The sequence below is a fragment of the Rhizobium sp. BK313 genome (assembly GCF_014193655.1).
Taxonomy (GTDB): domain Bacteria; phylum Pseudomonadota; class Alphaproteobacteria; order Rhizobiales; family Rhizobiaceae; genus Rhizobium.
The window spans coordinates 1,423,356-1,538,698 of record NZ_JACHZQ010000001.1; the positions used below are offsets into that span (position 1 = coordinate 1,423,356).

The window sequence follows — 115,343 nt, forward strand, 5'->3', positions numbered from 1 at the left end:
GGATTCACGTCGCTTCCTATCATCCACGCCCTTCAGCGAGCGGCAGGCAGAGGCGTTGAAGTGCTGGCGATCCTCGACAAGACGAACGAGCGGAAATATTCGGTGCAACGTTGCTCGAAGCTGCAGGAATCCCCGTCTGGATCCACTACATGCCATCCATCGCGCATAACAAGGTCATTGTGATTGATGAGTCCTTGGTGATCGGCGGGTCGTACAACTACACGGCTGCGGCACAAAGGAGAAATGCCGAAAACGTCACCTTCATCGACGGCCGAGAGGTCGCGCGCGAGTTCTTGGCGAATTGGGACAGTCGGCTGAAGGCGTCACGAGCGTTCGAAGGGCCGAATAGCGTTTCGAACAAGGAAGCGAACTAAGGATTGTGGACATCCACAATCAGAACGGCCGCAAAACGCTCTCGTTCGATGAAATGTGCCTGCAGGCAGGATTCATCGACGGGAGAGCGCCACGTCCGACCCGGCTAGCGACGTCAATTCGGCTGGTGCATCAACGAGGAGATCCGCGCCGGCAAGCTCAAGTTCGTCTCGACTACCGTAACCCCAAAGGACGCCGATGGCGCGCATCCGGTTCGCGTGAGCCCCGGCGATGTCGTATTTTCGACCCCCCACCATCAGGCAGTCCTTGGCGGGCAACCCGGTATCTTGCAGGATATGCGCCAACAGTTCAGGCTTATGGTCCAGGCCAGCTCCGGGCACCGACCCGTATATCCCCTGAAAGAGATCCGACAGGCCGTGATTTTCAAGAATTCGCTCCGCGAAGGTTTTCCGTTTGGAAGTCGCCAGGAAGAGACTGACGCGTTGAGAATGCAGCTTGACGATCGCTTCTCTTATTCCGGGGTAGAGCTCACTTAATAGGAGGCCACGGGTTCCGTAGTCGGCTCTGTAGGCTTCCACGGCCTCTGTGACGCGGTCATCCTCGAACGAGCTGAGAAGATACCTCATCACTTCCTCGATGGGCGGCCCGATGATCGAGCTGATATCCATCTCCGGGTCCGTTTCATGACCGAGCACCCGCAACGCTGCGCGGCAGCTTGAGAGGATGCCTGGTTGGGAATCGACCAGTGTTCCATCCAGATCAAGGAGGAGGTTCGAAGCGGCATAGGGCACGGCATCTCACTTTCGTGTCATGCGGGTCAGGATAGAGCCGCTATAAACAGGGTGACAGGGGGATGGGTCAAGCGGAGTGATGTCCACCCCAGTCGAGCCTTGAACAGTCTCAGGTTGAGACCGAAGTCGACGAAGCATTCGGCGAGGGAGGGGCCGCGCGGCCGTGGGGTGCTCGTGATGGACGTTGACACACTGCTATTGGGTAGGCAAAGATGGAAAAGTTGAACTTATGCAGTTCACCATCGCCCGTTTCGGCAAAGGATTCTAATTTTTTGCGGCAGGGCTGCTAGAGATGGCGATTCTTGGCAAGATAACACATGTTACCACCTACAGGTATGCGAAGCCTGTAACCTTCGGTACGCACCGAGCAATGTTCTTGCCACGGCGTGGCGCTTCGGCGCGTCTGCTCGGTTGGTCGGCGAGAACCAGCGTTCCTTCAAAAATTCATTGGATAAGCGATCCGCGTTCCAACACTGTGACCGTGATGGAGTTCAGCGAAGCCGGAAACGAACTGACGTTCACGTTTGAGGTCCAAGGCGTCTATTTCGGAGTAAAGGGAATCGAGGCGTTCCCTCTGGAGCCACGCGCCGACGAAATTCCGGTGCAATATACCCCCGATGAGTGGACTGATCTCGCCGGCTATCTGCGTCCTCATACTGAAGATCCTGATGCAAGCGTAGCCGCCTGGACCAAACGCTTCGTCGCGCGGGACCAGGACCAAACCATCGATGTCTTGCGTCGGATGCTGAACACTTTCCACGACGGCTTCAATTACTGCGCGAGAGAAGCAGAAGGAACCCAGTCACCTGGCGAAACCCTTCGCACCAAATCAGGAACATGCCGGGACTATGCCTGGTTGATGATCGAGGCATTGCGCCGGCTCGGGATCGCCTCCCGCTTTGTCTCAGGTTACTTGTACGACGCGGCGTTGGACGGAGGCGCAGTCGGAACGACGGGCGCCGGCGCCACTCATGCCTGGCTGCAGGTATTCCTTCCCGGTGCAGGATGGCTTGATTACGACCCAACAAACCAGATCACTGCCGGGTTTAATTTGATCCCGGTGGCAGTTGCCCGACACCCAGCTCAGGCAATACCATTGGAAGGCTCATGGTTTGGGGAAGCTAAAGACTACCTGGGCATGACGGTTGACGTCGCCGTCAATAAGATCGGTGAGATCCCAGATTTGTCGGAAGTCAAGGACTAGTTCAACGCATGTTCTGCTTAGGGGGCTTGGTCGAACATTCGACCGGAACGCCAGACCATCTGTCCAGTCGCAATCAATCTGCAAGCCCCGATAAACCCGCAGAGAACGCAGTGACAACTCGGGGTCGCAGTTGCGCCAAAAGCCGCCATTCCACCTCCCGTGCTATTTGTCGGTGGGTGATTTCCGAAGCGAGGCGTATAAATTGGCAACCTTTAAGATGAATGGAGGATGTGCTGATGCCCCGCTTTCTTGCCGTTTACACCATGAAGCCCGAGGACCTGGCGTCCTTTCGAAACCTGCCCAAAGCCGAGCAGGATGCAGTCGACGCCGTCGGCATAAAAGAGTGGTCGGCGTGGGAAGAAAGAAATGCTTCGTCCATCCTTGATCCTGGCGGAATGGTGGGCAAGACGACACGCATGACCAAGGAGGGCGTCGTCAACGCGGTGAATTCTTTCTGCGGCTACTTGGTGGTCGAAGCCGAGAGCGCTGATGCCGCTGCACGACTGTTCGAAGACCACCCGCACATCACCATTTTTCCGGGCGACGGGGTGGATATAATGCCTTTTTTGACGTGACCTCTTTGCGCGGGCATCACCACAGCCGATGATCTCACCTCAGCGACGAGGGAGTCCGCATTGGGCCATGATTGGCCACGCGTAACGGCAGCTTCGCGCCCCCAAACCCGCCGCAGTTGTTCACGACGCTACACTCCAATAGCAGACTCTGTTAGTAACATTTGCAGCATCGACAATCTCGCCGCGTTATGGAGATTTTTTGCAGGACGTTCTGATCGAAAGGCGTCATGTTGTGGGGATACACCTCGATCAACTTGAACGATCCACCGCACCGAGTGCGCCACGGGAAGACGAGGCAATCTACGCCAGCATTGCGTTGCGCTTTCTGATGGACGATAACGCGCTGGGCGCAGTTGCTCATGAGCTTGGAATTGCCATCGAAGTCGATGTCCCCGACTTCAGCGGAACTCCGCTGACACAGGCGATTGTGTTTGCTGCCGACGGCTATCCTTATGATGGTCATGTAACCGAGGCCTAATGTGCTTATCGTGCTTCCGGGCGCGACAGTCCTCACCGCCGGCAGTTTGAAGAAAACGTGAGGGCGTCGCCCAGACGTCCACCCGTGACAAGGCTGAAGTACACCAAGTTCCTCGCTACGCCTTGTTTGGGGTTTGCCGGTGAGATCGTCGATCGCGCGACACTCATCCGCTATGTTGCTAACAGATGCGGCGGGGCCCACCACCATAGTTCCCGCATCAAGTTCGACGCGATCGACAATAGGCTGACCGATGTTGGGCACGGACTGCGGGTTCGCGGCGATGGTATGTCTGTGGTGTTCATGGAGACTCTTGGGACGGCATGGTTGTTGCTACAGAGTCCTGGTGTCACCGCGCTGCGGCACGCCTTAGCCTCCGATTGTGGCCCGTAGTTCAAGGCGGTCTCGGACATTCAAATGAGTAGGTTTGATATTGGCGCCAAAAGCCCAACTACCGAAACGCGCACTCAGAGTTGTCATAGGGAGTTGACTTACCTAGTCCCCAAAGGGGACAAGCAGATCATCGCACGGGGCTTCCCACGAGAAGAGCTACGAGATAAAGCGACCTCATCTTCTAAATCCATTGTTCACCTGAGACCTATCGGCCAGCAGAGCAATGCGAGCGAGATTAGTTGGATCGCCGCGGCTAATAAGGCGATGTCTAAGACGATTATCGCCAAGAGCAACGCGAAAAGACAAATTGGATGCAGCAAAGAGTTAGCGGTCGAGGCGGCACAGAGGGGGCCGGGTTCAGGTCCGCAAGGCGCCGCGATCGCAACCATGGAGGGTTTCTCAGCATTCGCGTTTGCCGCCGCCAGCAGCCTGGAGTACCGAGGTGGCGTTCGACGCTTGTTGGGGAGGCAAATAGAGGCGTAGAGATGGCTCATCTGGCTTCTCCTGAGAGGTGCCAGACGGCATCTTCCGACGATCCTTCACTGATAGCCCGAGAAGGCTCGAGTGCCGGAATGACAAGGGATGACGACCCTGTCATCTGTTTTCCAGAGACCGAAAAGGCATTGAACTGGATAGTATAGACGCCGGAAGGAAGGTCACCCGAGACTGGCACGATCAACTCTGTGGGATCAGCGCCGTTATAGACCTCGCCGACCGTGACCGGGCCGTTGGGACCTGAAAGCTTGACGGTAGTTCGGTCGGCTTTCACAGGAGCGGTGAAAGTCAGGCTAATGTTGTCGCCCGGCACGACTATGTCATCCATCGGGGCACGCGGGTCGATCGCAGCATATGCGGTTGAGGTGGCGGCTAAGCTTGCGAGGAGCGCAAGGCCAGATAGGCTGATCCGTGTCATCGTCGTGCTCTCCAAGGCGTCGATCTTAGTTGCGATGACCAATGATCGCCCGTTTAATACCGTCGGTGAATTAGGTCTTGGTCTATCTAACTGATACCTAGGTCTAGGCGGGGCTGGGAGAGTCTGCCGAAGTGTGCGGGAAACTTCGATCAGGTTGTTGCATCCGACACCTCTAAATGTGGGAGCTCGTCGGATCGCTCGACAAAATACCCGTTTTCCGGCAAGCGCCGAGGCGCCTGTCGGCCGATGACGAAAAGGTCGAAAAGTACATGGAGGTCGCCAGAACCAAGGGCGAGCCCTGTTTGTCAAGAACCTCGAAAATGTTCAGGGTGATGAGCGGGACTTCATCTTTTTATCGATGACCTATGGTCCGGCTCCGGGAGCAATCGCTCCACGCCAAATCTATGGACCCATCGATTCCAAGGAAGGGCATCGTCGCCTGCCCCATTCGAGGATTCGATACCTATAGCTGTTGACTGACAAAAAGGGGAGCCTGCCGTTGACGTCTCCTTCAATCCGAAAGTCTACTCCAGCCACTTTGTCGGACGGAAACGTCCGCTCTCAATGGTTCGATGTCAAAAGTTGCCAATCCGCTTTCGGCCCCGAAGCGGAAATCATTTCGCTTCAGTCTCCGCGGATTCAGGCCCCGGCAACCAACTCAAAAACTAAAGCAAAATTACTGTGTACAGGCGTCGTGCAGGAGATGCCACCCTCCGGTGGCGCCTCCTTTCAATTTGCGCGAGTCGTCACCCAGTCGTCACGAAAAATATCCGTCATTTGGTTTCGGTTGCTTGCTAACGAAGCGCTTGCACGGGCGTGCCTGAGACCGTTCGAGTTGAGACGATCTTGATGCCTTGGTGTGGATGATGCGGCTTCCATCGCAATCCCACACACTTCGCGTTGTTCGGCGAAGGCCGCGGAGTTCAGGCACTCCGCCCGGAACTTGCCGTTGAAGGATTCGATGAAGTCGAGGACGACGACCCTTCTGGTAAACCTATAGATCGAGGTCGCGGGAGATGAACTCGCTGCCATTGTCGACACGGATGGTCGCAGGGTAGCCAGCCGTCCGGCAAATCCGCCCCAGGGTCTGGACGACGTCCTCTCCTTTGTAGCTCAACCGTAGATCAATAGCGGGCGAAAAGCGGGAGAAGGCGCCCGACGGTTGCTGCAGCCTGCCGCAAAGGTTTGAAAGATCATTATCGGCGTGGCACATTCCGCGAATGTTCAGGCCGGCAGTTGGGTCGAGTTAAAAAGCGTTAGCTCGGGAGTTCACGGTTCGAGGTCACTGCTACCCTTCGGCCGATCAAAACTGACAATCTATCGTTTCGGTCTTGAGTATGGGCGGGCTAGTTTAACCTCGAATCCTTCGGTACTTCAGCGGCTCTCGAGGCCTGCCTTGCGGCACAATTATTCTCGGCCTAGGTTGCGACCCGTACCCCACCGCCTCCAACGCCTCTTTAAGCGTCATCCCCTCAAATGCATCGGGATCTTCTTGATCTGTGGGGTTCCGAGGTTCGTCAAAATCTCCATCGATGGGTCTGCTCATCGCGGCCTCCAGTCGTCATTCCAGCTTAGCCTCCGGCGGCCCGACGTCAACCATGGAACAGGGCATGGGGCTGTGCGGCCACGCCTGCCGGACAGCTCTTCGTCTGGTCAAACGAGGCTGACTAAACAATCCCGTCTCTGGCCCACCAGAACTCATCATCGCGTGAGAACGTAAGCCGCGGCTGGAACAGAGGACTTGCCAAGCGGTACGGCGGCTCTTGTACTATCTTCTTATAGGAACGAAGCAGAACTGGTTGCCTTCCGGATCTTCCATCACTGTATAGCCTTCTTTCCTTCGCTGGACGTTAGCTCTTTGGGAAAGCAGTACTCCAGGCCACGCGCGATCAATCGAGGTTCTCTTCCCAGCCATCTTCCGCGTATCGAAGAGGTCATCGAGCCGGAAAGTTTGGTCTGCGCCTGCGGCGGTTGCCTGCATTGCATTGGCGAGGATGTGTCCGAGCGGCTGGACGTGGTCCCGGCGCAGTTCCGCGTCATCGTCACCCGTCGCCCCAAATATGCGTGCCGCGCCTGCACCGATGGCGTCGTTCAGGCTCCGGCTTCCGCACGCCTGATCCAGGCGGGGCTTCCGACGGAGGCCACGGTCGCGCATGTGCTGGTCTCCAAATATGCCGATCACTTGCCCCTCTATCGGCAAGCCCAGATCATGAGCCTTGGAACTATCCAGCCGAGTAACGCCCGCTCAGAGAGCGCACGCGGTACATTTGCGGTCTTGCTCAATAATTAACCCATCGAAGTGAGCATGATGGCAGAGTGGGCAGAGTAGGGTTACTGTTCATATCATTACCGCCAATTCGGGAGATGGTATGAAGCACCGGTCCTTCCGCGTGAAGTTCACGCTCTCGGTCTTATTCGTGGCAGTTCTTTTTTGGTCGAGTTGGGCCGTCATACACATCGGTTTTGATTGGTCGACGAAAGGCAACAAGAGCGATCGTAAGTTACTTCTCTCTGACATGTCTTCTGAGCAGGAATTCCAGTGTCAAAACATCACTTCACAAGCAGTCGTCGAGGGAGCGATAAGGCGCTTCGTCGAGGCAGGTGTCTCAATCGGAAAGCAGCGTGATCGGACCGGTAGTAATCCGTGGCGTTATACGTCTGTAGCCAATTTTATGGAGATCAATCCCGATTGCTGCGAGCTGTTGGAGAGAATTCCAGGGGACTACTCGATCGAGACGCAGCGCCTTGGAGCACCGCATTCAAACCCACCAAGGCTCTATGCGGTGCGTCTGGCTTTCAAGGAGTGGACCAGCGATGAGCGCACATTCACACAGCGCACCGTCGTTCTGGTGAATTGCTTTGGAAAAGCAGGCACAGGTCCTAGCTTCGATTTGCGAAGAGGTATCCTATGACCCCCATTGGCGCACAGTTGTCATCTCGCTTCACATAGCGGCGTCAATTCGCCCATATCCCGTCCAAGTGTGAGCGCCATACCGCCTACGAAGAACGGAATCCGCCCAAATTAATTGGAAAGGGAGGAAGCAGGCACGACTTCTGAATGGCCGGCTACGAAGATTCAGGCTTCTGACCCCGGAACTGATCATTTCGAGATAGGAAGCCGTTCCCCGGCTCTCACCGCGCCTTTCAGTCGATTGTCCAATGGCGCTAATGGGCAGACATAGCGGGACGAATAGGCGCACGAAGGAAAATAGGAGAAGTTGAAATCGAGCACCAGTGCGCCGTCTGGACGGACAACTCCGAGATCCGCTCCCTTGATGGTGTCGAGGAGATATCGGCCACCGCCATACGTCTCGGTTCCGGAGGTAGCGTCGACAAACGGCAGGAACACGCCACCGCCGTACCCCTCAATTCGCCACCCAATCTGGCCTCCAGCCCCGTTGTACGGGAGAACGCATGCATCGACAGGTCACCATCCACTCCTGTTGCGACGGTTATCCGTTCCGGCGTTACCGGGACAAGCTGTACCGTCAAGCGCAACGAGGGATCATAAGAAAATGTCGTCGGCCCTTCGAACGTCTTGCGGTCCGCCGATTCAATTGGCGATTGAGGATGGTCGCGAAACAGGGTCGAACGGGTGTCGCACCAAAGCCCCCAGGCAGCAACCACGTCCGGGCTAGAACGTACCTTGTAGTAGAGATTTGCGATCTTCTCGCGCCATTCCCACAGTTTGAGTCTCGTTCAAATCATTTCCTCCCATATCGGAATTTTCGCCGCTCTCGTTCATCGAAACGCTCGCCCAATCATCGCGGCGCAACTTTAATCAATCACGCACTGATCCGAAAGGTGCGGTCTAAACACCGCTTACGAAGTACCGGCAACTCCGCGGCCAATTCCCGAAATAGTACATGCCTCAATCAGTCAATCAAAGCTTCCTTAGCGTTTGCGCTCGCCAGCACGTCAAACATGATCGCGAAAAGTTGCTACTAGCTTTGCATTGATGAAAAGGTCCACCCGCCGACGGTAGGGGTCACGCGTTGGTTTCGCTATTGTTTTATCGGGAAACGATTTCAACCAATCGGCAAACCATTGCTCCAGGTCGCCGAACCCCAGGGTACGGATATCATTCGGAGGGATCTTGAGTTGCTCACCGAGGATGTCCTGAAGCGCCGTCTTGACGTTCTCCGCGCGCCGCAGTGACAGCTCCTCATTGAGTTTAGGACCCGCCCGAGAGGGTCGATCTGCGTGACCCATGATCGCGATGTCGACTGTCGTACTGCTAAATGCCGCTAGCTGATCGGCACATACGAGTCTTAGATACTGACGTCCCGCCGCTGTCAAGAAAGCGTCGCCGAAGCAGAAATGCTGCGCCGAGTCTAAATTCCTGGTGAGCTCCTTGCTTTCAGGATACGGCTTGCTCAGGTCGATCAGCTTCGACTTCGCGAGGCTCACGCTGGCCCGAATAAACCCGCCGCTGACCTTCCATGGTTTCTTGGGAGTCTTGCCGCTTCCCGGCCCGACCGATGGATCTATATCCCATTCCTCGATGTCCAAAAGCAGTCCGTTCTTGCTTCTCAGATAGACGCCGTGAAGGTCCACCAGATCGAAATCGAACCACGGCGTTTTGACACCAAAGGTTAGCTCACCGATATACAGCGTGCCTTCGAAATCCTCTTTCAGCCACTGCTGAGGCATCTCCTTCTCGACATCGAAGACTTCATCGTGCTCAGCGAAGATTACCGGCGGGCCGATCCACCAGCCTGATACATCGTAGCTGGTCGCGCCCCACTTGGGGTCGGTTAGCGGCTCAACCAGCAGTTTTCCTTCGACACGAAAACCGAGAAACGAGTAGAGGTCGAGCTTCATACGGTAGCGATACGTTCCCGACGAGCGGTTGAGCGGTATCTCCAGCAATCTCGAGAGAGTCTTGGCGTGGCGCTCTCCAAGCCACCCCTTGGTATTCCGGTCCTGCGCGATGTGGATCAGCCAGTCAAGAAAACTACGTTTTACTTGCCCGTAATTCAGCTTCTCGTGCGCCAGCCAGATCTTCGCGACATGCGTGGCCAGTGACAAATTATTGTGGTGTCCGAATGCAATTCCGCGCGCCCGTTTAAGGTACGCAGCCAGTTCTTTGCGGTAGGCCTCCTCTAAGGCGGGCGGCAATGTTAGAGCATCGGCCTTTGTGGACGGCTGGCCGTCCCACAGGAGGTTTGCCATGTAGACCACGAGCCTCGCTGCCGCGGAGTCCTTGGTCCTCTTCTCCTCGGCGGTAAACCCATCAGGGGTTTTCACGTAGTCCTCGAGAAGAGTCCGCAGCAGGGACGAGCGGGCGCCTTCCTCCAGAAACTGGTAGCGTTCCGCGGTCAATGGAAACCACTCGGCCTCTTGCATCAGGACATTCAGGGAGTGATCACCCGATAGGTACAGGGACTTCATCAGGGTAGGGCGCCCACTCACGAGCCTTAAGTGTTCGTCGTCATACGAATGACCTTCGACGTCGACCCGCTTGCCATCGACGTCGAGATAGCTGCCGTAATGCCACCGCAGTTCCGTTCGCGAGATCGGTTGCAGGTATCCCCAAAACTTCCCTGGATCGTTCGCCACGAACATCGCTGCGGTGCGGTTACCCTGTAAGTCACCGCGCAGCTCCAAATACTTCTGGCTCGCGTCACCTTTGTCAGAAGTGCTGTAGTCGCGCATCGTCCGAATTGCGATCACAACGTTTCCAGCTTGATTGATTGCCCAGAAATATCTGCCATGCGATCCGCCCGTCGACTCGTAACGACCCGTGAAAGACTCGTCCGGCTTGTCGGGCTTGGCATCTGCGTTCCTATTCCTTTGCCGCTCGCACTCGACGCCACCGGCAGGGAATGGGATCTCCAGGTATTTCAGCACAGTGGCCCGGACGTTCTTCTTGTCGGTACCGCCGGCGTCACGGCCAATTTTCAGCAGAGTGTTTATACGTCGTTCGCCGTTGAAGATGGCGTTAAAGATCGCATCTTCCCATTTTACGTCCTTCGCCAAGCCGGGTGGTCGCGGCGGCGCAGGTGGCGCCGGGGGAGTAGGCTTCTTGATCGGTATAATGCTTGGCGTATCGGCCATTGCCGCTACTCTTCATTTACCCCTCTAACGCGCAGGGTCTTTGGATCGTACTCTACCTCCATGGCCGCGACTTGGTCGGTTGGAAGAATCTCCATCCATTGCGCGAAGATGGATTGCGAAGTACCTCCTTCAAACACTTGCACTCCACCTTCAAGAGGATAGAAGCCGTGCTCGAACACAGCCTCAGTCGGCAGGCTGCCAGCAAAATGATTGCTTGCGTCAGTCGGATCTGCAGGATTACCAATAACCGGTGTCCGTGCATTGGTGTCGAATTCCTGGATCTTCTCAATCAGAAAGTCGAGCGCGTCTCTGATCGTCACGGTATGTTCGGGAGTTGATATTAGTTCGGGCGGATCGTCAGGCGACGCGATGTACTGCGCGTCCAGACCTTCAGCTCCCTCCACGTGCGCCTGTTGTAGCCAGTTAAGCGCCTCACGCTCCTTGCCGATTCGAATTGGGATGACCGCCTTGACCCATGGCGCGTTGAGAAACGCGTTACGGAGGTTGTCTCCATCGAGCTGCAGTAACCAACCGAGCGAAGCGCCGAGCTTCGCTGGCCTACTATCTTCGGTAATGTAGTAGTTATCGCGGCCAAGCTCTTTGGCACCGCCCCAATCGACTATGTTTTCCGAGGTGATGGAGTTACCAGCCACCGCAGTGTCCGACGTCGACACAAGGGTCGACACAAGGCCCGAGACATTGACAGTGACATCGGAAAAAGCTCGGGCGAGCCTCATTCTCGCGGCTTCGCGGCGAACCGCGACGCCTACAGCGGACGGGAAAGTTGGCTTAGCTCCCGGCTTCGTCGGGGGCTCCTCGCCGAGATCCTGCCCGCTACGGTGCAGTCTGGGTGCCCACCATTCAGGCGCCACGAAGTAGAGCATCTTGTCGACGTCGAAGATCGACCGCACAAGCTCAGAAATCACGTGTTTAGACTGATTTGTGCCTACACTCATCAGTTGACCGATGAGCGTGCGGAAGACCACGACACGCTCCTCTTCGCGCAAGTCTTCCGCTGGACGTGGTGTGATCGCGCTGGCGAGTTTGATGCGCTCCCGAGCAGCCGCGTAGAACGCCTCCTTGTATCGCCGCGCCTTCTCGATATTGTATTGAGCCATTCGCGACTCGTACTCCGCGGTGACTGCGGTGCGCATCGTGTTGCTCGGGTCCCAGTGCAAAGTAACCTTTGTCGGAATCTGGTTCCGACCGTTCCAGTTCACGTAGTCGAGATGAATGGTAAATGTGGCGGCGCTCGAGCCATCGGCGGACTGCAGGTCGCGCACTGACAAAATGGCATCTACCCCCTGGGGGTCGATATCGACACCTGTCAGGGTGAATCCGGGTGTCTGGAACGTTACCCGCTGGACGAAATCGGCCTGGATGTACTCAACCGCGTCGAATGCGGGTGCGATATCCCGTTCGGTCCCATCCACATAGATATTGTCTGTGTCGTCGGTGTTAATGCCGACGAATGGGACCGCGATGCTTACCTCTTGAAGCTGCGCCGTCGGAATCTGCGGTGCATCCGGCTGCACCAGGCCGCTCAGTTCCGGTGGCTCGCCGATATGAACGAGTTTGGCGATGCCAAGCTCCCGAGCGGCATCATCGACGAATGTGTGCCAGCACGCTCTCACTTCCAACCGCTGCACTTGCACGCCAACTGTCTGCATCTTTCGCCGAAGCTCGTAATTGACGAGCTTGTTTGTCGTGTTCGCGAGGACATAGCGCTTGCTAGACATCTCCTCTCTCTCAGTTGTGGTTCTGAAAAAGCTTTTAAAGTTGCGCTTGATCTCGCTTGAGAGCTTCTCGCTTTGCTGACGCATGTGCTTGCGTGTTGTCTCATTCGATCTCGCTGTCATCATATCCATGGAAAGCTCTGCAGTTGCGGAGCCGGAATACACTGCTGCATTGTATTCGCCGGTACTCGAAAAGCCGAATTTCGTATTGTCGCGATTCTCCTGCTTCACCGCGTCGGCGATGTCGTCTTGAATCGTGGTGTCCGTTTCCGACTTTGTCGTGGTTTCTAGGGATTGCTCGAACGTTTTCTCGGTCAGGGTCCGACGGGTTGACACCTCGATGAGCTCCACCGTCCCGCCAGGGCTGAGCCACACGTGGCCAACTGGAGGGCCGAGGAACGAATCGAATTGAAAGAAATATTGGCGATAAAGCTGCATGACACCCAAGGGTGAGAGGATCGCCTCATAGTTGGTGGCGCCAAAGTTAAGAAGCGGATCTTCCAGTTGGACAGTGGTGACGAGCGCGGAGCTTGGGCTCTTGAAGAACAGATCGTTTAGCGTTGATGGCGTATGGTCTTTTAGAAACAGTAGATAGCCGGCGATCTTGGATTCGCGAGCGAACAGGTCCTCGAGGAGATTCTGAGTTTCCGTTTGCGTGTACGCTTTGCTGAATTCCGCGACATAGTCACTGAGTTCATCGCGTTTCTGTAGTTCTTCAGGGTTGCTGACGATGTCGTGGAATTGCTTAAGGAGCTCCTTGACATGCCGCGTCGTGATAACTTTGCCCCAGTCTTCTGGCGGCTGCTTGCCGGCTTCACTTTGAATCATCCGAGCGACTCCGCTATCGATGGTGCTCGCTACGAACGGCTCCAAAGCTCGCTCGAGATCGAGCGGGACAAGGTTTGAGACGCTGAAGGACCAATTACCCGTCCGGCTCGCCACGACCTCGGAGCCCATGTCGCGCATATGGACCTTCACATGAGTACGCGCGGTGTTGAGGGCGCGGGCCGCGAGCTTGTTGTACAGGGAAGCTCTAATGCGCTCGTAGCGTTTGAGAATGATTTGCGATTTCCAACCCAGCAGAGGCTGATAAATTCCAAATAGCTCGCTGGAGTAAGGAAGCGTGCCTTTGAAGTCTTCGAAGGAACTCATGATGACATCCTCCGGTTGTTAGTGCGATTATGACTCTTGAGTGTGCCCAGTGAGGCTGGAAATCCGCCACTTCATCACCTTCAGACGACAACGAAGCATCGATCTGGCAATGGGCTTTATTCGGTGTAATGCCCCCTCTGCTGAGACCTGCAGCGACGACCATAATGGCGTTACTCATCGCTGCCTTCCCAGACTGCTGTCCAGCTAAGCCGATAAAGCCGCTAGTCGGATCAACGTCAGCTTGGCCTCGGCGACCGAGTCCGGTGAGACGGTCTCTCGTATCATCTATACAATACTCCCCTAGGTCGAATGAGGCAATATGCCTACGTTAATAGGTGGTGTAGGGGAGGTCAAAGCGCCGGGTTTGCGACCCAGAACAGGCACATAATGCCAGGGATTATAGACCGTCTCGCCACGGCCGAAGCACGAGGATGGCCGATGGCTCAGCACTCGGAACGTCGCAATGGACCGGTCCCAGATCAATGTGCTCTGCGCGCACTCACATTAATTCCTTCTTCACTCAGCATGGATATTCGCTAAGACCGTAGCCCGCGCCCCGCATCGAATTTTGTATAGACACGTAGCGCTGGTGAGACAGAAAGCGCGCCTCCTAACTGATGACGAGAATTTCATGCCCATACTTAAGTTTGAGGAGCTTTCTGATAGTGAACAGAAGTCTCCCAAAGGCGAAAATTTCGAGGGCCTCATCCGCGAGATTGGAAGAGAGCTTGGCCTAAGGCCAGAGTGGACCGGTCGCGGGGCAGATCAGGGGCGCGATCTCTTCTTCACGGAACGACGAGAGGGACCTCTCGGCACGACCCAGGTGCGTTGGCTTGTCAGTTGTAAGGATTACGCACATTCACAAAGGTCTGTTTCCGAGCAAGACGTTGGTGCGGTCACGGACAAGCTCGTGCAGCATGAGGCGGATGGTTTCCTTCTCGCAACGACCAGCATCGCAACTACTGGTCTGAAATCTTTGCTCGACGGCATTGCAAAGCAAGGCCAGTACAAAACCTTGGTTTGGGATAGACACGAACTTGAAAACATTCTCTTAAGAGAGCCGTGTACCCATTTGGTGAAGCGTTATCTACCGAAGAGCTACGAGGCTTATCAGCGTCTTAGTAGCATTCCGCAGGCGTTGAATTCACTAAGCGTCCTGATGCCTGGAGAAATATTTCGAAAAGTCGAAGCGGTATTTGAAGCGTACCAGGCAGGAGATGTTTGGCTCACGGGTGAAAGGATATGGCCTCACGAAAGCGCCAGCATCGAAACCATTGATCGCGCATTGTCGGCGCTGCTTGAAAGCGATGACGCTGCATCGGCAGCCAGGATTCTATCCCGTGATGAAATTGAGTTCGAGGCATTCGAGGCTACACTGACCGCTATTGCGTCAGTGAGACCAATCCAAGCGCAGGATCTTTGCCGCGCTATCGTGAAGGACGGCAACGATGCGGGACCCGCGCTTTCTGCGTTTCGTTTCTTCGTGCAAGAATTCGAGCCCGCGAATGAAGAGCAAATAAGGTTGGCCGCGAATTTAAGTCGAGACGACCTAACCGATCTCTACGCTATCGAAGTCGACAATTTCATCGTTGCGGAGCTCTCGAGTAATCCTGAAAAATACAGTGCTTGGGGCCAACTGGATGCTCTATCCAGCTCCACGCGATTGGAAGATTGCCACGTGGATGGCCTGGAATTCACACCTGACAGGAGGAACGCGAAGATTGAGTTCTCCGCGGCTCTGGAGATTTGGGTGGAACTGTCGTACGCTCGCGAGGACGCTGGGTCCTTCTCATTTCCCGGATCTGTCACGGGCCACATAGATGCCGACGGGATATATATTCAAGACTTCTCGGTAGACACCGGCTCGTCCCACGAAGGGTAAATGGAGCGGGGGAGCCACCTCGCCTCACGCCGCACCGGAGTGCCTTTTCCGGACCCTCAGATCGTGAAAATCCGGCTGCGGAAGAATGTGAATTTCTTCGTGCTGCGAAGCCAAGTGCGCAGATGCTAGTCATCCAGCTCGCGCAATAGCGTATTCAGGGAAGCGGAAAGGTCTTCCGGCCGCTTAGTCTGGCATTCCCAAATGACATGCACCTTCCAGCCTAGATGCTCGAGATCCGCGACGTTCCGCTTATCGCGAGCCACGTTGGCATCGAACTTCGCCTGCCAGAATTCCGCCCGTGTTTTGGGGGTCGATGCCATGTTGCAGTTCTCATGCCGATGCCAGAAGCACCCATGAACGAACAAGGCTGTCTTTCGCGCAGGCAACACGATGTCGGGCCGTCCAGGAAGGTCCTTGCGGTGGAGACGGAAGCGGCCGCCACATGCGTGCAGTGCTCGTCGGACTTTCAGTTCGGGCGTAGTGTTCTTGCCTTTCACCTTCGCCATCAACGCAGAGCGTTTGGGATCGATCATTGCCTGCGAACCTTCGTCAGTTCTCAGAAATATAAGGATCGATTGCGTTTGGAGCGTGGCAAGCGGCTCTAGTGTTGGGTCGAATCCTTGCGGAACTTGGCGACGTGGGCGGAGAACAGTTCTCCGATAACCTCGCCAAGCTTCACCGGGACCGCGTTTCCAATTAGGCGTCCAAGCTTGTCGAAGCTCGCGGTCCGCTCATCGGGCAGGAATGAATATTCCTTTGGGAATCCTTGCAGCATCGACGCCTCCCGCAAGCTGATCGCCCGATCCTGTTCGGGGTGACCAAATCGACCATTGCCGTACCCGAAGCATTGCGTCGTGATCGTGGGTGAGGGGCCATCCCATTCCATACGGCCGTAGACGGAGGGGTAGGTCCCTCCTGTTACCTTCATGTGGCACGAAGCCCGAAGATCGACGGGCCAATCCCGCCACGTGCCCCCAGGCTTCGAGTGCCGAATCCTTCGCAGATTGACATCGCTCAGGCGACTTGCTCGATGGAGCGCATCCGATGGATCGTTGCCGCCAGCAGAAAGCCTTGGAAGATCACCGATCGTCGCTCTGACGGTTGTTACCGGACATTCAAATTCCGGAATCGTGATTGGACCCAGTCAAGCAAGATTTCGCTGATATTCCGGCACAAAGTAGCGATCGGTCGTGTCGTCCTTGAAGCGGCTCACATACATCGAGACCGGATATTCGGCGACATTGAACTTGACCTGACGAGAGACTGCGACGACAGCGTGCTCCGCAGCCTGTACCGCTTCATCTGCAATCTTCTTAACCGTTTTTGGCTTTGCCATCGATCGTACGACCATACCTGCAATTGGTAGAACAAACACCGAAACTTATGCACGTTGCTGTACGATTCGACCAGCGCCACGGGGCCGAAAACTGAGTTGTCATCGAGTTCACAAGGCTGCCATGTGGTGGGGGTGTAACTCTAACAACGGGCACCGAGCGGCGGGGTTAGGTCGCCTAATGCTTCAGGTGCATACCTATCGCGGAAAAACTGCCAAACCAGGCTCTCAGGCGCGATCCTATGCGGATTCACCATAATTAACATGATAACCGCCACGACGGACAATCAGCCTACTGGCGCATCCCGCGAGAGACGAACAGGCAACCTCGGACTTCGTATCGGCACATTACTCTTCGGCTGTACCGGGCGCGATGGACCTTGCGAGTTTCCTCCGAGTCGAATTCTCAGTCATCACTGACAGTAGAAGATCTCGGGCCGTCTTCTAATAAATCCCAGGCACTTGAAAGTGCCTGGGATTGTGTTTTATGCAGTTGGCCAGCTTCGTCTTCAAGAATGGCCCGTTTCAATGGTATTTGGCCAGAACTAGCTTGGGTTTCTCAGTCAAATATCCAGATTCTCCGCAAATGCCGCGCGTTCCTGGATGAAGCGGAAACGGGCATCAGCCTTGGTGCCCATGAGATTATCGACGGCTTCACGCGTGCCCTCGAAATCCACCTCGTCGATCTCGACGCGCAACAATGTGCGTTTCGACGGGTCCATCGTCGTTTCCTTGAGCTGGGCGGGAAGCATTTCGCCAAGGCCCTTGAACCGGCTGATCTCGATCTTCCCTTTGCCCTTGAATTCGCTCTCCATCAGTTCCAGGCGATGGGCATCGTCGCGGGCGTAGATGGATTTCGACCCCTGTGTGATCTTGTAAAGCGGCGGCACGGCCAGAAAGAGATGGCCACCGCGGATCAGCTCCGGCATTTCCTGATAGAAAAACGTAATCAGCAGCGAGGCGATATGCGCGCCGTCGACGTCGGCATCGGTCATGACGACGATGCGATGGTAGCGAAGATCCTCTTCGCGATATTTCGAGCGCGTGCCGCAACCGAGCGCCTGGACCAGATCGGCGATCTGCTGATTAGCGGACAGCTTTTCGCGGCCGGCGCTGGCGACATTGAGGATCTTGCCGCGCAGCGGCAGGATCGCCTGGTTGGTGCGGTTGCGCGCCTGCTTGGCGGAGCCACCGGCCGAATCACCTTCCACGAGGAAGAGTTCGGCGCCTTCAGCGGTATTTTGCGAACAATCGGCAAGTTTGCCCGGCAGGCGCAGTTTGCGCACGGCCGTCTTGCGATTGACCTCCTTCTCCTTGCGGCGACGCAGGCGTTCCTCGGAACGCTCGATCACCCATTCGAGCAGTTTTTCAGCCTCGCCCGGATTGTCGGTGAGATAGTGATCGAAGGGATCTCGCAGCGCGTTTTCGACGATGCGCTGCGCCTCAACGGTCGCAAGCCTGTCCTTGGTCTGCCCGACGAATTCCGGTTCGCGGATGAAGATGGAAAGCATGCCGACGCCGGAAATCATCACATCGTCGGTGGTTATGCCGGCCGCGCGTTTGTTTTGCGTCATCTCGGCGTAGTTCTTCAGCCCCTTGGTCAGCGCGATGCGAAGACCCGCCTCGTGCGTGCCGCCTTCCGGGGTAGGAATGGTATTGCAATAGGAATGGACCTGCGGGTCGCCGCCGTACCAGGTGATCGCCCATTCCAGCGAGCCGTGGCCGCTTGCCTTGTCCGACTTGCCGGCAAAAATCTCGCGCGTGACGGTAAACTCATTGCCCATCGTCGCTTTGAGATAATCTTTCAAGCCGCCGGGGAAATGGAAGACGGCCTTTTCCGGAACATCGGTGCCTGCCGGCACCAATTCCGGATCGCAGCTCCACCGAATTTCGACGCCGCCGAAAAGATAGGCCTTGGAGCGCGCCATGCGGAAAACGCGGGCGGGGTCAAACTTGGCGTGCTCGCCGAAGATCTGCGGATCGGGATGAAAACGGACACGCGTGCCGCGGCGGTTATGGACGTCGCCGAGTTCTTCCAGGCCGCCCTGCGGCAGACCGCGCGAGAAGCGCTGGCGATAGAGCTTGCGATTGCGCGCCACTTCGACTTCGAGATCATCAGACAGCGCGTTGACGACGGAGACGCCGACGCCGTGCAAGCCGCCCGAGGTCTCATAGGCCTTGCCGTCGAATTTACCGCCGGCATGCAGCTTGGTCATGATGACCTCGAGCGTCGATTTGCCCGGCACTTGCGGATGGTTTTCGACAGGAATGCCGCGGCCGTTGTCGGTGACGGTCAGATAGCCCCTCTGGTCGAGATGTACTTCGATGAAATCGGCATGGCCGGCGACGGCCTCGTCCATGGAATTGTCGATGACTTCGGCGAAGAGATGATGCAACGCCTTCTCGTCCGTGCCGCCGATATACATGCCGGGTCGCATGCGCACCGGCTCCAGCCCTTCGAGGACGCGGATCGAATTCGCGCCATATTCCTCGGCAGACGAGGTGGTCGGCGCTACGCGCGGGGCAGGGGCGACCGCAGGCTTTTCAGCCTTGACGACCGGCTTGTCCGCCGCTTCCGGCTTCGGCGAAAGGGGCAGTCCGGAAAAGAGATCGTTGCTGTTATCCATGGAGCTGTTCAGATTTGTCCTTGAAGGGGTCATACCCCAAAATCACCGCATTTGCCGTCAGTTTCGCGAATCACCGAGATTCTGCCAGAAACGACGCGCGAGCGCGATGGCGCCCCATTGACGGGCAAATTCGGAAAAAAGATTTGCGTTGCCGCGCCGCGAATGGCAAGCCCGTGGGCCTATCGAGGGAAGTGTCCGCATGCGAATGTCCACAACTCATTTGCTAATATTAGCTGCAATTGCGGCGTTTTTGCCATTGGCGGTCGCATCGGGTGCTGCCGCAGAGGCGCTGAAGCCTTTCAAGGATGATCTGTTTTCCAATCAGACGGTCCTCGAGAGCCATGATAATGGTGCTTTCCAGACGATCGACTATCAGGAAATGCGCGACATCAACGGTCGCGACGAGGTGCCGGAACGGCGCGTCAAGCCGGCCTATGTCGCAACTGGCGTGCGCTGGAAAGCGCAACAGGACGAGACCTTGCCGCTCGGCGACCGCAAGCTCGACGTCACCCGCATCGGCCCGGCATCGAAGCAAGCCTTTACGGTGATCTTCATCCATGGCCGCGGCGGCGACCGCAGGCTCGGGTCGAACGACTATACATTCGGCGGCAACTTCAATCGGCTGAAGAATCTCGCCTATAACAATGGCGGCACCTACTACGCCCCGAGCGTGAAAAGCTTCGACAGCGAGGGCGTCGCCGACATCGCTGCCCTTATCCGCTATTCCTACGAGCAATCCGGCGGCAGGCCGGTCATCCTCACCTGCGCCTCTATGGGCAGCTTCATCTGCTGGGGCATCACCCGCGACGCCGAAAGCGTCAAACGTCTGAAGGGGATGGCGATCTTGAGCGGGGTGACGGATCCGGATTTCGTCAAGAGTGCTTTCTACAAGGCGAAATTGCCGATCTGGTTCACCCATGGCAGCAAGGATCCGGTCTACGCCGCCACCAACCAGGAAGCTCTCTTCGAAAAGCTCTACAAGACGCATTACCCGACGCGGTTTACGTTGTTTGCCACCGGCAATCACGGCACGCCGGTGCGCATGACCGACTGGCGGAAAGTGCTGAATTGGATCATTGATCCACAGCCGTCATGATTCTTTTCGAATAAATTTCGAATTATTTTCGGAAAAGCGATTTTTCAAACGATTTGAACTCGTTCCGACCGCTTTCGACAACTTTTCTTTCCGCTCTAGTTTTGTTAGTGCGGCAGAGAGGTGACGGGGGAAACGCGGAATGACAGAAAAAATACGACCGCTTCTGGCGGGAAACTGGAAGATGCATGGCACACGGGCCAGTCTCGATCAGATCAAGGCAATCGCCGAGGGGGTGAAGGCACCGCTATCCGAGAAGATCGACACGCTCCTTTGCCCGCCGGCAACATTGCTCTACGTCGCGACAGCACTCTGCGACGACAGTCCCCTGGCAATCGGTGCGCAGGACTGCCATCAACAGATCAACGGCCCGCATACGGGCGATATTTCCGCCGAGATGATCGCCGACTGCTTCGGCACCCATGTCATCGTCGGTCATTCCGAGCGGCGCAGAAACCATGCGGAAAGCGACATGTTGGTGCGCGCCAAGGCGGAAGCGGCCCATGCCGTCGGGCTGACGACCATCATTTGCATCGGCGAAACGGCATACGAGCGCAACAGCGGTCAGACACTGGACGTCCTGAAGCGCGAACTCAATGCTTCGGTTCCCGGCAGCTCGACCTCGGAAACGACGGTTATCGCCTATGAGCCGGTATGGGCGATTGGCAGCGGCCAGATTCCTACCCCTGCCAATATCGAGGAGGCACATGCCTTCATGCGCGACGAACTCATCGAACGCTTTGGCGCGGACGGCGCGCATATCCGACTTCTCTACGGCGGTTCGGTCAATGGCGACAATGCGGCGGACCTGCTCGCCATCGCCAATGTCAATGGTTTGCTCGTCGGCGGGCACAGCTTGAAAGCGGTCGACTTCCTCGCCATCTATGGCGCATTCGAACGGCAGTTCGCCTGAAGGTTTCACTTGCCTGGATTCCAATCTCAAAAGGACTTGGAATAGACGTGAGCCTCATGTAAAGAGCCGCGAGCTTTTCTTTTTGATGCCCGCGCCCGTGGGCAGGACTGGACCTATGCAAACCGTACTGCTTGTCATCTATCTCATGGTTGTTATCGCTCTCATCGGCGTGGTGCTGATTCAGCGCTCGGAGGGCGGTGGCCTGGGCATTGGCGGCGGATCGGGCTTCATGTCGGCACGCGGCACGGCCAATGCGCTGACGCGCACCACGGCTATCCTGGCGGCACTGTTCTTTGTGCTGGCGCTGGGTATGAATGTTTATTCGCGCTTCGAGGGACGTCCGACCGACATTCTCAACCGTATTCCGAGCACGGCGGGTCAGGGCAACGGTATTCTCGATTCGCTTGGTGGCCAGAAGGGCGCAGCACCAGCAGGCGGCCAGTCCCAGCCGGCCAACAACAGCGGCGTTCCGAACAGCGGCGCGGTTGCTCCGCAGTCTCAGACGACGACACAGCAGGCACCGGCCGCAACGACGACCCAACAGCCTGCAGCCACGACCACGACGCAGCCTGCTCCGGCTGCCGCCGGTCAGCAGACGCCGCCTGCTACGACGACGACAACGCCGACCCAAAGCGGCAACGGCGTTCCGACCGGCCAGTAAGCCCGGTCAGGGACTATCATCCTCCGGCAGGTCTTCGGATCTGCCGGTTTTGTTTTGTCAACATTCCGCGTTCTGTGTCCAAAATTCCGGAAACGAATTTTAGGGCTGGCGGAATCATTTGTTAAAAGGTATCCGGTGACTCCCATGGCGCGATATGTATTCATCACTGGCGGCGTGGTTTCTTCCCTCGGAAAAGGAATTGCGGCCGCGGCTCTCGGAGCGTTGTTGCAGGCCCGTGGTTATCGGGTCCGCCTGCGCAAACTCGACCCCTATCTGAATGTGGACCCGGGCACCATGAGCCCGACCCAGCACGGCGAGGTCTTCGTGACCGACGACGGCGCGGAAACCGACCTCGATCTCGGCCACTACGAACGCTTCACCGGCCGTTCGGCGACCAAGACCGACAACATCACCACGGGTCGCATCTACAAGAACATCATCGACAAGGAACGCCGCGGCGACTATCTCGGCGCCACGGTCCAGGTCATTCCGCACGTCACCAATGAGATCAAGGATTTCGTGACCGAGGGCAATGACGACTATGATTTCGTCATCTGCGAGATCGGCGGCACGGTTGGCGACATCGAAGCCATGCCCTTTATGGAAGCGATCCGCCAACTCGGCAACGATCTGCCGCGCGGTACCGCAATCTATGTTCATCTGACGCTGATGCCCTACATCCCGGCTGCTGGCGAATTGAAAACCAAGCCGACGCAGCATTCCGTCAAGGAACTGCAGGCGCTGGGTATTCATCCCGATATCCTGCTGGTGCGCGCCGATCGGGAAATCCCGGAGGCCGAACGCCGCAAGCTTTCGCTGTTCTGCAACGTCCGCCCGTCAGCCGTCATCCAGGCGCTCGACGTCGCCAACATCTACGACGTGCCGATGGCCTACCACAAAGAAGGCCTCGACAACGAAGTGCTGGCAGCTTTCGGCATTGAGCCGGCGCCGAAGCCGCGGCTGGAGCCGTGGGAAGAGGTCTGCAACCGTATCCGTACGCCGGAAGGCGAAGTGACGATCGCCATCGTCGGCAAATATACTGGCCTCAAGGATGCATATAAGTCGCTGATCGAAGCGCTGCACCACGGAGGCATCGCCAACCGCGTCAAGGTAAATCTTGAATGGATCGAGTCGGAGGTCTTCGAAAAGGAAGATCCGGCGCCGTATCTCGAAAAGGTTCATGGCATTCTGGTGCCCGGCGGCTTTGGCGAGCGCGGCTCCGAGGGCAAGATCCACGCGGCCCGTTTCGCTCGCGAGCGCAAGGTGCCGTATTTCGGCATCTGTTTCGGCATGCAGATGGCCGTCATCGAAGCAGCCCGCAACCTTGCCGGCGTCGAGCATGCGTCGTCGACCGAATTCGGTCCGACCAAGGAACCGGTCGTCGGGCTGATGACGGAGTGGTTGAAGGGCAACGAACTGCAGAAGCGCACGGAATCCGGCGATCTCGGCGGCACGATGCGCCTTGGCGCCTACAAGGCGGCACTGAAGAAGGGCACGAAGATCTCCGAAATCTACGGCTCGACCGATATTTCCGAGCGCCATCGCCATCGCTACGAAGTCAACGTCGACTACAAGGAGCGGCTGGAAGATTGCGGTCTCGTCTTCTCCGGTATGTCGCCCGACGGCATCCTGCCGGAAACGGTCGAATACTCAGATCATCCGTGGTTCATCGGCGTTCAGTATCACCCGGAGCTGAAGTCCCGCCCGCTCGAACCGCACCCGCTGTTCTCAAGCTTCATCGAAGCGGCGACAGAGCAGAGCCGACTCGTTTGACCGTCGCAAATCGCTTGCGATAGTCGCTCGGGCTGACCGCAAGCCGAGCACGGAAATGATGGCGCATCGTGGCGAGCGATCCGAACCCGCTCGCTACCGCCACATCGTCCAAAGAGATCATTGCATTCTTTTCGAGAAGATCACGCGCAAGACGCAATCTTTCGGTCATCAGCCATTCGCCCGGCGACATGCCGGTCGTCGCCTCGAAACGCCGCTGAAAAGTACGCACGCTCATGCCGGCGCGCATTGCGAGCAGGCGGATCGGCTGCTCCTCGTCCAACCGCTGGCGCATCCATTCAAGAAGCGGGCCGAGCCTGGCGCCTTCTCGCTCGCGTGGCACCGGCGTTTCAATATATTGAGCCTGTCCGCCTTCGCGATGAGGCGGAACGACCAACCGGCGTGCAACACTGTTCGCCGCCTCCGGCCCGAAATCCCTGCGCACGACATGCAGGCAAAGGTCGATGGCTGCCGCGCTCCCCGCGGCCGTCAGAACCGCGCCTTCGTCAACGTAAAGCACATCCGCATCAACGGCGACATCGGGGTATCGGGCAGCGATCGAATCGACATAACGCCAATGCGTCGTCGCTTTTCGCCCCGCCAATAATCCGGCGGCGGCAAGAACGGCCACGCCGGAACACAGGGACATAACGCGCGCGCCTCGGCTGTTTGCCGCCTGCAAGGCAGCCACAAGCGGAGCAGGCACAGGCAATGCAATCCCCCGCCAACCGGGAACGATGATCAAATCAGCGTCCTCAAGGAGTTCCAGCCCTTGATCGACCTGAACTAACAGCCCGCCTGCCGCTCGCAAAGGCCCGCTCTCGATGCCGCAGGCCGAAAAGCGATACCAGTGGTCTCCCATCTCCGGACGCGGCAGACCGAAAATCTCGTAGGCTACGCCGAATTCGAAGGTGCAAAGACCGTCATAGACGAGAGCAACGACATGTGGACCCCGAAGGGCTGAAACAGAGCTGTTTGGCATGATCTTTACGCTATATGGCATTGTAGCCAATTTCAACGCAGACTTGCCTAATGCATCAAGGGCCGGCCAACAGATGCAGGAGCCTCAAATGTCCAGTCGCGTCAGCGAAATACCAGCCGCAGCCCCGGAAGCCGTCACTGCCTATTATAGCCAGAAGCTGGCATTCGAGACGGATTGTTCCGATGTCCAGCTTTCGATGGTCTCGGGCAATGCCGATTTCGTGCTGCTCGACGTCCGTGGACCGTCGTTTTTCCAACAAGCACACATACCCGGCGCCATCAACCTGCCGCACGGCAAGATGACGGCGCACAAGATGGCGGAATGGCCCGCTGACACCCTGTTCGTCGTCTATTGCGCCGGTCCTCACTGCAACGGAACCGATAAGGCGGCGCTACGCCTCGGCCAGCTCGGCAAGCGCGTGAAGGTCATGATCGGCGGTATGACCGGCTGGGCGGATGAAGGCTTTGATTTCGAACGGGGCTGAGTGGTCGGAAAAAGGGTAGCCAACAGACGCTGGCTTCTGCCCTTTGCCGCACCGCAAAAAATCCCGCCGCTACGTCATTTGACTGTCGCGTCGCTCCCATTTCCGTGGCACTCTGCCGGTAAGCATAATGGGAACAAAAGTATGATACTCAATCCATTTGACGACCGGAGAGAGCGGTCGAAAACCAAGATTGCCATCACCTATATTGTTCTAATTGCGTTCAACATCGCTGCCTGGGCTTGGGCGTGGACCGCCTTTGCGGACAGGCCGTCGCTGCTGGGCACGGCATTTCTCGCTTACATGTTCGGCCTGAGGCACGCATTTGACGTGGACCACATCGCCGCAATCGACAATGTAGTGCGCAAGCTGATGCATGAGAGGAAACAGCCCTATGCCGTTGGTTTCTTCTTCTCCTTCGGCCATTCGACCATCGTCGTGCTCGCATCGATCGTCATTGCCGCGACGGCGGCTGCGATGCAAAGCCGGCTCGATTCATTCCACGATATCGGCGGCGTCATCGGCACGGCGGTCTCTGCCGCCTTCCTGCTTCTTATCGGCATTGCCAACCTATTCGTCCTCAAAGGCGTATGGTCGGCCTTCAACCGCGCGCGACGAGGCGAGAGGATCGTCGACGAAGACCTCGACGCCTTGCTAGCTGGCGGCGGTTTGCTGGCGCGTGTCTTCCGGCCGATGTTCAAGGTGGTGACGCGGTCCTGGCACATGTATCCGATCGGCTTCCTGTTCGGTCTCGGTTTCGATACGGCGACCGAGATCGGCCTACTCGGCATTTCGGCGGCCCAGGCAGCGCAAGGCATGTCCTTCTGGACGATTCTTGTCTTCCCGGCACTCTTCACCGCCGGAATGTCGCTGATGGACACCAGCGACAGCATATTGATGACCGGCGCCTATGGCTGGGCTTTCGTCAAGCCAGTGCGCAAGCTCTGGTACAATCTGACGATCACCGCGGCTTCCGTCGTCGTTGCCATCTTCATCGGCGGTATCGAAGCGCTAGGGTTGATCTCGGACAAACTCGGCCTCGAAGGGGGCGTCTGGAGCTTTATTGGCGATCTTAACGACAATCTTGCCAATTTCGGTTTCGCGGTCGTCGGCATCTTCCTGCTGAGCTGGCTGATTTCTACCATCCTCTACAAGGCCAAGGGCTACGACAGCTTGCAGATCAACCGCTCCTGACGCATCATTGTTTTCATAGATTTATATTGCTGCGGCTGGAATTTATCACCCGCAGCCACAGCTATATTTGATGAGGGGGCACAATCATGACCCAGACAACTGGTTTTCTCGGCGCCGCCGTAGTCGCCGTTCTATGCGCGGTCGGGGCCGATTCGGCCCTTGCACAAACCGCGGGTTGTTCACTGCGACCGGCCGTCAGTGCTCAACGCCAGACCCTGAATTGCGAGCCAGGCCTCAGCATCACCATCGAGCGCGGTGCACGTTACCAGCTTGCCGACCGTAATCGCGACGGTCGGGTGGATGCCGTCGTGCTCAATAGCAAGGCGGCGCTGGTCGATGTCGACAACAGCCGCATTCAGGGTGGGTTCGAAGTGGTGACGCCGCAGGCGATCGCTGCCGTGCGGGGCACACGATGGGCGGTCGACGCGGAACGTGGCAAGACATCCGTGTTGGTTCTGCGCGGCCGCGTCGCCGTCAATAAGGTTTCGACCGGACAAGGCGTTACGCTTGGACGGGGGCAGGGCGTCGATGTTGATCGTGGTCGCAGTCCTCTGCGTGTTACAAGCTGGGGGCAACCGCGCATAAACGCACTGATGGCCCGCCTCGGCCAGTGAGATCCTGATTCCCATGCGCAGACCACCGCTGCAGACGCTGATTGCGCTTGTATTGACTGCCGTCTGGGGTGCGGGCCTCGGTATCGCGCATCTGCGGGGCGACATTCCGGTTATCGACGGTGCCGAGGCGACGCTGGCGAATCTGAGGAATGTGCTCGGCGGCAGCCGGCAACCGCCCGATGTCGTCACCATCGTCGCCATCGATGACGAGACGTCCCGGCAGGCCGGACACTATCCGCTGCCCCGCGCTACCCTTGCGAAAGTCATTGATGCCATCGCCGCATTGAAGCCGAAAGCAATCGGCCTCGACATGCTTTTGGTGGATGCCGGCGCGGAGGCCGACGATGCCGCGCTGACGCGATCGCTGAAGCAGACCAATGCCGTGCTGGCCGCCGCCGGCGTCTTTCCCGAAAGCCGTCAGCGTGTTGCCGAGGACAGCAAAGAGCCTCTCGCGCGCGTACCTAGCGCTCTGCAATTCCTGGAGCCGCAGCAGCAGTTCGCAGAGGCCGCGAGCTACGGCATCGTCAATGTCCAGACCGACCAGACGGGAACGCCGCGTTTCGTGCCGATGCTGTTTCGCAGCGGCGAGCGAATCGAACCGTCCTTCTCCTTGCGCCTCGTTTCCGCGGCAACCGGCGAGCCTACGACCGTCATTTCCGACCACATCAAGCTCGGTGACCGTTCGGTGCATACCGATACAGGCTACCTTATGCCCCTCTCTTTCTACGGCCCGCGCGGCACGATCCGCACCATCGGCGCCAATGCGGCGTTGAACGGGCAATTGCCGGAGGAGGCAATCAAGGACCATATCGTGGTTATCGGCGCGACCGTCACCGGCGGCGGCGATGTCTTTCCGACACCCTTTGACCCGGTATTGCCGGGCGTCGAAGTCATTTCCACATCGATCACCCATTTGATGGCTGGGGACGGGTTGATCCGCGACCGCGGCGTGCGCCTCATTGACCTCTGCTTTGCCATTGGCCTGCCGCTTGTTCTCGTTAGCCTGCTTGCCTGGCGGCGAAACACCATCGGCCTGATCTTGGTGCTCTGCGTCATCCTTGCCTGGCTCTCGATCAACATCAGCGCCTTCAAACATGGTATCTGGCTGAGTGCCGCCGTGCCGATCGCAGCGGCGATGCCGCCGGCGCTACTATTTGGCGCCGCACAGCTTTGGCTCGGCCGCAAACAGGCGAAGCATTTCGCGCAGCAAAGTGAACTCCTGCAGCGCATTCAGGCGCCGGGTCTTGCCGAATATCTTGCCCGCGATCCCGGCTTTCTGGCGGAGCCGGTGCGGCAGGAGGCGGCCGTGGTCTTCATAGATCTCAACGGCTTCACGGGCCTCAGCGAAGCGATCGGTCCAACGGCGGTGCGCGAGCTGCTGAACGGCTTTTACGATCTTGTCGACGAAGAAGTGACAGCTAGCGGCGGCGCCATCACGAGCTTCATGGGTGACGGCGCGATGATCCTCTTCGGCCTACCACAGCCGAAGCGGGACGATCCTTCCAATGCGGCGCGCTGCTGCATTCGCCTTGCAGACCGGATGAGAGGCTGGCTTGGGGCGCTACCGGAAGCGATCGCCTCTCGCATCGGCTTCAAGATAGGCGCGCATTTCGGTACCGTCGTTGCCTCCAGGCTCGGCGGCGGCGGACGGCAGCAGATCACGGCAACCGGCGACACTGTCAATGTCGCCAGTCGCCTGATGGAGGTGGCCGCCCGCAACAATGCCGAGATCGCCATCAGCAACGACCTGCTGCAAGCTGCAGGTCGCGACAGCGCGCCCTATTTGGAAGGCAGGCTTGATGGTCCGATCGAAGCAAACTTGCGCGGTCGGGCCGGTTCGTTGGCCGTCTGGCTGTGGCGGAGCCAAGCATAATCCCGAAAAGTACGATGCCTTAACACAGCGCTTCATCTTCGCTGGAAACTCTTTGCTCCGTCGAGGCATGCCCGCGATCAAACACCTCGAACATTTTCTGGAAACGCGGAGAGTCGCGTAGCGAATCCAGATCGGAATCGTTGCTGAACCAGAGCACCTGGTAGGCGGAACTCAGCGGCAGCAACCTCTCGAGCAGATCCAACGCCGCATCGCGATCGCCGAGCACGGCATAGGCGCAGGCAACATTGTATTGGGCACAAATGTCGTCCGGATCGATCGTGAGGGCACGCGCCGCCCATTCCCTGGCGCGTCCGGCCTCGCCAAGATGAGCAAGGGCGATAGCGCCACGATGGGCAGGGCCGGAATTTTCCGGGTTGAGATCAAGCGCCCGCTCGGCGCGCTCGATGCCGATCTTTGCCCAGCGCTCCAGCTCATTCGTCTTTCCGAGCGAGCGAAAGGCGCTGATCAGATGCACAGGTGACAGATAGTCGTCGGTGCGAATGGTCGCCGCGCGCTCGAAATAGTGCACAGCCTCCTCGAACCGGCCATGCATGAACAGGAAGCGGCCGTAATGGAAATTTGCCTCGTAGAGGTTCGGCTGTAGCGCCATGGCCCGGGCGAAGGCGGCAGTTGCCGCCTCGTTCTGGCCACTTTGATGCAGAGCCAGACCATGCGAAGCATAGGCCTCGGCCAAATCGGGATCGAGTTCCAACGCCTTGGCGCTCATCGCCATGATGTTTTCCAGCGGATACTCGCGCGGGCTCCAGTCCCTCAACGCCGAGTCGCAATCGGCGATACCGGCATAGGCGCGGGCGTAGTCCGGATCCAGCTCGACCGCCTTCAGGAACATTCGCCGTGCCAACAGCAGGTAAGACCGTGTCCAGGCATGCGAGAATTGCCGGCCCCGAAGATAATAGGTATAGGCCTCGATATTGGCGGTAGGCTCGCTTTCGATCGCCTTCTTTTCCTCCGGCTGCAGCTTGATCTTCAGTTGATCGACGATCGCATGGGTGATCTCGTCCTGGATTGTGAAAATATCGGTCAGATCGCGATCGAAACGGCCGGCCCAGAGATGTGCACCGTTGCGGGCATCGATGAGCTGACCCGTGATGCGCAGGCGCTGCGCAGCCTTGCGAACGCTGCCCTGCAGAACGAAATCCGCGCCGAGCTCCTGCGCTATCTGCTTCACCTTCACCGACTTGCCCTTGTAGGTGAAGACGGTATTGCGGGCGACGACATTGAGGTCCGATATTTGCGAGAGATCGGTAATGAGATCCTCGGTAATCCCATCGGAGAAATATTCCTGCTCCTGGTCGTCGCTCATGTTGACGAAGGGCAGGACGGCCACCAGCCGCTTGCGGCCATCCCGCGCCGGCAACGCAACCACCGATGAGGTGGTTGGTGAATTGATAGAAACGGTATAGACGCGGACACTATGGGCGATGTTCTTGAGGGAGTGTTCGCCACGGTCCTCGAAGGAAACGCCCAGACGGGAGCCGACATGATCGCGCACCGAGGCGGAGACAGCGATGCCGCCCGGCTCGGCAATGGCTTCGAGACGAGCCGCGAGATTGACGCCTTCGCCAAAAATATCACCATCCTCGACAATGACGTCGCCGAGGTTGATGCCGATCCGCAGCTCGATACGGCGATCCTCCAGTGCATTCTCGTTACGCGTCAGCATATCGCGCTGGATTTCGGCAGCGCAGGAGACCGCGTTCACCACGCTCGAAAATTCGACCAGCATGCCGTCGCCGGTGTGCTTGACGATGCGTCCCTTGTGTTGGGTGATCCTCGGATCCAAAACTTCGGCACGATGCTGCCTCACCGCTGCCAGCGTGCCGGCCTCGTCCATTCCCATCAAGCGGCTGTAGCCCACGATGTCGACAGCAAGAATGGCAGTCAGTCGGCGCTCCAAGTGCCCCCCGAATTCATCTTGTGGTCTAAGGCTGCAGTTTACGCCGATATTGTCACAATGTCGTGCGTAGCGTTCCATATTGCACCATGGCAGTTGGAAAACGATTTGGCGGCGCAGATAGCACCAATTTGCACCAAGAAGCGAGCGGTCTTTGTGGTTAGTCCCTTTGAGGTAAGGGCTACAGTCCCACCATTTTCGCTAGCCCGAACGACGCAAAATCTCACATATCGTGGGCATATTCGCCATTTTTGGCTTTATCCGCGCCACATGGGGATGATGGAAATCACAAGCAGGCAGGCGAGGAAAAAATTCAGCGCGCGCCACTGCCACGACGTTTTCAGCAAACGGCCAAGCAATTGCCCAAGAGCGCACCAAATGGCCAACGAAAATGCGGCGACAAGGCAAAACGTCATGCCGAGCAAGATGGCGAGAGTCGCCGGGTTGCTGGCCAAAGCGGCGAAGGAGGCGGCCGCGCCGATCGTCATTGCCCAGCCCTTGGGATTGTACCAGAGCATCCAGACACCGGTCATAAAGCTTGTCGGCTTTGCCATGTCGCCGTCTAGACGCGGCTGGCCGCTTCGGCCTATGCGCACGGCGAGCCATATCAGATAGAGCGAGCCGAGCGTTTTCATCGCGACCTGCAGTGCAGGCAAGGCCATTAGCAAGCTGCCCAGCCCAGCCGCAGCCGCGCAAGCGATGGAACCGAGACCGATGGCGCAACCGGCCATGACTGGTATCGACCGGCGAAAACCGAAATGCGCGCCGGAGGCGGTGGCAAGCGTCGTGGCGGCGCCCGGCGTGATCGTCGAGACGAGCGTAAAAACGATAAGGGGCAATAGCTCGTCGATGGTCATGCGGCTGATCTCCATCTTCTAGTGAAGACATAGGCGAATGGCTGCCATCAGAAAAACGAATGTTGAAGGACCGACGCATTAGCGTTTATAATGCAGATATGACCCGAAACTTTGATGTCGCCCTCATTAGGACTTTTGCCGCCGTTGCCGATCACGGCAGCATGACGGTTGCCGCCAATATTCTGCACATGACGCAGAGCGCCGTCAGCCAGCAGATCAAGCGGCTGGAGGATATGCTCGGCTGTGCCCTGTTCGAACGGGAGAAACGCGGATTGCGGCTCACGGACGCGGGTGAGCGAATGCTTGGCAATGCCCGCCGGCTGCTGATCCTCAATGATGATATTTTGGCCGACATGACGGAAAGTGTCGTCGAAGGCAGTGTGCGGCTTGGCGTGCCCCATGATCTTGTCGGGACGATTCTGGCACCGGTTCTCAAATCCTATGTCGAGCGTCATCCGCAGGTAGAGATTTCACTAGTCTGCGGCTCATCGCCCGAGCTGATGCAGGCGCTCGACAACGGTGTGATCGATCTCGGCGTCATCGAGGAGCCGCTCGGCACATCCAAGGGCGAATGCCTGACCATCGACCGGCTGGTTTGGGTGGGTGCAAAAGCGGGCAGCGCGCACCGAAAGAACCCGCTGCCGATTTCGATGGTGGCCGATACCTGCGCCTTCCGGCCATCGGTCTTCGCAGCGCTGCGCGACGATGGGCGACGCTGGCGCACCATATTTGAGAACGGCAATATCGAGGCGACAACGGCCACAGTTCGCACCGACCTTGCGATCACTGCCTGGCTCGCCTCCACTGTCCCCGCCGACCTCGATATTCTCGGCGCGAGCGAAGGCCTGCCGGACTTGCCGATCTTTTCCGTCAACCTCTATTTATCCAAAAGCGAAGCGACGCCACCTGCAACCGAGCTCGCCCGCCATATCCGCGAAGGGCTGATGCGGCCGCGACAGATGGCAGCCGCTTGAGGATCCATTCGACTGGTAGCCGCTTTTACTATGCAGCCTTCGGCAAAGGTCCGACGTAACGCGACTGCGGACGGATCAGGCGGCCGTCGAGCATCTGCTCGCGTGCATGAGCAATCCAGCCCACGGTGCGGCCGATCGCAAAGACGCCAGTGAAAGCGTTACGCGGGAAACCAAGGGCATCGAGCAGCAGGGCGGTATAATACTCGACATTGGTTTCCAGCGGACGGTCAGGCTTGCGTTCCTTCAAGAGCACCAGCGCCGCGGCCTCGATCGATTCGGCGAGCGCAATGCGGCCGGCATCCGCCTGACCACTCGCAAAGATCGGCCGTAGCGCCGTCTTCAGGGCATCGGCACGAGGATCACGAACGCGGTAGATGCGGTGGCCGAAACCCATCAGCCGTTCGCCGTGGTCGAGTGCCTGCGACAGCCATGCGCGAGCATTGGCCGGCTCGCCCACCGCATCCAGCATATCGAGCACCGGGCCGGGCGCGCCGCCATGCAGCGGCCCCTTGAGAGCGCTGATCGCAGCCAACACTGACGATGTCAGGCCGGCATGGGTCGAGGCGATGACGCGAGAGGCGAAAGTGGAGGCGTTCAGCCCGTGATCTGAGATCGTCACCAGATAGGCGTCAAGACCGGCTGTCTGCTGCGGCGTTGGGCGCTTGCCTGTCAGCATGCGCAGGATGTCGGCGGATTGCGACAGGGAGGCGTCCGGCTTGATCGGCTTTTCACCTTTCTGGAGGCGCAGTACGGCAGGCAGAAAGACGGCTGGCGCAGCCATCAGGCGGATGGCGGTGGCAAAATCCTCGCCATCTTCGATACGAGCCAGCAGCGCCCGCATGGCTTCCACCGGCGGCAGAGCCAGCAAGACCGCATCGGCCGCTTTGACATGCGCAAACAGCTCTACGCGCGCGGCACCCAGTTGCGTCCTGATGCTTGCGGCATCGGCATGTTCCTCGAACAGGCCGTCCAGCAGCAGCGCGGCGACATCTTCAAAGCGGCTGGTCGCGACCAGATCGTCCAGCGACACACCGCGAATGATCAGCCGGCCGGCGGCACCATCCACGTCGGACAGCTTGGTTTCGGCAGCAATGATATCTTCGAGACCACTTTTCATCACTATTCTCCTTTGACTATACGCTTAGATGAGTCCTATTTTCATTGACGTCAATCTTGACGTAATTGATCAATATGAGGAACCATGAGTTGGCTGACGGCGGAGCAGGCGCTTGACCTGCTGGGCACCAAATCACAGACGCTTTACGCCAATGTCAGTCGCGGCCGCATCCGTGCGAAGCCCGATCCGGCTGATACGCGGCGGAGCCTTTACTTCACCGACGACGTCAAGCGGTTAGCGGCGAGGCACGCAGGACGCCGAAAAACCGAGGTCGTGGCGGCCGACGCCATCCAATGGGGCGATCCTGTGCTGCCGTCGGCGTTATCGACGGTCTCGGAAGGACGATTGTTTTATCGCGGACAGAATGCGGCTGATCTTGCCGAACACGCGACGTTGGAGGAGATCGCGCTACTCCTGTGGGACATGAAGCGGCCGCTGCGGTTGGAAGGGCAGGGCAATCAAAGGCCGCCCGCGATAACTGCGGTCTTTTCAGCCTTGGCCGAGCGCGCCACAACCGACCTGCCATCGCTTGGACGATCGCTGACGGCGCTGCAAACCGAAGCGGAAAGCGTATTCGGCACGGTTGCCTGTGCGCTGGCGCCTGGTCTGCCTCATTTGCCGCTACATCAGCGCCTCGCCGGGGCGTGGAACCGGCCGGACGCCGGCGAACTCATTCGCCGCTCTCTCGTGCTCTTCGCCGATCACGAGCTCAACGCCTCGACCTTCACGGCGCGGATCACTGCCTCCGCTGGTGCGACGCTGTCAGCAGCAGCGCTCTCCGGCCTGTCGACACTGACCGGACCGCTGCATGGCGGCGCATGGCAAAGTGTGCGCTCACTGATTGCCCGTGCCGCAGCGATCGGCGCAGAGGAGGCGGTACGGAGTTATCTTGCCGAGGGACGGCCACTGCCAGCGGTCGGGCACCCGCTCTATCCGGACGGCGATGCGCGCGCCCGGGCGCTGCTTGCCTGCTTTACGCTGCCGCCCCTGTTCGCGGAGGTTCGAAACGTGGCCGAAGAGCTGGTTGGAGAACGCGTCAACGTTGATTTTGCCCTGACGGCAATGACATCCGCCTATCATCTGCCGCACGACGCGCCGCTGATCATCTTCGCACTGGCCCGCACGGTCGGGTGGTTGGCGCATGCCATGGAGCAATCGACAAGCGGTCGCCTCATCCGGCCGCGCGCACGCTACGTCGGCCCACCCGTGGAGTGACCAGCGGGTGCCCATGTCCGACAAGTTTGACTTTATCGCTAACTTCCGGGGAGCAAATCCGGGGCAACTGCTTCGCGGATAGATTTAACTCACTGCCGAGCGACAAACGGCTTCAATGTTGTGCCCGTCTGGATCAAGAACAAATGCGCCGTAGTAGTCGGGGTGATAGTGGGATCGTATGCCTGGAGGTCCATTATCCAGCCCGCCTGCCGCCAGCGCCGCTTCATAGAACTGATCGACGATAGCCCTGCTTTGAGCCGTGAAAGCAACGTGGACGCCTGTTTGCGGCGCGTCTCGATGTCCGATCCAGAAGAAGGCTTTCGGCCTGTCCCGTATCCCGCAAAAATCGCTCCCTCAGCGTACAAGCGTTCGATACCAAGGGGGAGCAAGGCCGCATCGTAGAAGGTCTTCGACCGCTCCACATCGCTGACACCGATTGTGACATGATCTAGCATATCCACTCCACAGCTTACCGGCACGAATGCCTTATCAACGTTGTCCCACAGGACCGGCACCCCGACGCGACAGCTCCGCCCAACCGATGGTCAGTTTGCGATTGCCAATGAGCCAAATCGTGGCGAGCGCGATCAGCCCCACGGCGACATTGGCGGCGATGAAGAGGATCGGCGCAATTTGCGCGACTGGGCCGGTGTCGCCGCGTTCGATCAGACGTAAGGGGGCGGTCGCCAGCGCCGTCGCGCCGAAGGTGAAGGCCCAGTATGCCGGGCTGAAAGCCTCCTTGGTGATCCACGGCAGCAGACGCAGCATGACTAGGGCTTGCAGGATGCCGTAGCCGATCATGGCATGCACGAAAAGGTCTGGTGGTCCGGACATGACGCTGATATAGGCGACCGAGCCGACGGCCGGCGGGGCAAGTTGGACGCCGAGCGTCGGGCGCAGCGGCGGCGACAATGCTGGCGCCGTCAAAAGCCTATGCAGGAGGGCGGATTCGATCGCGAGCCAGGCAAAGAATCCGGCGCCGAAGAAGAGTTGGCCCCAATCGGGAAAACCAAGGGCGGCTGCGACGATGGCGGTTACGAAACTACCGGCCACACTTGGCAGATAAAGCACGGCGGTCGTGGCGGTGACATCCCGCTCGCCCTGCCAGAGACCGCCGGTTCTCCAGACTGAGAAGGCCAGCGTATAGATGGCTCCAAGGATGAACAGGGTTTCAGCGCCGATGCGAGAATAGGGCAGCAAACCGCCAGCCACCAGCATGGTGGCGACGCCGACGAGGCCAATGAAACAGCACTGCACCGGATGGGCCACTTCCTTCAACGCCTCTTCACGAGCCACGGCCCATTTCAGCACGTAAAGCACAATCAGCGTTGCCCATACAGCGATCGAGACAAATGTGATCGTCTCACCTATTGCCGCAGGCAGTTGCCAGACGCGCGTCGCCGCGCGCCAGGCATTGCCGAGACCGGAGAGGCCGAGCACCATACCAAAGAATGCAGCCGGAACGAGCGGCAGTTTCAGGGGAGTGGCCATGGTGCCTCCTTTGGCGATGCGACTTTAGACGCCTTCATAGACGAGCTGTGTGAAGAAACGCGGATCGATGACGAACTTACCCCATTTCGCATCGAATTTCGCGGATGGCTTTGCAATGGCGATTTCGTCGAGCGAATGAGCCTTCTTTAGTCTCGCGACATTGTCGCGTACACTCCACGGAAAAGCCTCCCCGAACGTCCGGGCGGAATTATGCGCGCTCGGTCGATGACAATGGACCGTTGAATTTTGAGGACCGTTGAATTTTGATAGCCTTGTTGAAATAGCCGTTTCTGTTCAAGCCGGCGAAGTACGATTCACGCTATCAAGACGGTGTAGATATCCGGCTCACTAGACAACCGCGGAGACGCGGTCGCAGGACGAAGGCAAGAGCAGCTACGGGCAATGTCACAGATGCGTGAGTTCGGCATTTTCTGCCTGATCCTGCGCGCCTGCATAGCTCGCCCGTCATTTGTTCATTGGCAAATGCTGCGAAATGTCTTTATGGAATTTTCAAAACGATTAAAACCCTCCTAGGAGAATGACACATGCAAATCGGAATGGTTGGCCTCGGCCGCATGGGCAGCAACATGGTGCAGCGCCTAATGAAGGACGGCCACAGCGCCGTCGTTTTCGACGCGCGTCCGGAAAGCATCTCGGCGCTTGAACAGCTCGGCGCCACCGGTAGCACGTCGCTCGAAGATTTCGTATCGAAGCTCTCCCGTCCCCGTGCCGTCTGGTTGATGCTGCCGGCCGCAATTGTCGACAAGGAGCTGGCCAAGATCGTTCCGCTGCTCGAAGACGGCGATATCGTCATCGACGGCGGCAACTCCTACTATCATGACGACATCCGCCGCGCCGAAGAACTGAAGCCGAAGGGCATTCACTATGTCGACGTCGGCACCAGCGGTGGCGTCTTCGGCCTGCAGCGCGGCTATTGCCTGATGATCGGCGGCGAAAAGGCCACGGTTCAGCACCTGTCGCCGATCTTCGCAACGCTCGCACCGGGCGTCGGCGACGTCGCTCCGTCGAAAATGCGCTCCGAAGCGGCTTCGAGCGTCAGCACCGCCGAGCAGGGCTATTTGCATTGCGGCCCGTCCGGTGCCGGCCACTTCGTCAAGATGGTCCATAACGGCATCGAATATGGCCTGATGGCCGCTTACGCCGAAGGCTTCAACGTGCTGCGTCATGCCAATATCGGCCTGCAGACCACCGAAGCCGACGCCGAAACCGCGCCGCTGTCGCATCCGCAATATTATCAATACAACCTCGACATCGCCGAAATCAGCGAAGTCTGGCGCCGTGGCAGCGTTATCACCTCCTGGCTGCTCGACCTTACCGCCGATGCACTGCATGGCGACGCCGCCCTGTCCCAATATGCCGGCCGCGTTTCGGATTCCGGCGAGGGTCGCTGGACCATTTCGGCTGCGATCGACGAAGGCGTCCCGACACCGGTTCTCAGCGCCGCCCTCTACGGCCGCTTCGCCTCGCGCGGCAATGACGATTACGCCAACAAGGTTCTGTCGGCCATGCGCGCAGGCTTCGGCGGCCACCACGAGAAGCCGGTCAAGTAATCCCGATTTAGATTTGATGAAATTGATGCCGGGCGGGTCAAACTGCCCGGCATTTTCATATCCGGCTTAGCCAAGCAGCTCCGGACGCAACAACAGGACGGTGCAAAAGGAGCCTGCAGCAAGGTCGGGCGCTCGCGCCGGGCGGATGATGAGGCAATCCGAGCGGGAAAAGACCTTCATCATCGAAGAATCCTGCTTGGAAAAGGGCTCGGCGAGCCAGCCGCCATCTGCGGATTTCGTCAGCGTTGCGCGGACATAGTCCTGGCGCTGATCATTGGCGGCGAGCATTACTGCGGTGCGCGCGACGGTTTCACGCCTCACAGGTGGCAGCGAGGCGAGCTTGCGGATCAGCGGCTCCAGGAACAAAAGGCCACAGACGAGACTGGAGACCGGGTTGCCGGGCAAACCGAGGACATGGGTTTCGCCGAGGCTGCCGACCATCAGAGGCTTGCCAGGACGCATGGCGATACGCCAGAAATCGAGCTGCATACCGGCTGCGACCATGGTCGCCTGCACCAGATCATGATCGCCGACCGATGCGCCGCCGAGTGTCACGATAACATCAGCTTTCGCGACCTGTGCCCGGCCAATTGCGGCGGTGATTTCCGACTTGTCGTCAGGGACGATGCCGAGGTCGAGCACATGAGCGCCGGCGCTGCGAGCGAGAGCCGCAATGCCGAATGTGTTTGACGCGACGATCTGAGAGGTACCGGGCTCGCTGCCGGGCGTCACCAGCTCGTCACCCGTCGCCAGGATCGCCACCAGCGGACGGCGGTAAACATCGAGTGTCGGATGATTCATCGCGGCGGCAACTGTCAGCCGCGAAAAATCCATCACCATGCCCGCCGGGAGCACCACTTCCCCTTCGGCGAAGTCCTGGCCGCGCGGGCGTATATGTTGCCCCTCGCGCAGAGGATAGGTGGTGCGGATGCGACCGTCGTCGAGCCGTTCGGCATCTTCCTGCAGCAGCACGCAATCGGCACCGGCAGGAACCGGCGCGCCGGTGAAAATGCGCACGGCCTCGCCTTTGCCGACCGTACCTTCGTAAGCGCGGCCCGCGGCGGAAACACCGATCACGGTCAGCAGCGCGCCGGACTCGGCGGCGTCATCGAAACGGAGAGCATAGCCATCCATCGCCGAGGCGTTGAAGGGCGGCTGCGTCAGGCGCGCGGTCAGATCCTTGGCTAGAACCCGGCCTTCGGCCATATCGAGGGTAACACTTTCGACGCGATAGAGCGGCGTTGCGCTATTCAACAGACGCTCTTGAGCATCAGCAACGGGTAAAAGGCTCATCTGTCAGGCCTCCGGGTGACGGAAATCGCCGGATTTGCCGCCGGATTTCTCCAATAGCCTGATACTGCCGATTTCCATCGTCCGGTCGGCGGCCTTGGCCATGTCATAGATCGTCAGGCACGCGACGGAGACTGCCGTCAGCGCCTCCATCTCGACGCCGGTGCGACCGGTGAGTTTTGCGGTGGCGATCACGCGCAGGCCGGGCAGGGCTGTGTCTTCGGCGATGTCGACCGTGACCTTGGTCAGCATCAACGGATGGCAAAGCGGGATAAGGTTGGCTGTTTGCTTGGCAGCCATGATGCCGGCGAGCCGGGCCGTGCCGATGACATCGCCTTTCTTGGCATTTCCTTCGCGGATCAGTGCCAGCGTCTCCGGTTTCATTTTTACATGGCCTTCGGCGGTGGCGATACGGACCGTTTCGGCCTTGTCGCCGACATCGACCATATGCGCCTCGCCGGAGGCGCCAATATGGGTGAGGCCGGCTTTCTCCGCGCTCATTTCACTCGGCCGCCAAAATGCCGGTTTCGCCGGTGAGCAACAAACGCGTCGCCGCCGCCACGTCGTCCTTGCGCATCAGGCTCTCGCCGACGAGGAAGGTGGTGATGCCGACGGCCTCGAGACGTTTGCAGTCGGCATGGGTGAAGACACCGCTTTCGCCGACCAGCAGCCGGCTTTCTGGAACCATGGCCGACAGGGTTTCGCTGACCGTCAAGCTGACTTCGAAGGTGCGCAGATTGCGATTGTTGATGCCGACAAGTGGCGAAGAGAGCTTCAATGCCCGTTCCATCTCCTCGGCGTCGTGCACTTCGACCAGTACATCCATGCCGAGGCCGAAGGCTTCGTCCTGCAGCCGCTCGGCGTCGCTGTCGGAGAGCGAGGCCATGATCAGCAGAATGCAGTCGGCGCCCCAGGCGCGCGCCTGATGCACCTGATAGGTTTCGAACATGAAATCCTTGCGCAAAGCCGGTAGGGCGCAGGCGGCGCGGGCAGCAGTGAGGAACTCCGGCGCACCCTGGAAGCTCGGGCTATCCGTCAGTACGGAGAGGCAGGCAGCGCCACCGGCCTCATAGACCTTTGCAAGGGCAGGCGGATCGAAATCGGGACGAATGAGCCCCTTGGACGGGCTCGCTTTCTTGATCTCGGCGATCAGACCGAAGGCACCGGCGTCCTTCTTGGCGACCAATGCCTTATGGAAGCCGCGCGGTGCGGACTGTTCGGCCTGCATCGCCTTGAGATCGGCAAGCGAAACCTTGGCCTTGGCGGCGGCGATCTCCTCGCGCTTGTAGGCTTCGATCTTCTGGAGGATATCGGTCATGATGTCCTGATCCTATTCTTCGTCGTTGGAGACGGCGATCAGCTTTTCCAGCGCGGCAGCCGTCGCACCGCTATCGAGCGACTGGGCCGCGAGCTTCATGCCATCATGGAGCGTTTCTACCTTGCCGGCAATCACCAGGGATGCCGCCGCGTTGGCGAGCGAGATATCGCGATAGGCGTTCTTCGCACCGCTCAGCACCTCTCTGAGCGCTGCCGCGTTGACGACACCATCGCCGCCCTTGAGGTCAGCAAGATCGGCGTGCGGGAGACCGAAATCGGCGGGCGTCAGCTCGAAGGTGCGGATCTTGCCATTTTCAAGTGCTGCCACCGAGGTCGTGCCGGTCGTGGTGATCTCGTCTAGACCATTGCCGTGCACGACCCAGACGCTTTCGGCATTGAGATCCTTCAGCACCTCGGCGAGCGGCACGACCCATTGCGGCGCGAAGACACCGAGCAGTTGCCGACGCGCGCCGGCCGGGTTCGACAGCGGTCCCAATAGATTGAAGATCGTCCGCGTGCCAAGCTCGACCCGCGAAGGGCCGACATGGCGCATCGAGGAATGATGCAATTGCGCGAACATGAAGCCGATGCCGGCTTCGCGGATGCAGCGGGCAATCACTTCTGGGCCGATATCGAGCTTGATGCCCAGTACGGACTGCGTATCAGCCGTGCCGGCCTTGGAGCTTTGAGCGCGGTTGCCGTGCTTGGCGACCGGCACACCAGCGCCCGCCACGATGAAGGCGGCGAGCGTCGAGATATTGTAGGTGCCGACGCCATCGCCGCCGGTGCCGACGATATCGATCGCATCCGCCGGTGCTTCCACGGACAACATCTTGGCGCGCATGGTGGTGACCGCGCCGACAATCTCATCGACCGTCTCGCCGCGCACCCGCAGCGCCATCAGGAAGGCGCCAATCTGCGAAGGCGTGGCTTCACCCGACATCAAGATCTCGAATGCCTGACGAGCTTCATCCCGCGTCAGCGCCTCGCGGTTGGCGACCTTGGCGAGGAAAGGTTTCAATTCAGCCATCGGCTATCGATCCTCCCGATCGGGCCTAGCGAGACATCGCCTGTTCGGCGAGGCTCTGGTTGACCGTGACGCTGTATTTGGACTGGAGGTCGGCGACCATCTGGTCGAGAATATCGTCGCCGGCGGCGTTGGCAATCTGAGCCGCCTGCTGATCGTCGTTGTTCAGCGCATCAGTCGTCGGATTGTCATTGACGTCGGTAACCTTCAGGAGGATCTGCGTCGTATCGTCAGCGCCGATGGCGTTGGCGACCGCGTCGACAGGGCCGGAGAAAGCGGCAGCGACACCGCCACGGCCGAGAACCGGATCGTCCGTCGTGCGGGTCACATCAGCCTTGCTTTCGACGGCGATGCCCAGCGGCGCGGCGATATCGGCAAGCGACTTGCCCTTTTGCGCCTCCTGCTTCAGCTCGACGGCCTTGGCGGCAAGGGCGATCTTCTGCTGCTCGGCGGTCCAGTCGGCAACGGCCTTGTCGTGCACTTCGGAGAGTGGGCGATCGCGATCAGGGGTGATGTTCAGCACGTCGTACCAGACGTAGCCATCGTTGCCGATGGTCAAGGGTGCAGCATTGCTGCCCTGGTCGGCCTTGAAGACCTCAGCCAGCAATTGCTGCTTGGCGGGTATATCCTTGACCTCGTTGCCACTCTGATCGAGGCCGGTGGCATCGACCGAATCGACGGTCACCATCTTCAGCTTCAGTTGCTGCGCAGCTTCCTGCAGCGACGCACCGGAGCCGCGCAGATCTTCGAACTTGTCGTGGGCGCTGGTGATTTCGTCAGCGGCATTGTTGAGCGCAATCTGCTTGCGGATGTCTTCCTTGACATCGTCGAAGCTCTTTGCCGTCTCCGCCTTGACATTGGTAACACGCAGGATGACCGGGCCGAAGGAACCGTCGATGACGGGCGTCGTGCCGCCGTCCTTGGTAACGGCGAAGGCAGCCTGGGCGATCGTCTGATCCGGAACCTGATCCTTGGTGAACGTGCCGAGCAGCACGTCGGCCGGCTTCTTACCCTGATCCGTGACCAACTGATCAAACGTCGTGCCGGTCTTCAGCGCGTCGGCGGCGGCGTTGGCGAGATCCTTGTTGGCGAAGGTAAGCTGCTCGATCGTGCGCGTTGCCGGTGTCGTAAAGCTATCCTTGCGCTTTTCGAACTCGGCGCGAACCGCATCGTCGGTTACGCTTGAAGGATCAGCGACATCCTCGGCCTGCAGCTTCACATAGGCGATCTTGCGGTATTCGGGCGCGCGGTATTTGGACTTCACACCATCGAACCATTTCGACAGCACGTCCTCGGCTGGCGCCTTGATCGGGTCGATATTGGCGTTGGTCAACAGCAGATAATCGATGCTACGGTTTTCATCGTGATATTGCTTGACGGCATCCACTAAAACCTTCGGCGCTGTAAAGCCATTGGAGACCGCCTCAACGATCTGGCTGCGGACCGCAACCTTGCTGCGCTCCTTGATATAGTCGTCAGGATTGATGTTGCTGTTGCGCAGCAAGCTCTCGAATTTCTGCCGATCGAAGGTACCATTCAGCGCCTTGAACGCCGGATCGTCGCCAATAAGCTGGGCGAGGCGATCCTGCGACAGGCCGAGATTCATATCGCTGGCGAGCTGGTCGAGAGAGGCCCCGGCAACAAGCTGGGCGACCGTCTGCTGTCCGATGCCAAAGGCGCGCGCCTGTTCCGGCGTGATCTGCATCCGCAGTTGCTGGCTGATGGCTTGGATCTGACGGCGATAGGCAAGCCGGAATTCGTTGGTATCGATCTGCTGGTCACCGACCGTCACAACGGTATTGGTGCCGCTGCCGCCAATTAGCGATCGCTCGACCCCCCATATGCCGAAGGCTGCCGCCAGAATAAGCATCAAGCCCTTGGCAACCCAGGTCTGGGCGATTTTTCTCAACACATCGAACATCGGAAGGCAAACCTCGTCATCAACACCGTCCTCGCCCACAGGCGAAGCAATCGGAGTTCCTTAGAACAATCCGAACCGGAATTGAAGAGCTACCAAGGAAATCACCCGCCACGCGCAGCCGATGCGGAACCTTTACCCAGGAATGACGTTGATTGCTCAGTAACGAGAGGAGCCGACGATGGCCGAGACGAAATCCGCTTCCGCCCAATCCGCCTCAGCACAGGCACACGCTGAAACCGCCGTCGAAGACCTTGCTGTGCAGATCGCCGCGCTTCGAGAGGATTTGACGAAACTCTCGCGCAGCATGGCCGCGGTGGGGCAGGGCGCAAAGTCCGTCGTCACCGAGGAAGCTCAGGAAATCACCGAGCAGTTGCGCGATAGGGTACGCCAGGAGCCGATCTTCATGATCGCGGCAGCCGCCGGCATCGGTTATCTCCTCGGCCTTCTGAGCCGCCGCTAAGCCAAAGACTTGATCTGTCCTAAAGCTCGTCATGAAAACGCGGGCTAGCGCGGATGAATATCCATAACGCCTTGCTGATCTCGACAATCTCCTTGATCGAGTTCTCCAGCCTTTCGATTTCACGCAGATCCAGTTGCTCGACTTTGCCGTATTTGACGTGCCGGTCGTCCTCCACCAGACGCATAAGCTGCGTGCTGGAGATCTCACCGTTTTCGTCGAAGGAATAGATGCAGTGATTGTATTTGTTGCGCATCTTCGATTCCCGCTTCAGGCGGCCCATCAGCGCCAGTACGGCGCGACTGTCTTCCGCCGGTGTGGACGACAGCTTCGCCAGACGCTCGACCAAATCGATGCGCGCTCGCGTTGTATTCAGCGTCAGGAAGACGATGATGGCTGCGTCCTTCTCCACATTCAACAGATGCGCAATGATATAGATCAAGAGGCTTTCCGTGTTGGTCCAGACATAGTTCAGGCGGCCCACGCGGAGCAAAATATCGGACATTGCAGGCATGGCGCGGTCCTAGGTTCAATTGATCAAAGGTACAAAGTCGTTCACCGCTCCCTGAAGGCGCGCGACATGCTGTCGACCACCGGCTTGGAGAGGTATTCGAAGAAGGTGCGTTCGGAGGTCTGGATCAACACATCCGCCGGCATGCCGGGCACAGGCCGAAAGCCTGGAATACGCTTGATCTCCTCGCTCGGGATCTGGACGCGAACAATGTAGACATCGCGCTGGGTCGAACCGGAATTTTCTTCGATCGAGTCGGCTGAAACATAGAACACCTTGCCGTTCAGAACCGGCGTCGTGCGCCGGTTGAGGGCCGAGAGGCGTATGGAGGCGGACTCGCCCTCATGCAACTGGTCGATCGAGGTGCGTAGCACCTGTGCCTCGATGATCAGCGGCACATTATTCGGCAATATCTCCATGATCGGTTTACCCGTCGTGATGACACCGCCGGCGGTATGATAGTAGGCGCGAATGACCGTACCGCCGACCGGCGAGCGGATGACTGTGCGGTCAAGCACGCCCGCAGCCTCACGCACCTGCTCTCGCACGCTGTCCAGATCGGATTCGGCCGTTTCCAGCGCGTCGAGCGCCGCCTGCTTGTTGGCGTTGATGGCAATGATTGCCTCTTGGCGGTATTTGGCCACCTGGGCTTCATTCTCGTTCAGCTCTGCATCGATGCGGGCAAGGTCGCCCATGGCGTCGGCGACCGCGCGCTGGACAGCCAACAGGTCGGAACGCCTGACGACGCCTATTTTCGAAAGCTTCTCTTTAGACTCTTGTTCATCGGTCAAAAGCGAGAGCTGCGTCACGAAGGCCTGTCGCTGGCCCTGATATCCCTTCGTGCGAAACTCCAGCGAGCGGATGTTCTTTTCGATGAGGTTAAGCTGTTCCTGCAGTTTGGACTGTTTGCTGTGGAAGACGACAACCTGGCTCTGTATGAGTGCGGTCACATCGGGATCGTCGGCGTCCGCCGTGACGATATCGGGGACCTTGAATTCTTCATTGCCCTGGGCTTCGGCTCTCAATCGGGCGACCACCGTTTCCAGTCTCAACCGCCTCAGCTTCAGCGCCCGATCGTTGGCGAGAGCTGCCGTGGGATCGAGGGTGAGCAGGATATCCCCCTCCTGCACGACCTGGCCTTCGCTCACCATCAGCTCCTTGATAATGCCGCCCTCGAGATGCTGGATGATCTTGTTGTTGCCGGTGGCGACGAAACTGCCTTGGGCAATGACGGCCGACGCGATCGGTGCGGTCGCGGCCCAATAGCCGAAGCCGCCGAAAGAGGCGAACAGGATAGCAAGGCCCGAGACGCTGTAGAGCCTGATGGATCGCGGCACCTCGCTGTACCACTCGAGTTGCCCTTGTTCGTTGTCGTTTTTCTTTTTGTCCTTATTTTTCCTGAACATGGCGCTCACCCTTCAATCCTCGGCGGCGGCCGGTTTCCGATCTCGTTATTCGGCTTGCCGCTCAGCGTCTTCAGCACATCGGCGCGCTCACCGAACATGGCGACCGATCCGTCCTTCAGAACCAGGATCTTGTCGACGCATTGAAGCAGGGCAGGGCGCTGGGTGATCGTCACGGTGGTGATGCCCTGCTTTTTTGCGTGAAGGAGCGCGCGGGCAAGGGCCGCTTCGCCCGCGGTGTCCAGATTGGAATTCGGTTCATCGAGAACGACAAATTTCGGATTGCCGAAGAAGGCGCGGGCAAGCGCAATGCGCTGCTTCTGCCCGCCGGAAAGCGGCGCACCATCGGCGGCGACCACCGTCTCATAACCTTGCGGAAAAGTGGCGATCAGTTCGTGCACATCGGCAAGGACGGCCGCCTCGTAGATCAGCCGGTCTTCGACGTCGTCGCGCATGCGGCCGATATTGGCCTTGATCGTGCCTGGAAAGAGCTGCACGTCCTGAGGCAGGTAACCGATACTTTCGCCGAACTGGCGCTGGTCCCAGTTGCGCAAGTCCATGAGATCGAGCCGGACATTTCCGGAGGTCGGCAGGATCGAGCCAACCAGCATTTTGCCGAGTGTCGTCTTGCCGGAACCGGAATTGCCAATGACGGCGAGCGATTCCCCCTTCTTCAACGAAAAGGAGATGCCATTCAAAATGACGCGCTTCTGCGGCGGCGGGACGAATAGAATACGCTCCACGTCGAGCCGTCCTTCCGGATTGGGCAGGCGCAGCCGCGGGAAATTCAGCGGTGAATTCATCAATAGTTGCTTGATGCGGCCATAAGCGGCGCGGGAATGATTGAACTGATTCCAACCCTCGATCGCCCCTTCGACCGGCGCCAATGCTCGGCCGGAAATGATCGAGGCCGCAATCACCATGCCGCCCGTCAACTGACCGGAGAGCGAGAGATGCGCGCCCCAGCCGAGCAAGGTGACCTGGGTGATCAAGCGACAAGCCTTGGTGAGACCTGAAAAGACGATGTTGCGGTCCTGGGCGGCCACCTGCGATTTCAGCGATCCCGCGGTCTCACGTCCCCACATCTTCACGGCTTCGGGGATCATCGCCAGCGCGTTGATGATCTGCGAATTGCGAGCCATGGAATCGAGATGGAAATTGGCGCGGCTGACAAAGGCGTTGGCTTCGGCAAATTGTTTCGCCGTCATTTTTTGATTGAGATAGGCGATAACGAACAGGACGGCACAGCACGTCATGACGATCATGCCGAGGTGCGGATGCACGAGATAGACCACGATGACGAAAAGCGGCATCAACGGCGCATCGAGGAAGGCGAGCAGCGTGCCCGAGGTCAAAAAGGACCGAAGCTGCTGCAGATCGGCAAGTGTCTGGTAATCCCGACCATTGCCGTTCAAGGACGCACGAGCGGCTGCGCTCAGGATCGGTGCACCGAGCTGCACTTCCAGTTCGACGGCCGTGCGCATCAGGATGAAGCGGCGTACGGAATCCAAGATGACCTGCAAGAGGATGGCGCCGACGACAGCGACGGTCAGCATGACCAGAGTATCGATCGAGCGGCTGGTCAGAACTCGGTCGGAAATCTGGAATAGATAGATCGGGATTGCAAGCACCAGAACGTTGATGGCCAAGGTGAAAACCATCACAATCAGCATGTTGTGCTGGACGACGGAAATGCCCTTGCGCAGGCTGGCGGCGAAATTGATCGGCTGGGCGCTGCGTTTGTGGAAGATACTGCCGTCATTGCCTCCCCCGCCACCGCCTTTCCCCCGTTCACCGTCGCCACCATGACCGCCGCCGCCAAGCGGCCGGCGCTCGTTCTCACGAACTGGACCGGGATCGTTGTCGATCGTCCGGGGTAGCGGCTGGACGCGATCCACTTTCAATTCAAACTTGGGCATTTCAAGCTTTGGCTTTTCGGCAGCCGGCGCTTCCGGCGCCGGAGCGATCTCAGGTGCCGGCTCGATCACGGGGACCGGATCGATGTCCGGAGCGTGCAACACCCGCCGCATCTCGAGGTCGGTCGTAGATGCGGCGGGGCCACCGTCAACCTCCGTCACGACAGAAAGTTCTACGGAGGTGAGGGTGGTATTCGTTTCGACGCTTGCAGATATGGCATCTGATTTCGGCGGTTCAGCAGGAAAGACCGGTGCTATCGCGGGCTTGGGCTCACGCCGCAGCCGCTTCAGGCTCTCCACTGCATCTTCTATGGCGGCCATATAGGAGGCAGTATCGCGCTCGGTCGTCTGCTCATCGTCACCGGAAGCCAGCGACGTCAGGTGCAATGTTCGACTTTCCGCCGTGCTCAGCTTTGAAACCTGGTTCATCGAAAGCGCCCCCCTGTCTGTCTCCGGCTACGCGACAACGGTTTGCATGACGTCGCCCACAGCGCCGTTGTGCCAAGACATGTCGTGGCCGAGATCAATGGTTCCATCCTGCGTGGTCTGCGGGTCGTGATCGTCGAGAAAAGCGATCACTTCATTGGCCAGCGGATGGCTATTCTGGTTCACATCGGTCTGATCATGGTCGACTAGCCCGCCCTGGATGAGGACGGTATCGGAATAGAGATTGCCGGCGAGATAGGTCGCATGGCCGACGCTGTCATAGTCGGTGATATTGGCGATGTTGACCAAAGCGTTGCTGCCGGTGTCGATCGATACCGTGGCATTCTGGTTGTTCGCCAACACATCGCTTGCGACCTTGTGCACGATGTCGGAATCGCCAACGATGTTGATCTGCTTGATCACGTTGACGTCCATAAAGTTGCCGGTGATGTAAAGAACACTCAGCGCCTCGCGACCGGCGAAGTTCGGGTCGTGAGCAAGCCCATCCGGTAACTCGTTAGTGCGGTCCTGGATATTTTTGATCGTCTCGTTGATGAAATCGGGCATCGCACTGAAACGATCGGACAGGCCGATACTATTGATCGACGCGAGGTTCCAGAGCAGATTGCCGCCGGTCTGGATATGTTCGCTATCTGCACCGGTCGACACCACGTCGTTGTCGTAGAGTATTGAGATCTGGCTGATCGAATTGATATCGAAAGCATGGCCTCCTACGATCATCAGATCGTACTGCATACCGAGACCAAAAAATGAGGCGAGGTCGAGCAACGCATTGCCGCCGGTTACCAGCGTCGTCTCGACACCGGTGGTCGTCACCCGCATCGTATCGTTGTCCGAGAGGAAATTATATTGTTCTGTCCAGTGCACGAACGAGACGTCGCCTTCGATGACGCTGACACGCCAGAAGCTTGGGAAAACCGGATCGCCGTTATCGTTGGTGTGTTCGGGTGTCGAGGCCACCTGATACTGGGTGTGCTCCAAAACGGCGATATTCCTGCCGATCGTCAAGGCGCTCTGTGAAGCCTCTTCATTGCCGCCTAAGGCGCAATCGATCTTATCGTTGTCAGCGTAGACATAGATCTGCGAGATGGCGTCGATGGAATGATAATCGCCCATGACGGCCATGACGGGCGAAATGACATTCGTGTCGAGGATGTCGATGATGTTTGCCGCGATATTGGCGCCGGCGGCGATGTCGAGCGAGTTCGAACCCAGTCCCGCCAGATGAACAGGTCCTTCTGTTCCTTCCGTATCCGCTTTCTGCGCGGCAATTCCCCGATCCGGCATGAAGTCTTCCAGATGCGGTGCGCTGGTGACCAGCGCGCCGTTGACATAAATGAAATCGGGCTGATCGCCGGCTATCACCACATAGTGGCTGCCGTCGGCGCCTTGAATGTTGACGCCGCCATTTGCTTCGATGGTTTTGGCAAGTGCATGCAAGTCGTCGGCCAGCTTCGCTATGCCTTCGGTGCTCTCCGTCCGCTGGAGGGAAGCAAGGGGTGAGAGTTCATCGGCCTTCGCGCTCGCTTGCTCGAGCCAGTCGTAGACGTCGGAAACGTCACGAACGAGGTGATGGGAAGAATTCGTCATGTCGAGGACATCGTCGTCGCGCAAGACGTTGACCTGAACCAGATGAGTGGCCTCCGAACCTGGGCCTGTATGGACGGTGAGTTTATCCGGAGAAACTATAGGCTGAACTTCGATTTCGGGACGACGGAGGATGGTTGGGATTTCCACCGGGGCGTGGCCGTCCGGACCGCTTATGCGCACACGATAAGGATCGTCGTGCAGGTATGCCTGGTCATAGCGAAAGTCATAGGGGGAGGAGATGTATTTCACCTCGGGCGCATAGTCGACCATCGTCAGCCCAGAAGCGAAATCGTCCTTTGCTGCGGTCGGCTCGGGCTGTTCCTCCGGTTTGTCGTCCGGCAACGTCCCATCCGTATAGCTCTGCCGCAGACGCAAATCCTCGATCTGCGTGTCGAAGAGCCCTATGAAGTGGGCGATGATCTCCGAGATTTTTTCCACATCCATGACATGCCCCCCAATTTGCAGAAACGCCTGGCATATCCGAGCCGATGTCGTCGCTGCCGACGGCTGTCATTTCAGGGAAATCCAGGCTCAAGCCACGATATGTGCGCCGGCCGGTCCCCCCGGCCGGCGCACAAAGGCATGGCTTTCGCTTCGAAATCAGGAGTCGCCAACGGTCTCGTGATGATCGCCGCCAACAACGGTAATATCCGAAGAGTTGGTGAGCAGGTTGGCACCCTGGACCACTTCCTGATGGAAGCCGGAATTGGCAATGATAGCGGAAGAATCCGCCGAGGCCGTACCGGTCATGTCATGGCCTACGCTCGGAACTCCGTTCCAATTGAAGGTTGGGTCGAGGTCGAGGCCATCGGCATGGGAGTGGCCACCATCGGCTCCGAGGTCGATGCTGGCATCCTCGTTCTGCATCTTGATGTCATAGGCCTGATCCTGATCTGCCAGATTGTTGGCCTGAATCAAGCTGAAGCCGTTATCGTTGCCGCCGCCGCCCAGCGCATCATTGAGCACGTCATTGACATTGAGGTTGAAGGAAAAATCGTCTCCGAGATTGAATGTCAGATCGCCGCCTGCAACGCCAAGATTACCGACATCATGGACATCCTTGATCGTTCCGAAGTCGTAGTCGGAATGATAGCTGGAGTCGCTGTAGGCGTAGTTGTCACGGTTGTCGCCGTTATCGTTGGCCTCAGTGCGAACGTCGGTATCGGTGATCGTCTTGATATCGGTATCGGTCTTGGTAATGGACTTGTAGTCATAATCGTAGCTGTTGTCGCGATTATCGCCATTATCCTTGATGTTGATGTCCGTATCCGTGTCAGTCTTGGTGATTACCTTGCTGTCGTAATCCCAGTCGTAGCTGTTATCACGATTGTCGCCATTGTTGTCGTTGTCGCGGTTGTCGCCGTTGTCTTTAACGTCGACATCCGTATCGGTAGTATTGGTATTATTGCTGTTATTGGTATTGGCGACGCCGACAAGACCGGTCGAACCGTCATCCACTTCCGTCGAATTGACGGCACTGGTCGCAAGACCATCCGCCAACGCGCCGACCTTCAGGTCGTCATCGGCGCTGATGTTGGCGATATCAAAATCAGGAGACATCTTCAATTTCCTCCAAATGAGGAGGCCGTCTCGGGAAATCCCTCTCATCTAAACGGGATTTGCTCGCGGCGGCCCCAACTCTGTTAACGTTGCGGCAGGTGTACGCACTACATGTCTACCGTCAAAACCGGCCTGTTGGTTCAGGACCTGGCCTATTGGGATTTGCGGCTACGCCAAACAAAGGACGCAAATCCGCCTTGGCGCTCAGTTTAAGCGTCAACGCATTCTGCTCTCGACTGTCTCTAGAAATTTGGGGGGAGGAGGTTGACCGGGAACGCGAAACAAAAGACCGGATTGCCATTTCCCCAAAATTCCGCGGTTGGTGCGGAACAGTGGGACTTTGACTGAAAACAACACAAGCTCATAGATACCAATTCGGGCTACCGCTCTGTTTCGGCTTAATAAATCGGATTTTTTCGGATTAGCGCATAAGATTTAAAGTGCTGTTGTCACTCGATTTTTTTGGGTTTTATGAGCCATCGACAGCCTTGTCGGCATGGGGGTGCGCATCGCCCGCTTGTGCAGTCTTAATCCGTCTGACTTAAGCGCTTACCAATTGTCGCGCTGCACCCAAGTAATATATTTCACAAATCTAACTAAGTCTGAAACCGTTGCAAAAATGGATCATGTCTATGAAATTTCAAAATGTAATAAAAAGTATATCGACGCTTACTATGCTTTGAGCCAGTCTTCGGTTCAGTGACTCGCTCAGGGCGAAAGTGGCCGATTTCGGTTGGTTTGAGCCTCCGCCAGTTGCAAACAACAGCTACCTCAGGTTGGCCGATTAAACAGAAATGTCCGAAAATGTGCAAAACTGAGCACTAGTGCGGCCCCCAATTTACCCAAATTCCCACATTCGTGATAATTTTTAACGCTTTTACGGCGAAACTAACCCCTTTGGGCAATTTCCAATTACGATCGCATGGATTAATATAGTTTTAGATTAATTAAGAAGACTGCATAAACAGTCCTATCAGGGCACCGTGCTCATAAAAAAAACATTCCGGCAAAAAGCGGGTTAACAACACATGGCTGCGAGCTTTGGGGGATGCACAAATGTACATCGCGAGCGTAAGAACAGGGGATGCTGAGGACAATCATAATATCATAAACCTGAGAGAGACTATCGTCGTACTGGCGGATGCCGATCTCTTTTCCGAATGCCTGGTACAGACTTTAGGTGCCAGATTTGCGGCATACGACATCGTGAGCATAACTGACTCGAAGGCGCTTCAGGGTAAACTTCTGGAGGGCGTCAAACTGATCCTGCTATACCATCTTCAATCTGAGGAAATGCAGGATACTTTACATGCAATAAGGGCAAACTCGCCCGGAATATCGATCGGGCTGGTGGTCGAGACCATCGATTTGCACGATCCATACGTCGCCAGACTTGTCGAGGGACGGAACATACACGGCGTTCTGCCGCTTAATCTCCGCCTTGATGTCTTCATGGCAGCGATCGACTTGCTGATGAAAGGTGGCGAACATTTCCCCTCGGCGCTGCTGCGCCGGCTCTCTGGGGACGGGCCACATGTGAGTCAGCCGCTCTACCAGACACAGACGCGTTTTGCCAACGGCCATAGACCCTACGAGGACACTATTGCCATGCGCAACGGCAGCCTGCAGGCACTGACAACGCGCGAGGTCCAAATATTGGATCTCATCTGCAAGGGGACACAGAACAAGATCATAGCGGACCAGCTCAGCCTGTCCGAGAATACGGTCAAAGTTCACGTCCGCAACATCTACAAGAAAATGAACGTCCGCAATCGAACGGAAGCGGCCTCACGCTTCTTCAACTCGGACAACGGGCTGGATCGGGATCCATCACGTCGGTGGCGAAACTGATCTGCATATAGGAATTTAGAGGAGACGGCCGTTCGCGACAACGTGGGCGGCCGTTTTCTGTCTCCCGGTTTGGGCCAGATATACTATCGAGCCACATGACTGGAGCTGCACCGTCCCTCCCGTCGTTGCTAACCCAACGCTTAGGCCACTCATGAAAGTGGACTATGTTCCGTGCACTAAAAGTGCCAATACCCTACCTGGGAAATAGCTATTTAGTATATTTTGCCTAATCATCCATCAAATTTCCGTTGACGTAGCGTAAAGCTATCTTATCATTGTTGCATCAACGAAGTTAACGTCCGATTCGATACTGTAGAAAATTGGAGATTTGCACGAATTATTACTGCAAATAAATTTGCGTTACTCTTCTCAATCAACGTATTTTAAGTACAGAATGCAGCTCCATAAGAGCTGCTAGTTGAGTAAGGGGAGGGAGGTGTTTTGCGTAAATTTGTTCCCGTGGATGGCTATCCTTACTCCTCAAAAGGGTCGCCATCCGCCCCTCCACATCAGACTGAAATTGCTTTTGTCTGCGGCGGAGCGCCGCCACACTCTCTTTTGGTCTGGAGGTGACGCCTTGGGCAAGATCCCCGCTGCTAAAGCTGCAATCGGCATCAACGCCATGCGTCCGCCGTCCAACAAATCAACCGATATTGGTCCGGCAATGGAGCGGGTGTTCGAGGGCAGGGCGCGCTTTGCCAATCTGATCGGCATCGCCGTTTGGACGGCGACCATGACCTTCTTCTGGCTTTGGTGGCTACGCAGCGATCATGTTATCGGCTGGCCATCCTATCTGCTGGTGACGCTGGTCCTTGCCTGGTCCACCGGCCTGCCGGCCTATTTTATCTTCATCGTTCATGATGCGCGGCGGATGCCGCAAGGCGGTGGGCCGTTGCCTGCTGGGCGCATCGCCGTGGTCGTCAACAGAGCATCGAGCGAACCTCTTCCTGTCGTGCAAGCGACGTTGCGGGCAGTGCTAGATCAGGTCGGCTGCGACTTCGACGTCTGGTTGGCCGACGAGAATCCCAGTCTGGATATGATGAAATGGTGCATCGAGCACGGCGTCTTCACGTCCATGACGCGCAAGGGCGTCGAGGCCACCGCCCACGATCCTTCACCGCGTTGCAAACAAGCCATTCTCGCTTCTTTCTACGATCGCTTCGGCTATGAAAAATATGATTTCGTCGTCCAACTCGATGCCGACCACGTACCCGACAAGAGCTTTCTCCGCGAGATGATTCGACCGTTCCGCGATCCCGGTATCGGCTACGTCTCGGCGCCGGGCATCCGTGACGCCAATGCCACATCGAGCTGGGCGGCGAGGGGCAGGCTTTTCGCCGGAGCCGGCAGTCGCGGCTTGCTGCAGGCCGGCTACAATAATGGCTGGGCGCCGCTGTGCTTAGGCATGCACTATGCTGTGCGCACGGCGGCTTTGAAGGAGATTGGTGGGCTCGAGCCGGAACCGACGGAGGGGCATTCGACCACGTTGGCGATGAATGCCGGCGGCTGGGGCGGGGTGCATGCACTAGACGCGATCGCCCACAGTGGTGGTCCGGCGACCTTCGTCGATCTCGTGGTGCAGGAATTTGACCGGTCGCGCAGCCGGATTACGACCCTGCTGCGATACTCGCCGATCCATATGTCGAAACTGCCCGGATGGTTGAAATTCCAGTTTCTATTCTCTCAGCTTTGGTATCCGCTGTTTTCTTTTGGTTTGGCTGTCATCTTCACGCTGCCGATCATAGCGCTCGTGACAGGCCACAGTTTTGTCGATGTTACCTACCCGGCTTTCCTGCTGCATTTTTTGCCGATCGTCGGCGCGCTGATCGCGTTGGCTTTCTTTTGGCGCGCGACGGGTACATTCCGGCCCGCGAACGCGAAGATCCTGAGCTGGGAGAGCATGGCGTTTCTGCTCCTGCGCTGGCCCTGGTCGTTGATGGGCTGTGCAGTTGCGATTCGCGACTATCTCACACATTCTTCAAGCGATTTCCGTGTGACGCCTAGAGAGCTTGCGGCAGCGCAAGTTCTGCCGCTTCGTGTACTTGCGCCCTATATCGTGCTCAGCCTTCTCTCTGCGCTGGCGATGGTCTTTGCTGTGGATCGGGAAGCTGCCCAAGGCCTCTTTATCTTCGCCGCGATCAACGCGCTGATCTATGGGGCGCTGATCGTGTTGATCATCGTCCGGCACGCGATGGAAAACACACTTTCCCGTTAGTCGCGCTCACCTCACATCCTCGACGCCACTGCGGCATCTTTGCGACACCCCCTGCGACATTTTTGACGATCTGCACAACATCGTCCCCTAGCCCCTTGAATCGAGTGGACACTTACTATACGTGACAGCATTATAAGGTTGCTTATGAATAGCAGGCTTCTTATATCATGAATGCGACACCCACTCTCGGCTTTCTTCTCCATGACGTTGCACGGCTTCTTCGGAAGAGGTTCGAGCAGCGCGCGAAGGATATGGGGCTGACACGCTCACAATGGCAAACCCTGGCCTATCTCTCAAACAATGAGGGTATTCATCAGGCTGGCCTTGCCGAGATGTTGGAAATCGAACCGATCACGCTAGTGCGCATTCTCGACAAGCTGGCCGAACGTGGCCTGGTCGAGCGGCGTCAGCACCCGAGTGATCGCAGAAGCTGGCTACTGTACATGCGCGAGGAAGCCCGGCCGTTGCTGGAAACCATGCGCAGTCTAGGCGACCAAACCCGCAAAGAGGCGCTGGATGGGGTCTCTTCCGAAGATCACGAGCGCCTTTATCAGTTGCTTATCCTTATGAAATCGAACCTAGTCCAGGCCTGCCGCGCGACGGTGGGCGACAAAGAGACAAATCATGGCTGACGCATCCTCTTCGCTTCGCGTACCCGCAAACGCAAATTCCGCTGACGAACATACCGCAATCGAACAGAACCAAGCAGCCGTTGCAGAGGCGCCGTCTTCCAATCCGACGCCGGCTCCCGCTGCAGCAGGCGTTGCGACAACCGTTGCCGCCCCGGAAAAGCCGCGTAAGCGTCGCAGCCCGACGCGGCCGATCCTCTTTGCATTGCTGCCGGTGGCACTTGTTGTCGGGGGCTACTACTACGTCACCGGCGGACAGATCATGTCCACCGACAACGCTTATATTCAGGCCGATATGGTCGGCGTTTCGACCGACGTTTCCGGCACGGTGATTTCCGTCGACGTGCATGAAAACGAAGTGGTGAAGAAGGGGCAGGTGCTCTTCCGCCTCAAGCCCGATTCGTTCCGCATCGCGCTGGAAGGCGCGCAGGCACAGCTCGGCGCTGCCCGCAACCAGATCCTGAACTTGCAGGCGAGCTACAAGCAGGCGCTCGCCGAAATCGCACAGGCACAGGCCGACATCCCGTATTTCCAAACCGAATATGACCGCCAGCAGGACCTGATCAACAGCTCTGTCGCCTCCAAGGCTGCGTATGACGAAGCCAAGCACAATCTCGATGCTGCCCAGCAGAAGGTCTCCGTCGCCCAGGCCCAGGCGGCAACTACCCTTGCTCAGCTCGGCAGCAATGCGGACCAGCCGGTCGAGCAGAACCCGCTCTACCTGCAGGCCAAGGCCGCTGTCGACAACGCACAGCGTGAACTCGACGACACCGTCGTGCGCGCACCCTTCGATGGCATCACTACCAACGTTCCGTCGCTTCAGGTTGGCGCTTATCTGACGGCCGCACAGCAGGGTTTCTCGCTGGTTTCCACCACCAACATGTGGATCAACGCCAGCCCGAAGGAAACCGAGCTGACTTATGTCCGGCCCGGCCAGAAGGTTTCAATTTCGGTCGATGCTTATCCGGGCGTTACCTGGAAGGGCACCGTCGCCAGCATCTCACCGGCCTCGGGCGCGAGCTTCTCGCTGCTGCCGGCGCAGAACACCACTGGTAACTGGGTCAAGGTCGTGCAGCGCATTCCAATGATCATCAGCATCGACGACACGCAGGGCAAGCCGCCGCTGCGCGTCGGCATGAGCGTCGTCGCCGATGTCGATACCGGTCATGCCCGCGGTCTGCCCGACGCGATCGCAGGTGTGCTGGGCAAATCCCACGGTCAGGACAATGAGTAACGCTGCCGCAGTTTCACCCTCCGGCCCGATCGCCAATCGCGGCGCCATCACCGCCTGCGTGATCCTGGCCGTCATCATGCAGGCGCTGGACACCACCATCGCCAACGTCGCTCTGCCCCATATCCAGGGCGACGTTTCGGCCAGCGCCGACCAGATCAACTGGGTTCTGACATCCTATATCGTCGCCGCTGCGATCATGACGCCACCGTCCGGTTTCCTGTCGGCAAAGTTCGGCCGCAAGCGGGTGTTGCTGGTTGCGATCGCCGGCTTCGTCGTCGCCTCCGTTCTCTGCGGTCTGGCACAGTCGCTGAACCAGATTGTCGGGTTCCGCCTGTTGCAGGGGCTGTTCGGCGCCGCACTCGTGCCGCTGTCGCAGGGCATTCTTCTCGATATCTACAATGTCGAGGAGCGGGGCAAGGCCATGGCGCTGTTCGGCGTCTCGGTCATGGTCGGCCCGGTGCTCGGACCTGTCATCGGCGGCTGGCTGACGGATAACATGACCTGGCGATGGGTGTTCTACATCAACGTGCCGATCGGCGCGCTCGCCTTCGCCGGCATCGTCATCTATGTCACGGAAACCAAGCTCGACGCGCTTGCCAAACTCGATGTCTTTGGCTTCAGCATGCTGTCGATCGCCATAGCCGCCCTCCAGCTTTTCCTCGACCGGGGCGAACAGCTCGACTGGTTCTATTCGGGCGAAATCATCATCGAGGCTCTGGTCTGCGTCGCCGCCTTCTATCTCTTCCTGGTGCACACATTCACGGCGGAACGCAGTTTCGTAAATCCGCGCTTGTTCCTGGACCAGAATTTCGCTGTCAGCATGCTGTTCATCTTCATTGTCGGCGTCACCTATCTGGCCTCGCTGGCGCTGATGACGCCCTATCTGCAGACGCTGATGGGCTATCCGGTCGTCACCGCAGGCATTGTCATGGGTCCGCGCGGTCTCGGCACGATGGTGTGCATGTTCATTGTCGGGCGGCTGATCGGCAAGGTGGATACGCGCTGGCTGCTCTTCCTTGGCCTCGCCTTGACCGCCTGGGCGATGTACGACATGACCGGATGGACGCCCGATGTCTCGCAATGGACGCTGGTTTCAGTCGGCTTCGTCCAGGGGGCAGGCCTCGGCTTCCTCTTCGTGCCGCTGACGACGATCGCCTTTGCAACGCTGCCGGCGCATATGCGCGGTGAGGGAACCGGCCTCTACAACCTTTCGCGCAACATCGGCTCGAGCGTCGGCATCTCCGTCGTCTCGGCGCTGATCACCGAGAACACCCAGGTCAATCACTCGACAATCGCCGCCTATGTAACGCCGTTCAACCATGCTTTCGATGCGACGGTCGCTCAGGCTGTCAGCCCTGTCACGATGGCAGGTCGCGCCGCGCTCGACGGCATGATCACCACGCAGGCGACGATCATCGCCTATATGGACGATTTCAAATTGCTGATGCTGATGTCGATCTTCGCCATGCCGTTGCTTGTGCTGCTGCGCAAGCCCAAGGCCCCGCCGGCTGTCGATCACAGCATTGCAATGGAATAGCCGCGTAGTCTTTCCAGTTTCACTACGCGGTCGCATGACCGCCGGGCACCACCCCGGCGGTCTTTTTCTTTTCGGCTACGCCGAGCATTGGCACAGATCAAGGGAAGCGGCGGCTGACGAATCGCGAGCCGGCGGCGCCGAAGCGCCAGAGCGGATCGATATTTTTCGTAATCCCGATCCGCTTGCCGGCGACCACAGGTGTCGGTTCGGCCAAAGCGAACTCGAAGGGCCCCGCGTCCAGCGCCAGTCCGTTCAGGCTGATATCCACGCCCAAGGCCTGCGTCAGCTTTCCCGGCCCGTTGCAGAGATCGACAAAGTCGGTAACACCGCGGCGCCGGATCATTTCCTCGATGCCGCTCTGCGGCTCCAATGCCCGGATGAGCACGGCGCTGGCGCCCTGGCAGACGAAATTCAGGCACCAGTGAATGCCATATGACCGGTAGATATAGACACGTCCCGCCGGACCGAACATCGCCGCAGTGCGCGCCGTCGGTCCGCGAAAGCTATGGGATGCCTCGTCGTCGGGCCGATAGGCCTCCGTCTCGACGATGCGACCGCCGGCGCCGGCGACGGCGATGCGGGTGCCGATCAGCTCGCGCGCAACAATAACCGCATCGCGGGAAAAGAAGGCCGTGAGGGCGGGACCGGTCAGAGGCTTAGGGCCGATTGATAAGGGAAGGTCGTTAGGCGTCATAGGCGAGGGAGGCGTCCTTTTGGATATTTTCCCTGAGATCATAGGCGGTGGAAAGTTCACCGCATCGACCTGTATCATTCCTTTACGTGGGTTCAGAAACGAAATGTTCTCTGATAGGGAAAGGATCGTGTGAGACTCGGACTGGAAGAAAATGGCTGCGCGAGACCGATATTCAAGAAAGCTCGAATGCTCTCAATGTGGCAATAGCGGCTTCGCCGAAGTCTCCGAAGATGACAATCCTCGCCGCGAGAACCCCGGCTTTCTCGTGGACGAAATGCCGGCTGGCTTTTTCGACGAGCGCAAATCGAACGATCCGGCGAAATACATGATCCGCTGCCGCTGCGGCAGTGTCTTCCCATTCAAGCGGAAATCCCACTATGCGCCCGGCGGCGAGCCGAGGGCGTAAGCGGCATTATCTGCGTGCATGAACTCGTTGGTTTGAGAGTTCGATCAGGCCGGTTGACGCTCCGGCCCGAATAGCTGTAAAGCCAGCCGACCACATTTACTGAAGCTATCCGCTTCAGCGACAGGAAGAGTGTCCGAGTGGTTTAAGGAACCGGTCTTGAAAACCGGCGTGCGGGAAACCGTACCGTGGGTTCGAATCCCACCTCTTCCGCCACAACCACCTGAAATGGTTGGCAATTTTCATTTCTGTTGCAGACAGGCCCTGATTCATGTTGCGCGCATCGATTCCCGGCGGCTCAAGCTGCAACAACAGTTCGATGAACGCTGTGTCGAGTACGGGGGGAGCCGCTGCTCTGTCAGATAGCCGCGCTCGCTGGTTGATCTGCCCACCTGATTTCGGTTTCTTCATTACTCCTTCTTCGCCTTGGGCAATGAGATGAGTTCGGGAGGTCTAAGATCACCGCCCACAGCTTTCGTAGACGTGATCGTCGGATTAGCCGAGGTTTCGTCCCTGATTGTAAACATCTTTCCAGTTGCGGTTATCTGGCCATTTTTGAAGTACATAAATCCGTTCAACTGTGCTTCGCTAAAACCCGGATTATTCGGATCCTTATCGAAAGGTCTGGATAGAAAACCACACTCTCTCGCGTAGAGACCATCATTGCTCTCGCAGTGGAAAATAAATTTATTAGACTTTTTTGATTCCTCTAAAAAATACATCGTGCATTTGATACAGGGAAAAGCATTTTGTCTTATAAGGAAAATCCGTGAAGTGCCGCTTTTCAATTTAGCTGCTTCATAAGCAACTCTCTCCGCATGTTTATCGTCAGATGCCTTTAACCCTGCACTTTCGCTGAATTCATTGCTCCAAGTATTGCCGTTGCGAAGATAAGAGCATGCAGCAGTTATTGTCATTTTCGCCTCTATATTATTGGAAATTGGCACATTACGCTCTCAGGCGACGAGAATATCCGAATTAACGTTTCACATTAATTTCTAAAAGCTGCTGCGTTGTTACAAATGTAGTGGGGGTCTGTTTTGAATCGCCCAGCGAGGCGGTGCGGACGAGGCGTAAACTGCCGCCGCATTTTAACCATTCATTAACCATAATCTTCGGAAATATCCATATTCGCTCAAATCCGATCGCAAATTCGACAACATGCAATCATGATTAAAGTACCGTTAGGTGATTGAGGCGTAGCAGGATACCGGGTGAGGGATATGCCGGTGTATGCCTCTGCCATAGTAATTTGGTTAACGGCGTGGGACAGATGAAATTTGATAATCGTGCGGTGACATACGCAACGGGTATGCGTTGGTTTGCTCTCTCTTTGATGTGCGCCACCGTTTCCGCCTGCGGAACCTCGCAGCAGGTTGCCACGAAGCGTCAGCACGGCAAGGAATATTTCTCCGAAACAGAATACGGCGTTAAGGCAAGCCCAAGGGTTGCCTTCAACGGACCGATCCCGAAGGGCGGCGGCCGGTTCATGGTCGGCAATCCCTACGAGGTCAAGGGCAAGTGGTATTATCCCAAAGAAGACTATGCCTATAACAAGGTGGGCATCGCTTCCTGGTACGGCTCGGCCTTTCACGGACGCCTGACCGCAAACGGCGAGGTCTATGACCAGCAGGCTCTGACCGCCGCACATCCGACCTTTCCGCTGCCGAGCTATGCGCGCGTCACCAATGTCGAAACCGGTTCTTCCATCATCGTGCGCGTCAACGACCGCGGGCCCTATCATCCCGGCCGCATCATCGACCTTTCCAACAAGACGGCGCAGCTCCTCGATCTGCAGCACAGCGGTACCGGCGACGTGCGCGTGCAGTATGTCGGCCGCGCCCGTATGGACGGCCATGACGAGCCTTACCTGATGGCGTCGTACATTCCGAAGGGCTCGCGCTTGCCGAGCATCAATCCTGGCGGCCAGATCGCAACGGGCGTGATGGTCGCTTCGAATGGTGGCATTACTGCCGATCAACTGCCGGATTCGGATAATGTCCGCCGGCCGAGCCGTCAGCAGCGCAGCTTCAATACCGCGCCGGCGCTTGCGCCGATCCCGCAGCAATCGCCTTATTCGGCGACCGCCTTCGCCGGCTCGACGCCGACGACGTCCTACAACGGCAACAAGCGCAACAATCCGCCGCCGATGACCTGGAACGGCGGCGCGATGCCATCCGTCGATCCTGTCGAGCCGACGCTGGTCGTGCTGCCCGAGATCGGGCCTATTCCCTATGACCGTCCGGATTTCGCACCGGGCATGGCGAGCCTCGACACACCGTCGCTCGCCTCCACGGTCGCCGCCTATCAGGAAGCGCCGGTCAAGACGGTCTATGTCAATCTCGCTTTCGATGCCGTCATGGTGCGCAACGACGGGCTGACGCAAGAGTCGATCCTCACCGCCTATCACCGTCAGCACCAAGATCAAACGCAGGTCGAGTAATCGGTGTCATTGCCTGAATCTTCACCTCTGACTAATATGGTTCGGGGGTCGATTGGATTGCGGAGCCGGCATGTTAAGACGCCTTTTTTTCGCGTTTTCCTTCCTAATTGGGGTTGAATGCGTGCCGGCCACGGCGCAACAAGCACCGCCACCCGCTTTCGACACCAAGGCTGCGCAGGCCTTCATGATCGAAGCCTCAACGGGCACGATCCTGCTTGCCAAGGATGAGAATCAACCGATTTCTCCGGCGTCGCTGGCCAAGCTGATGACGATGGACGTCGTCTTCGATGCGGTCGCGCGCGGAGAGATTTCGCTCGACACCGAATATCCCGTTTCCGAAAATGCCTGGCGCAAAGGCGGGGCGCCGTCGCGCGCATCGACCATGTTCGCCGCGTTGAAATCGCGCGTGCGCGTTGGGGACCTTATTCAGGGCGTTGCCGTGCAGCAGGCCAATGACGGCTGCATGATCCTTGCCGAAGGCATTTCCGTCAATGAAAAGGAATTCGCGCGGCGCATGACTGCGCATGCGCGCGAGATCGGCATGCCCAAAGCGATTTTCACCAATTCCACCGGCCTTCCGGACCCTGACGATCCCAACGGCGGCGGCAAAGTCTCCGTGCGCGAGCTGGTGACGCTGGCGGAGGACCTGCAGGAAAAGCATGCCGATCTCTACAAATATTTTGGCCAGGCAGACTTCACCTGGAACAAGATCTACCAGCGCAATCGCAATCCGATGCTCTTGTTGAACATCGGCGTCGACGGTCTCGGTACGGGCTTTGCGGAGGGCGAGGGCTATTCGATCGTCGCCTCCGTCCAGCGCGACGGCCGCCGGCTGTTCCTGGCGCTCGGAGGCTTGAAATCGGACAAGGAACGCACCGAGGAAACCCGCCGTGTGTTGGAATGGGGCCTTAGCAATTTCAAGAGCCAGCGTATCTTTGCTGATGGCGAAGTGATCGGCGACGTCAGCGTCTATGGCGGCGCACAGTCCACGGTCGGCCTGCTCGCGAAAGTGCCGGTCGATGTCTATGTGCCACTCAACAATCCCGATCGCCTGTCGGCCCGCATCGTCTATCGCTGGCCTCTGACGGCGCCCGTCGCAGCCGGCTACGAAGCGGGAACGCTTCGCGTCTTTTCCGGGGCACGACTGCTGCGCGAAATGCCGCTCTATACGAGGGAGGCGGTCGCCCAAGGGACACTCGGCAGCCGCGCGTTCGATGCCTTCATGGAGCTGACGGAATCGCTGCTGTTCTCATGGCTCTGGGATACGCCGACGCCGACCTGATCGACATCTGCCTCACGAAATCCCTGTTTACGGCCTATATAGAATGTCAGGCGCGGCTACGTGCGTGGTTTCGCCAGCACCCATCTTGGGTTAAACAGGGCACACGTCGCGCAACGGCAGAAAAGCGTAAAACAAGTGCAGGACATGATCATTGGCTGATGCAACCGGATTGTTCGTGAGCTTCGAGGGCGGGGAAGGGGCCGGCAAATCGACCCAGATTCGCCGCCTGGCGGAAAGGTTGCGCGGGCTTGGCCATGACGTCCTGACGACACGCGAACCGGGCGGCTCGCCGGGTGCGGAGGCCGTGCGGCATGTGCTGCTCTCTGGCGCTGCGGAGATGTTCGGCACGCGCATGGAGGCGATCCTGTTTGCTGCCGCGCGTAACGACCATGTTGAAGAGGTCATCCGCCCGGCGCTTGCCCGCGGTACGATCGTGCTTTGCGATCGCTTCATGGATTCCTCGCGCGTCTATCAAGGCGTAACCGGCAATCTCGAGCCCGATTTCATCGAGGCTCTGCAGCGTGTCGCTGTCAATGGCGTCGTGCCGGACTGCACGCTAATCCTCGACATTCCCGCCGAGATCGGCCTGGAGCGAGCACGCAAGCGCGCTTCAGCCACAGCGGCTCCGGATCGCTTCGAAAAGGAAGAAATGCAGACGCATGAGAAGCGCCGGGAGGCCTTTCTCGATATCGCTGCGCGCGACCCCGGTCGCTGCCACGTCATCGATGCGCAACGCCCGGAAGAGGCCATTGCCGATGAAATTGCCGGCATCGTCGAAGAGCGGCTGACATCGGCGGAGGATATGCCAGCCGCCAGACCGGAAGTGGCACAATGAGCGACGAGCGGCCTGGCGTTCTCGACGGTGCGATTCCGCCTCAGGATAATATCAGACTCTTCGGCCATGAGGAGGCAGAAGCCTTCCTGGCGCAATCCTATCGCTCCGGCAAAGGTCACCATGCCGTCCTGATCGAAGGCCCGGAAGGCATCGGCAAGGCAACGCTCGCCTTCCGCTTCGCCAATCATGTCCTGTCTAATCCCGACCCCGCCGCAGCGCCCGAGACTCTTGGCGATCCAGATCCGGCTTCCGCCATCAGCCGGCAGATTTCCGGTGGTGCCTCGCACAATCTGCTGCATCTTGCCCGTCCCTTCGACGACAAGACCGGCAAGGTGAAGTCGGCGATTACCGTCGACGAAGTACGTCGTGCAGGCAAATTCTTCTCGCAGACCTCCGGCACCGGCAACTGGCGCATCGTCATCATCGATCCGGCCGACGATCTCAATCGCAGCGCCGCCAACGCCATATTGAAGATCCTCGAGGAGCCGCCGAAACGAGCGCTGTTCCTGGTGCTTTCGCACGCGCCGGGCAAGCTGCTGCCGACCATCCGCTCGCGCTGCCTGCCATTGAAGCTGGCGCCGCTGAGCGACGATGCTTTGGGGAAAGCGCTTGCGCATCTCGGTGTAAATCTGTCCTCGGGGCAGGGCGCAGAATTACTTGCGTCGGCCAAGGGCAGCGTCAGCGAGGCGCTGAAACTGCTGAATTATGGGGGCGGTGAAATCGTCGCGGCGTACGAGCAAGTCATCTCGGCGGAAGGGCCTGCGGCGCGACGGGCAATGCATCGTCTCGCCGACGCGCTATCGGCCAAGGAAAGCGACACGATCTTCGGCTTCTTCGTGTCCCATATCGGCGATGACATCATGGCCCGTGCTAGGGCGGCTGCGCTGGAGGGACGTCTCACAGTGGCCGAAAAACTCGCCCGCCTCTATGCTGATGTCACCGAGCGGCTCAACGTATCACAGGCCTACAATCTCGACCGCAAGCAGACGATCATCACCATTCTCGGCGATCTCAAGCAGCAGCTTTCGGCGTAGAGCGGCTTAACTTTTTCAGAGAAAACCGTTTCGTACCTTTGCCAGAATTGCTCTAAGGGAAGATCAGCTTCCAGGCGACGATCATCAGTGTGACGGCCAAGACGATCCGGATCAGCCGTTCGTGCAAGCGCGGCGCCAGCAGGCTGCCCGCGACGATGCCCGGAATCGAGCCGACGAGCAGTGCAAACAGCATCGTCCAGTTGATCTCGCCGATGAACCAGTAGCCCATGCCGCCGATCAACGTCAGCGGCACCGCATGAACGATATCCGAACCGACGATCTCCCGCACATCGAGATGCGGATAGAGCACCAGCAGCACGGTGACGCCGAGCGCGCCGGCGCCGACGGACGTCATGGTGACGAGCGTACCGAGCATAAGGCCGAGGACGAGCGTCAGCAGCGCGATGGTACGTGGTGTCAGCGTCCCGCGTTCGCCCCGCCATTTCCGGATGACACCCAGCACCTGCCCACGAAAAATCAGCATCAGTGATGTGAGAAATAGAAGGCAGCCGAGGGATAAAGTGATCGTATGGGCAACTGCCGGGCTCTCGCGGTTGACGCCGGCCATGATCCACAGCATGGCAAGCGCGGCCGGTACGCTGCCCGAGGCAAGCAGGCCTACCACTTTCCAGTTCACCCGCCCGTGCATGCCGTGTACGGCGGTGCCTGCCGTCTTGGTGATCGCGGCATAGAGGAGATCGGTGCCGACGGCGGTGGCCGGATGCACGCCGAACAGCAAGACCAATAACGGTGTCATCAACGAACCGCCGCCAACGCCGGTGATGCCCACCAGCATGCCGACGAAAAAACCCGAAAAGGAATAGAGGGGTTGGAAAGCGGTTGGAAAACTCAAAACCACGGCTCTTTCAAGCCGTTGGACAGGCTGTTAAAAATGGAAAGGGAATTCACGGCGATCTCTGTCCTGCGCTTTGGTTTTTTGCAGGGGTAAAGCCGAGGTTGGATCGAGTCAAGCGAGGACGTCCCGAGAGCGTTGAATGCTGCGAGCGCGAAACTTGGTGTTTCGCTCCCAGCAAACATGCGCTAAAGCGAGCGGGTGCAAGAATAACAATGACGAAACCGTAAAGCGGACCATTGCCTGATATGACCGATAAGACCCCGTTCTACATCACCACCGCGATCGCTTACCCCAACGGCAAGCCGCATATCGGCCATGCCTATGAGCTGATTGCCACCGACGCCATGGCGCGTTTCCAGCGGCTGGACGGGCTCGACGTCTTTTTTCTGACAGGCACGGACGAACACGGCCAGAAGATGCAGCAGACGGCGCGCGCCGAAGGGCTGGCGCCGCAGGAGCTTGCCGACCGTAATTCCGGCGAATTCCAGGCGATGGGCAAGTTGCTCAACGCCTCGAACGACGACTTCATCCGCACGACCCAGGCGCGCCATCACGAGACCTCCCAGAACATCTGGAATCTGATGGCCGATGCCGGCGACATCTACAAGGATTCCTATGCCGGCTGGTATTCGGTGCGCGACGAGGCCTATTACCAGGAAAATGAAACCGAGCTTCGCGCCGATGGCGTGCGCTACGGGCCTCAGGGCACACCGGTCGAATGGGTGCAGGAAGAAAGCTATTTCTTCAAGCTCTCGGAATACCAGGACCGCTTGCTGAAGCACTATGAAGAGAATCCCGATTTCATCGGTCCGGCCGAGCGCCGCAACGAGGTGATCTCTTTCGTCAAATCAGGCCTCAAGGACCTGTCGATCTCACGCACGACGTTCGATTGGGGCATCAAGGTGCCGAACGATCCCGCGCATGTCATGTATGTCTGGGTCGACGCGCTGACGAACTACATCACGGCAACCGGCTATATCGAGGATCGCAACAATCCGCGGGCGAAATACTGGCCTGCCGATGTGCACATCATCGGCAAGGACATCATCCGCTTCCACGCCGTCTACTGGCCGGCCTTCCTGATGTCCGCGAAGCTGCCGCTGCCGAAGCGCGTCTATGCCCATGGCTTCCTGCTCAACAAGGGCGAGAAGATGTCGAAATCGCTCGGCAACGTCGTCGATCCGGTCAATCTGGTGAACCATTTCGGCCTCGACCAGGTGCGCTATTTCTTCCTGCGCGAAGTCTCCTTCGGCCAAGACGGCAGCTATAGCGAAGAGGCGATCGGCACCCGCATCAACTCCGACCTTGCCAACGGCATCGGCAACCTCGCCAGCCGCTCGCTGTCGATGATCGTCAAGAATTGCGATGGCAAGATCCCGGAACCCGGAGAGCTGACCGATGAGGACAAGGCCTTGCTGGCGCAAGCCGATGCGCTGCTGGCGTCCACGCGCGAGGACATGGGCAAGCAGCTCATCCACCGCGCGCTCGGTTCGATCATCGCCGTTGTTTCCGAAAGCGACCGCTATTTCGCCAGCCAGGAGCCCTGGGCGCTGAAGAAAACCGATCCGGCTCGTATGGCAACCGTGCTCTACGTCACCGCCGATGTCGTCCGCCAGATCGGCATTCTCCTGCAGCCCTTCATGCCGGAATCTTCGGCAAAGCTGCTGGATCTGATCGCCATCCCGGCCGATAAGCGCGATTTCGCAGCACTCGGCGAGGCTGGCCGCCTCGTCCCCGGAACGCCTTTGGAAGCGCCCAAACCGGTCTTCCCGCGCTATGTGGCGCCGGAAGTCGAATAAGGGTCTCTATCGCCATGTTGATCGATACGCACTGCCATCTGGATTTTGCCGATTTCGCGGAGGAACGCGACACGATCGTTTCGCGCGCCCATGAGGTCGGCGTCAAGCAGATGGTCACCATCTCGACCCGTGTCCGCAAGCTCGACGGGTTGCTGGCGATCACCGAACGATATCCATCCGTCTTCTGCTCGGTCGGCACGCATCCGAACAATGCCGACCAGGAATTGGATATCCAGATCGAGGATCTGGTGCGACTGGCGAAGCAGCACGAGAAGATCGTGGCGATCGGCGAGGCCGGGCTGGACTATTTCTACGATACGGTGAAGCCGGAAGACCAGAAGACCGGCTTCCTGCGCCACATCGCGGCTGCGCGCGAAACACAACTGCCGCTGGTCATCCACAGCCGCAGCGCCGACGAGGACATGGCGGCGATCCTGACGGAGGAGACGGGGAAGGGGGCCTTCCCCTTCATCCTGCATTGCTTCTCCTCCGGCCCGGCCCTCGCCCGCACCGGCGTAGAACTCGGCGGCTACGTCTCCTTTTCCGGCATCCTGACTTTCCCGAAGTCCGATGAGCTGCGCGAGATCGCCAAGACGATCCCGCATGACAGGTTGCTGGTCGAGACCGACGCGCCGTATCTTGCGCCGAAGCGCTGGCGCGGCAAGCGCAACGAGCCGTCCTATGTGGTCAATACCGCCGAGGTGCTGGCGGATACGATCGGCGTCAGCATGGACGAGGTCGCTGCGATCACTACCGAAAATGCGTTCCGTTGTTTCTCCAGGATGACGAGGGTCTGACGGCGTGACACACCGGCGGCGCTTCACCATATTGGGCTGCTCGTCGTCGCCGGGCGTGCCGCGCATTACCGGCGACTGGGGCGCTTGCGACCCGAAGAACCCGAAAAACCGGCGCACGCGCTCCGCCTTCATGATTGAGCAGATTGCGCCGGATGGCGGCGTTACCACCGTCGTCGTCGATACCGGCCCGGATTTTCGCGAGCAGATGATCCGCGCCGGCGTCGGCTCCGTCGACGCGGTACTCTATACACACGCCCATGCCGATCATATTCACGGTATCGACGATCTGCGCGGTTTCTTCCACAACTCGCATGAGCGCATTCCGATCTATGCCGATCAGCCAACCATGGACCGCATCCGCGAAGGCTTCGGCTATTGCCTGGAAACGCCGGCGGGCAGCAACTATCCGCCGATCGTCCGGCCGATCATCATCGAAAGCCTGGATAAGAGTTTCACGGTCGAAGGGCCGGGTGGTCCGATCAGCTTCTGGCCGCACAAGCAGCAACATGGCGACATCCATTCGCTCGGCTTTCGTATTGGCGCGCTCGCTTATTGCAGCGATATCAGCGACTTCCCGGCGGAATCTGTCGAGCGGGTTCAAAACCTCGATGTTCTGATCATCGATGCGCTGCAATACCGGCCGCATCCAAGCCATCTCTCGCTGGAGCAATCGCTCGCCTGGATCGAGCGGCTGCAGCCAAGACGCGCGATCCTGACGCATATGCACACACCGCTCGATTACGCGACCGTGCTTGCGGAAACACCCGACAATGTCGAACCGGCCTACGATCAGATGCGGATCGAGCTCGATGTGGAGGATGATGATCTATGAGCGAGGACAGCAAGAAGCTTTCCAGCCTTGAGCGCGTGGAACAGGCGGCCCGTGATCTCGGTCTCGACATCGCCATCAAGCGTATGGAGCAATCGACCCGCACGGCTGAGGAAGCGGCCAATGCGGCTGGGTGCGTCGTCGGCCAGATCGTCAAATCGCTGGTTTTCGTCAACGCGGAGACTCACGACTTGACGCTTCTACTTGTTTCCGGCGCCCACAATGCCGATACGGCTTATATTTCAGCCAATTATAGTCTGCATCTAAAGCGCGCCGACATCGACCGTGTCCGTGACGAAACCGGCTTCGCGATCGGTGGGGTCGGTCCGATCGGCCATCGCGTGAATCTACCGGTTTTCATCGACGAAAGCTTGTTGGGCTATGACCAAGTCTGGTGCGCAGCAGGACGGCCGGATAGCATCTTTGCCTGCGATCCCAAGATTTTGGCGGAGAAGATCGGAGCCAAGATTATTCGCGTAAAGCCCAGCTGAAGGCGGGTCCAGCACACTTCCAACATGGCTTTTAGTTCCATAATCTATCTTATCTGATTTTCAGCGTACCTTTGGGGTGGGTTCTATTTTCAAGTGCTGCCGACGCTCCTCCCTTCTTCGTTTGCCGTCGTCGCAAAAAATCAGAAGTTTTGCGACGACGACACTGCGCGTTGGGTTTTATCGGCTGGCTCGTGCCAACCCATGCGCTACAAGCCGATCGATGATTTCGGCATAGCTGACACCGCTTGCTACCATCGCCTTGGAATACATGCTGATATCGGTGAAGCCCGGAATCGTGTTGATCTCGTTGACGAGAAACTGCATGTCGGCGGTCACGAAGAAATCGACGCGAGCCATGCCATCGCAGCCAGCTGCCCGGAAGGCATTGCCCGCCATCTCGCGGATCCGGCGCTCGACCTCCTCCGGCAGTTCGGCCGGCACTTTCAAAGCCGCGCCGTCCGCGTCGATATATTTTGCGTCGTAGCTGTAGAAGCCATGGCTTTCCGCCGGCACGATCTCGCCTGGGCGCGAAACGAACAGCCCGCCCGCCGTATCCTCCAGCACGCTGCATTCGATCTCGCGGCCCCGGATGAACTCCTCCGCAAGCAGCTTGCGGTCATGCTTAAAGCCTTCCGCGAGCGCCGCCTCATATTCACCGGCCGTCGCAACCTTGCTGACGCCCACAGACGATCCCTGCCGCGCCGGCTTGATGAAGACGGGGAGCCCGAGGACGCGTTCGAGATCGGCGAAGGAAGGCCGGTTGTCCTCGTGAATGGTGACCGAACGTGCGGTTGCCAGCCCCGCCTCCTTCAGCAACCGCTTGGCGATGTCCTTGTCCAGTGCTGCAGCCGAACCGAGAATGCCGCATCCGGCAAGCGGTACCCGCGCGACTTCGGCCAGCCCTTGCACCGAGCCGTCCTCGCCGTGCAGGCCATGCAGGACAGGAAACAGGATATCGATCTTCGGCAGGTCGTGGGCACTATCGCCGGACGGAATCGCGATCATCCGCCCGCGCCCGCCGGGCACAAGGCAGACTTCCGTGCCGCTCTCCGGCGTCGACAGCTTTCCATCTTCGAAGGAGCTCAGGAGCCATTTTCCCTCACGAGTGACGAAGACGGGCACGGCATCGTATTTGGCGGGCGGCAAAGCACGCATCACATTCGTCGCAGAAAGCACCGAAACGTCGTGCTCGGCGGAACGTCCGCCGAAAAGCACGGCGATGCGCAGTTTCGAAGGGGCCGCGGCGTCGGTCATTAACGATCTCCGGAATTGTTTAGAGTTGGCAGGACTTAGAAGCTGGCCGCAATGCAGCAATTGGCGAGAAAACGGTCGAAGGTGGCAAGTGGCAGTGTCATCTCCGATCTTTCCGGCTGAAGTGCGGCAAAGTCGGCTCCCGACCGCCCGCTGGCGGATCAAAGCCGACGAGCCTTCAAATGCCATTCCGGTGCGTTATCCGGTCACTTCCGCCATGCCCGGCGGGTGCCGGGAATGGCGGGATCATTCCGTCATTCGCCGGCTACTCCAAGCTTTGACGGCGCCGGATCTCGGCCTCGGACGGGTCCTGCAGGGCAAAGGAACCGGTCTTGATGTCGCCGGCCGGTTCGTAAGTTGCCATGATCACCCCGCTTGGAAAGGATTGTGAGCGGATGAGCTTCAGCGCGGCCGGAACGGTTCCGTCGCCGAAAAGTCTCTTTCCCTTGCCCAGCATCAGAGGGAAGATCAGCACAGTGTATTCATCGATCAATCGGTGACGAAGCAGGGTCTGAATAAGATTGCTGCTCCCCTGGATCAGGAGATCCGGCCCCTCGCCCTTCTTAAGCTCCGTCAGCGCTGCCGTAACATCAGCGCCAAGCCATCGGCTGTTGTTCCAGCTGAGCGTGGCATCGTCGTGGCTCGCAACATATTTGGTGACTTTGTTGAACAACACGGCGATAGGGTCCTCTTCGCCGGCATAGGGCCAGTGGGCGGCAAAGATATCGTAGGTCTTGCGGCCAAGCAGCAGGTCGAACGGCTTTCCGAATATCTGATCCAAGGCTGCACCCGTCGCTTCATCGAAATAAGGGAACGTCCAGCCGCCGAACTGGAATCCGCCGGTCGGATCTTCTTCCGGACCGCCCGGCGCCTGCATGACGCCGTCGAGGCTGACGAATGTAGCTGCAATGATCCTGCGCATGACGTCCTCCATGAACTTCGGGGATGTTGATCCAAGGACGTTTCCCTTCGGATGAAACCGACAGGCGCCCGGAATTTTTGTCTGAGGCAAGCTACTCGAAGGCTCGCGTATGTCTTTCGGACCTTCACGGAATACCGATGCTCTGCGAACACGCAATCTAACGTCCAGGTAGCACTTGTGACCAATTGACTCTTGAATGACAGGCTGGAATCGGCGACATTCGTCCTACCAATATTTCCTTTGCGATCCGAACCCGATTTCGGGCCCGCCTCGTTCGAAAATGCCTGGATAAAAGCGTGAGCAGCGATTCATCAAGAAGCGCGGCGAAGCCTTTGGCTTCGTTGGCGCATGTCAATGCGGCCGGTTGGGGTCGAGGTCTCTCCACCATCGTGCGGATCACGCATATGACGCTGCGCCATCCCTGGCAGACGGGCTTTGCGATCGGCTCAACATTCGTTGCGGCGACACTGCAGCTGTTGATCCCGCGCCTACTCGGCCACGCGGTAGACCAAACACAAACGGCGGTTGCCGGCGGCGCAGCAGGTCAGATCGCGGAAAATGCGTTGATGACGACCGCCCTGCTCCTCCTTGTGGTCAGTGTCCTGCGCGGTCTTTTCACGATGGTGCAGAACTATTACAGCGAAGCCGTCGGACACCATATGGGATACGAGTTGCGGCTCGCATGCTACGAAAAGATCCAGCAGCTCTCCTTCAGCTTCCACGATAAAGTGCACTCCGGCGATCTCATCACCGTCGGTTTGCTCGATCTCGAAGGCGTGCGCATGTATTTTTCGACGGCGTTGGTGCGCATGGTGCTTCTCACCATGCTGATCGGCGTTGGCGCTTATATGCTGCTGTCGACCGACGTCCTACTTGGGCTTCTGGCGTTGAGCTTCGTACCCTTCGTCGCCTGGCGCTCTTCTGTGACACAGCTAAGATTGCGTTCGACCTGGCTCGACCTGCAGGAACGGCTCTCGGTGCTGACCCGTGTGATGGAAGAAAATCTCGGCGGCATTCGTGTTGTGCGCGCCTTCGCTGCGCAGGCCCACGAGCTCATGAAGTTCGACAAGGCGTCGCACAACGCGCTCACCCTCGCCCACAAGCGCGTCGGTATCCGCGTCGTCAACACCAGTGCCATGAACTTCTCCTTTTTCGCGGCCATGGGCCTCGTGCTCTGGGTGGGCGGCAACAAGGTCATTGCGGGCGAGATCAGCGTCGGCACCCTCGCCTCGTTCCTGACCTTCATGACCATATTGCAGATGCCGGTGCGCCAGCTCGGCCTGATGGTCAACGCATTCGCCCGCGCGTCGACCTGCGGCTCACGGCTGTTCGCCCTGCTCGACCTCGACATCGCCATCAAGGATGCACCGGATGCCAAACCGCTTGCCGTCACGGACGGCGTGCTGCGTTTTGAAAATGTCGGCTTCACCTATCCCGGCCCGGAAAAACGCCCCATCCTCAGGAATATCAGCTTCGAGGCGCGGCGCGGCGAGACGATCGGCATCGTCGGCCCGCCCGGCAGCGGCAAGTCCACCATCGCCCATCTGATTCCGCGCTTCTACGACGTGACATCCGGCCGCATCACCATCGACGGCCAGGACATCCGCAAGGCGACACTACAGTCGCTACGCCAGTCGGTTGCCGTCGTGCAGCAGGATTCCTTCCTGTTCACCACCAGCATCGAAAACAATATCGCCTATGGCGATCCCTGGGCCAAGGAACAGCGCATCGAGCGCGCCGCCGAGTCCGCCCAACTGCACAACTACATTCTCGGCCTGCCGGCCGGCTATACTACTGTCGTCGGCGAACGCGGCGTGTCGCTTTCCGGCGGCCAGCGCCAGCGCTTGACGATCGCGCGCACGCTCATGCTGAAACCGGCGGTGATGGTGTTCGACGATTCCACCGCGGCAATCGACGCCGCAACGGAGCAACGCATCCGCAGTGCCATGAAGCGTTTTGCCCGCGACCGGGTGACCCTTGTTGTCGCCCACCGGCTGAGTTCGCTCATGCATGCCGACCAGATCCTGTTTATCGAAGACGGCGAGATCGTCGAGCGCGGAACCCATGAACAGCTCCTTGCCGCTGGCGGGCGGTACAAGGCTCTGTACGACCTGCAGGTTCGCCCAGACGACGATGTCGCAAAGGTGCCAGACGACAGGGTCGCAGGCGCGAAAAGGGAGGCCTGACAATGTCGGAAACCATTGAAACCGAGCGCAACGACGTGCGCGAGGACGGGCGCCGCCCTCCTCGTGCGGTGGTCGGTTCGCATCGTGTTGAGGAAGAGATCTTCGGTAAGGTCTTCGACGGCAAGATCGTCCGCCGCATCTGGACCTTCGTCAGCCCCTATCGCCGCCAGATCTATATCTCGGTCGGAGCTGTGCTTCTGTTCACCGGATCGCAGATCGTCATACCGCTCGTCATCCGCTACGCGATCGACCACGCAATGGCGCCTGGCGCGATCAATTATTCGGCCCTTTGGCTGGCCTTGGCGATCTTCACCGCAGCGATACTCGTCAATTATGCTGCAAGCTACGTGCAGGAAACCTTTGTCGGCGAGGTGGCGGAAGAAGTGCTCTTCGATATCCGCAGGGCGATGTTCGCGCATCTGCAGCGGGTATCACTCTCCTTCATGGACAAGACCGAAGTCGGCCGGCTGATGTCGCGTTTGCAGGGCGACGTGAACTCCATGCAGGAATTCCTTGAAACATCGGTACTTTCCGTCGGGGACATCGCCCTGCTCTTCGGCATCGTCGTCGTGATACTGTCGCTCGATTTTCGGCTTGGCCTGCTGACGCTTTCGGTCATGCCGATCCTCTTCGTCGTCCGCCTGTTCTGGCTGCCGAAAGCGCGTGTCGCCTTCATGAACGCGCATGAGACCAACTCGATTACCAACGGCGCGTTGGCTGAGGCGATCCACGGCGTGCGCGCCGTTCAGGGCATGCACCGGCAAAGCGTCAATTTCGGTCTCTTCGACGATAAGGCATATACCAATCTCCAGTCACACCTGACCGCGGCGAGATACGCGCAAGTGATGGTGCCGATCGTCGATACGCTCACGGGCATGGCCATGGCCATCGTCATCATCGTTGGCGGTTCGATGGTGCTGAACCACAGGCTCGATGTCGGCGTCATGGTTGCCTTCCTGTTCTACATTCAGCGTTTCTTCGATCCTATCCGCTCACTTACCATGCAGTACTCCGTGATGCAGCGCGCCATGGCCTCCGGACAGCGGCTGACTGAAGTGCTGGACGTGCCGGTCGACATCGTGGATGCGCCGGACGCGAAGGCGCTGTTGGGAGATATGGACGGCTCGGTCGAATTCCGCGACGTCGTCTTCGGCTACAATCCGAAACATCCGGTGCTGAAGAATGTCAGTTTCAAGGTCAATCCCGGTGAGACCGTGGCTCTGATCGGGCCGACCGGTTCGGGCAAGTCGAGTTCCATGGCGCTGATCCACCGTTTCTACGAGGTACAGCAGGGCCAGGTGCTGGTCGGCGGCCATGATGTGCGCTCCCTCACCCAGGATTCGCTTGGCCGGCAGATCGCCATGGTGTTGCAGGAGCCCTTCCTGTTCACCGGCACCGTGCTGGAGAACATCCGCTACAACAAGGCCGAGGCGACGCGCGAAGAGATCATCGAGGCTGCACAGGCAGTCGGCGCGCACGAGTTCATCACGCGGCTTGCCGACGGTTACGACACCGTCCTCGGCGAACGCGGCGGTGGTCTGTCGCTTGGCCAGCGCCAGCTCGTCAGCTTCGCCCGCGCCCTCGTCGCCGACGCGAAAATCCTCGTGCTCGACGAGGCAACCGCGAACATCGACAGTTACACCGAAATGCTGATCCAGAAGGCACTGGTTAAGCTGCTCGAGGGACGCACCGGCCTTGTGATTGCCCACCGCCTCGCCACCATCCGCGAAGCCGATCGCATCATCGTCCTGCAGAACGGCCAATTGATCGAGAGCGGCAATCACAATCAGCTCATGGCCAATGGCAAGCTCTATTCGAAGCTTTATAACCTCAACTATGCCTCCTTCGACGATATCCCTGAGGAGGAAGTAGTGGCGTCCGTGCCGGCGGAGTCGCAAACGTAAGGCTTGGCTTATACCATCCGCCCTCGGGGTTCGAGGCTCCGCGGCCTCACCATGAGGCCAATCCCCTCGCCTCGTCCTGCTCCCGTCGTCGGCCGGAGTTGATTTTCTCGTCTCATTCCTCCGCAGGGCTCATGCTGATCTTCTGCCGAAGCCGCGAACTCTGGCCGCCTCATGCTGAGGTGCCTTGACGCAAGGCGGCAAGGCCTCGAAGCATGGAGCTTCCTCGCCCTGCTTAGCTTGTGTGACTTGCATCATGATAGTCACTCGTGCTATTCGCCTCGGCCATGCAGAGAACAAGCTTCAGCGCCTTCAAATGTCCCGCCGCCCGTGCGCTCGAAAGCGTCGGCGACTGGTGGAGCATTCTGATCCTGCGCGATGCGCTTCAGGGACTGACGCGGTTCGATGAATTCCAGAAGAATCTTGGTGTTGCTCCGAATATCCTGACGCGGCGGTTGAAGCATTTGACGGACGAAGGTTTGTTCGAACGCCGCCTCTACAGCGAGCGGCCGCCGCGCTACGAATATGTGCTGACCGATAAGGGGCGCGACTTCTTTCCTGTTCTCATGGCGCTGTTTACATGGGGCAACCGGCATTTGCCGCCTGAGGAAGTCGCGATGCGGCTGGCAGATCCGGTGACCGGTGAGGATCGCGATCCCCTGCTCATCGACCGCGTGACCGGCCGCGCTTTTCACCCCGAAGACACGATTCTGGTGCCCGGGCCGGCGGCCGATGACGCCGTCCATGAACGGATAGCGCAGATGAAGGCATGGTTCCTGGGCTTCGACGCCTGATAAAGATAGGAGTACCTCACTATGGATCGCATCGTCGTAACGGGCATGGGCGTGGTTTCGCCATTGGGCGTCGGCGTTAGCTCCGCCTGGACGCGGCTGGTCGAAGGCCGTTCGGGTCTCAGACTTCTGCCCGAGACAATGGTCGGTGATCTCGCTGCCAAGGTCGGTGGCGTCGTGCCGAGCCTTGAGGAAGATAGCGAAGCCGGTTTCGATGCCGATCGCTACGTGCCGGTGAAGGATCAGAAGAAGATGGACCGCTTTATCCTCTTCGCCATGGCTGCTGCCGAAGAGGCGATCAAACAAGCCGGCTGGCAGCCGACCGATCTCGGAGAACTCGAACGCACCGCCACGATCATCGCCTCCGGCATCGGCGGTTTTCCGGCGATCGCCGATGCGGTGCGCACGGCCGAGACGCGCGGCGTGCGGCGGCTGTCGCCCTTCACCGTCCCCTCCTTCCTCGTCAATCTGGCGGCCGGCCAGGTCAGTATTCGCTACGGCTATAAGGGGCCGCTTGGTGCGCCGGTGACGGCCTGTGCCGCCAGCGTCCAGGCGATCGGCGACGCGGCCCGGCTCATCCGTGCCGGTGAAGCTGATGTGGCAATCTGCGGTGGGGCGGAGGCCTGCATCGACAAGGTCAGCCTCGGTGGCTTTGCGGCAGCGCGCGCACTCTCCACCGGCTTCAGCAACCGGCCGGAAGAAGCCTCCCGCCCCTTCGACGCCGGCCGCGATGGTTTCGTCATGGGCGAAGGCGCCGGCATGTTGGTGATCGAAACGCTGGACCATGCTCTTGCCCGCGGTGCCACTCCGCTTGCCGAACTCGTCGGTTACGGCACCGCCGCGGACGCCTACCACATGACCGCAGGTCCCGAGGACGGCGATGGTGCGCGCCGGGCGATGCTGGCGGCTCTGTCGCAGGCCCGCATTTCGCCCAGTGAAGTCCAACATCTCAATGCACATGCCACCTCGACCCCGGTCGGCGACCGCGGCGAGATGGAAGCAATCAAGACGGTGTTCGGCCGCGACGGCGGTATCGCGGTCAGCGGCACGAAAGCGGCGACGGGCCATCTTCTGGGTGCCGCCGGCGGTTTGGAAGCAGTCTTCACCATCATGGCGCTACGCGATCAGATTGCGCCTCCGACCCGCAATCTGCAGGAGGCAGACCCGGCGGCCGAGGGCATCGATATCGTCGGCGCGACCGCCCGGCCGATGGCAATGGAGTATGCGATTTCCAACGGCTTCGGCTTCGGCGGCGTGAATGCCAGCGCCCTGTTCCGTCGCTGGCAATAGTCGGGCTTATCTCTTTCGAACCCCGGCGACCGTCGAACCCATCAGAAGCTGTTCCCGGCAACACTCCGCCGTCCCTTCTGCAAAGGCATAAAGCGCGCTATGCTCTCCAGGATATTGCCGGAGATTGTCCATGCGCGCTTTATCTCTCGCTGCCGCCCTCTGCATCACCCTCGCCTTCGCACCACCTGCTCGCGCGGAAGATCCGGTGCAATCGGCACAGACGCTGATCCAGCAACAGATCGAAGCTTTCCTGCATAATGATGCGGCTTCCGCCTATTCCTTTGCAGCGCCCGGCATCAAGGCGCTTTTTCCGGACAAGGACACCTTCTTCGCCATGGTGAAGAAGAGCTACCAGCCGGTCTACCACCCCGGCAACTACGCCTTCGGCAAGAGCCGCGCCATCGACAACGGCGCTGTCGTCTATCAGGAAGTACTGATCACCGGCACAGACGACAAGGACTGGACGGCGATCTATCAGATCACCCGTCAGCCGGATGGCAGTTACAAGATCAACGGCGTGCAGATCCTGCCGAACACGACGAGCCAGGGGATTTGATCGGAGTCCTTCCCGACCCTCCCTGCAGATGCAGCCGAGGAATGGCCGTTTTGCATCAGGAGCTTCGATCAAATCCCGGCTGCGCCCGGATTAGCCGCCGGCCTTGACGAAACTGGCGGACGGAGCCGCACCATCAAACGCAGGACGGGGTAGCGGAACGGCTATTGTAGACGTTGGCACTGCGCTGATGCTTGCAGTCGTGTCGGGGGGTGGCACTGGGAGCTGGTCTGCAGTCGGCAACAACAGCGGAAGTTGCGTTGTCGTGACCGTTCTCACAGGCACATAGTTCATTGCAACTTCATAGGCGGGAAGCGGTGCCGGCGTTTCTAGCGCCCCATCCTGCCCGCGTTTCTCATAGAAGGCGTTCCCCCCGGCCACGGCAACATAGTGCATGTTGTCGTACGGGAACTTCAGACCTTCGGTGTGGAAGAACATCGCATCCTTTATGCCCGGGTGCCGTTCTCCGCGCAGAACCGCAGATGCCGCCAGATCGAGCTCGGGTTCGGCCTGCGAGCTAACCACCCTGGTCATCACTCCTGGCGCAAATTGCCTTTTTTGCGCGACTACGCCGCAGATCGACTGCGGGTAGGCGCCGGAGGTCAACCTGTTCATCACGACCGTTCCGACCGCCATGTATCCATCATGGTCCGAGTGCTCGGACTCGAAATACATCGCTCGCTCCAAACAATCGCGATCTTTTGCGGTGTAGTTGTAAGTTACCTTCGTCGACCGAACGGACTTCGAAGAGTTGCGGCTGGCCGACGGCGCATTCGCCACCGTCGTACAGCCCGTGGCCGTCAATCCGACAAACAATAGCCCGGAAAGACAGGTCCCTAATGCGCGTTGCGCCCTCAACGGCAGGTGCCTCCTATTTTATTAGTGAGCCCTTATCGATTAAGAGAAAACGTTTTAGCCGAAATTCACAGAAATTCCAAACCTGCCGCCTTCAAAAATTGCCAACGAACCTTATCATCGACCGCGCGACGTTTATTTCGATTCGCTATTTTTCCAAATGCTTTTTTATTGCGGCATCATCATGACCCGCCCGGGAACGCCCGACACGTCTTATCACACATGCTTATTCACGACGTGAAGTGTTCGCTGTAATACGTTGTTATAATTTACTTATTTATAATAAAAAGAGCTACGGGTACCCGCCTCTTTCGACGTGTAGTCAAAAGGAAAAATCTTTTTACGCCGGCTCCAGATCGCCCCTTGCCCAACTCTCTTGCGTCTCGGCCATGAAATCGGCAAAGCGGCCTTCGGCGATCGCCTGGCGGATGCCCTGCATCAGTTCCTGGTAGTAAGCGAGATTGTGCCAAGAGAGCAGCATGCCGCCGAGCGCCTCGTTGGCACGCACGAGATGGTGCAGGTAGGCGCGGGAATAGTCGCGCGAGGCCGGGCAGTTCGACTGCTCGTCGAGCGGGCGCATGTCCTCGGCGTGACGGGCATTGCGGATATTGACCTTGCCCCTGCGGGTAAACGCCAGGCCGTGGCGGCCAGAGCGGGTCGGCATAACGCAATCGAACATGTCGATGCCCCGGGCGACGGATTTCAGGATATCGTCCGGCGTTCCGACGCCCATCAGGTAGCGTGGCTTGTCGGTTGGCAGTTCCGGCAAGGTGAGATCCAGCATGCGCAGCATCACATCCTGCGGCTCGCCGACAGCAAGGCCGCCAACGGCATAGCCTTTCAGACCCATCTCGGTCAGTGCTCGCGCCGAACGAACGCGCAACTCCGGCACATCGCCGCCCTGCACGATGCCGAACATCGCTTTGCCCGGCTGGTCGCCGAAGGCAACTTTGCAGCGCTCGGCCCAGCGAAGCGAGAGCTCCATGGCGCGCTCGATCTCCTTCGGCGTCGCGGGCAGTGCCACGCATTCGTCGAGCTGCATCTGGATATCGGAACCGAGCAGGCCCTGGATCTCGATCGAACGCTCCGGCGACATATGGTGCATGCTGCCGTCGACATGCGACTTGAAGGTGACGCCCTTCTCATCCAGTTTGCGCAGACCGGAAAGCGACATCACCTGGAATCCGCCGGAGTCGGTCAGGATCGGGTGCGGCCAGCGGATCAGCTCATGCAGACCGCCGAGGCGGGCGACGCGCTCGGCGGTCGGGCGCAGCATCAGGTGATAGGTATTTCCAAGGATGATGTCAGCGCCGGTTTCGCGCACCTGGTCGAGATACATCGCCTTGACGGTGCCGACCGTGCCGACCGGCATGAAGGCCGGCGTGCGGATCGTGCCGCGCGGCATGGAGACTTCGCCGAGACGGGCGCCGCCGTCGGTCTTCTTCAACTGGAACTGAAAGCTCTCGCTCATCTCGTCTTAGTCTTTCCGGTAGAGCAGGCTGCCATCGCCATAAGAATAAAAGCGATAACCCGTCTCAATAGCATGGGTATAGGCCGCGCGCATGGTATCGAGGCCGGCAAAGGCCGATACCAGCATGAATAGCGTCGAGCGCGGCAGGTGGAAATTGGTCATCAAGACATCGACCGCCTTGAAGCGATAGCCGGGCGTGATGAAGATGCCCGTCGCACCCGACCAGGGCTTGATCGCTCCATCATCGCCGGCAGCGCTTTCGATCAGCCGCAGCGACGTCGTGCCGACGCAGACGATGCGCCCACCCCTCGCCTTCACGGCGTTTAGCTTCGCCGCCGTCATCGCGTCGACGTAGCCGATTTCGAAATGCATCTTATGGTCTTCGGTGTCGTCTGCCTTGACCGGCAAAAAGGTGCCGGCGCCGACATGAAGCGTCACGAAATGCCGCTCGACGCCCATGGCATCAAGCGCGGCAAACAGCGACGGAGTGAAATGCAGCCCGGCAGTGGGGGCAGCAACGGCGCCCTCCTCGCGGGCATAAATCGTCTGATAATCCGCACGGTCGCGCTCGTCTTCCGGACGCTTGGCAGCGATATAGGGCGGCAGCGGGATATGGCCGACAGCGGCAATAGCCTCATCCAGTGCCGGACCCGAAAGATCGAAGCGCAGCGTGATCTCTCCACCCTCGCCCTTCTCCTCGACCACAGCGTCGAGTGCACCGAGGATGCAGACATTTTCACCATGGCCGAACTGGATGCGATCGCCGGTCTTGATGCGCTTGCCCGGCTTCGCGAAAGCTCTCCAGCGGTGGGGGCCGGCGCGCATATGCAGGGTCACCGATACCTGCTGGCCGGGCGCGCCATCACGATGGCGAATGCCTTCCAACTGAGCGGGGATGACCTTCGTATCATTGAAGACGATAGCATCGCCCGGGCGCAGGAAAGACGGCAGATCGCGGACGCGATGATCGCTCAGAGCCGCTTCGGAATTATTCGGATCGACCACGAGCAGGCGCGCGCTGTCGCGCGGCTCGGCGGGCCTCAGCGCAATGCGCTCGTCCGGCAGGTCGAAATCGAAAAGGTCAACGCGCATTCTGGTAATCTCAGCAAAGCGAAACCCGCCCCCACGCCAAGGCGCGAGAGGCGGGTTTCAGGAATAATCACGATCAGACGTCGGCGGCAACGCGCACGGAAACGATCGAGTCCGGATCACGCACCGGCTCGCCGCGCTTGATCTTGTCGACATTGTCCATGCCGTCGATTACCTGACCCCAGACCGAATACTGCTTGTTCAGCCATGGCGCATCGGTGAAGCAGATGAAGAACTGCGAGTTAGCCGAGTTCGGATTCTGCGAACGGGCCATCGAGCAAGTGCCACGAATGTGCGACGTCGCGGAAAATTCGGCTTTCAAGTCCGGCTTGGAGGAGCCGCCCATGCCAGCACGGCCGGGATTGAAGCTCTCGCTGCCCTGCTTGCCGTACTGCACGTCGCCGGTCTGGGCCATGAAGCCGTCGATGACACGGTGGAAAACGACGCCGTCATAGGCCTTCTCGCGTGCAAGTTCCTTGATGCGGGCGACATGCTCCGGAGCTACCTGCGGCAGCAACTGAATGACAACCTGACCCTTGGTGGTTTCCAGGATGAGGGTGTTTTCGGGATCCTTGATCTCTGCCATTTTCGTTTCCTCTTCTCTTCTCAAATCTTACTTCTTGCCGACCGTGACCTTGACCATCCGGTCAGGGCTGCTCACTTCGCCGTTCTGGCCGTCGCCGCGCTTGATCTTGTCGACGAATTCCATGCCGGAGACGACCTTGCCGACGACCGTGTACTGGCCGTTCAGGAAATCGCCATCGGCGAACATGATGAAGAACTGCGAATTAGCGGAATTCGGATCCTGCGCGCGCGCCATGCCGACGGTGCCGCGGGTGAACGGAACCTTGGAGAACTCGGCAGGAAGGTCGGGCATATCGGAGCCGCCGGTGCCGGCCTTCTGGGGATCATAACCCTTGGCCATGTTGCCGTATTGTACGTCGCCGGTCTGTGCCATGAACCCATCGATGACGCGATGGAAGGCGACATTGTCGTATGCACCCTTCTTCGCCAGCGCCTCGATCTGCGCGACATGCTTCGGGGCAACATCGGGCATGAGCTGAATGACGACAGGGCCATCCTTGAGCTGGATGGTCAGAAAATCGTCGGCCGCAGCCGAGAAGGCGCTGCCTGCGAAGGCGGCAAGGCTGAGGAAGCCTGCCAATGCGAGATGAAAGAGTTTCATGGGTGCTCCGTTCAGAAAATGAATTTCGGCCCTGTCTTCTATTGAGCCGTATCTTTTAACTTGCCTGTCAGGGCTTCAAGAACCGCTGACGGCACGAAGGCGCTGACATCGCCGCCCATGGATGCGATCTGCCGCACCAATGTGGCGGTTATGGGCCGCGATGCGGTGCCGGCAGGCAGAAACAGGGTCTGAATATCAGGCGCCATCTGGCGGTTCATGCCGGCCATCTGCATTTCATAGTCAAGATCGGTGCCGTCACGCAGGCCTCGTACCAAGACGCTCGCGCCGTGCTTGCGCGCCGCATCGACGACCAGATTGTCGAAGGCGACGACCGAAATATCGCCCGCCTTGTGCGGCAGTGCGTCGGCAAGCGAGCGAGTGATCAGTTCCGCTCGTTCCTCGAAGGAGAAAAGTGGTTTCTTGCCGGGATGAATGCCGATGGCGACGATAACCTTGGAGGCGATATTCAGCGCCTGCACAAGGACATCCAGATGTCCATTGGTCATCGGATCGAAGGATCCGGGATAAAAGGCTATCGTCATACCAGGCCGGCCCGTTGTTTCGACGCCTTTTGTCACGGATGGGCCCGTATCGCAAGTCATTTACAACCCTTTGGCCGCCTCTGAACGGCAGATGAATACGGCGTTCAAGCCTGTTTCAGATCAACAATGCTTTATTCGCGCCAACATTGAAACGGGCCGGTTCCATCGGCTCATCCGCCTCCGGCTCAGGGAATATCAAGGCCATGTTGGTCCTCATAGTTGCAGTCGCCATTATCGGCTCTTTCGTCATCGAATACGCCGTTCATCTCTTCGCGAACAATTACGAAATCGAATGGATAGCTATCCATGCTGACGGAGATAGCACCAATTATGCTCAAGAAATCGCCACCGCCATGCGTAAAACGCATCGCGAATCTGAACGCCAGATGAACAAGGCATTCAAGGTCGCTTCAGACGAGCGTTGGTAAACAGAGCCTCAACATCCCGGCGGAACCATTCACGAGCCGCTGCGTTAAAAACCCGAACCATAGATTTTGTACATATCGGTAAGAAGGAAACAGAGTATGCCCGACAAGATCACCCTTATTAACGTTGTTTGGATGACCATGATTTCGGGAATGCTTGCAGCGACAATCGCTCTTTACGACCAAAAGCCTGACCAGTCGAAGATCTACGGTCCCTTTGCTTCGGCTCGTCCCTTCGTTGCCACCAGCCAGTATTAAGGGATCTGAACGCTAGTTCCACCAGAGGAAGGGAGCGATCATGTTCACGATATTAACGGTGCTTACGCTCTTCATCAGCATTATGTTCGTTGTATCCGTCGCGTCCACCATCTCGGCGCTCCACCGCGAAAGCGAGGAGAGCAAGAAGCTGAACAAACACCATAAGGCGCTCTGAACCACAGGTTCTCCGATATCCCCCATCCCGAGTGCGGCCCCCAATCGCTCGGGTTATTTCGAACCGGACGCTCCCCCAGCGTCCGGTTTTTTTATGCACTGGCAGCATCGAAATCGTGACACCAACAAAAAAACCGGGCAGCCATGCCGCCCGGTCGTTTTTTCATACGCTGGATACCAAACCTTATTCTTCGGTCGCGATCCCATCATCATTATTCGAGACTTCGGCATCACCGTTCGGAGAGTCGTCCTCGGTACCATTCTCGACCGTGTCATCCTCGCCGTCCGGCTCGCTGATGCGCTCGACCGAAACGACTTTTTCATCCTTGGCGGTCGAGAAGATGGTAACCCCCTTGGTGGCGCGGCTGGCAATGCGGATTCCGCCGACCGGAACACGGATCAATTGGCCGCCATCCGAAACCAGCATGATCTGATCGCTCTCTTCCACCGGGAACGCGGCCACAAGCTCGCCGATCTCGCTGGTCTTTGACGTATCCGTGGCGCGGATACCCTTGCCGCCGCGGCCGGAGATCCGGAAATCATAGGACGACGACCGCTTGCCAAAGCCCTTTTCCGAAACCGTCAGAACGAACTGTTCCAGTGCCTTCAGCTCCTCATAGCGTTCATCGCTAAGCTGTCCCTCTTCGGTGACTTCCTCGCCGACCAGCGCGATTTCCTCATCCTCGCCCGTGGTCGAGCGACGGTCGCTAGCGGCGCGCTTGAGATAGGCCGCACGTTCCCACGGCTCGGCGTCGACGTGGTTGACGATGGTCATCGAGATGATGCTGTCGCCCGACGCCAACGTGATGCCGCGAACGCCGATGGAATTGCGGCCGGCAAAGACGCGCACGTCGGAAACCGGGAAGCGGATGCATTGGCCGAGCGCCGTCGTCAAAAGCACGTCGTCATGTTCGGTACAGGTCTCGACGGAGAGGATTTCGTCGCCCTCTTCCTCCAGCTTCATGGCGATCTTGCCGTTGCGGTTGACCTGAACGAAGTCCGACAGCTTGTTGCGACGCACGGTGCCGCGCGTCGTGGAGAACATGACGTCGAGATTGTCCCAGGTGGTCTCGTCCTCGGGCAATGGCATGATCGTGGTTATGCGCTCGCCGGGCTCCAGCGGCAGCATGTTGATCAGCGCCTTGCCGCGCGACGTCGGCGTGCCGATCGGCAAGCGCCAGACCTTCTCCTTGTAGACGATGCCGTGCGACGAGAAGAAGAGAACCGGCGTATGCGTATTGAGAACAAATAGCCGGGTAACGAAATCCTCGTCTCGCGTGGTCATTCCGGAGCGACCCTTGCCACCACGGCGCTGGGCACGATAGGTGGTCAAGGGCACACGCTTGATATAGCCGAGATGCGAAACGGTGACGACCATGTCCTCGCGGGCAATCAGATCCTCGTCGTCCATCTCCAGGCCGCCGTCGACGATCTCGGTGCGGCGCGGGGTACCAAACTCGTCGCGAACCGCGGCAAGCTCTTCTTTTACAATGGTTTGGATACGGACGCGCGACGAGAGGATGTCGAGATAGTCCTTGATCTCGGCGCCGATCTTGTTGAGTTCGTCGCCGATTTCGTCGCGGCCAAGTGCCGTCAAACGGGCGAGACGCAGCTCGAGGATGGCGCGCGCCTGTTCTTCCGAGAGATTGTAAGTGCCGTCTTCGTTGATGCGATGACGGGGATCATCGATTAGCCGGATAAGAGATTCGACATCTTCCGCCGGCCAGCGACGGGTCATCAGCTCTTCTCGCGCCGACTGCGGATCGGGTGCCTGGCGGATGACGCGGATCACTTCATCAATATTGGCCACGGCAATCGCGAGGCCGACCAAGACGTGGGCGCGTTCGCGGGCCTTGCGCAGAAGATATTTGGTGCGGCGGCTAACCACGTCTTCGCGGAAGGACACGAAGGCCCGCAGCATGTCGAGAAGGGTCAACTGCTCCGGCTTGCCGCCGTTCAGCGCGACCACGTTGGCGCCGAAAGAGGTCTGTAGCGGCGTATAGCGATAAAGCTGATTGAGGATGACATCGGCATTGGCGTCGCGCTTCAGCTCGACCACGACGCGGTAACCCTGACGGTCGGATTCGTCGCGCAGATCAGAGATGCCCTCGATGCGCTTTTCGCGCACGAGGTCAGCCATCTTCTCGATCATCGTCGCTTTGTTCACCTGATAAGGAATCTCGGTGATGATGATCTGCTCGCGGTCACCACGCATCGGTTCGATCGTCGCGACGCCGCGCATGACGACGGAGCCGCGTCCCGTCTCGTAGGCCGAGCGGATGCCGGCACGACCGAGAATCTTGGCGCCGGTCGGAAAATCCGGACCCGGGATGATCTGCATGATCTCCGGCAATTCGATCGCCGGATTGTCGATCAGCGCGATGCAGCCGTCGATCACTTCAGACAGGTTATGCGGCGGGATATTGGTCGCCATGCCGACGGCGATGCCGCCCGAACCGTTGACTAGCAGATTCGGGAACTTTGCCGGCACGACGACAGGCTCGCTCAGCGTGCCATCATAGTTCTCTCGGAAATCGACGGTATCCTTATCGAGGTCGTCGAGCAGCGAATGCGCCACCTTTTGCAAGCGGCATTCGGTATAACGTTCGGCCGCCGGCGGATCGCCGTCGACGGAACCGAAATTACCCTGACCGTCGATCAGCGGCAGGCGAAGCGACCAGGGCTGCGCCATGCGGGCGAGCGCGTCATAAATCGCCAGGTTGCCGTGCGGATGGTATTTACCCATCACGTCACCGGTGACGCGGGCGCATTTTACATATTTCTTGTTCCAATCGATCCCGAGTTCCGACATGCCGTACAGAATGCGCCGATGAACGGGCTTGAGACCATCGCGAACATCGGGAAGCGCGCGGCTGACGATTACGCTCATGGCGTAATCGAGATACGACCGCTGCATTTCCTCCATGATGGAAATTGGCTCGATGCCTGGCGGGAGCTTCCCGCCGCCGGGTGGTGTTTGCTCAGTCAAAACAGATCACGATCTCTTTTAGAATCACTGCGAAATTTATAGCCGAAAGGCCCTGCAAGCGCCAATTTTGGTGGGTGCTTTTGAACAGGCTTTTACCTCTTAATCCGTTAAATAGCACATTTCCGTGGCAGGACGTTCCAGTTGCGCCGCATTGCGCTTTGCGAAACACAATTCCTCGCATATCAATGGCACAACAACGACAGAAAACGACTTCCGGGGATTGTATGGCGAGCACTGATACGCTGATCAATGCTTTCACAACGCTGCTCGTCACGGTCGACCCGCCAGGTCTTGCTCCGCTTTTCATCGGGCTAACAGCCGGCATGAACCGAGCGGAGCGCAAGCAGGTGGCGTTGCGCGGCTCGCTGATCGCGTTCTTCATCTTGGCGGCCTTTGCCTTGTTCGGCGCCAGCGTACTCGGCATTCTCGGCATTTCCATCGGCGCCTTCCGCATCGCCGGCGGCCTCCTGCTCTTCTGGATCGCCTTCGAAATGGTATTCGAGAAGCGGCAGGACCGGAAAGAAAAGGCCACGGAAACCGCAATCACCAAGGATCATATCCAGAATATCGCGGTATTTCCGTTGGCCCTGCCACTGATCGCAGGGCCCGGCGCCATTTCGGCAACCATCCTGCTGGCCGGTTCGCTGCAAACTACGTTTGACCGAGCTCAGTTGATCCTCGTCATCGCCGTCAATCTCGGACTGGTCTTCGCCGCCCTGGCGATTTCGGACAGGCTCGATCGCATGCTGGGATCGACCGGCCGCGCCATCCTGACCCGCCTCCTCGGCGTTATCCTCGCCGCACTCGCCGCCCAATTCGTCGTCGACGGTGCGCGGGCTGCCCTCAAGCTTGCGTAAAAAAGCCCGCCGGAAAGGGCGGGCCGGTTCAACCTAATTCGGTAATCTACCGATCAAAACGGGATATCGTCGTCCAGGTCCCGCGAGAAATTGCTGCCACCGCCGCTGCTTGCGGCACCACCACGGCTACCCCCAGCGCTGCGGCCTGAGGGTTGCGACGAAGGCTGGCCGTAGTCGTCACCGCCATAGTCACCACCAAAGTCGCCGCCTCCGCGCCCGCCGCGGCCGCCGCCTTCGACAGCGCTGCCGCCTTCACCACGGCCATCCAGCATGGTCAGCGTCGAATTGAAGCCCTGCAGCACGATTTCCGTCGAATACCGATCCTGGCCGTTCTGATCCTGCCATTTACGCGTCTGGAGCGCGCCCTCGATATAGACCTTGGCCCCCTTCTTCAGATACTGCTCGGCGACCTTGCAGAGGCCTTCATTGAAGATTACCACGCGGTGCCATTCCGTCTTTTCCCGGCGCTCGCCCGAATTGCGGTCGCGCCAGGTTTCCGACGTCGCGATGTTGAGGTTGGCGATCGGACGGCCGTCCTGCGTGCGGCGGATTTCCGGGTCCGCCCCGAGATTTCCAACCAGAATTACCTTGTTCACACTACCGGCCATGATACCACCCTGCTTGCCGCCCATCGACGGCTCTGAAACTCTATCAACGCACCTTAGACCATTGCCGCCGTCAGGCGCTATTTAAGCGGCACCATATGCGACGGTCATCCACAGACATTATGCGACATGTGGCCTTGACCCAAAGGCAAATTTGTTCTTTCTTTGTTCTAATTCACCTCTATGATCCTGTCAACCGAATCGAAAACCTGGCGCTCCCCTTGATTTCAGCCTCGACTCACGAGCGGGCATCACTAAATAAGGGCAGACACCAAGGGACCAGCAGACGACGATGAGTGAACTGAAGACTATTTCCATACGTGGCGCACGCGAGCACAATCTCAAGGGCATTGATCTCGATCTTCCGCGCAACAAGCTGATCGTCATGACCGGCCTTTCCGGCTCGGGCAAATCCTCGCTCGCCTTCGACACGATCTATGCCGAGGGGCAGCGCCGCTATGTCGAGAGCCTGTCGGCCTACGCGCGGCAGTTTCTGGAGATGATGCAGAAGCCGGATGTCGATCAGATCGACGGCCTCTCGCCGGCGATTTCGATCGAGCAGAAGACCACGTCGCGCAACCCGCGCTCGACGGTCGGCACCGTCACCGAAATCTACGACTATATGCGCCTGCTGTTTGCCCGCGTCGGCGTGCCATATTCGCCGGCGACAGGCCTGCCAATCGAGAGCCAGACGGTCAGTCAGATGGTCGACCGCGTGCTCGCTTTCGGCGAAGGCATAAGGCTCTATATCCTCGCGCCGCTCGTGCGAGGCCGCAAGGGCGAATACAAGAAGGAACTGGCGGAGCTCATGAAAAAGGGCTTTCAGCGCGTCAAGGTCGACGGTCAGTTCTACGAGATCGCCGATGTGCCGGCGCTGGACAAGAAATACAAACACGACATCGACGTCGTGGTCGACCGTATCGTCGTCAGGCCCGACGTCTCGGCGCGTCTGGCTGACAGCTTCGAAACGTCGTTGCGCCTGGCCGATGGCCTCGCCATCGCAGAATTCGCCGACAAACCGCTGCCGCCGGAGGAAACCTCGGCCGGCGGCTCTGCCAACAAGTCGTTGAACGAGACGCATGAACGCGTGCTGTTTTCGGAAAAGTTCGCCTGCCCTGTTTCCGGCTTCACCATTCCGGAAATCGAGCCGCGGCTGTTCTCGTTCAACAATCCCTTCGGCGCCTGCCCCTCCTGCGACGGACTGGGCTCGCAGCAGAAGATCGATCCGGATCTCATCGTACCGGAGCCGGAGCGTACCCTGCGTGACGGCGCCATCGCTCCCTGGGCCAAATCGACCTCGCCCTATTACAATCAGACCCTGGAAGCGCTCGGCAAGCATTACGGCTTCAAGCTCGGCAGCCGCTGGAGCGATCTCCCGGATACCGCGAAGGACGTCATCCTGAACGGCACCGAGGACAAGATCGAGTTTCACTACGCCGACGGCGCGCGTTCCTATACCACGCACAAGAATTTCGAGGGCATCGTCCCGAACCTCGAGCGGCGCTGGAAGGAGACGGATTCGGCCTGGGCGCGCGAGGAGATCGAGCGCTTCATGTCAGCCGCTCCCTGCCCGGCCTGCAACGGCTACCGTCTGAAGCCGGAAGCACTGGCGGTGAAGATCAACAAGCTTCATATCAGCCAGGTCGCGGAAATGTCGATCCGTGTTGCCCGCGATTGGTTCAACGTGCTGCCGGAGACGTTCACCGACAAGCAGAACGAGATCGCCGTGCGCATCCTCAAGGAGATCCGCGACCGCCTGCGTTTCCTCAATGATGTCGGCCTCGAATATCTCAGCCTTTCGCGCAATTCCGGCACGCTGTCCGGCGGCGAAAGCCAGCGCATTCGCCTGGCCTCGCAGATCGGCTCAGGACTGACAGGCGTGCTCTATGTTCTCGACGAACCGTCGATCGGTCTGCATCAACGCGACAATGCCCGTTTGCTGGAAACGCTGAAACATCTGCGCGACATCGGCAACACGGTGATCGTCGTCGAACATGACGAGGATGCAATCCTGACGGCGGATGATGTCGTTGATATCGGCCCCGCCGCCGGCGTGCATGGCGGCGAGGTGGTAGCGCATGGCACGCCGCAAGAGATCATGGCCAACCCGAAATCGATGACCGGCAAATATCTCTCCGGCGAACTCGGCGTGCCCGTTCCCGACGAGCGTCGTAAGATCAAGAAGGGCAAGGAGATCAAGGTTGTCGGCGCCAGGGGCAATAACCTCAAGAACGTCACGGCCTCGATCCCGCTCGGCGTCTTCACCGCAGTCACCGGCGTTTCCGGCGGCGGCAAGTCCACGTTCCTGATCGAGACGCTCTACAAGTCGGCCGCACGCCGCGTCATGGGCGCGCGAGAAATCCCGGCCGATCACGATCGCATCGACGGCTTCGAGCATATCGACAAGGTGATCGACATCGACCAGTCGCCGATCGGCCGCACGCCGCGATCGAACCCGGCGACCTATACCGGCGCCTTCACGCCGATCCGCGATTGGTTTGCCGGCCTGCCGGAAGCCAAGGCGCGCGGCTATCAGCCGGGCCGCTTCTCCTTCAACGTCAAGGGCGGCCGCTGCGAAGCCTGCCAGGGCGACGGCGTCATCAAGATCGAGATGCACTTCCTGCCGGACGTCTACGTCACCTGCGATGTCTGCCACGGCAAGCGCTATAACAGAGAAACTCTGGACGTCACCTTCAAGACCAAGTCGATCGCCGATGTGCTCGACATGACGGTCGAAGAGGGCGTCGATTTCTTCGCAGCCGTTCCAGCCGTACGCGACAAGCTGCAGTCCCTGAAGGATGTCGGTCTCGGCTATATCAAGGTCGGCCAGCAGGCCAATACGCTTTCGGGTGGCGAAGCGCAGCGCGTCAAGCTAGCCAAGGAACTGTCGAAGCGATCGACGGGCCGCACGCTCTATATCCTCGACGAACCAACCACCGGCCTGCATTTCCACGACGTCGCCAAACTTCTGGAAATGCTGCATGAGCTGGTCAACCAGGGCAATTCGGTCGTCGTCATCGAGCATAACCTCGAGGTCATCAAGACGGCCGACTGGATTCTCGACTTCGGGCCCGAAGGCGGCGACGGCGGCGGCGAGATCGTCGCTGTGGGCGCGCCAGAGACGATCGTCAAGGAGAAGCGGTCCTATACCGGTCAGTTTTTGAAGGAACTGCTGGAGCGGCGGCCGATGAAGAAGGTAGCGGCGGCGGAGTGAATTGGCCTAGCTAAGTCAATGGAGGAGAGAATGACCACTGCAGGCACGATCCGAACCGGTATCGGCGGCTGGACCTTTGAGCCCTGGCGCGGGACATTCTATCCCGACAGTCTCAAGCAGAAGGACGAACTCAATTTTGCCAGCCGCAAGCTAAAGGTGATCGAGGTCAACGGCACCTATTACAGCACGCAGAAGCCGGAGGTTTTTGCTAAATGGGCTGCCGATGTGCCGGATGGTTTCATCTTCTCGCTCAAGGCGACGCGTTTCGTCACCAACCGGCGTGTGCTCTCCGAGGCCGGCGAATCGATGCAGCGCTTCCTCGAATCCGGCATCAGCGAACTGGGTGATCACCTCGGCCCGCTGCTCTGGCAATTCGCGCCGACCAAGAAGTTCGATCCGGATGATTTCGAGGCATTCCTGAAATTACTGCCGGACAAACAGAACGGCTTGGCGCTGAAGCACGTCGTCGAGGTCAGGCATGACTCGTTCAAGGTGCCGGAATTCATAGCTCTGCTTGCCAAATACAATGTCGCACCGGTTTGCGCCGAGCACTTCGAATATCCGATGATTGCCGATGTGACCGCCGATTTCGTCTATGCCCGCCTGCAAAAGGGTTCCGATGACATCAAGACCTGCTATCCGCCGAAGGAACTGAAAGCCTGGGCGAAGCGTCTGGAAACCTGGGCCGAGGGCAAGATACCCGATGACCTGCCGTTGATCGATGCGGATCGTAAGGTCAAGGCCGAGCCGCGCGACGTCTTCGCATTCATGATCCATGAGGGCAAGGTCAATGCGCCGCACGGGGCGATCGCGCTTCAGGAAGAAATGGCGAAATAGCTTTCCTCAGAAGGGTGTCACGTGGGCGACGAGGTCTTCGGCCGTCAGCCCTTTTCCTGCACGTTGCCCGGCCGCGCCATGCAGCCAGACACCGGCTGCCGCAGCTTCGAAAGCAGGCGCCCCTTGCGCCAGAAGTCCACCGATGATGCCGGCGAGCACGTCGCCGGAGCCGGCCGTGGCAAGCCATGACGGGGCATTGGCGTTTATCAGCGCCCGGCCATCGGGTGCGGCAATGACGCTATCGGCGCCTTTATAAATAATGGCGGCGTGAGCGCGCGCCGCCGCCGCCCTCGCCTTCTCGACCTTGCTCAATGCATTATCGGCGGCGATATCGGGAAATAGGCGGGCGAACTCGCCCTCATGCGGCGTCAACACCAGGCGCGTCGGACCATCTGCGAAAGCATCGAACAGGCGTTGCGGTTCATCGCGAAACGAAGTGATGCCGTCGGCATCGAGCACCAGATGGCGGCCGCTGAGAGCCAGGACGAATTGTCGGGCCTTCTCACCCGCGCCGAAGCCGGGGCCGAGGACGAAGGTCGAAAGGCGCTGGTCGGCGAGCCAGGCGCGCAACACAGCCTCGTCATCGACCGCGCGTAGCATGATCGCCGTCAGCATCCCCGCATTGACAGCCAGCGCCTGTTCCGGCGAGGCGATGGTGACGAGCCCTGCTCCCGTCTTCAGCCCCGCCATCGCCGACATACGCGCCGCGCCCGTCGCAGTCGCTCCACCGGAAAAGACCACCAGGTGACCACGCTTGTATTTGTGGGTGTCCGTTGCGGTCGCAGGCAAGTCCGCCTGCCATTGCGCCGGTGTGTTTTCCGCGACCATGCCGTTTGCGTGCGCGCGAACAATGCGCGCGGGAATGCCGATGTCGAAAACCTCCAGCATGCCACAAAGGTCCCGGCCCGGCATCAGCAGGTGACCAGGCTTTCGGGTCATGAACGTGACGGTGCGCGCGGCTCGGAAAGCGGCGCCGAGCACCTGGCCGCTGCGACCGTCAAGGCCGGAGGGCAAGTCGACGGCGATGACGGGAAGACCGGCCTTCGTAATCGCTGCGATGATCGTCTCGACTTCATCGGGAACGGGGCGAGAGAGGCCCGCGCCGAAAATAGCGTCGATCACGATGTCTCCCGGCTGTGGCGAATAGTGCGCCAGAGCCTCTCCAAGGATCTGACAATCTTCAAAGGCACGGGCGGCATCGCCTTTCAGCGTTTTGGGATCGCCGAGATGAAAGAGCCGGACCTCTGCCCCGCTTTGCTGCAGGGCACGCGCTGCGACATAACCGTCGCCGCCATTGTTGCCGGGACCGCAGAGCACGACAAATCGCAAGGCCTCGGGGAAATGCCGAAGGGCGCTCGCGGCCACCGCCTGGCCTGCCTTTTCCATAAGACCGTAGGAATCAATACCCGACGCGGCGGCGGCCCGATCGACGGCAGCCATATCATCGGGCGAAAGAAGCAGATCGGCGAGCGGTGACATCATGACAGACATTATTGAATGCGAAACCTGCCTGAAAAACAACCGCCATTCTGCAGCGCAATTTGCTCAATCGTAACGCATTTGCACAAAAATTGCTCACACTGAGTCCAGGTCCTGCCGCGGCACGATTGTGAGGAATACAGCACTTTTTTGCAAAATTTTGCTTACCTCACCCCATTTCCATGCGAAATCGCTTTCATTTTCCCGAAAAATCCTCATCAATCCGAGATCTCGGCGTCAATTCGCCGAGATTTTTACGGCAGGCCGCTATGAACTGGCATGATACGTGCATCAGGTTGGCCAAGCGGGAGTAGTCCTGCTGTAACGGGAGAAGCGGAGAGACATTTTCTCATGAAAAAGATCGAAGCGATCATTAAGCCTTTCAAGCTCGACGAAGTGAAGGAAGCCCTTCAAGAAGTCGGCCTACAGGGCATCACTGTCACGGAAGCGAAGGGCTTCGGTCGTCAGAAAGGCCACACGGAGCTCTACCGTGGTGCTGAATACGTCGTTGACTTCCTGCCTAAGGTGAAGGTCGAAGTCGTATTGGCGGACGAGAATGCGGAAGCGGTGATCGACGCAATTCGCAAGGCTGCGCAAACTGGCCGTATCGGCGACGGAAAGATTTTCGTCTCCAATGTGGAAGAGGTCATTCGAATCCGCACTGGCGAAACAGGTATAGACGCCATCTAACCCGCCCGGCCTTTTCCGGCTCCGGCTCATAATCGTCATCTAAGTCAAGGGAAGAAATTTTAATGACGACCGCAAGCGAAATTCTCAAACAAATCAAGGATAACGACGTCAAGTTCGTTGACCTGCGGTTCACGGATCCCAAGGGCAAGCTGCAGCATGTCACGATGGACATCGCCTGCGTCGATGAAGACATGTTCGCCGATGGCGTCATGTTCGACGGCTCCTCGATTGCGGGTTGGAAGGCCATCAACGAATCCGACATGGTGCTGATGCCCGACACCGATACGGTTCACATGGACCCGTTCTTCGCGCAGTCCACCATGGTCATCCTCTGTGACATTCTCGACCCGATCTCGGGCGAAGCCTACAACCGCGACCCGCGCGGCACCGCCAAGAAGGCTGAAGCCTATCTCAAGGCATCCGGCATCGGCGACACCGCCTTCTTCGGTCCGGAAGCTGAATTCTTCGTCTTCGACGACGTCAAGTACAAGGCTGATCCGTACAACACCGGCTTCAAGCTCGATTCCAGCGAACTGCCGTCCAACGACGACACCGACTATGAAACCGGCAACCTCGGTCACCGTCCGCGTGTCAAGGGCGGTTACTTCCCGGTTCCTCCGGTCGACAGCGCCCAGGACATGCGTTCGGAAATGCTGACGGTGCTCACCGAAATGGGCGTCGTCGTCGAAAAGCATCACCACGAAGTCGCTGCAGCCCAGCACGAGCTTGGCATCAAGTTCGACACGCTGGTCCGCAACGCCGACAAGATGCAGATCTACAAGTACGTCGTGCACCAGGTCGCCAATGCCTACGGCAAGACGGCGACCTTCATGCCGAAGCCGATCTTCGGCGATAACGGCTCGGGCATGCACGTCCACCAGTCGATCTGGAAGGGCGGCAAGCCGACCTTCGCGGGCGACGAATATGCGGGTCTTTCCGAGAGCTGCCTCTACTACATCGGCGGCATCATCAAGCACGCCAAGGCCATCAACGCCTTCACCAACCCGTCGACGAACTCCTACAAGCGTCTGGTTCCAGGCTATGAAGCTCCGGTTCTGCTCGCCTATTCGGCTCGCAACCGTTCGGCTTCCTGCCGTATCCCGTTCGGCTCCAACCCGAAGGCAAAGCGCGTCGAAGTCCGCTTCCCTGACCCGACCGCAAATCCCTATCTCGCCTTCGCCGCCATGCTGATGGCCGGCCTCGACGGCATCAAGAACAAGATCCATCCGGGCAAGGCCATGGACAAGGACCTGTACGACCTGCCGCCGAAGGAGCTGAAGAAGATCCCGACGGTCTGCGGTTCGTTGCGCGAAGCGCTCGAGACCCTCGACAAGGACCGCAAGTTCCTGACCGCCGGCGGTGTCTTCGACGACGACCAGATCGATGCGTTCATCGAACTGAAGATGCAGGAAGTCATGCGTTTCGAAATGACCCCGCATCCGGTCGAATACGATATGTACTACTCGGCATAAGAACCGAGGTGAAAGCCCCGGTTTCGCCGGGGCTTTTTCATACTGGGCAAGCATGAAGGAGATAGGTCTCCCTCACGTCTGCCTTGCTGAGAGTCACATTTCGTGCATCGCACAACCGAACTATAAAAGGCTATTAACGTTGAGCGAATGTGACGGTTACATGAAGGAATGGGGGCAAAATCCTTGATATCGGCGGTGAAACTCACCACATGATTGCTTGAAAGGAAGTCGCGCCATGAAACAACGCAACGCAAAATTTAATATCGGCGAAGTGGTTCGGCACCGGATGTTTCCATTCCGCGGTGTCATCTTCGACGTCGACCCGGAGTTCGCCAATACCGAAGAATGGTGGAATTCCATTCCGGCGGAAGTGCGGCCCAGCAAGGACCAGCCCTTCTATCACCTTCTCGCCGAAAACGACGAGACTGAATATGTCGCATACGTATCCGAGCAGAACCTGATCAGCGACGAGAGCGGCGTCCCGCTTCGTAACCCGCAGATCGCTCAGATATTCGACAAGGCGCCTACAGGCGAGTTCAAGCCCAAGATGAGCTTCGCCCACTAAGCGTTAATTCCGCGCAGGTTTTTCGAAGGGAAGACGCCCCAACGTCTTCCCTTTCGTGTTTCTGGCCTTTCGTGTTTCTGGACATACAGCCATAACAAAAAAGCCCGGCGCACAGCCGGGCTTTTTGTGAAATCCTGAAAGCGCCGCAGCTTACTGCTGCTTCGCGGCCTTCTGAGCGTCTTCCAGCTTCTTGCGGGCTTCCTCAGCCTTTTTCTGCATGCTGTCCTGCAGGCTCTTCTGGCTTTCGGCGAGCTTCGAGTCGGAGATCGCTGCGCCGTCATAGGCCGCGCCGAAACCATCGAGTGAGATCTTGATCGGGTTCGGAGCGCGACGGAAGTTGATCGAGGTGAAGGTCACGTCGGTGCCCTTCTTCAAGGCCGCGATCATGGCGTCGGTCAGCGGCACTTCGGCAGTGCACTTGTCCGGCAGGCAGACTGCGTAATCGATCTTCTGGCCCTTGCCGCCATCGACCTGCATGGTGATGCCCGGAGCGATCAGACGTGCGGTCGGAACGGAAATCTGCAGGATCTTGCGGTTGACCTTGCCGTCGATCGAGATGAGGCCGACCGCGGTCACTAGCTGGCCGTTGTTGGCCATGATCAGGTTCTGAACGATGCAGATATCGGCGTCGTCCTGTTTGGTGCAGGTCTTGTACCAGCCGAGGCGCGGTTGGCTGGCGTCGCCACCACCGTCAGCGGGAGCTGCGTCTGAGGCATCCTGAGCGAAAGCAGCCGCCGGAAGCGCTGCGCCGATCATGAGAGCCAGAGCAGAGAGTCCTGCCCGCATTTTGTTGTCAGTCTTGAACATCATAGCGAAAGCGCCTCCTGAAATCCGATGCGGTGCGACAGCCTGCCGCCCCGTGCCAATCGGGTCAAACCGCCGTCCACCTGTCGAAAGATTAAGGCAAATGCATGACCCGAGAAACCCGGCATCCCTGTTACATCGCACCGGCGCGGATATCCAGCTTTTCTTTGGCCTTTTCTGTCAAGACCCAAGAATTCCCCTAGGCGCGTGTTGGATTCGGCACTCTCATGATAAGGTTCCGCAGAATCATGCCCCTTACCGGAAAGGATGCCATGCAAGCGCTCCGGATCGCTATTTTCCTGTTCTTCTCAGCATTCTGCAGTGCGGCGGCCGCCCAGCCGCTTTTTGGTATCGCAATGCATGGAGATCCTGCCTTACCGTCGGACTATACCCATTTCCCTTACGTCAATCCGAACGTCAAAAAGGGCGGCCATGTCAGCTATGGTGTCGTCGGCACCTTCGACAATCTCAATCCTTTCATTCTGAAAAGCATGCGCACGACAGCGCGCGGCATGTGGGACCCGGAATTTGGCAATCTCGTCTACGAGCCGCTGATGCAGCGCTCGCGTGACGAACCCTTCACACTGTACGGATTGCTGGCTCAGACGGTCGAGTGGGACGAGAGCCGCAGCTATCTCCAGTTCAACCTCAATCCGAACGCCAAGTGGTCGGACGGGCAGCCGGTGACTCCAGACGATGTGATTTTCACCTTTCAGTTGCTGCGCGATAAGGGCCGCGTACCATTTTCGTCCTGGCTCGATACGATCGGCAAAATCGAAAAAGTCGGCGACCATAGCGTTCTGATCCATTTCAACGACAAGGCCAACCGCGAAACACCTCTGATCATCGCGTCGTCGCTGCCGATCCTGCCGAAACACGCGATCGATCCTGATAGCTTTGACCGGACCACACTCAGCATCCCGATCGGTTCCGGCCCCTACAGGGTCAAGAGTATCGACCCCGGCCAACGCATCGTTTTCGAACGCAATCCCGACTATTGGGGCAAGGATATCCCCTCCAAGGTCGGCGTCGATAATTATGACGAGATCGCCGTCAACTATTTCCTGCAGGACACGACACTGTTCGAAGCCTTCAAGAAAGGCGATGTCGACGTCTATTCGGACGGCAGCCCGGGCCATTGGCAGCAGGCCTATGATTTCCCGGCCGTGACCTCCGGCGCCGTCATCAAGGACGTTTTCACGCCGAAATTGCCGAGCGGCATGCTCGGTTTCGTCTTCAACACGCGCCGGCCGATCTTTGCCAACAAAAAGGTCCGACAGGGCCTGGCGCTCGCCTTCGACTTCGAATGGGTGAACCGTAACCTCTCCTCGGATGCCTACACGCGCACGGAAAGCTACTGGCAAAACTCCGATCTCTCGTCGTTCGGCGTGCCCGCGGATGCGCATGAACTCGCCATGCTCGGCCAGATCAAGGATCGCATCGATCGCGATGTGCTTGACGGCACCTACAAGCTGCCCGTCAGCGACGGTTCCGGCCGCGACCGCGCTATCCTGCGCAAGGCTGTGGGTCTGCTGAAGGAAGGCGGCTACACGATCCAGGGCGAAAAGATGGTCGACAGCGCCGGGCGTCAACTCAGCTTCGAGATCATGACGCAGAATGCCGACCAGGAGCGCATCGCTATCGCCTATCGCCGTTCTCTGGCGCTGCTCGGCATCGCGGTGACGATCCGCACGGTCGATGATTCGCAATATCAGCGCCGGACGATCAGCTACGACTATGACATGATCATCAAGTCCTATCCCTCGTCGCTATCGCCGGGCACCGAACAGCTCGGGCGCTGGGGTTCGGTGGCCGCCAAGACCGAAGGCAGCTTCAATTTTGCCGGCGTCGCCGATCCCGATGTCGATACGTTGATCTCGCATTTCCTGACCGCTCACTCGGCCGAGGATTTCCGCGACGCCGTGCGCTCTTTCGACCGCATGCTGATCTCTGGCTACTATCTCGTGCCGCTCTACCATATCGATCAGCAATGGGTGGCGCGGCGCAGCCGCATCGCTCATCCCGATGTCCTGCCGCTCTACGGCTATCAGTTGCCCGTTTGGTGGGACTCCTCGGTACAATAAAACGCCTTGGCCGCGAAATGTCGCGAGGTTCCCTTTCGGTAACCGGTTGAAGCCATCGGCCCAAAAGCTTAGATGGGTTTTTGAAACCAGATAAAGCGGAAGGACCTCGCCATGGAACGCATCACGATCGATATTGTCTCGGACGTCGTTTGTCCGTGGTGCTATCTCGGCAAAGCCCGCTTGGAGCTAGCAATTGCCGAAGTGCAGGACGAGGTGGGCGTCGATATCAACTGGCGGCCCTATCGCCTCAATCCCGACTATCCGCCTGAGGGCGTCGACCAAAAGAAGGCGCTGGCGCAAAAGCTCGGCGGCGAGGAGCGCGTCGCCCAGGCACACAAGATGCTGAGCGACCTCGGCCGCGAAATCGGCATCAACTTCGATTTCGGCGCGATCAAGATCGGCCCGAACACGCTCGATGCGCATCGCCTCATCCAATGGGCGGGGACCGAGGACCGCGAGAAGCAGGAGAAGGTGGTCAACGCCCTGTTCAAGGCCAACTTCGAGGAAGGCCGCAATATCGGCGACCACGCAGTCCTGCTGGATATCGCCGAAAAGGCCGGCCTCGACCGCTCCGTCATCGCAACGCTGCTCGCCTCCGATGCGGACCGCGACCTAGTGATCGGTGAGATCGACGCGGCGCAGAAGATCGGCGTCACCGGTGTGCCCTTCTTCATCTTCGACCAGCAATACGCCGTCAGCGGCGCCCAGACGCCGGACGTGCTGGCAGGAGCGCTGCGCGATATCGCCAAGCTGAAGGCCGAGGCGCGGGCTGGGATGAACTGATAACTGACACGGCCTGGAACATGCTTTTGAAAATGCTGCCCGCGTAAGGCGGCTACTTCGACAATTGCGACAGAAAGAAGCTGGCAGCGCTCTTGTGGGCTGCGCCGCTTTGCGGCGTTCCCGACTTCAGAAAGAAACCGTGCGCGCCTTCATAGACGTCCAGGCTCGCCGGGCCACCCAGATCCTGCGCCATCTGGCGCAGTTTTCGTCCGCCTGACAGAGGAAAGGTCTGGTCCTCGCGACCCCAGATCAGAAGCAACGGCGGCAGCGAATGCACAGGCTGCAAATAGCCGTCCGGGAAGCCGCCGTCGACCAACACCAGAGCACCTATGTCCGCTCTATTGGCCGATGCAGCGGAAGCAATCTGCGCGCCTAGCGATATACCGAGCACAGCCACCTTGCCGGCATGGCGAGGAGGAGCACTGAGATAGGAAACGACGCCTCGAACCGCTGCGATCCAGTCCGATTGCCGCGTAGCGTAGTACGCGATGCGTGCATGGGCACTGCCGGCGCTCGCGATGGCCTTAAGATCGGCCGGCGAAAGCGCGTGAACGAGATAGGCATCCAGACCGGCCGCTTCGAAGGTCTTGCCGATCTCGTCATAGGCGGGTGAACCGAAGCCCCTGCTGCCGCTCAAGATAATTACCGCCGGACGCGGTCCATTCACGTCATTCCCAAAGCTCTCAACTGCAACCGAGCCGCCTGACGTCTGCACCGTGAACAGTTGGCGACCGGCCGCCTGGGCGCTTGCGGATGGAGCCAGCGAGAGGAACGTGAAAATGATGGAAAGGACTGCGCGCATGAAGAGCCTTTGATTTCAGCATCGCCGATATCCTCGATATCCGCATCGGTGGTCCCGGTTGGCCCGGTGCCCTTCCCCTTACTTCGCCAGTTCCGCCAACTGCGTCATGACCACAGCCGCCCCCTGCAGCCGCTTTTCCGGCGTCGGCAAATCACGCGTCAGGAAGACACTATGGTCAGGGCGAATCTTCGCCATCGTGCCTTGCTTGGCGATATAGCCGACAAGGTTGGCCGGGTTCGGGAATTCCTTGTTGCGGAATTGCACGACGACGCCCTTCGGGCCGGCATCCAGTTTCTCGACGTTGGCGACGCGGCAGAGCGACTTGATATAGACGATCTTGAGAAGATGCTGCACTTCGATGGGCATTGAGCCGAAGCGGTCGATCATTTCGGCACCGAAACTATCGATTTCCTTGATTTCGGTGATCTCACCCAGGCGACGATAGAGCGCCATGCGCAGATGCAGATCCGGCACATAGTCGTCCGGGATCATAACCGGCGTACCAACGGAAATCTGCGGCGACCAGCCGGTATCCTGGATTTCGTCGACGCCCTTGACCTCGGCGACTGCCTCTTCGAGCATCTGCTGGTACAGTTCGAAACCGACTTCCTTGATATGGCCGGACTGTTCCTCGCCGAGCAGATTGCCGGCGCCGCGGATATCGAGGTCGTGGCTTGCGAGCTGGAAGCCGGCGCCGAGCGTATCGAGCGATTGCAGCACCTTGAGGCGGCGCTCGGCCGTTGTCGTCAGCACCTTGTTGACCGGTAGGGTAAACAGCGCGAAGGCACGGACCTTGGAGCGCCCGACGCGGCCGCGGAGCTGATAGAGCTGCGCCAGGCCGAACATGTCGGCGCGATGCACGATCAGCGTATTGGCCGTCGGCACGTCCAGACCTGATTCGACGATCGTGGTCGACAGCAGCACGTCATAGCGGCCTTCGTAGAAGGCGTTCATGATGTCTTCGAGCTCGCCGGCCGGCATCTGGCCATGGGCGACAGCGACCTTCAGCTCCGGTACGTCCGATTGCAGGAAAGCGTGAATATCGGCGAGATCGGCAAGGCGCGGGCAGACATAGAAGCTCTGGCCGCCGCGATAATGCTCGCGCATCAGTGTCTCGCGGATGACGAGCGAATCGAAAGGCGAAATGAAGGTGCGGACCGCCATGCGATCGACCGGAGGCGTGGTGATCAGCGACAGTTCGCGCACGCCGGTCATGGCGAGCTGCAGCGTGCGCGGGATCGGCGTTGCCGACAGCGTCAGCACGTGCACGTCGCTCTTCAGCTCCTTAAGCCGCTCCTTGTGCTTGACGCCGAAGTGCTGCTCTTCGTCGATGACCAGCAGCCCGAGATTGGCGAATTTGATACCGGCGCCGAGCAGCGCATGCGTGCCGACAACGATGTCGGTCTTGCCTTCTGCCACTTCCTTTTTGGTCAGCGCCAGATCCTTGGCGCCGACGAGGCGCGAGGCCTGCTGTATACGGATCGGCAGGCCGCGGAAGCGCTCTGAGAAAGTCTTGAAATGCTGGCGAGAAAGCAGCGTCGTCGGTACGACGATGGCGACCTGCGCGCCGTTCATGGCGGCAACGAAGGCCGCGCGCAACGCCACCTCGGTCTTGCCGAAACCGACGTCGCCGCAGACGAGGCGATCCATGGGCCGGCCGGCGCCGAGATCGTCGCGCACCGCGTCGATGGCGTTCATCTGATCTTCGGTCTCGTCATAGGGGAAGCGGGCAGCAAACTCGTCATAGAGCCCGTCCGGCGCGGTCAATACCGGCGCATGCCGCGTCAAGCGTTCGGCAGCCACGCGGATCAGCGCTCCGGCCATGTCCAGCAGGCGCTTCTTGAGCTTGGCCTTGCGCATCTGCCAGGCGCCGCCGCCGAGCTTGTCGAGCTGCGCCTCGGTGCCCTCGCCGCCGTAACGAGACAGCAGATCGATGTTTTCGACCGGCAGGAACAGCTTGGCGTCGTCGGCATACCACAGCTCGAGGCAGGCATGCGGTGCGCCGGCGGCCTCAATGGTTCTAAGACCAACGAAACGACCGATGCCGTGTTCGGTGTGGACGACGATCGAACCCTCGTCGAGACCGGCGACCTCGGAGATGAAATCGGCAGCCCGTTTGCGGCGCTTGGAGCGGCGCACCATGCGATCGCCGAGAATATCCTGCTCGCCGATCACGACGAGATCGCCGGCCTCGAAGCCAGCCTCCAGGCTGAGCACGGCCGCGGCCGCTTCGCCCTTCGCCAGAGTGCTGAGGTCCTTGAAGGCCTCAATCGTCTTGACGCGGGCAAGCCCGTGTTCGGCCAGAACCTGTAACAGACGATCGAGCGAGCCTTCCGTCCAGGCTGATATCAAGACCTTGCCGCCGGCAGCGCGACGGTCGGCGATGTGTTTGACCACAGCATCAAAGACGTTGACACGTTCGTTGTCAGCGCCATCGGTCGACGATCGCGCCCAACGCGGCCCTTGACGGGCATCGACGCTAACCACGCGGCGGCCCTCGCCCTCATGCTCATTAAAAGGCGAAATGCGTATGGCATCGAGGGCATCGAGCACCTTCGCGAAGGTGCCGCCATCGAGATAGAGCTGGCCTGGCGTTACCGGCTTGTAGGGCGTGCCCTGCGCCATCTGACCCTTGGCCGCCTGCCCGGAGTTCAGGCGGGCGTCGTAATAGTCGAAAACGAGTTTAGAGCGCTCCTCGGCGGCTTCGCGCACCGTATGGTCAGTGACGAGACGGAAGCCCTCGAGATAGTCGAAAACCGTTTCCAGCTTTTCATAGAACAGCGGCAGCCAGTGTTCCATGCCGGCATAGCGACGGCCTTCGGAGACGGCGACATAAAGTGCGTCGTCACGCGTCGCCGCGCCGAAAGCGGAGAGATAGTTCTTACGAAAGCGGCTGATCGTATCCGGCGTCAGCGTCACCTCACTCATCGGGTTGAGGTCGAGGGAACGTATCTGGCCGATGGTGCGCTGGCTGGCGGGATCGAAGCTGCGGATGCTTTCCAGGGTATCGCCGAAGAAATCGAGGCGTACGGGCTCTTCCGTGCCTGGAACAAAGACATCGAGAATGCCGCCACGTACGGCATACTCGCCGACTTCGCGCACCGTCGCCACGCGATCGAAACCATTGCGCTCCAGGCGGCTTGCAATGTCATCCATGCGTACCTGATTGCCCGGCCGAGCGGAAAAGGCGAGGCTTTCTATCACGTCCTGCGGGGCAACCTTCTGCAGCATGGCGTTGACCGTCACCAAGACGATTGCCGGATGAGGCTTATGATGATGGGCAATCAGACCAGAGAGCGCCGCCAGACGGCGGGCCGAAGTGTCGGAACTCGGCGAAACGCGGTCATAGGGAAGGCAGTCCCAAGCAGGCAGCGTCAATACCGGAATGTCGGGCGCGATGAAGCCGAGCATCTGTTCGACATCAGCCATATGCTGGCCATCGGACATGACATAGGCAACGGGTTGGCCCGTCTTCGCCAGCTCGGCCAGCAAAAAAGGCTCCAGGCCGGCGGGAACATGGCCGACCGTCAGCGGCTCGCTTGCCGCGATCAGTTTCTTCGCATCGAAACCAGGGATCATTTGGTTAGTCCGAACCTTTCGGCGATCTCTTCGAAATCGGGCTTATAGGACGTCAGGCGTTCAAAGAGCGGAGTCTGCAGATGTTGTGGCGTCGGCTGGCTACCGAGGATCCACCTGAGAAGATCATTGTCCTCCTCGGCCATGATGCGCTCGAATTCATCAAGTTCGGCCTCGGTAAGCCCAGGCAATTCGTTGTCGGCGAACTGACCGAACACAAGATCCATCTCGCGGATACCGCGGTGCCAACAGCGAAACAGAATGCGCCGGCGGCGGGGATCGAGATCGGCACTGCTGAGTGTCAGCCCAGTCATCAAAAACACCTTTATGTTGATGCGTCTCTATAAAACCAGCCTTGAAAGGTGGGAACCGGTTTTTCGGAAAAAAGCACCTGACATGCAATTTTCCGGGGAGTGTGCACCTTGTGAAAGCCTCCGCGACTGTCAGGCCTTGCCAAGCCTACCCTCCCCGTCGCATTTTGCCGGCCATGCGTCCCGCCATCCTCGATCCGCTGTTTGCCTCCATCTCTTCGCTGTCAGGCGTCGGGCCGAAGGCTGCCGAGCTGCTGGTGAAGTTGCTCGATCGGGAGACCATCGACGATTGCCGCGTCATTGATCTGCTCTTTCATGCGCCGCATTCCATCATCGACCGACGCGAGCAGCCGGGCATTGCGCGGGCGCCGCAGGGGGCAATCGTCACCATCACCGGCCGCGTCGACCGCCACCAGCCGCCGCCGAACGCACGCAGCAACGTGCCCTACCGCGTCTTCATGCATGACGAGACCGGTGAGCTCGGCCTGGTGTTCTTCCGCGGCAAGGCGCAATGGCTGGAAAAGCAACTGCCGATCGATGAGATGGTGACTGTCAGCGGCAAGGTCGACTGGTTCAACGGTCGCCCGTCGATGGTGCATCCGGACTATATCATGCGCGAAAGCGAGGCGGAGAACCTGCCGCTGGTCGAGCCGGTCTATCCCCTGACCGCCGGGCTCTCGCCAAAATTCCTACGCAAGACCATCGAAGCGGCGATGACGCGCATGCCCGAGTTGCCGGAATGGGACGATGTGGCGCTCACTCAGAAGCAGGGCTTCCCATCGATCTCAGACAGCTTTCACATGCTGCACGCGCCGCGCGATGCCGCCGATATCGACTCGCAGACGCCGGCCCGCCGCCGACTTGCCTATGACGAATTCCTAGCCGGGCAGTTGTCGCTGTCGCTCGTGCGCCAACGCCTGCGCAAAGTCGCGGGGCAGCCCGTGAATCCCACTGGATCAATCAGCCGGAAGATATTGGAATCCCTGCCCTTCTCCATGACGAACAGTCAGAGCGAAGCCATCGCCGATATCTTGAAGGACATGGCCGGCACGGAGCGTATGCTGCGGCTGCTGCAAGGTGACGTCGGTGCCGGCAAGACGTTGGTGGCACTGATGGCGATTGCGGCCGTCATCGAAAGCGGCGGCCAGGCCGTGCTGATGGCGCCGACCGAAATCCTGGCGCGGCAACATCATGCAACGATCTCGAAATTCGCCGCCAGCGCCGATCTTTCCGTCGAAGTCCTGACCGGCCGCACCAAGGGCCGCGAACGCGACGCCATCCTCGAACGCATCGCCTCGGGCGAGGCACAGATCGTGATCGGCACGCATGCGCTGTTCCAGGATAGCGTGACCTATGCCAATCTCATGCTGGCCGTCGTCGACGAACAGCACCGTTTCGGCGTCCATCAGCGGCTGCGGCTGACGGCGAAGGGCATCTCGCCGCATATGCTGGTCATGACCGCGACGCCGATCCCGCGCACGCTGGTGCTTGCCGCCTTCGGCGACATGGACGTTTCCAAGCTCACGGAAAAGCCCGCCGGCCGCAAGCCGATCCAGACGATCACCATTCCGAGCGAACGAACCGGCGATATCGTATCTCGACTAGGAAGCGCACTTTCCGAAGGCAAAAAAGCCTATTGGATTTGTCCACTTGTGGAAGAATCCGAAGAATCGGATTTAATGTCGGTCGAGGAGCGGCATGCGACCTTGACCAAGGCACTCGGAGCCGGGATCGGGCTCATCCACGGCCGCATGAGCGGACCGGAGAAGGATGCCGTGATGATGGCCTTCAAGAACGGCGAAATCCGTCTGCTGGTCGCCACCACTGTCGTCGAGGTCGGCGTCGACGTTCCGGATGCGACGATCATGGTGATCGAGCATGCCGAGCGTTTCGGGCTCGCGCAATTGCACCAGTTGCGTGGCCGCGTCGGACGCGGCGACGAGGCGTCTACCTGTATTCTGCTTTACAAGGGCCCGCTCGGTGAAACCGGCCATGCACGGCTATCGATCATGCGCGACACTGAGGATGGTTTTCGCATTGCCGAGGAGGATCTGAAGCTGCGTGGTGAAGGCGAGTTGCTCGGCACCCGCCAATCCGGAACACCGGGCTTCCGCATCGCCAGCCTCGAGGCCCACGCCGATCTCCTGGAGATCGCCCGCAAGGATGCCGCCTATCTGATCGATCGCGATCCGGAACTGACCAGCGAGCGCGGGATGGCGGTGCGCACCCTGCTCTACCTCTTCCGCCGCGACGAGGCGATCCGGTTTCTGAGAGCAGGATAGGCGGATGGACGCGGCAATCGCGTCCATCCAAGTCAAAGCCGTTACTTGGCCGAAAGGCCGGGGATCGTGACCTGGAACACCTGGAACATGGTGTCGACATCAGCTCCACCATCGCCCTTGTAGGCCGCGCCAACCTGGAAGCCGTCCTGGGTCAGGAAGTCGTTGTCGTTGGCGACGAACAGGAAGTAATCATTCGGCAGGTTCGGATCGAGAACGCTGGCGAGCGACATGGCCTCCCACTTTTCGGAAAGGTTGTTGCGATCGTTCGGCGCACCATTGTGAAGACCGAAGCGAGCGAGATCGGCGCTGTCGTTGATGTCGATGAACTGACTCACCGTCGCCGGCTTCACGGAAGCATCGACGACACCCTTTGGAGCGACTGGCTTGTCGGCGTCGAATGCTGTGCCGTGAATGTCGGTGGCAGCGGAGACATCGACGATGTCGATGCTGCGGTAGAGCGACTTTTCGCCCTTCTGGCCATAACCATTGCCGCTGTCACGAGCGAGCATCAGGAACGATTGCGGCGAGAGTGCTACGATTTCGCTCTGGGCGGCAACGATCGTCTTACCCTTGTCGTCCTTAAAGACCGGCAGCGGCACGACATATTCATGCACGAGCTTCAGATGCGCCAGATCGGCGGCATCATAAACCAGTGCGCGAGTGTTCTGCCGGGTCGAACCGGAATCGCCACCGTCTTGGCGCGTGGCGGACTGCAGCACGGCGATCAGGAACTTTCCGTCCGGGGTCATCGACATACCCTCGAGGCCTTGGTTGTTCTGGCGGCCGCTGCTCGGATCCTTCGGATCGGGAGCTGTTTCGCCGGGGCCTGGATTGTTGGAAGCAAAGTTCACGGCACCGTGGCGCATCGGCAGCAGTGCGTCCGGTGGCTGGGTGGCCGACATCATCTGACCATCCGCGGAGAAACGGTAGATATAGGGACCGTATTCGTCGCTGATGAACATCGTGCCGTCGGGCAGACGGACTATAGCTTCATTGTCGAGCGCGATCTTGCCGTTCGGCGCTTGTGGTAGCAGCGGCATACCATCGGCCGGATTGCGAACACCGTTAGCGGGGTCGAGGCCGGTCGTGTCAGCGCCCTTGTTGTCGGTCAGCATCATGGTGTCAGCAAGCTTGGCGTCGACACCAGACTGTTCCTTGCCGGCCGGCGGCGTTGCGCCCGGAGCGGCTGGGGTCAACTGGACATCGATGGTGTTGAGACGCGGGCGATAGTCGGTTGTGCCGACAGCATTATAGCCGCGATCCGGCAGCAGCCACAGCGAACCCTTGTAAGAACCATCGGCATTGCGCACCCAGCTTTTTGTATCGATCGACATGCCCGAGCCGGAGCCGAAGGTTTCGCCGAACTTGTCGCGCTGATTGGCTGGAATGCGGCCGATTGCGACGCGGCCCTTATTGACCAGGGTGACACTGCCGACAGTGACGGAGTTATCAGCAAAGGCTGCGACCGGCGCAGCGAAAACGAAAGTAGCGAGCGCTGCAGAGAGCAGCGGCAAAGTCATTGAACGCAAGTCTTTCACGGCAATATCCTCCTGATGAAAAAGCTCTTTTGCTGGAATGGCATTCACCTCCAAACCGGCCCAAAGCCGCGTCGAACGATGGCGTCCGGCTCTATTGGTCCCAGACCTTCGATGATGAGATGCGCCCGATTGCCCTTCCGGCAGACGGTCTAAGACGGCAACATGATAGGGACATGACAACTCGCCCCAAACGCGTGGGCGATACACAAGGACATCGGAAAAAGCGTGGTTCTAAGACAAAGTTTTTGCGGGCACCGGCAACGGCGGCGGCAGTTCCTTGCCGATCAGCTTTTCACGATATTCCGGCGAGACCAGGCCGCCCGAAATCAGCAGCTTGGCACCGTCTTCCGGGCTCATGTCCAGAATCGTGATTTTTTCGCGCGGAACGAAAACCAGGAAACCGGCCGTTGGGACCGGTGTCGGCGGCAGGAAAACGGCTACCATGTCATGTCCCATGGCATTGAACTTCGAGGCGATTTCGCCCTTGGCGTCGGTCGAGATAAACACCATCGACCAAAGGCCGGGGCTGGGATATTCAATTAGCCCGACTTTCTTGAAAGACGTGCCCTGTTCCTTCAGCACTGTTTCGAAAATCTGCTTCACGCTCTTGTAGATGGTTCGCACCAGCGGCACGCGCTGGACGATCGATTCGCCGAAGCGGACGATGCTCTGACCGATGAGGTTTTTAGCGAGGAAACCGACGACCGTGATGAAGATCATCGCGATCACCAGACCGGTGCCGGGAACGGCGAAGTTGAGATAGCTCTCGGGATCGTAGCGTGCCGGAATATAGGGCCTGACCCAGCTATCGGCCCAGTGGACCACCGACCAGGTGAGCCAGAGCGTAATGGCGATCGGCGCACAGATAATGAGGCCCGCCAGGAAATTGTTTCTGATCCGCGTTGCCACAGATATTTTGATGGGTTTTTCCGTCATTCGCCGTTCGAAAACTCCGTTCCGTCGCCAACCGCTAACCGGCAAATTCTCCCCACCATCTCCCCTATGAAACGTGCCAGAAATCAGCGCGTCGCACAACCCGGCAGTCACGCCGTCGGCCCGGATCAGAGCCCGGTTCACGACGACGTTATTTTAGGAAAAGAGCAGGCGAATGCGGCCTATTCCACCGTCACCGACTTGGCTAGATTGCGCGGCTGATCGACGTCCGTGCCCATGAAGACAGCGGTGTGATAGGCGAGCAGTTGGATCGGCAGCGAGAAGATCATCGGAGCGATGATTTCATCGACAACAGGCAGGGTGATCGTCGCCATGGTCGGCAAGGTCGAGGCAGCAGCCCCAGCCTCGTCGGTGATGAAGATGATGCGGCCGCCCCGCGCCGCCACCTCCTGCATATTGGAGACGGTCTTGTCGAAGAAGCGGTCGTAGGGCGCAATGACGATTACAGGCATGTTCTCGTCGATCAGCGCAATCGGTCCATGTTTCAGCTCGCCGGCGGCATAGCCTTCGGCGTGGATGTAGGAGATTTCCTTGAGCTTCAACGCACCTTCCATCGCCAGCGGGAAGCTGGTGCCGCGGCCGAGATAAAGCACATCGTTGAATTTGGAGATCTCGCGGGCAAGGCTTTCCATCTGCGGCTGGATGATATTCAGCACCCGGGCCATGATGCGCGGCATCTCGACGAGGTGGCCTACCATCGCCTGTTCATCCTCGGCACTGACCGTGCCACGCGCCTTGCCGGCGCCGATCGCCAAAGACGCCAGAACGGCAAGCTGGCAGGTGAAGGCCTTGGTCGAAGCAACGCCGATTTCGGGGCCGGCCATGATCGGAAACACCGCATCGGATTCGCGCGCGATGGTCGACTCCTTGACATTGACGACGGCACCGATCTTCAGACCGTTCTCTCTGCAGTAGCGCAGCGACGCCAGCGTATCGGCCGTTTCCCCTGATTGCGAGATGAACAGCGCGGCTTGCGAGGGCGATAGCGGCATCTCACGATAGCGGAATTCGGAGGCGACATCGATCTCCACCGGCAGGCGGGCGTAGCGCTCGAACCAATATTTGCCGATCAGGCCGGCGAGATAAGCCGTGCCGCAGGCTGAGATCGCCAAGCTGGATACTGCGTTGAAATCGATCGCCGACGCATTCGGGCGCACCCTATGACTGACAAAATCGACATATTGGCTGAGCGCATGGGAGATCACCTCCGGCTGCTCATAGATTTCCTTCTCCATAAAGTGGCGATGATTGCCCTTGTCGACCACATAGGCAGTCGCCTGCGAAATCTGGCGAGGGCGGCTGACCTCCTGGCCCTTGAAGTCGACGATGATGGCACCGCCGCGAGTGATGATCGCGCAATCGCCATCGACAAGATAGGTGATCTCATTGGTGAAGGGTGCCAGCGCGATGGCGTCGGAACCGAGGAACATCTCGCCGTCACCAAAACCGATGGCGAGCGGCGGGCCGGAGCGGGCTGCCATCAGCGTATCGGGATCGTTCTGGAACATGACGACGAGTGCATATGCACCGGTCACCCGATTCAACATCTTCAGCATCGCCGCTCGCGGATCGAGGCCCTGACGGATATATCCCGCCAGGAGATGCGCCACGACTTCCGTATCGGTCTGTGTGGCGAACACCTTGCCTTCGGCCCTCAATTCCTCACGCAATTCGGAGAAATTCTCGATGATGCCATTGTGGACGACGGCGACGCCTTCGACGAAATGAGGATGGGCGTTGGTTTCGTTAGGAACGCCGTGTGTCGCCCATCGGGTGTGAGCAATGCCGGTCACACCGGGTAACGGCTCAATGTCCAGACGCTTTTCGAGATTGAAGAGTTTCCCTTCGGCGCGGCGGCGGTCCATGACGCCTTCATGGATGGTCGCAACGCCAGCCGAATCGTAGCCACGATATTCGAGACGCCGCAAAGCATCCACCAACCGTCCCGCCACAGGCTTCGTTCCGACAATCCCCACAATGCCGCACATACACTTCTCCGTCAGGCCCAAAATATTGGAGCAAGTCCTATTGATTCTAGCAGTTTTCTCAATTGCTGCGATGGTCACTTTCGGTTTCCAACCGTTACGCGATCCTATCGCGCCGCACGCCACAAAGACGCATCGGCACTCTAAAGTAGCGCATAATCGCATCCTCAAATCGATTCCGATTTAAGGAGCCATAGGCTGGACTTTAGGCTTAGTGGCTGCCCTTCTTCGCCGCCTTTATGGCAAGAGCCCGCTCTCGAATGACCTTGGCACGGCCAGGCTTCACCTCCTGGCGGGCGCGGCCGAAGGCAAGCGCTTCGGCGGGGACGTCCTCGGTGATGACACTACCCGAGGCGACATAGGCGTTGTCGCCGATGCGCACGGGCGCAACGAGCGACGAGTTCGAGCCGATGAAGCTGTTTACGCCGATGTGAGTCTCATGCTTGTTGACCCCATCATAGTTGCACGTAATCGTGCCCGCACCGATATTGCTGCCGGCCCCGACCGTCGCGTCGCCGATATAGGTCAGATGGTTGACCTTCGCGCCCTCACCGATTTTGCCGTTCTTCACCTCGCAGAAATTGCCGACCTTCGAACCACCAGCAAGGTCTGCGCCCGGGCGCAACCGCGCGAACGGGCCGACCGTCGCGCCGGCGCTGACATGCGCGCCTTCGATATGCGAGAAGGCGTGGATGACCGCGCCGCGGTCGATGACGGTACCGGGACCGAAAACGACGTTCGGTTCAATCAGCGAGTCCTGGCCGATCAACGTATCGTAGGCAAGAAACACTGTTTCCGGCGCGATCATGGTAACGCCCGAAAGCATCAATTCATGACGTCGCCGCTCCTGCCAGAGCCGCTCGATAACGGCGAGTTCGGCGCGGTTGTTGCAGCCGGTCATCTCCACTTCAGGCGCGTCGACCGCGACGGCGCGGCCGCCGAGCGAGCGGGCGATCTCTACGAGATCGGTGAGATAATATTCGCGCTTGGCATTGTTGTTGCCGATGCGGTCGAGCAGCTCCAGCGCCTTGCGGCCGTTGATCGCCATCAGGCCGCTATTGCACCAAGTCACCGCAAGCTCGGCATCGGTCGCATCCTTCGCCTCGCGAATGGCGATCAGTTCGCCATCCTTGACGAGCAGCCGGCCGTAAGCGTTGGGGTTTTCCGTATGAAAGCCGATGACGACGATGTCATTGCCCGCGGCGAGCCCTTCGCGCGCAGCGCGAAGCGGCGCATCCGTGAGCAGCGGCACATCACCGTATGCCACCAGGATGTCGTCATAACCTTCGGCGATCGCCTCACGGGCGGCGAGCACCGCATGGCCGGTGCCGAGACGCTCCTTCTGCAGATAGGCCTCTACCTTGACGCCGCCGATGCCGGCTGCGGCAGTCACCTCCTCCGCATCGCGGCCGACGACGAGTGCGGCAGCGGAAATATCAGCCTTGGCGATCGCTTCCATCACATGCGCTATCATCGGACGACCGGCGATCGGATGCAGGACCTTGGAGATAGACGACTTCATACGGGTGCTGTCGCCGGCGGCGAGGATGATGGCGAGGCAGGTGCGTTCCATTTCAAGCTCCGAAAGATACGGTCCGACGAGGCCCATGAACAGGCGTCGTCTTCTCATAGCAACTAGTTGAGCGGTGAACTACGGCGAAATTAGAGGTAGGCATCAAGCGTCTGCGAGCGCCGCGAAAGCTTCCTGGACATGCTGGCGACCGTCGAAAATAACGAATTCCATCGCCTTGTGCGCAGCCAGTCCGTCGTGGGCAGCAATGGCGTCCACAATGGCCATATGCGTATCGGCAATATTGCTGAAGCCGTTGCTAGAGGGAGGCGCACTCATACGGAACATGCCGACGAGGGCTGCTTCGATCAGGCCGCCAAGCGAGCGCATGAAGGGATTGTGGGAGGCCTCCGTGATCGCCAGATGAAAGTGAAGGTCGGCGAAGGCGAGACTGTCCGAAGTATGTTCCGGCGCGGCCATGGACATCGCAAGCCGTCGCAACAACTCGATCTCCTCGCTGCTGGCACGCTCCGCCACGAGACTGGCGGC

98 protein-coding genes, 1 tRNA gene and 4 pseudogenes (2 of these 103 cut by a window edge) are annotated in these 115,343 nt (G+C 59.0%); 53 read left to right on the forward strand and 50 right to left on the reverse strand.

Going from position 1 to position 115,343, the window contains the following annotated elements; genetic code table 11:
* A protein-coding gene (locus FHT86_RS38825) for a phospholipase D-like domain-containing protein (protein WP_409527571.1) crosses the window boundary here: on the forward strand, positions 1–183 show its 3' portion. Its footprint begins 171 nt before the window's first position; only the last 183 of its 354 coding nucleotides appear in the window; the start codon falls outside the window, past its left edge; its stop codon occupies positions 181–183.
* Positions 111–374 (forward strand): phospholipase D-like domain-containing protein, encoded by a 264-nt coding sequence (locus FHT86_RS06765; protein ID WP_166656764.1) that lies wholly within the window; start codon positions 111–113, stop codon positions 372–374. Before FHT86_RS38825 ends, FHT86_RS06765 begins: the two co-directional genes overlap by 73 nt.
* A gap of 72 nt (positions 375–446) precedes the next feature.
* Here the strand turns inward: FHT86_RS06765 and FHT86_RS06770 are convergent, their stop codons facing one another.
* Complete coding sequence (locus tag FHT86_RS06770; RefSeq protein ID WP_133706100.1) at positions 447–1,124, reverse strand: HAD hydrolase-like protein; 678 nt, start codon at positions 1,122–1,124, stop codon at positions 447–449.
* A gap of 292 nt (positions 1,125–1,416) precedes the next feature.
* Between FHT86_RS06770 and FHT86_RS06775 the strand changes: the two genes are divergently transcribed.
* The 4 genes from FHT86_RS06775 to FHT86_RS06790 all read left to right on the forward strand — a co-directional run bounded on the left by FHT86_RS06775 (position 1,417) and on the right by FHT86_RS06790 (position 4,254).
* Complete coding sequence (locus FHT86_RS06775) at positions 1,417–2,328, forward strand: transglutaminase domain-containing protein (RefSeq protein WP_133706101.1); 912 nt, start codon at positions 1,417–1,419, stop codon at positions 2,326–2,328.
* A gap of 236 nt (positions 2,329–2,564) precedes the next feature.
* A complete protein-coding gene (locus tag FHT86_RS06780) occupies positions 2,565–2,903 on the forward strand; it encodes a hypothetical protein (RefSeq protein ID WP_166656765.1) in 339 nt (112 codons plus the stop codon).
* A 199-nt stretch (positions 2,904–3,102) separates the two neighbouring features.
* Positions 3,103–3,381: a hypothetical protein gene (locus tag FHT86_RS06785; protein WP_133706102.1), complete on the forward strand. Its 279-nt coding sequence runs from the start codon at positions 3,103–3,105 to the stop codon at positions 3,379–3,381.
* 414 nt (positions 3,382–3,795) lie between these two features.
* Positions 3,796–4,254 (forward strand): hypothetical protein, encoded by a 459-nt coding sequence (locus FHT86_RS06790; RefSeq protein ID WP_133706103.1) that lies wholly within the window; start codon positions 3,796–3,798, stop codon positions 4,252–4,254.
* A 7-nt stretch (positions 4,255–4,261) separates the two neighbouring features.
* Here the strand turns inward: FHT86_RS06790 and FHT86_RS06795 are convergent, their stop codons facing one another.
* Together FHT86_RS06795 and FHT86_RS06800 are read right to left on the reverse strand one after the other, a co-directional pair.
* Positions 4,262–4,684 carry a copper resistance protein CopC gene (locus tag FHT86_RS06795; RefSeq protein WP_133706104.1) on the reverse strand — a complete coding sequence of 141 codons (423 nt, stop codon included), beginning with the start codon at positions 4,682–4,684 and terminating at the stop codon, positions 4,262–4,264.
* A gap of 894 nt (positions 4,685–5,578) precedes the next feature.
* Positions 5,579–5,834 (reverse strand): annotated as a pseudogene (locus FHT86_RS06800) (IS3 family transposase); the annotation flags it as partial.
* A gap of 732 nt (positions 5,835–6,566) precedes the next feature.
* On the opposite strand from FHT86_RS06800, the pseudogene FHT86_RS06805 reads away from it, so the two are divergent.
* A pseudogene (locus FHT86_RS06805) lies at positions 6,567–6,896 on the forward strand (IS66 family transposase zinc-finger binding domain-containing protein); the annotation flags it as partial.
* 157 nt (positions 6,897–7,053) lie between these two features.
* Positions 7,054–7,596, forward strand: a complete 543-nt coding sequence (locus FHT86_RS06810) for a hypothetical protein (RefSeq protein ID WP_133706105.1) — start codon at positions 7,054–7,056, stop codon at positions 7,594–7,596.
* A 188-nt stretch (positions 7,597–7,784) separates the two neighbouring features.
* Here the strand turns inward: FHT86_RS06810 and FHT86_RS37880 are convergent, their stop codons facing one another.
* The 3 genes from FHT86_RS37880 to FHT86_RS06825 all read right to left on the reverse strand — a co-directional run bounded on the left by FHT86_RS37880 (position 7,785) and on the right by FHT86_RS06825 (position 13,632).
* Positions 7,785–8,033, reverse strand: a complete 249-nt coding sequence (locus tag FHT86_RS37880) for a DUF1684 domain-containing protein (protein WP_312862264.1) — start codon at positions 8,031–8,033, stop codon at positions 7,785–7,787.
* Positions 8,034–8,602: 569 nt separating this feature from the next.
* Positions 8,603–10,744 (reverse strand): OmpA family protein, encoded by a 2,142-nt coding sequence (locus tag FHT86_RS06820; RefSeq protein WP_133706106.1) that lies wholly within the window; start codon positions 10,742–10,744, stop codon positions 8,603–8,605.
* Positions 10,745–10,749: 5 nt separating this feature from the next.
* The gene (locus tag FHT86_RS06825) at positions 10,750–13,632 is read right to left on the reverse strand and encodes a hypothetical protein (RefSeq protein ID WP_133706107.1); all 2,883 of its coding nucleotides are present in this window, start codon (positions 13,630–13,632) and stop codon (positions 10,750–10,752) included.
* A gap of 631 nt (positions 13,633–14,263) precedes the next feature.
* Between FHT86_RS06825 and FHT86_RS06830 the strand changes: the two genes are divergently transcribed.
* On the forward strand, positions 14,264–15,514 hold the full coding sequence (locus tag FHT86_RS06830; RefSeq protein ID WP_133706109.1) for a restriction endonuclease: 1,251 nt from the start codon (positions 14,264–14,266) through the stop codon (positions 15,512–15,514).
* Positions 15,515–15,639: 125 nt separating this feature from the next.
* Here the strand turns inward: FHT86_RS06830 and FHT86_RS06835 are convergent, their stop codons facing one another.
* The 4 genes from FHT86_RS06835 to parE all read right to left on the reverse strand — a co-directional run bounded on the left by FHT86_RS06835 (position 15,640) and on the right by parE (position 19,474).
* Positions 15,640–16,047, reverse strand: coding sequence for a very short patch repair endonuclease (locus tag FHT86_RS06835; RefSeq protein ID WP_133706110.1), 408 nt, complete (start codon positions 16,045–16,047; stop codon positions 15,640–15,642).
* A 68-nt stretch (positions 16,048–16,115) separates the two neighbouring features.
* Positions 16,116–16,658 carry a DNA cytosine methyltransferase gene (locus FHT86_RS38830; protein WP_183868754.1) on the reverse strand — a complete coding sequence of 181 codons (543 nt, stop codon included), beginning with the start codon at positions 16,656–16,658 and terminating at the stop codon, positions 16,116–16,118.
* Positions 16,659–16,850: a hypothetical protein gene (locus FHT86_RS06845; protein WP_183868548.1), complete on the reverse strand. Its 192-nt coding sequence runs from the start codon at positions 16,848–16,850 to the stop codon at positions 16,659–16,661.
* Between the two features lie 560 nt (positions 16,851–17,410).
* Positions 17,411–19,474, reverse strand: coding sequence for a DNA topoisomerase IV subunit B (parE, locus tag FHT86_RS06850; RefSeq protein WP_133706111.1), 2,064 nt, complete (start codon positions 19,472–19,474; stop codon positions 17,411–17,413).
* 199 nt (positions 19,475–19,673) lie between these two features.
* Between parE and FHT86_RS06855 the strand changes: the two genes are divergently transcribed.
* From FHT86_RS06855 to FHT86_RS06870, 4 genes are all read left to right on the forward strand, one after another.
* Entirely contained in the window at positions 19,674–20,570 is an 897-nt protein-coding gene (locus FHT86_RS06855; protein ID WP_133706112.1) for an alpha/beta hydrolase, read from the forward strand.
* Positions 20,571–20,709: 139 nt separating this feature from the next.
* Positions 20,710–21,480 carry a triose-phosphate isomerase gene (gene tpiA / locus FHT86_RS06860; RefSeq protein WP_133706113.1) on the forward strand — a complete coding sequence of 257 codons (771 nt, stop codon included), beginning with the start codon at positions 20,710–20,712 and terminating at the stop codon, positions 21,478–21,480.
* Positions 21,481–21,595: 115 nt separating this feature from the next.
* On the forward strand, positions 21,596–22,141 hold the full coding sequence (secG, locus tag FHT86_RS06865; protein WP_133706114.1) for a preprotein translocase subunit SecG: 546 nt from the start codon (positions 21,596–21,598) through the stop codon (positions 22,139–22,141).
* Between the two features lie 144 nt (positions 22,142–22,285).
* A complete protein-coding gene (locus tag FHT86_RS06870; protein WP_133706116.1) occupies positions 22,286–23,914 on the forward strand; it encodes a CTP synthase in 1,629 nt (542 codons plus the stop codon).
* Here the strand turns inward: FHT86_RS06870 and ftrA are convergent.
* The gene (gene ftrA, locus FHT86_RS06875) at positions 23,877–24,914 is read right to left on the reverse strand and encodes a transcriptional regulator FtrA (protein ID WP_133706117.1); all 1,038 of its coding nucleotides are present in this window, start codon (positions 24,912–24,914) and stop codon (positions 23,877–23,879) included. The two genes, FHT86_RS06870 and ftrA, sit on opposite strands and share 38 nt — an antisense overlap.
* A 67-nt stretch (positions 24,915–24,981) precedes the next feature.
* Between ftrA and FHT86_RS06880 the strand changes: the two genes are divergently transcribed.
* The 4 genes from FHT86_RS06880 to FHT86_RS06895 all read left to right on the forward strand — a co-directional run bounded on the left by FHT86_RS06880 (position 24,982) and on the right by FHT86_RS06895 (position 29,055).
* Entirely contained in the window at positions 24,982–25,377 is a 396-nt protein-coding gene (locus FHT86_RS06880; protein WP_133706118.1) for a rhodanese-like domain-containing protein, read from the forward strand.
* A 141-nt stretch (positions 25,378–25,518) separates the two neighbouring features.
* Positions 25,519–26,568, forward strand: a complete 1,050-nt coding sequence (locus FHT86_RS06885) for a HoxN/HupN/NixA family nickel/cobalt transporter (protein ID WP_133706119.1) — start codon at positions 25,519–25,521, stop codon at positions 26,566–26,568.
* 86 nt (positions 26,569–26,654) lie between these two features.
* Positions 26,655–27,182, forward strand: a complete 528-nt coding sequence (locus FHT86_RS06890) for a FecR domain-containing protein (RefSeq protein ID WP_133706120.1) — start codon at positions 26,655–26,657, stop codon at positions 27,180–27,182.
* Positions 27,183–27,195: 13 nt separating this feature from the next.
* Positions 27,196–29,055, forward strand: a complete 1,860-nt coding sequence (locus tag FHT86_RS06895) for a CHASE2 domain-containing protein (RefSeq protein ID WP_133706121.1) — start codon at positions 27,196–27,198, stop codon at positions 29,053–29,055.
* A 19-nt stretch (positions 29,056–29,074) separates the two neighbouring features.
* On the opposite strand, the gene FHT86_RS06900 is transcribed toward FHT86_RS06895, so the two are convergent.
* Positions 29,075–30,973, reverse strand: coding sequence for a TPR end-of-group domain-containing protein (locus FHT86_RS06900; protein ID WP_166656766.1), 1,899 nt, complete (start codon positions 30,971–30,973; stop codon positions 29,075–29,077).
* Between the two features lie 254 nt (positions 30,974–31,227).
* Positions 31,228–31,827 (reverse strand): LysE family translocator, encoded by a 600-nt coding sequence (locus FHT86_RS06905; RefSeq protein WP_133706123.1) that lies wholly within the window; start codon positions 31,825–31,827, stop codon positions 31,228–31,230.
* A gap of 98 nt (positions 31,828–31,925) precedes the next feature.
* Here FHT86_RS06905 and FHT86_RS06910 point away from each other — a divergent pair, with 98 nt between their 5' ends.
* Positions 31,926–32,801, forward strand: a complete 876-nt coding sequence (locus FHT86_RS06910; protein WP_183868550.1) for a LysR family transcriptional regulator — start codon at positions 31,926–31,928, stop codon at positions 32,799–32,801.
* 28 nt (positions 32,802–32,829) lie between these two features.
* Here the strand turns inward: FHT86_RS06910 and FHT86_RS06915 are convergent, their stop codons facing one another.
* On the reverse strand, positions 32,830–33,918 hold the full coding sequence (locus tag FHT86_RS06915) for a citrate synthase/methylcitrate synthase (protein WP_133706124.1): 1,089 nt from the start codon (positions 33,916–33,918) through the stop codon (positions 32,830–32,832).
* A gap of 84 nt (positions 33,919–34,002) precedes the next feature.
* On the opposite strand from FHT86_RS06915, the gene FHT86_RS06920 reads away from it, so the two are divergent.
* The gene (locus FHT86_RS06920; RefSeq protein WP_133706125.1) at positions 34,003–35,133 is read left to right on the forward strand and encodes a citrate synthase; all 1,131 of its coding nucleotides are present in this window, start codon (positions 34,003–34,005) and stop codon (positions 35,131–35,133) included.
* An 84-nt stretch (positions 35,134–35,217) separates the two neighbouring features.
* Here the strand turns inward: FHT86_RS06920 and FHT86_RS06925 are convergent.
* From FHT86_RS06925 to FHT86_RS37890, 3 genes and pseudogenes are all read right to left on the reverse strand, one after another.
* Positions 35,218–35,588 (reverse strand): annotated as a pseudogene (locus FHT86_RS06925) (VOC family protein).
* 34 nt (positions 35,589–35,622) lie between these two features.
* Positions 35,623–36,624, reverse strand: coding sequence for a dicarboxylate transporter/tellurite-resistance protein TehA (tehA, locus tag FHT86_RS06930; RefSeq protein WP_133706126.1), 1,002 nt, complete (start codon positions 36,622–36,624; stop codon positions 35,623–35,625).
* A 24-nt stretch (positions 36,625–36,648) separates the two neighbouring features.
* Positions 36,649–36,798: pseudogene (locus FHT86_RS37890) on the reverse strand (MBL fold metallo-hydrolase); the annotation flags it as partial.
* A 371-nt stretch (positions 36,799–37,169) separates the two neighbouring features.
* On the opposite strand from FHT86_RS37890, the gene gnd reads away from it, so the two are divergent.
* Positions 37,170–38,195, forward strand: coding sequence for a phosphogluconate dehydrogenase (NAD(+)-dependent, decarboxylating) (gnd, locus tag FHT86_RS06935; protein ID WP_133706127.1), 1,026 nt, complete (start codon positions 37,170–37,172; stop codon positions 38,193–38,195).
* 66 nt (positions 38,196–38,261) lie between these two features.
* Here the strand turns inward: gnd and glp are convergent, their stop codons facing one another.
* Genes glp through FHT86_RS06960 form a run of 5 tightly spaced genes read right to left on the reverse strand, consistent with a single transcriptional unit; the run spans position 38,262 to position 43,750 of the window.
* Positions 38,262–39,488: a gephyrin-like molybdotransferase Glp gene (gene glp / locus FHT86_RS06940; protein WP_133706128.1), complete on the reverse strand. Its 1,227-nt coding sequence runs from the start codon at positions 39,486–39,488 to the stop codon at positions 38,262–38,264.
* Positions 39,489–39,491: 3 nt separating this feature from the next.
* Entirely contained in the window at positions 39,492–39,986 is a 495-nt protein-coding gene (gene moaC, locus FHT86_RS06945; protein ID WP_133706129.1) for a cyclic pyranopterin monophosphate synthase MoaC, read from the reverse strand.
* A gap of 1 nt (position 39,987) precedes the next feature.
* The gene (gene trpC / locus FHT86_RS06950) at positions 39,988–40,803 is read right to left on the reverse strand and encodes an indole-3-glycerol phosphate synthase TrpC (RefSeq protein WP_133706130.1); all 816 of its coding nucleotides are present in this window, start codon (positions 40,801–40,803) and stop codon (positions 39,988–39,990) included.
* A 12-nt stretch (positions 40,804–40,815) separates the two neighbouring features.
* A complete protein-coding gene (trpD, locus tag FHT86_RS06955) occupies positions 40,816–41,832 on the reverse strand; it encodes an anthranilate phosphoribosyltransferase (RefSeq protein ID WP_133706131.1) in 1,017 nt (338 codons plus the stop codon).
* A 25-nt stretch (positions 41,833–41,857) separates the two neighbouring features.
* Complete coding sequence (locus tag FHT86_RS06960) at positions 41,858–43,750, reverse strand: peptidylprolyl isomerase (protein ID WP_133706132.1); 1,893 nt, start codon at positions 43,748–43,750, stop codon at positions 41,858–41,860.
* Between the two features lie 178 nt (positions 43,751–43,928).
* On the opposite strand from FHT86_RS06960, the gene FHT86_RS06965 reads away from it, so the two are divergent.
* Entirely contained in the window at positions 43,929–44,210 is a 282-nt protein-coding gene (locus FHT86_RS06965; protein WP_133706133.1) for a DUF883 family protein, read from the forward strand.
* A 19-nt stretch (positions 44,211–44,229) separates the two neighbouring features.
* Here FHT86_RS06965 and FHT86_RS06970 read toward each other — a convergent pair whose 3' ends face one another.
* The 5 genes from FHT86_RS06970 to FHT86_RS06990 all read right to left on the reverse strand — a co-directional run bounded on the left by FHT86_RS06970 (position 44,230) and on the right by FHT86_RS06990 (position 51,634).
* Positions 44,230–44,721 (reverse strand): hypothetical protein, encoded by a 492-nt coding sequence (locus tag FHT86_RS06970; protein WP_133706134.1) that lies wholly within the window; start codon positions 44,719–44,721, stop codon positions 44,230–44,232.
* 41 nt (positions 44,722–44,762) lie between these two features.
* Positions 44,763–46,124 (reverse strand): HlyD family type I secretion periplasmic adaptor subunit, encoded by a 1,362-nt coding sequence (locus FHT86_RS06975; RefSeq protein WP_133706135.1) that lies wholly within the window; start codon positions 46,122–46,124, stop codon positions 44,763–44,765.
* Between the two features lie 5 nt (positions 46,125–46,129).
* Positions 46,130–48,358 (reverse strand): type I secretion system permease/ATPase, encoded by a 2,229-nt coding sequence (locus FHT86_RS06980; protein WP_246779462.1) that lies wholly within the window; start codon positions 48,356–48,358, stop codon positions 46,130–46,132.
* A gap of 135 nt (positions 48,359–48,493) precedes the next feature.
* The gene (locus FHT86_RS06985; protein ID WP_133706137.1) at positions 48,494–50,518 is read right to left on the reverse strand and encodes a hypothetical protein; all 2,025 of its coding nucleotides are present in this window, start codon (positions 50,516–50,518) and stop codon (positions 48,494–48,496) included.
* A gap of 156 nt (positions 50,519–50,674) precedes the next feature.
* Positions 50,675–51,634 (reverse strand): fibrinogen-binding protein, encoded by a 960-nt coding sequence (locus FHT86_RS06990; protein WP_133706138.1) that lies wholly within the window; start codon positions 51,632–51,634, stop codon positions 50,675–50,677.
* 1,056 nt (positions 51,635–52,690) lie between these two features.
* On the opposite strand from FHT86_RS06990, the gene FHT86_RS06995 reads away from it, so the two are divergent.
* The 5 genes from FHT86_RS06995 to FHT86_RS07015 all read left to right on the forward strand — a co-directional run bounded on the left by FHT86_RS06995 (position 52,691) and on the right by FHT86_RS07015 (position 59,100).
* Positions 52,691–53,485: a helix-turn-helix transcriptional regulator gene (locus FHT86_RS06995; protein WP_133706139.1), complete on the forward strand. Its 795-nt coding sequence runs from the start codon at positions 52,691–52,693 to the stop codon at positions 53,483–53,485.
* Positions 53,486–54,107: 622 nt separating this feature from the next.
* Positions 54,108–55,700 carry a glycosyltransferase gene (locus FHT86_RS07000; protein WP_133707099.1) on the forward strand — a complete coding sequence of 531 codons (1,593 nt, stop codon included), beginning with the start codon at positions 54,108–54,110 and terminating at the stop codon, positions 55,698–55,700.
* 167 nt (positions 55,701–55,867) lie between these two features.
* Positions 55,868–56,332: a MarR family winged helix-turn-helix transcriptional regulator gene (locus tag FHT86_RS07005; protein ID WP_133706140.1), complete on the forward strand. Its 465-nt coding sequence runs from the start codon at positions 55,868–55,870 to the stop codon at positions 56,330–56,332.
* Positions 56,325–57,563: an HlyD family secretion protein gene (locus FHT86_RS07010; protein WP_133706141.1), complete on the forward strand. Its 1,239-nt coding sequence runs from the start codon at positions 56,325–56,327 to the stop codon at positions 57,561–57,563. The genes FHT86_RS07005 and FHT86_RS07010 overlap by 8 nt, the downstream gene beginning before the upstream one ends.
* Positions 57,556–59,100 (forward strand): DHA2 family efflux MFS transporter permease subunit, encoded by a 1,545-nt coding sequence (locus tag FHT86_RS07015; RefSeq protein WP_133706142.1) that lies wholly within the window; start codon positions 57,556–57,558, stop codon positions 59,098–59,100. Before FHT86_RS07010 ends, FHT86_RS07015 begins: the two co-directional genes overlap by 8 nt.
* A gap of 97 nt (positions 59,101–59,197) precedes the next feature.
* On the opposite strand, the gene FHT86_RS07020 is transcribed toward FHT86_RS07015, so the two are convergent.
* Positions 59,198–59,794 carry a DNA-3-methyladenine glycosylase gene (locus tag FHT86_RS07020; RefSeq protein WP_133706143.1) on the reverse strand — a complete coding sequence of 199 codons (597 nt, stop codon included), beginning with the start codon at positions 59,792–59,794 and terminating at the stop codon, positions 59,198–59,200.
* Positions 59,795–59,945: 151 nt separating this feature from the next.
* Here FHT86_RS07020 and FHT86_RS07025 point away from each other — a divergent pair, with 151 nt between their 5' ends.
* Both FHT86_RS07025 and FHT86_RS07030 read left to right on the forward strand, forming a co-directional pair.
* Entirely contained in the window at positions 59,946–60,200 is a 255-nt protein-coding gene (locus FHT86_RS07025; protein WP_104823109.1) for a hypothetical protein, read from the forward strand.
* Between the two features lie 123 nt (positions 60,201–60,323).
* Positions 60,324–60,413, forward strand: a tRNA-Ser gene (locus FHT86_RS07030).
* Positions 60,414–60,607: 194 nt separating this feature from the next.
* On the opposite strand, the gene FHT86_RS07035 is transcribed toward FHT86_RS07030, so the two are convergent.
* Entirely contained in the window at positions 60,608–61,114 is a 507-nt protein-coding gene (locus tag FHT86_RS07035; RefSeq protein ID WP_133706144.1) for a hypothetical protein, read from the reverse strand.
* Between the two features lie 356 nt (positions 61,115–61,470).
* On the opposite strand from FHT86_RS07035, the gene FHT86_RS07040 reads away from it, so the two are divergent.
* From FHT86_RS07040 to FHT86_RS07055, 4 genes are all read left to right on the forward strand, one after another.
* Entirely contained in the window at positions 61,471–62,640 is a 1,170-nt protein-coding gene (locus FHT86_RS07040) for a septal ring lytic transglycosylase RlpA family protein (protein WP_133706145.1), read from the forward strand.
* Between the two features lie 70 nt (positions 62,641–62,710).
* Positions 62,711–63,922, forward strand: coding sequence for a D-alanyl-D-alanine carboxypeptidase family protein (locus tag FHT86_RS07045; protein ID WP_133706146.1), 1,212 nt, complete (start codon positions 62,711–62,713; stop codon positions 63,920–63,922).
* A 151-nt stretch (positions 63,923–64,073) separates the two neighbouring features.
* On the forward strand, positions 64,074–64,757 hold the full coding sequence (gene tmk / locus FHT86_RS07050) for a dTMP kinase (RefSeq protein WP_133706147.1): 684 nt from the start codon (positions 64,074–64,076) through the stop codon (positions 64,755–64,757).
* On the forward strand, positions 64,754–65,791 hold the full coding sequence (locus tag FHT86_RS07055) for a DNA polymerase III subunit delta' (protein ID WP_133706148.1): 1,038 nt from the start codon (positions 64,754–64,756) through the stop codon (positions 65,789–65,791). The genes tmk and FHT86_RS07055 overlap by 4 nt, the downstream gene beginning before the upstream one ends.
* A gap of 52 nt (positions 65,792–65,843) precedes the next feature.
* Here FHT86_RS07055 and FHT86_RS07060 read toward each other — a convergent pair whose 3' ends face one another.
* Entirely contained in the window at positions 65,844–66,644 is an 801-nt protein-coding gene (locus FHT86_RS07060; protein WP_133706149.1) for a sulfite exporter TauE/SafE family protein, read from the reverse strand.
* A 248-nt stretch (positions 66,645–66,892) separates the two neighbouring features.
* Here FHT86_RS07060 and metG point away from each other — a divergent pair, with 248 nt between their 5' ends.
* Genes metG through FHT86_RS07080 form a run of 4 tightly spaced genes read left to right on the forward strand, consistent with a single transcriptional unit; the run spans position 66,893 to position 70,563 of the window.
* Positions 66,893–68,446 (forward strand): methionine--tRNA ligase, encoded by a 1,554-nt coding sequence (gene metG / locus FHT86_RS07065; RefSeq protein ID WP_133706150.1) that lies wholly within the window; start codon positions 66,893–66,895, stop codon positions 68,444–68,446.
* 14 nt (positions 68,447–68,460) lie between these two features.
* Complete coding sequence (locus FHT86_RS07070; RefSeq protein ID WP_133706151.1) at positions 68,461–69,243, forward strand: TatD family hydrolase; 783 nt, start codon at positions 68,461–68,463, stop codon at positions 69,241–69,243.
* A gap of 4 nt (positions 69,244–69,247) precedes the next feature.
* On the forward strand, positions 69,248–70,075 hold the full coding sequence (locus tag FHT86_RS07075; RefSeq protein ID WP_133706152.1) for an MBL fold metallo-hydrolase: 828 nt from the start codon (positions 69,248–69,250) through the stop codon (positions 70,073–70,075).
* Positions 70,072–70,563 carry a YbaK/EbsC family protein gene (locus tag FHT86_RS07080; RefSeq protein WP_133706153.1) on the forward strand — a complete coding sequence of 164 codons (492 nt, stop codon included), beginning with the start codon at positions 70,072–70,074 and terminating at the stop codon, positions 70,561–70,563. Before FHT86_RS07075 ends, FHT86_RS07080 begins: the two co-directional genes overlap by 4 nt.
* A 177-nt stretch (positions 70,564–70,740) precedes the next feature.
* Here the strand turns inward: FHT86_RS07080 and FHT86_RS07085 are convergent, their stop codons facing one another.
* Positions 70,741–71,817 carry a D-alanine--D-alanine ligase family protein gene (locus tag FHT86_RS07085; protein ID WP_133706154.1) on the reverse strand — a complete coding sequence of 359 codons (1,077 nt, stop codon included), beginning with the start codon at positions 71,815–71,817 and terminating at the stop codon, positions 70,741–70,743.
* Positions 71,818–72,079: 262 nt separating this feature from the next.
* Positions 72,080–72,736: a dihydrofolate reductase family protein gene (locus FHT86_RS07090; protein ID WP_133706155.1), complete on the reverse strand. Its 657-nt coding sequence runs from the start codon at positions 72,734–72,736 to the stop codon at positions 72,080–72,082.
* 296 nt (positions 72,737–73,032) lie between these two features.
* Here FHT86_RS07090 and FHT86_RS07095 point away from each other — a divergent pair, with 296 nt between their 5' ends.
* The 5 genes from FHT86_RS07095 to FHT86_RS07115 all read left to right on the forward strand — a co-directional run bounded on the left by FHT86_RS07095 (position 73,033) and on the right by FHT86_RS07115 (position 79,460).
* Positions 73,033–74,922 (forward strand): ABC transporter ATP-binding protein, encoded by a 1,890-nt coding sequence (locus tag FHT86_RS07095; RefSeq protein WP_133706156.1) that lies wholly within the window; start codon positions 73,033–73,035, stop codon positions 74,920–74,922.
* 2 nt (positions 74,923–74,924) lie between these two features.
* Positions 74,925–76,826, forward strand: coding sequence for an ABC transporter ATP-binding protein (locus tag FHT86_RS07100; protein ID WP_133706157.1), 1,902 nt, complete (start codon positions 74,925–74,927; stop codon positions 76,824–76,826).
* A 284-nt stretch (positions 76,827–77,110) separates the two neighbouring features.
* Entirely contained in the window at positions 77,111–77,617 is a 507-nt protein-coding gene (locus FHT86_RS07105; RefSeq protein WP_133707100.1) for a winged helix-turn-helix transcriptional regulator, read from the forward strand.
* Positions 77,618–77,638: 21 nt separating this feature from the next.
* Positions 77,639–78,904: a beta-ketoacyl-ACP synthase II gene (fabF, locus tag FHT86_RS07110; protein WP_133706158.1), complete on the forward strand. Its 1,266-nt coding sequence runs from the start codon at positions 77,639–77,641 to the stop codon at positions 78,902–78,904.
* A gap of 130 nt (positions 78,905–79,034) precedes the next feature.
* A complete protein-coding gene (locus FHT86_RS07115) occupies positions 79,035–79,460 on the forward strand; it encodes a DUF4864 domain-containing protein (protein WP_133706159.1) in 426 nt (141 codons plus the stop codon).
* 90 nt (positions 79,461–79,550) lie between these two features.
* On the opposite strand, the gene FHT86_RS07120 is transcribed toward FHT86_RS07115, so the two are convergent.
* The 6 genes from FHT86_RS07120 to coaD all read right to left on the reverse strand — a co-directional run bounded on the left by FHT86_RS07120 (position 79,551) and on the right by coaD (position 84,600).
* Positions 79,551–80,132, reverse strand: a complete 582-nt coding sequence (locus tag FHT86_RS07120; protein ID WP_409527572.1) for a cell wall hydrolase — start codon at positions 80,130–80,132, stop codon at positions 79,551–79,553.
* A 520-nt stretch (positions 80,133–80,652) separates the two neighbouring features.
* Positions 80,653–81,783, reverse strand: coding sequence for a tRNA guanosine(34) transglycosylase Tgt (gene tgt / locus FHT86_RS07125; RefSeq protein ID WP_133706161.1), 1,131 nt, complete (start codon positions 81,781–81,783; stop codon positions 80,653–80,655).
* A gap of 6 nt (positions 81,784–81,789) precedes the next feature.
* The gene (gene queA, locus FHT86_RS07130) at positions 81,790–82,875 is read right to left on the reverse strand and encodes a tRNA preQ1(34) S-adenosylmethionine ribosyltransferase-isomerase QueA (RefSeq protein WP_133706162.1); all 1,086 of its coding nucleotides are present in this window, start codon (positions 82,873–82,875) and stop codon (positions 81,790–81,792) included.
* 73 nt (positions 82,876–82,948) lie between these two features.
* The gene (locus FHT86_RS07135; RefSeq protein ID WP_133706163.1) at positions 82,949–83,458 is read right to left on the reverse strand and encodes a peptidylprolyl isomerase; all 510 of its coding nucleotides are present in this window, start codon (positions 83,456–83,458) and stop codon (positions 82,949–82,951) included.
* 27 nt (positions 83,459–83,485) lie between these two features.
* Positions 83,486–84,058 (reverse strand): peptidylprolyl isomerase, encoded by a 573-nt coding sequence (locus FHT86_RS07140; protein ID WP_133706164.1) that lies wholly within the window; start codon positions 84,056–84,058, stop codon positions 83,486–83,488.
* 38 nt (positions 84,059–84,096) lie between these two features.
* A complete protein-coding gene (coaD, locus tag FHT86_RS07145; protein ID WP_133706165.1) occupies positions 84,097–84,600 on the reverse strand; it encodes a pantetheine-phosphate adenylyltransferase in 504 nt (167 codons plus the stop codon).
* 146 nt (positions 84,601–84,746) lie between these two features.
* Between coaD and FHT86_RS07150 the strand changes: the two genes are divergently transcribed.
* From FHT86_RS07150 to FHT86_RS38410, 3 genes are all read left to right on the forward strand, one after another.
* Positions 84,747–85,028 carry a hypothetical protein gene (locus FHT86_RS07150; RefSeq protein ID WP_246779403.1) on the forward strand — a complete coding sequence of 94 codons (282 nt, stop codon included), beginning with the start codon at positions 84,747–84,749 and terminating at the stop codon, positions 85,026–85,028.
* A 96-nt stretch (positions 85,029–85,124) separates the two neighbouring features.
* Positions 85,125–85,283: a hypothetical protein gene (locus tag FHT86_RS07155; RefSeq protein ID WP_166656767.1), complete on the forward strand. Its 159-nt coding sequence runs from the start codon at positions 85,125–85,127 to the stop codon at positions 85,281–85,283.
* Positions 85,284–85,323: 40 nt separating this feature from the next.
* Positions 85,324–85,458, forward strand: coding sequence for a hypothetical protein (locus FHT86_RS38410; RefSeq protein WP_281411580.1), 135 nt, complete (start codon positions 85,324–85,326; stop codon positions 85,456–85,458).
* Between the two features lie 183 nt (positions 85,459–85,641).
* Here FHT86_RS38410 and gyrA read toward each other — a convergent pair whose 3' ends face one another.
* On the reverse strand, positions 85,642–88,446 hold the full coding sequence (gene gyrA, locus FHT86_RS07160) for a DNA gyrase subunit A (RefSeq protein ID WP_133706166.1): 2,805 nt from the start codon (positions 88,444–88,446) through the stop codon (positions 85,642–85,644).
* Positions 88,447–88,670: 224 nt separating this feature from the next.
* On the opposite strand from gyrA, the gene FHT86_RS07165 reads away from it, so the two are divergent.
* Entirely contained in the window at positions 88,671–89,303 is a 633-nt protein-coding gene (locus tag FHT86_RS07165; RefSeq protein ID WP_133706167.1) for a MarC family protein, read from the forward strand.
* A 53-nt stretch (positions 89,304–89,356) separates the two neighbouring features.
* Here FHT86_RS07165 and FHT86_RS07170 read toward each other — a convergent pair whose 3' ends face one another.
* On the reverse strand, positions 89,357–89,911 hold the full coding sequence (locus tag FHT86_RS07170) for a single-stranded DNA-binding protein (RefSeq protein WP_133707102.1): 555 nt from the start codon (positions 89,909–89,911) through the stop codon (positions 89,357–89,359).
* A 289-nt stretch (positions 89,912–90,200) separates the two neighbouring features.
* Here FHT86_RS07170 and uvrA point away from each other — a divergent pair, with 289 nt between their 5' ends.
* Both uvrA and FHT86_RS07180 read left to right on the forward strand, forming a co-directional pair.
* Complete coding sequence (uvrA, locus tag FHT86_RS07175; RefSeq protein ID WP_133706168.1) at positions 90,201–93,122, forward strand: excinuclease ABC subunit UvrA; 2,922 nt, start codon at positions 90,201–90,203, stop codon at positions 93,120–93,122.
* Positions 93,123–93,152: 30 nt separating this feature from the next.
* Positions 93,153–93,959, forward strand: coding sequence for a DUF72 domain-containing protein (locus tag FHT86_RS07180; protein WP_133706169.1), 807 nt, complete (start codon positions 93,153–93,155; stop codon positions 93,957–93,959).
* Between the two features lie 6 nt (positions 93,960–93,965).
* Here the strand turns inward: FHT86_RS07180 and FHT86_RS07185 are convergent, their stop codons facing one another.
* Entirely contained in the window at positions 93,966–95,441 is a 1,476-nt protein-coding gene (locus FHT86_RS07185; protein WP_133707103.1) for an NAD(P)H-hydrate dehydratase, read from the reverse strand.
* A gap of 348 nt (positions 95,442–95,789) precedes the next feature.
* Here FHT86_RS07185 and FHT86_RS07190 point away from each other — a divergent pair, with 348 nt between their 5' ends.
* The 3 genes from FHT86_RS07190 to hspQ all read left to right on the forward strand — a co-directional run bounded on the left by FHT86_RS07190 (position 95,790) and on the right by hspQ (position 98,165).
* Positions 95,790–96,128 carry a P-II family nitrogen regulator gene (locus FHT86_RS07190; protein WP_003539626.1) on the forward strand — a complete coding sequence of 113 codons (339 nt, stop codon included), beginning with the start codon at positions 95,790–95,792 and terminating at the stop codon, positions 96,126–96,128.
* Positions 96,129–96,190: 62 nt separating this feature from the next.
* Positions 96,191–97,600, forward strand: a complete 1,410-nt coding sequence (gene glnA, locus FHT86_RS07195; protein ID WP_133706170.1) for a type I glutamate--ammonia ligase — start codon at positions 96,191–96,193, stop codon at positions 97,598–97,600.
* Positions 97,601–97,835: 235 nt separating this feature from the next.
* Positions 97,836–98,165 carry a heat shock protein HspQ gene (gene hspQ, locus FHT86_RS07200; RefSeq protein WP_133706171.1) on the forward strand — a complete coding sequence of 110 codons (330 nt, stop codon included), beginning with the start codon at positions 97,836–97,838 and terminating at the stop codon, positions 98,163–98,165.
* Between the two features lie 150 nt (positions 98,166–98,315).
* Here the strand turns inward: hspQ and FHT86_RS07205 are convergent, their stop codons facing one another.
* Positions 98,316–98,975 (reverse strand): invasion associated locus B family protein, encoded by a 660-nt coding sequence (locus FHT86_RS07205; RefSeq protein WP_133706172.1) that lies wholly within the window; start codon positions 98,973–98,975, stop codon positions 98,316–98,318.
* 266 nt (positions 98,976–99,241) lie between these two features.
* On the opposite strand from FHT86_RS07205, the gene FHT86_RS07210 reads away from it, so the two are divergent.
* On the forward strand, positions 99,242–101,053 hold the full coding sequence (locus FHT86_RS07210; protein WP_133706173.1) for an extracellular solute-binding protein: 1,812 nt from the start codon (positions 99,242–99,244) through the stop codon (positions 101,051–101,053).
* Positions 101,054–101,164: 111 nt separating this feature from the next.
* Complete coding sequence (locus FHT86_RS07215) at positions 101,165–101,836, forward strand: DsbA family oxidoreductase (RefSeq protein WP_133706174.1); 672 nt, start codon at positions 101,165–101,167, stop codon at positions 101,834–101,836.
* Between the two features lie 52 nt (positions 101,837–101,888).
* Here FHT86_RS07215 and FHT86_RS07220 read toward each other — a convergent pair whose 3' ends face one another.
* From FHT86_RS07220 to FHT86_RS07230, 3 genes are all read right to left on the reverse strand, one after another.
* Positions 101,889–102,638 (reverse strand): dienelactone hydrolase family protein, encoded by a 750-nt coding sequence (locus tag FHT86_RS07220; RefSeq protein WP_133706175.1) that lies wholly within the window; start codon positions 102,636–102,638, stop codon positions 101,889–101,891.
* Positions 102,639–102,716: 78 nt separating this feature from the next.
* A complete protein-coding gene (gene mfd / locus FHT86_RS07225) occupies positions 102,717–106,217 on the reverse strand; it encodes a transcription-repair coupling factor (RefSeq protein ID WP_133706176.1) in 3,501 nt (1,166 codons plus the stop codon).
* On the reverse strand, positions 106,214–106,528 hold the full coding sequence (locus FHT86_RS07230) for a succinate dehydrogenase assembly factor 2 (protein ID WP_133706177.1): 315 nt from the start codon (positions 106,526–106,528) through the stop codon (positions 106,214–106,216). Before FHT86_RS07230 ends, mfd begins: the two co-directional genes overlap by 4 nt.
* 173 nt (positions 106,529–106,701) lie before the next feature.
* Between FHT86_RS07230 and recG the strand changes: the two genes are divergently transcribed.
* A complete protein-coding gene (gene recG, locus FHT86_RS07235) occupies positions 106,702–108,807 on the forward strand; it encodes an ATP-dependent DNA helicase RecG (protein WP_133706178.1) in 2,106 nt (701 codons plus the stop codon).
* A gap of 41 nt (positions 108,808–108,848) precedes the next feature.
* Here the strand turns inward: recG and FHT86_RS07240 are convergent, their stop codons facing one another.
* The 5 genes from FHT86_RS07240 to FHT86_RS07260 all read right to left on the reverse strand — a co-directional run.
* A complete protein-coding gene (locus FHT86_RS07240) occupies positions 108,849–110,327 on the reverse strand; it encodes an esterase-like activity of phytase family protein (RefSeq protein ID WP_133707104.1) in 1,479 nt (492 codons plus the stop codon).
* Positions 110,328–110,576: 249 nt separating this feature from the next.
* A complete protein-coding gene (locus FHT86_RS07245; protein WP_133706179.1) occupies positions 110,577–111,281 on the reverse strand; it encodes a DUF502 domain-containing protein in 705 nt (234 codons plus the stop codon).
* A 179-nt stretch (positions 111,282–111,460) separates the two neighbouring features.
* Positions 111,461–113,287: a glutamine--fructose-6-phosphate transaminase (isomerizing) gene (gene glmS / locus FHT86_RS07250; RefSeq protein WP_133706180.1), complete on the reverse strand. Its 1,827-nt coding sequence runs from the start codon at positions 113,285–113,287 to the stop codon at positions 111,461–111,463.
* Between the two features lie 208 nt (positions 113,288–113,495).
* Positions 113,496–114,857, reverse strand: coding sequence for a bifunctional UDP-N-acetylglucosamine diphosphorylase/glucosamine-1-phosphate N-acetyltransferase GlmU (gene glmU, locus FHT86_RS07255; RefSeq protein ID WP_133706181.1), 1,362 nt, complete (start codon positions 114,855–114,857; stop codon positions 113,496–113,498).
* Positions 114,858–114,959: 102 nt separating this feature from the next.
* Positions 114,960–115,343 carry the 3' portion of a FadR/GntR family transcriptional regulator gene (locus tag FHT86_RS07260; protein ID WP_133706182.1) on the reverse strand. 363 nt of this gene lie beyond the right edge of the window, so 384 of the gene's 747 nt are visible here — the last part of the coding sequence; the start codon falls outside the window, past its right edge; its stop codon occupies positions 114,960–114,962.

Excerpts from the sequence above, each read along its gene's own strand:
- FHT86_RS06775 (WP_133706101.1), top strand. The coding sequence starts at position 1,417 with ATGGCGATTCTTGGCAAGATAACACATGTTACCACCTACAGGTATGCG.
- FHT86_RS06780 (WP_166656765.1), top strand. The coding sequence starts at position 2,565 with ATGCCCCGCTTTCTTGCCGTTTACACCATGAAGCCCGAGGACCTGGCG.
- FHT86_RS06790 (WP_133706103.1), top strand. The coding sequence starts at position 3,796 with ATGAGTAGGTTTGATATTGGCGCCAAAAGCCCAACTACCGAAACGCGC.
- FHT86_RS06795 (WP_133706104.1), bottom strand. The coding sequence starts at position 4,684 with ATGACACGGATCAGCCTATCTGGCCTTGCGCTCCTCGCAAGCTTAGCC.
- FHT86_RS06810 (WP_133706105.1), top strand. The coding sequence starts at position 7,054 with ATGAAGCACCGGTCCTTCCGCGTGAAGTTCACGCTCTCGGTCTTATTC.
- FHT86_RS06820 (WP_133706106.1), bottom strand. The coding sequence starts at position 10,744 with ATGGCCGATACGCCAAGCATTATACCGATCAAGAAGCCTACTCCCCCG.
- FHT86_RS06825 (WP_133706107.1), bottom strand. The coding sequence starts at position 13,632 with ATGAGTTCCTTCGAAGACTTCAAAGGCACGCTTCCTTACTCCAGCGAG.
- FHT86_RS06830 (WP_133706109.1), top strand. The coding sequence starts at position 14,264 with ATGCCCATACTTAAGTTTGAGGAGCTTTCTGATAGTGAACAGAAGTCT.
- FHT86_RS06835 (WP_133706110.1), bottom strand. The coding sequence starts at position 16,047 with ATGATCGATCCCAAACGCTCTGCGTTGATGGCGAAGGTGAAAGGCAAG.
- FHT86_RS06845 (WP_183868548.1), bottom strand. The coding sequence starts at position 16,850 with ATGGCAAAGCCAAAAACGGTTAAGAAGATTGCAGATGAAGCGGTACAG.
- parE (WP_133706111.1), bottom strand. The coding sequence starts at position 19,474 with ATGGATAACAGCAACGATCTCTTTTCCGGACTGCCCCTTTCGCCGAAG.
- FHT86_RS06855 (WP_133706112.1), top strand. The coding sequence starts at position 19,674 with ATGCGAATGTCCACAACTCATTTGCTAATATTAGCTGCAATTGCGGCG.
- tpiA (WP_133706113.1), top strand. The coding sequence starts at position 20,710 with ATGACAGAAAAAATACGACCGCTTCTGGCGGGAAACTGGAAGATGCAT.
- secG (WP_133706114.1), top strand. The coding sequence starts at position 21,596 with ATGCAAACCGTACTGCTTGTCATCTATCTCATGGTTGTTATCGCTCTC.
- FHT86_RS06870 (WP_133706116.1), top strand. The coding sequence starts at position 22,286 with ATGGCGCGATATGTATTCATCACTGGCGGCGTGGTTTCTTCCCTCGGA.
- ftrA (WP_133706117.1), bottom strand. The coding sequence starts at position 24,914 with ATGCCATATAGCGTAAAGATCATGCCAAACAGCTCTGTTTCAGCCCTT.
- FHT86_RS06880 (WP_133706118.1), top strand. The coding sequence starts at position 24,982 with ATGTCCAGTCGCGTCAGCGAAATACCAGCCGCAGCCCCGGAAGCCGTC.
- FHT86_RS06885 (WP_133706119.1), top strand. The coding sequence starts at position 25,519 with ATGATACTCAATCCATTTGACGACCGGAGAGAGCGGTCGAAAACCAAG.
- FHT86_RS06890 (WP_133706120.1), top strand. The coding sequence starts at position 26,655 with ATGACCCAGACAACTGGTTTTCTCGGCGCCGCCGTAGTCGCCGTTCTA.
- FHT86_RS06895 (WP_133706121.1), top strand. The coding sequence starts at position 27,196 with ATGCGCAGACCACCGCTGCAGACGCTGATTGCGCTTGTATTGACTGCC.
- FHT86_RS06905 (WP_133706123.1), bottom strand. The coding sequence starts at position 31,827 with ATGACCATCGACGAGCTATTGCCCCTTATCGTTTTTACGCTCGTCTCG.
- FHT86_RS06910 (WP_183868550.1), top strand. The coding sequence starts at position 31,926 with ATGACCCGAAACTTTGATGTCGCCCTCATTAGGACTTTTGCCGCCGTT.
- FHT86_RS06915 (WP_133706124.1), bottom strand. The coding sequence starts at position 33,918 with ATGAAAAGTGGTCTCGAAGATATCATTGCTGCCGAAACCAAGCTGTCC.
- FHT86_RS06920 (WP_133706125.1), top strand. The coding sequence starts at position 34,003 with ATGAGTTGGCTGACGGCGGAGCAGGCGCTTGACCTGCTGGGCACCAAA.
- tehA (WP_133706126.1), bottom strand. The coding sequence starts at position 36,624 with ATGGCCACTCCCCTGAAACTGCCGCTCGTTCCGGCTGCATTCTTTGGT.
- gnd (WP_133706127.1), top strand. The coding sequence starts at position 37,170 with ATGCAAATCGGAATGGTTGGCCTCGGCCGCATGGGCAGCAACATGGTG.
- glp (WP_133706128.1), bottom strand. The coding sequence starts at position 39,488 with ATGAGCCTTTTACCCGTTGCTGATGCTCAAGAGCGTCTGTTGAATAGC.
- moaC (WP_133706129.1), bottom strand. The coding sequence starts at position 39,986 with ATGAGCGCGGAGAAAGCCGGCCTCACCCATATTGGCGCCTCCGGCGAG.
- trpC (WP_133706130.1), bottom strand. The coding sequence starts at position 40,803 with ATGACCGATATCCTCCAGAAGATCGAAGCCTACAAGCGCGAGGAGATC.
- trpD (WP_133706131.1), bottom strand. The coding sequence starts at position 41,832 with ATGGCTGAATTGAAACCTTTCCTCGCCAAGGTCGCCAACCGCGAGGCG.
- FHT86_RS06960 (WP_133706132.1), bottom strand. The coding sequence starts at position 43,750 with ATGTTCGATGTGTTGAGAAAAATCGCCCAGACCTGGGTTGCCAAGGGC.
- FHT86_RS06965 (WP_133706133.1), top strand. The coding sequence starts at position 43,929 with ATGGCCGAGACGAAATCCGCTTCCGCCCAATCCGCCTCAGCACAGGCA.
- FHT86_RS06970 (WP_133706134.1), bottom strand. The coding sequence starts at position 44,721 with ATGCCTGCAATGTCCGATATTTTGCTCCGCGTGGGCCGCCTGAACTAT.
- FHT86_RS06975 (WP_133706135.1), bottom strand. The coding sequence starts at position 46,124 with ATGTTCAGGAAAAATAAGGACAAAAAGAAAAACGACAACGAACAAGGG.
- FHT86_RS06980 (WP_246779462.1), bottom strand. The coding sequence starts at position 48,358 with ATGGCCGCCATAGAAGATGCAGTGGAGAGCCTGAAGCGGCTGCGGCGT.
- FHT86_RS06985 (WP_133706137.1), bottom strand. The coding sequence starts at position 50,518 with ATGGATGTGGAAAAAATCTCGGAGATCATCGCCCACTTCATAGGGCTC.
- FHT86_RS06990 (WP_133706138.1), bottom strand. The coding sequence starts at position 51,634 with ATGTCTCCTGATTTTGATATCGCCAACATCAGCGCCGATGACGACCTG.
- FHT86_RS06995 (WP_133706139.1), top strand. The coding sequence starts at position 52,691 with ATGTACATCGCGAGCGTAAGAACAGGGGATGCTGAGGACAATCATAAT.
- FHT86_RS07000 (WP_133707099.1), top strand. The coding sequence starts at position 54,108 with ATGCGTCCGCCGTCCAACAAATCAACCGATATTGGTCCGGCAATGGAG.
- FHT86_RS07005 (WP_133706140.1), top strand. The coding sequence starts at position 55,868 with ATGAATGCGACACCCACTCTCGGCTTTCTTCTCCATGACGTTGCACGG.
- FHT86_RS07010 (WP_133706141.1), top strand. The coding sequence starts at position 56,325 with ATGGCTGACGCATCCTCTTCGCTTCGCGTACCCGCAAACGCAAATTCC.
- FHT86_RS07015 (WP_133706142.1), top strand. The coding sequence starts at position 57,556 with ATGAGTAACGCTGCCGCAGTTTCACCCTCCGGCCCGATCGCCAATCGC.
- FHT86_RS07020 (WP_133706143.1), bottom strand. The coding sequence starts at position 59,794 with ATGACGCCTAACGACCTTCCCTTATCAATCGGCCCTAAGCCTCTGACC.
- FHT86_RS07025 (WP_104823109.1), top strand. The coding sequence starts at position 59,946 with ATGGCTGCGCGAGACCGATATTCAAGAAAGCTCGAATGCTCTCAATGT.
- FHT86_RS07035 (WP_133706144.1), bottom strand. The coding sequence starts at position 61,114 with ATGACAATAACTGCTGCATGCTCTTATCTTCGCAACGGCAATACTTGG.
- FHT86_RS07040 (WP_133706145.1), top strand. The coding sequence starts at position 61,471 with ATGAAATTTGATAATCGTGCGGTGACATACGCAACGGGTATGCGTTGG.
- FHT86_RS07045 (WP_133706146.1), top strand. The coding sequence starts at position 62,711 with ATGTTAAGACGCCTTTTTTTCGCGTTTTCCTTCCTAATTGGGGTTGAA.
- FHT86_RS07055 (WP_133706148.1), top strand. The coding sequence starts at position 64,754 with ATGAGCGACGAGCGGCCTGGCGTTCTCGACGGTGCGATTCCGCCTCAG.
- metG (WP_133706150.1), top strand. The coding sequence starts at position 66,893 with ATGACCGATAAGACCCCGTTCTACATCACCACCGCGATCGCTTACCCC.
- FHT86_RS07070 (WP_133706151.1), top strand. The coding sequence starts at position 68,461 with ATGTTGATCGATACGCACTGCCATCTGGATTTTGCCGATTTCGCGGAG.
- FHT86_RS07080 (WP_133706153.1), top strand. The coding sequence starts at position 70,072 with ATGAGCGAGGACAGCAAGAAGCTTTCCAGCCTTGAGCGCGTGGAACAG.
- FHT86_RS07085 (WP_133706154.1), bottom strand. The coding sequence starts at position 71,817 with ATGACCGACGCCGCGGCCCCTTCGAAACTGCGCATCGCCGTGCTTTTC.
- FHT86_RS07090 (WP_133706155.1), bottom strand. The coding sequence starts at position 72,736 with ATGCGCAGGATCATTGCAGCTACATTCGTCAGCCTCGACGGCGTCATG.
- FHT86_RS07100 (WP_133706157.1), top strand. The coding sequence starts at position 74,925 with ATGTCGGAAACCATTGAAACCGAGCGCAACGACGTGCGCGAGGACGGG.
- FHT86_RS07105 (WP_133707100.1), top strand. The coding sequence starts at position 77,111 with ATGCAGAGAACAAGCTTCAGCGCCTTCAAATGTCCCGCCGCCCGTGCG.
- fabF (WP_133706158.1), top strand. The coding sequence starts at position 77,639 with ATGGATCGCATCGTCGTAACGGGCATGGGCGTGGTTTCGCCATTGGGC.
- FHT86_RS07115 (WP_133706159.1), top strand. The coding sequence starts at position 79,035 with ATGCGCGCTTTATCTCTCGCTGCCGCCCTCTGCATCACCCTCGCCTTC.
- FHT86_RS07120 (WP_409527572.1), bottom strand. The coding sequence starts at position 80,132 with ATGTATTTCGAGTCCGAGCACTCGGACCATGATGGATACATGGCGGTC.
- tgt (WP_133706161.1), bottom strand. The coding sequence starts at position 81,783 with ATGAGCGAGAGCTTTCAGTTCCAGTTGAAGAAGACCGACGGCGGCGCC.
- queA (WP_133706162.1), bottom strand. The coding sequence starts at position 82,875 with ATGCGCGTTGACCTTTTCGATTTCGACCTGCCGGACGAGCGCATTGCG.
- FHT86_RS07135 (WP_133706163.1), bottom strand. The coding sequence starts at position 83,458 with ATGGCAGAGATCAAGGATCCCGAAAACACCCTCATCCTGGAAACCACC.
- FHT86_RS07140 (WP_133706164.1), bottom strand. The coding sequence starts at position 84,058 with ATGAAACTCTTTCATCTCGCATTGGCAGGCTTCCTCAGCCTTGCCGCC.
- coaD (WP_133706165.1), bottom strand. The coding sequence starts at position 84,600 with ATGACGATAGCCTTTTATCCCGGATCCTTCGATCCGATGACCAATGGA.
- FHT86_RS07155 (WP_166656767.1), top strand. The coding sequence starts at position 85,125 with ATGCCCGACAAGATCACCCTTATTAACGTTGTTTGGATGACCATGATT.
- FHT86_RS38410 (WP_281411580.1), top strand. The coding sequence starts at position 85,324 with ATGTTCACGATATTAACGGTGCTTACGCTCTTCATCAGCATTATGTTC.
- FHT86_RS07165 (WP_133706167.1), top strand. The coding sequence starts at position 88,671 with ATGGCGAGCACTGATACGCTGATCAATGCTTTCACAACGCTGCTCGTC.
- FHT86_RS07170 (WP_133707102.1), bottom strand. The coding sequence starts at position 89,911 with ATGGCCGGTAGTGTGAACAAGGTAATTCTGGTTGGAAATCTCGGGGCG.
- uvrA (WP_133706168.1), top strand. The coding sequence starts at position 90,201 with ATGAGTGAACTGAAGACTATTTCCATACGTGGCGCACGCGAGCACAAT.
- FHT86_RS07180 (WP_133706169.1), top strand. The coding sequence starts at position 93,153 with ATGACCACTGCAGGCACGATCCGAACCGGTATCGGCGGCTGGACCTTT.
- FHT86_RS07185 (WP_133707103.1), bottom strand. The coding sequence starts at position 95,441 with ATGATGTCACCGCTCGCCGATCTGCTTCTTTCGCCCGATGATATGGCT.
- FHT86_RS07190 (WP_003539626.1), top strand. The coding sequence starts at position 95,790 with ATGAAAAAGATCGAAGCGATCATTAAGCCTTTCAAGCTCGACGAAGTG.
- glnA (WP_133706170.1), top strand. The coding sequence starts at position 96,191 with ATGACGACCGCAAGCGAAATTCTCAAACAAATCAAGGATAACGACGTC.
- hspQ (WP_133706171.1), top strand. The coding sequence starts at position 97,836 with ATGAAACAACGCAACGCAAAATTTAATATCGGCGAAGTGGTTCGGCAC.
- FHT86_RS07205 (WP_133706172.1), bottom strand. The coding sequence starts at position 98,975 with ATGATGTTCAAGACTGACAACAAAATGCGGGCAGGACTCTCTGCTCTG.
- FHT86_RS07210 (WP_133706173.1), top strand. The coding sequence starts at position 99,242 with ATGCAAGCGCTCCGGATCGCTATTTTCCTGTTCTTCTCAGCATTCTGC.
- FHT86_RS07215 (WP_133706174.1), top strand. The coding sequence starts at position 101,165 with ATGGAACGCATCACGATCGATATTGTCTCGGACGTCGTTTGTCCGTGG.
- FHT86_RS07220 (WP_133706175.1), bottom strand. The coding sequence starts at position 102,638 with ATGCGCGCAGTCCTTTCCATCATTTTCACGTTCCTCTCGCTGGCTCCA.
- mfd (WP_133706176.1), bottom strand. The coding sequence starts at position 106,217 with ATGATCCCTGGTTTCGATGCGAAGAAACTGATCGCGGCAAGCGAGCCG.
- FHT86_RS07230 (WP_133706177.1), bottom strand. The coding sequence starts at position 106,528 with ATGACTGGGCTGACACTCAGCAGTGCCGATCTCGATCCCCGCCGCCGG.
- recG (WP_133706178.1), top strand. The coding sequence starts at position 106,702 with ATGCGTCCCGCCATCCTCGATCCGCTGTTTGCCTCCATCTCTTCGCTG.
- FHT86_RS07240 (WP_133707104.1), bottom strand. The coding sequence starts at position 110,327 with ATGACTTTGCCGCTGCTCTCTGCAGCGCTCGCTACTTTCGTTTTCGCT.
- FHT86_RS07245 (WP_133706179.1), bottom strand. The coding sequence starts at position 111,281 with ATGACGGAAAAACCCATCAAAATATCTGTGGCAACGCGGATCAGAAAC.
- glmS (WP_133706180.1), bottom strand. The coding sequence starts at position 113,287 with ATGTGCGGCATTGTGGGGATTGTCGGAACGAAGCCTGTGGCGGGACGG.
- glmU (WP_133706181.1), bottom strand. The coding sequence starts at position 114,857 with ATGGAACGCACCTGCCTCGCCATCATCCTCGCCGCCGGCGACAGCACC.